The organism is Aeromicrobium jepli, from assembly GCF_047246605.1.
In the GTDB taxonomy this organism is placed as follows: Bacteria; Actinomycetota; Actinomycetes; order Propionibacteriales; family Nocardioidaceae; genus Aeromicrobium.
The window spans coordinates 1-111643 of sequence record NZ_JBFOKO010000009.1 but is presented as its reverse complement, the minus strand read 5'-3'; the positions used below and the strand labels follow the sequence as shown (position 1 = coordinate 111643).

Below are 111643 nucleotides of genomic sequence, written 5' to 3'. Positions count from 1 at the left end.
GGCGGCCCTCGGCGTTGAGCGCGAGGGGGACGTGGGCGTACGTCGGCTCGGGCAGTCCCAGGGCGTGCGCGAGGTAGGCCTGGGCCGGGGCGGCCTCGAACAGGTCCTCGCCGCGCACGACCTGGTCGACGTCCTGGGCGCCGTCGTCCACCACGACCGCGAGGTTGTACGCGTGGGCGCCGTCGTTGCGCCGCAGGACGAGGTCGTCGACAGGGCCGGCCACCTCGCCGTGGAGCTCGTCGCGCACCGTCCAGGTCGGGGCGTCGGCGCGCAGCCGGATGGCGGGGGAGCGCTCGGCGCGCCGCTCGTCCCGCTGCTCGGGCGTCAGGTCCCGGCACGTGCCGGGGTAGTGCCCCGGCTGCGCGTGCGGAGCGCGGACGGCCTCGGCGATCTCGCGCCGCGTGCAGAAGCACTCGAACGTCAGGCCGGCTGTCGTGAGCCGGCCCAGCGCCGCCGCGTACAGGTCGTCGCGCTCGGACTGGCGCACGACCGGCGGGTCCCACGTGAGTCCCATCGCGGCGAGGTCCTCCAGCTGCGTCCGCTCGAACTCCGGACGTGAGCGCTGCCGGTCGAGGTCCTCGACGCGCACGAGGAACGCGCGGCCGCTCGAGCGGGCGAAGAGCCACGCCAGGATCGCCGTGCGCAGGTTGCCCAGGTGCAGGTCGCCGGACGGGGACGGGGCGAAGCGGCCGGCGGACATGCCTTCGACCCTAGTGACCGCGTCAGGCGATCTCGCGGCTGCGCGCCAGCTGGGCCGCCGCGGCCGCGCCGTGGGTCCACGGTTCGCCGTGACCGGTGAGGACGAGGTCGGCGTCCGTCGCGGCGACGAGGTCGAGCGAGTCCCGCGCAACGGGCGCGTCCTTCGTGCCGGCGCGGGCGACGACCCGCGGGCCGGTGCGCCCCGTGTACGGGTCGAGGGTCACGAGCGCGTCGCCGGTGAACACGACGCCGCGGTCCGGCAGGTGCAGGATGCAGTGCCCGTCGGTGTGCCCGGGTGTGTGGATCACGCGCAGTCCGGCCGGGGGCTGCTCGGCGGCGAGGTCCTCGATCGCGTCGACGCCCGGCACCCGCAGGGCGCCCGCCCGGACCATCGAGCCGAGCACCGGGATCGAGCCGGGGTGCAGCAGCGGGTAGAGCAGCCGCGGCCGCCCGGGCTGGTACCGGTACGGGTGGGCGGCGATGCGGTGGTCCTCGGGATGGACCCAGACCCGCACGCCGAACTCGCGCTGGGCCTTGGCGGCGAAGCCGATGTGGTCGAAGTGCGCATGCGTCACGACGATGTCGGTGACGTCAGCCCACTCGCGCCCGATGCGGCGCAGCGCCTCGTGCGTGAAGCGCCACGTGCGGGGCAGTCCGGCATCCACGAACACCAGCGCGTCGTCGTGCTCGAGGACGTAGCAGTTGGTGCCGGCGTCCTCGATCCGCAGGATCCCCGTCGTGACCTGGCTGATGCCCATGCGCGCCTCCTGTCGACTCGCCAGCAGGTACCCAGCGGGCCGGCGGTCATGCGGGGGCGGGGCGCTCCCGGAACCGGATCACGGGGATCCGGCGGTCGGTCTTGTCGTTGTACGCCGCGAAGTTCGGCGCGGCGGCGACGATGCGGGCCAGCGCCTCCTCGCGCTCGCTGCCGTGCAGCTGCTCGGCCGTGACAGGAACGGTTCGGCCACCCACCTCGATCGTCGCCTCGGGGTGGGCGGCGAGGTTGTGGTACCAGGCCGGGTTGCGCGCGGCGCCGTTCGCGGAGGCGACCACGAGCCATCCGCCGCCGGCGTCCGGGAACCAGGCCAGCGGGGTCTCGCGGCGCTGGCCGCTGCGCGCGCCGACCGTCGTCAGCACGAGGAGCCGCATCGGGCCGAGGGAGGCGGAGTCCGATCGGCGCGCCCGGCGGATCATGAACCGGTTGCCCAGGCGTACGAGCGGATTGCTCGTGTGCTTGCGCCCGCGGGTCCCGGTGGGGATGTCGAAGCTCATGGCGGCTCCCGTCGTGTCGCCTCCAGCGTAGGACGCGCCGGGGTCGCGGAGGCGGCCTACGCGGTGACGGTCGCGCGGTCGGCCGGGGTGCGCAGGCGCGCCCAGTAGAGCCACGCGCCGAGCGCCGAGCCGGCCGAGTTCAGGATCATGTCCATCATCGTGTCGGTGTACCCGCGCGAGTGGTGCGTCGACTGCAGCTGGTCCGAGGTCCACTCGGCGATCTCCCACAGCGCGCCGATGCCGAGCCACGACAGCCAGAGGGCGCCCAGCAACAGCGCGGCCGATTCGGCACGGAAGCGGTGCAGCGCGACGCGGGCGACGCCCATGACGCCCACGAACGAGAACAGGAAGTGGATGAGGTCGTCGTACCACCAGATGCGGTCGTAGAACGCCAGTCCCCAGCCCAGCACGGCGCCCAGCACCAGCGTCGTCAGGCACACGATCACGAGCGGATCGCGGACCGTCTGCCAGACCGCGATGCAGGCGAGCACGCCGGCGGCCATCGTCACGACGGTGAACAGGTCCGAGGCGGTCAGCGCGACGGCCAGCGCGCCCATCATCGTCAGCAGGGTGAAGGTGGCGACGGGCCAGGGCAGGCGGGGGACCTCGTCCTCGGCGTCGGTGGCGGAGGAGAGGATTCGGGGCAGCATCGGGGGACGTTCGGCTTCTGTCGGGATCTCGTGCGGGTCGCACGCGGGCGGCCCCAGTCTATCGGCGGGCGGGAACGTCCCGAACGGGCCGACGCGTGGCGTCGACATTTGCATTACATCTGTAAAATAGATGCAGGATCACGGACGCATGGGGCGCCCGGTCCGCTCTCCGGAAAGGGATGAGGAGTCGTGGCCGACACGATGCTGGCAGGACGGATGAACTTCGCGGACAAGACCTTCGCGATCAAGGAGGTGCCGGTGCCGACGCCCGGAGCCGGCGAGGTGCGGGTGCGCGTGCGAGCGGCGGGCATCTGCCTGTCGGACGTCCACCTGATCCAAGGACTGCTGAACCCGCTGCTGCTGCAGGGCGACGAGGTCACGCTGGGCCACGAGGTGGCCGGCGAGGTCGAGGCCCTGGGCGAGGGCGTGGACGGCGTCGAGATCGGCCAGCGGGTCATCGTCGGCGCCGGCAAGGAGGTCGACGGCCAGGTCTGGACGATGGGCGTCGACTACGACGGCGGCTGGGCCGAGTACGTGGTCGCGCCGGCCGACGTGCTCGTGCCGATCCCGGACTCCCTGCCGTTCGAGCAGGCCGCGATCATCCCCGACGCGGTCTCGACGCCGTGGGGCGCGATCGAGTGGACGGGCCAGGTCCGTCAGGGCGAGGCCGTCGGCGTGTGGGGCATCGGTGGCCTCGGTGCGCACGGCGTCCAGCTGCTGCGCTTCGCCGGCGCTGCGCCGATCATCGCGGTCGATCCGGTCGAGGCGGCCCGGGAGCGCGCCCTGGCCTTCGGCGCGGACCTCGCGCTCGACCCCGCCGATCCCGAGTTCGCCACCAGGATCGCCGAGGCCACTCGCGGCCAGGGGCTCGACGTCGCGCTCGACTTCGCCGGCGTCGCCCCGGTGCGCAAGCAGGCGCTCGCGACCCTGCGCGTCGGCGGCCGGCTCGTCCTCGTGGGCATCAGCGGCGGTCCGCTGACGATCGAGAACGACGCCACCTTCCAGTACACGCGCCGCCAGGTCCTGGGCCACTACGGCTCGGAGTCGCGCCACGTCGTGGACCTCGTCCGCCTCGTGGAGCTGGGCCGGCTCGACTTCTCGGAGTCGATCAGCGGCACGATGCCGCTCACCGACGCCGAGAAGGGCGTGCAGCAGCTCGAGGAGAAGGTCGGCAACCCGATCCGGCTCGTGCTGGTGCCCTGACCGGTCATGGGCACCCCCGACCCCCGGTTCGCGCGGGCTCACGACGCGCTCGTCGCCGGCATGACGGCGCTGCTCGACGAGCGGCCCCTGCACGAGGTCACGGTCACCGAGCTGGTCGCGCGGTCCGGGGTCAGCCGCCCCACGTTCTACCAGCACTGCGGCGGCAGCATCGGGACGCTCGCGGCCGAGTCCGCGCTGGTGCGGCTCCGGGCGGTGTTCCCGCCCGAGCCCGCCGGCCGCGACGACTCGCCGGCCGTCGTGCGGGCCGAGGCGCGGGCGCTGCTCGCGGACCTCGTCTCGCACCTCGACCGGCACCGAGCGTTCTACCTGCGGGTCCTCGACGGCGCTCCCACCCTGGAGCTACAGGGGGCGCTCGTCGACCTGCTGCGCGAGCAGACCGCCGAGAAGTCCCCGCTGCGCGACGCGGTCGACTTCGCCGGCACGCGCGTGACGGTCGTCCACGCCGGGATGGTCTGGTTCCTCATGGACTGGCTCCGGGCGGACGAGCCGGGCCGCGAGCCGGCCGAGGCCGTCGTGGAGCGGCTCGTGCGCGTGCTGATGGAGGAGTTCTTCGGCCCCTCGTCCTGACGCGCGGTGGTACCCCCTACGGGATTCGAACCCGCGCTACCGCCTTGAAAGGGCGGCGTCCTAGGCCGCTAGACGAAGGGGGCCGAGCAGCCCGTCCAGCATAGGGCACTCGCGAGGGCCGCCCCGAAGCGGTGACGGTGACGTTCGCGCGGTCCGCACGGGCGTGTCGGCCCTGCGAACGTCACTGCCGCCGCCTCGGGGAGCCGCCTAGACTCGGGCGCGTGATCGACGTCGACCCGGACCGGTTCGAGGAGCTGGTGACCGCGGCCCTGGCCGACGTGCCGACCGAGCTGTCGGACCTGCTCGACAACGTGGTGCTGTTCATCGAGGACGACGCCCCGCCGCACGACCCGCACCTGCTGGGCCTCTACGACGGCATCCCGCTCACCGAGCGCGACTCGACCTACGCGGGCGTCGTCCCCGACCGGATCTTCGTCTACCGCAACCCCACGCTCGCGATCTGCGAGACCGAGGAGGACGTGGTCGAGGAGGTCCGCATCACCGTGGTCCACGAGATCGCCCACTTCTTCGGCATCGACGACGCGCGCCTGCACGAGCTCGGCTATGCCTGAGCCGCGTCGCTCCGCCGAGCGCTACCGCACGGTGGGGGAGGGGACCGAGACGCTGCACTCGTTCTCGTACGGGCGGCACTACGACGCCGCGAACGTCGGCTTCGGGCCGGTCGTGGCGATCAACGAGGAGCGGATCGCGCCGGGCGCCGGCTACGACGAGCACCACCACAGCGACGCCGACATCGTCACGTGGGTGCTCGAGGGCGTCCTGGCGCACGAGGACTCGACCGGCCAGCGCGGCCTCGTCCGGCCCGGCCTCGCCCAGCGGCTCAGCGCCGGCGAGGGCGTGACACACGCCGAGCGCAACGGCAGCGACACCGAGCCGCTTCGCTTCGTCCAGATGATGCTGCGCAGCACGAACTGGGGCGCCCCGGAGTACGCGCAGGTCGAGGTCCCGGACGGGCCCGGACTGCACGAGACGGTGCCGGTGCACGCCGGCGCGCGGCTGCTCGTGGCCCGGCCCGCCGAGCCGATCGTGGTGGACGCGCCCCACGGCGTCCTGCTCCACGTGACCCGCGGGACGGTGACGGTCGCCGGATCCCGCCTCGGCCCCGGCGACGAGCTGCGGATCGCCGATCCGGCCCGCCTCGTGCTGACCGGCGACCGGGACGCCGAGACCCTGGTCTGGCTGGTTGTCGGTCCACGGGGATAGCCTGCGAATCATGCAGGGGTGGACGAAGCACGAACGCGCAGTCGAAGCCCTCCGCGCCTCCTGGCACGCCATCCCGGACGGGGCGCCCGTCCGGCTCGCCAAGACGACCTCCAACCTGTTCCGCCCGCGCACGGCGCACGACGCTCCCGGCCTGGACGTCTCCGGCCTCGACGGCGTCATCGCGATCGACCCGGTCGCGCGCACGGCCGACGTGCAGGGCATGTGCACGTACGAGCGGCTCGTCGACGAGACCCTCGCCCACGGCCTGATGCCCACGGTCGTCCCGCAGCTGCGCACCATCACGCTCGGCGGCGCGGTCACCGGCCTGGGCATCGAGTCCACGTCGCTGCGCCTGGGCCTGCCGCACGAGGCCGTCCTCGAGATGGACGTGCTCACCGGCTCGGGCGAGATCGTGACGGCCGCCCCCGACAACGAGCACGCCGAGCTGTTCGCCGCGTTCCCCAACTCCTACGGCAGCCTCGGCTACGCCGTCCGCCTGCGGATCTCGCTCGAGGAGGCGCCCCGCCAGGTGCGCCTGCGCCACGTCCGCTTCGACGGCGGCGCCGAGGCCGCGAAGGCGATCGCCCACATCGCCGAGTCGGGCACGTGGGACGGCATCGCCGTGGACGCGGTCGACGGCACGGCCTTCAGCCCGGACGAGGTCTACCTGACGCTCGCGCACTTCGCCGACAGCGACCTGCCCACGAGCGACTACACCGGCCAGGACATCTACTACCGCTCGATCCAGCGCCGCCGCGAGGACGTGCTCACGATCGCCGACTACCTGTGGCGCTGGGACACCGACTGGTTCTGGTGCTCCGGCGCGTTCGGCGCGCAGAACCCGCGGGTGCGGCGGGTCTGGCCGCGACGCTGGCGGCGCAGCGACGTCTACCACCGCCTCATCGGCCTCGACGCCAAGGTCGGCCTCAGCCGCGTCCTCGACCGGGTCAAGGGGGTGCCCGGCCGCGAGCGCGTCATCCAGGACATCGAGGTGCCGCTCGACCGGCTCGACGAGTTCCTGGCCTGGTTCGACCGCGAGATCGGGATGCGGCCCGTGTGGCTGTGCCCGCTGCGGACGCGGCGCGCCTGGCCCACCTACCCCCTGACGCCGGGCGAGGTCTACGTGAACGTCGGCTTCTGGGGCACGGTCGTCGTGCCGGCGGACGCCGAGCCCGGCACCGTCAACCGCCGCGTCGAGGCCGAGGTGCACCGGCTCGGCGGCCACAAGTCGCTGTACTCCGAGGCCTTCTACGACCGCGCGACCTTCGACTCCCTCTACGACACCGCAGGCCTGGACCGGTTGCGTGACCGGTACGACCCCGGCGCTCGTCTCACCACTCTCTACGACAAGGCAGTGAGGAACTCATGAGCATCGCATCGGAACCCCGGCTCACCATCGCGGAGGCGTTCGACCGGCTGCTGCGCGACGGCATGCCCATCCGCTTCGAGGCCTTCGACGGCAGCGCGCTCGGGCCCGAGGACTCGCGCCTGCGCCTGCGGCTGCTGAACGAGCGCGGCCTGTCCTACCTGATGACGGCACCGGGCGACCTCGGCTTCGCGCGGGCGTACGTCTCGGGCGACCTCGAGGTCGAGGGCGTCCACCCGGGCGACCCGTACGACATCATGCAGGCGCTCATGAGCCGGCTGCGCTTCCGCGTGCCCAGCGCGCCCGAGATGCTGCAGATCGTCCGCAGCCTCGGCTTCGGCAACCTCAAGCCGCCCACGCCGCCGGCCGAGGAGCACCTGCCCAAGTGGCGTCGCGCGCTCGAGGGCCTGCGGCACAGCAAGGACCGCGACGCCGGCGCCATCGAGCACCACTACGACGTGTCCAACCGGTTCTACGAGCTCGTGCTGGGCCCGTCGATGACGTACACGTGTGCCGTCTTCCCCAAGGCCGATGCCAGCCTCGAGGAGGCGCAGGCCGAGAAGTACGACCTCGTCTGCCGCAAGCTCGACCTCAAGCCGGGCGACCGGCTGCTCGACATGGGCTGCGGCTGGGGCGGCATGGTGCGCCACGCGGCGCGGCACTACGGCGTGCGCGCGCTCGGCGTCACGCTCTCGCGCGAGCAGGCGCAGTGGGCGCAGGCGGCGATCGAGCGCGAGGGCCTGTCCGACCTCGCCGAGGTCCGCTTCAGCGACTACCGCGACGTCGCCGAGTCCGGCTTCGACGCCATCAGCTCGATCGGCATGACCGAGCACATCGGCGTGCGGAACTACGGCGACTACTTCGCGTTCGCGCGCAGCAAGGTCAAGCCCGACGGCCGCATGCTCAACCACTGCATCACGCGGCGCGACAACCGGGGCAAGGCCACGGCGGGCCAGTTCATCGACCGCTACGTCTTCCCCGACGGCGAGCTCGCCGGCTCCGGCACGATCGTCACGGCGATGCAGGACGCCGGCTTCGAGGTCCGGCACGCCGAGAACCTGCGCGACCACTACGCCCTCACGCTCACCGCGTGGTGCCAGAACCTCGTCGACCACTGGGATGAGGCTCTCGAGGAGGTCAGCGTGGGCCGGGCGAAGGTCTGGGGCCTGTACATGGCAGGCTCGAGGCTGGCCTTCGAGAGGAATGAGATCCAGTTGACCCACGTGCTCGGCGTGAACACCCCGGCGGACGGCCGGTCCTCCTACCCGCTGCGGGTCGACTTCTGATGCGGATCGCCACCTGGAACGTCAACTCCATCCGCAGCCGCATCGACCGCGTCGTCAGCTGGATCGACCGCAACGACGTCGACGTCCTGGCCATCCAGGAGACGAAGTGCCGCGAGGACCAGTTCCCGGGACTGGAGCTGGCGTCGCTCGGCTACGAGTTCGCCCACGTCGGCGTCAACCAGTGGAACGGCGTCGCGATCATCTCGCGCGTCGGCCTCGAGGACGTCGAGCGCTCGTTCAGCGTCGACCAGCCCCAGTTCGAGGACCTGCTCGAGCCCCGCGCGATCGGCGCCACGTGCGGCGGCGTGCGGATGTGGAGCCTCTACGTGCCCAACGGCCGCACGCTCGACCACGAGCACTACGCGTACAAGCTCGAGTGGCTGGCGCGCCTGCGCGAGTCCGGCGAGCAGTGGCTCGCGAAGGACCCGGCCGCGCAGATCGCGCTCACCGGCGACTGGAACATCGCGCCGCAGGACGAGGACGTGTGGGACATGGCCGTGTTCGAGGGCAAGACGCACGTCTCGCCGGCCGAGCGCGCCGCGTTCTCCGCGATCGTCGACACCGGCTACGCCGACGTCGTGCGCCCGCACACGCCCGGCCCCGGCGTCTACACGTACTGGGACTACACGCAGCTCAGCTTCCCCAAGAAGAAGGGCATGCGGATCGACTTCGTGCTCGGCTCGCCGGCGCTCGCCGAGCGGGTCCAGGGTGCCTGGATCGACCGCGAGGAGCGCAAGGGCAAGGGCGCGAGCGACCACGCGCCCGTCGTCGTCGACCTCGCCGACTGACGCCGCAGGGTCAGTCGGCCTCGTCGACCGTCAGCTCGTCGCGGTCGACCTGACCGGCGCGGAACGCGGCGCGGCCCACCATGTGGGCCGAGACCGGCGCGGTGAGCAGCTGGAAAAGCGCCACGACCGCCACGAGCGTCAGGTCGCTGAGGCTGTCGATGCGCAGCGCTAGGCCCGCCAGGATCAGCAGCAGGCCGAACGTCTGGGGCTTGGTGGCGGCGTGCATGCGGCGCAGCAGGTCCGGGAAGCGGACGACGCCCACCGCGGCGACGAACGCGAATCCCGCGCCCAGGATGAGGAACGTCCCGGCGACGACGTCGCGCACGGTGTCGAGGCTCATGAGCGGACGCTCCCGCCGCCGTGCGCGGCGTACCGCGCGATGCTGACCGAGCCCAGGAAGGCGATGAGCGCGAGCGCGACGAGGATCGGCAGCGTCGTGCTGTGCCGCCCGATCGCGGCCTCCACGCCGATCGCGCCGACGCACGCCGCGACGAAGACGTCGGCGGCGATCGTGCGGTCGAGCATCGTCGGACCGCGCACGATCCGGATGAGGCACATGATCCCGGTCAGTCCCAGGAACACGGCGCACACGTAGCCGACGAAGGTCATGCGTCCTCCCGCAGTCGTCGTTCGCTCTCGGCCACCTCGTCGGCCGGGCCGATGGCCTGCAGCAGGCGGTGCTCCTGCATGCGGGCCTTGCGGCGGGCGGAGGCGACCTTCTCGGGGGTGTCCGCGTCGAGGACGTGCAGCCACATGCGGCGGCCGCGCGAGTCGAGCTCGATCAGCAGCGAGCCCGGGACGAGCGAGATGAGCTCGCCGGTCAGCGTCTGGCGCAGGTCGGAGTCGCTGACCAGCTCGACGAGGATCACCGCGCTGCCCGGCGGGCGGCCGGGCCGGATCGCGAGCCACGCGACGATGAAGCTGGCGACCGTGAGGTCGTACAGGAACCGGGCGAGCAGCACGAGGGTGCGCCACGGCCGGATCGTGCCGTCGACCGAGACCCGCGGGAACGGGAAGACCACCATGATGAGCGCGCTCACGAGCAGGCCGCCCAGGAGCGTGATCGGCGTGACCTCGCCCCACAGCAGGAGCCAGACGATCGTCAGCCAGGCGATGACCGGCAGCTGCCACAGCTGCAGGCCGGCACGCGTGCGGTCACCCATCGCCCAGCACCGCCTCGATGTACGGGGTGCGGTCGTGCAGCTCGTCGGCCGCGCGCTCCGAGAGCGAGAACAGCGGTGCCGCGAAGACCGTGAGCGCGACGGTCACGAGGCCCAGGGCCAGCGTGGGCAGCGCCATCCGCAGGGGCAGCCGCTCCTGCGTCGTGTCGACCTCCCAAGTGGTGCCCCGCTGGGTGGCCGTGGAGACCCCGCGGCGCCCGTGCAGCGAGCCACCGAACGCGATCGGGTCGAACGGCACGGGGGTGTCGCCCTCGGACTCCTCGGCGGGCTGCCAGAAGGCGCGGTTCCAGATCTTGGCGATCGCGTAGAGCGTCAGCAGGCTCGTGACGACGGCGGCCGCGACGCCGGCGAGCGCCAGCCAGTCGCCGACCTCGGCACCGGCCTCGAGCAGGGCGAGCTTGCCCAGGAAGCCGGAGAACGGCGGGATGCCGGCCAGGTTCATCGCCGGGACGAAGAACAGCACGGACAGGGCCGGGGCGTGCCGGGCGAGGCCGCCGATCCGGTCCAGGTTGGTGGTCCCGGCGCGGTACTCGACGAGGCCCGCGACGAGGAACAGCGTGGTCTGCACCGTGATGTGGTGGACGATGTAGAAGATCGCCCCGGCGAAGCCCAGCTCGGTCGCGATGGCGATGCCGAAGAGCATGTAGCCGATGTGGCTGACCAGCGTGAACGACAGGACACGCTTGATGTCCGACTGCGCGACGGCGCCCAGGATGCCGACCACCATCGTCAGGATCGCCGCCCACAGCAGCAGCGTGCGCAGCTCGTGCGTGGGGAACAGCAGGGTCTGGGTGCGCAGCATCGCGTAGACGCCGACCTTGGTCAGCAGGCCGGCGAACACGGCCGTGACCGGTGCGGGGGCGGTGGGGTAGGAGTCGGGCAGCCAGGCCGACAGCGGGAACACGGCCGCCTTCACCGCGAACGTCAGCAGCAGCATGAGCTGCAGCAGCGTGCCGACGGGCTCGGGCAGCTCGGGGATCCGCTGGGCCAGCTGCGCCATGTTGACCGTGCCGGTCGCGGCGTAGACGCACGCCAGCGCGGTGAGGAACAGCGCCGAGGACGCCAGGCTCACGATGATGTAGATCGTGCCCGACCGGACACGCGCCTCGGTGCCGCCGAGCGTGATGAGCACGTAGGACGAGGCCAGCAGGATCTCGAACCCGACGAAGAGGTTGAACAGGTCGGCCGAGAGGAACGCGTTGGAGACGCCGGCGCTCAGGACGAGGAACGTCGGGTAGAAGACCGACAGCGGGCTGTCGCGGCCGAACTCGACGATGCCCTGGCCGATCGAGTACAGCAGGACGCACAGCGTGACGATCGTCGAGATCAGCAGCAGCAGCGAGCTGAGCCGGTCGGCGACGAGGCTGATGCCGATCTCGGCGGGCCAGCCGCCCACGGCGAAGGACTGGGGTCCGTCCCGGTCGGCGCGCACGAGCAGAATCGACGCCGACGCCACGACGAGGATCAGGGTGACGATGCTGATGACGCGCTGCGGCACGGCGAAGCGGCCGAACGCCAGGCACAGGCCGGCGCCGAGCAGCGGCAGCAGGACGGGCGCCAGGACGAGCTGGTCGAGGAGGGTGTCGCTCATGCGGACTCGCCTTCCTTGAGCGGCACGACGACGGGGTCGTCCCCGAGGTAGGCCTCGTCGGGCAGCTCGGAGTCGTCGGCGTCGACGAAGGTCGCCGAGACCTGGTCGCGCTCGGCGCGGCGCCGGATCAGGTCGTCCTCGACGTCGTCCTGGACGTCGTCGGTGCCGGTGAGCTGCCACGCGCGGTACGCCAATGCGAGGCCGAACGCCGTGGTGCCCAGCGTGATGACGATGGCGGTCAGGGCCATGGCCTGCGGCAGCGGGTCGGCCATGCGCTCGGAGCTCAGCCCGAGGATCGGCGCCGAGCCGGCGGGACCGGAGGAGACGAGGAACAGCACGTTGACGCCGTTGCCGACGAGCACGAAGCCCACGAGGACACGGGTCAGGCTGCGCTCCAGGATGAGGGTCGTCCCGCAGCCGACGAGGACGCCCACCACGATGATCAGGACCAGATTGGCGGTCATGCCGTCACCTCGCTGGTGGGGTCGGTGCTGCCCTCGTCCTCGATGTGGGCGTCGATGCCGTTGCCGAGGCTGCGCAGCACGTCGAGGGCCAGGCCGACGACCACGAGGTACACGCCGATGTCGAAGAAGACGGACGTGACCAGGTGCAGCTCGCCGAGGACGGGGATGGCGATGTCGACCGTGGCGCTCTGCAGCACGCCGCCGCCGAGGAGGGTCGGCAGCAGGCCGGACAGCGCCGCGGTGGCCAGGCCCGTGCCCAGCACGAGGCCGGCGTCGACGGGCGCCGCCGCGTCGAGCTCGCGCCGTCCGCCGGCGAGGTACCGGATCATCAGCGCGAGGCCGGCGATGAGGCCGCCGGCGAAGCCGCCGCCGGGGGAGTTGTGGCCCGAGATCATCAGGTACACCGAGAAGATCACGACGGTGTGGAAGATCAGCCGCGTCACGATCTCGAAGACGATCGAGCGGCGCTGCTCCTGGGGCGTGGCGGAGAGCCACGAGTTGCGCGTGCTGGTGGCCGGGGGCGGTCCGGGGCGCGGGCGGCGGCCGGAGCGGTCGGTCAACAGGAAGATGAGGCTCGCGATGCCCGTGGCCGCGACGACGAGCACGCTGAGCTCGCCGATCGTGTCCCACGCGCGGATGTCGACGAGCGCGACGTTGACGATGTTCTTGCCGCCGCCGTACTCGTAGGCGGGCTTGGCCCAGCCGTCCGAGATGGGGTCGGCCGTGCGCGCGTTGGTGGCCACGAACGCGAAGCCCGCGACGGCGAGGCCGGTCGCGGTGCCGACGCCGACGCGCCACCAGCGCGCGATGTTGAACGGCCGGTCGCTGAAGAACGGGGGGAGCCGGCGCATGACCAGCACGAACGTGACCAGCAGGAACGTCTCGACGAGCGCCTGCGTCAGCGCGAGGTCCGGCGCGCCGTGCGCCACGAACAGGATCGCGGTGCCGTAGCCCGTCACGCCGAGCAGCAGGACGGCGCGCAGGCGGCGGCGCGACCGCACCGTGAAGACGGCGGCGGCCACGATGATCAGGCCGGCGACGATCTGCAGCGAGTTGTCCGCCAGGAGCACGTCGGGCGTGCGCCACGCGCGCACGAGCGCCGTGCCCGGCACGACGACGAGAGTGACCAGGATGATGCCGAGGTAGACCGGCAGGGAGCCACGCTGCGTCGTGCCGGTGACCTCGACGGCCAGGCGGTCCACGCCGCGCATGACGCCCTGGTAGGCGCGCTCGGCGTCGGGCATCGGCAGGCGGTCGACGACGGCGTGCTGGGCCGCGGCGACGGGGCGCCGCCACACGAACAGCGCGATGCCGGTGGCCACGGCGACGACCGAGAGCCACAGCGCGGGCGTGAAGCCGTGCCACAGGGTCAGCACCGCCTCGTGGGCGCCGGCCGGGAACGCCTCCGCGTAGCTCGCGATGCGCGGGGTCAGGAACGGGCCGGCGAGGCCGGTCACGACGCTCAGTGCGGCCAGCACGCCCGGGACCGCGGTGAACATGGGCGAGAACGCGCGCGGGCGGCACGGCTCGGTGCCGGGCTTGTCCGCGAAGGCGCCCCACACGAACCGCGCCGAGTAGGCCACCGTCAGGATGGAGCCGACCACGATGCCGGCGAGCGCGACCAGGCCCCAGCCCGGGTGGCCGAGGTCCTCGCCGAGGTCGACGAACGCCGCGAAGGCGGCCTCCTTCGCCGTGAACCCGAACAGGATGGGCAGGCCCGCCATCGACGCGGCAGCCGTGAGGGTGATGACGAACAGCGCGGGACGCGCGGCGCGCATGCCGGACAGGTCGCGCAGGTCACGCGTGCCGACCGAGCGGTCGATGATGCCGACCACGAGGAACAGCGCCGACTTGAACAGGGCGTGGGCGCACAGCAGGGCGAGGCCGGCGAAGGCCGCCGCGCGGGTGCCGACGCCGACGACCGCGACGAGGAAGCCGAGCTGGCTGACGGTGCCGTAGGCCAGCAGCAGCTTGATGTCGTACTGGCGCAGGGCGCGCAGGCCGCCGAGGATCATCGTGGTGATGCCGAAGCCGACCAGCACGGGACGCCAGCCGGGCGTCGCGGCGAAGGCCGGGGCCAGCAGGGCGACGAGGTAGACGCCGGCCTTCACCATCGCCGCGGCGTGCAGGTACGCGCTGACGGGCGTGGGAGCGGCCATGGCGCCGGGGAGCCAGAAGTGGAAGGGGACGAGCGCCGACTTCGACAGGGCGCCCACCAGGACCAGCGCGATCGAGGCGGTGAGCGCGGCGCCCGCGTCGGGCGGGTCGACCAGGATCTCGCTGAGGCGCGCCGTGCCGCTCAGCAGGTGCAGGCCCACGAGGCCGACGAGCATCGCCAGTCCGCCGAACGTCGTGACGATCAGGGCCTCGACGGCGGCGCGGCGGTTGGCGCGACGCTCGGGGTTGTGGCCGATGAGCAGGAACGACAGGACGGTCGTGAGCTCCCAGAACACGTAGAGCAGGTAGACGTTGTCCGCCAGGACGAGGCCGAGCATCGCACCGGCGAATCCGGTCAGGACGCCCGAGAATCGCCAGATCTCGGTGTCGTTCGGCCGGAAGTACCAGGCGCAGTAGACGAGGACGAGCGCGCCGACGCCCGTGACGAGCAGCGCGACGATGCCGCTGAGGGCGTTCACCGTGAAGTCGACGTCCAGCCCGATCGTCGAGATCCACGCCCAGCGCTCGTGGGTGACCTCGCCGTCCGTGGCGCGTCCGACGGGCCCGAGCAGGTAGGCGAACGAGGCGGCCGGGACCAGCGCGAGGATCAGGAACGCCCGTCGATCCAGCATGCGGACCAGCACAGGGGAGGTCGCCGCGGCGAGAAAGTGCAGCGCGACGAGGAGGAGCATGGGCTTGCGGCAAAGCCTAGCGGAGTGGTCCCTGTCCAGTGTCCGCGGTGAGTGTCAGAATGGAGCCATGGCCGACCCCGTGAGCTCCCGCGACGCGGGTCTGCCAGCTGAAGGACCCGGTGCTCGGACCGGGTCCGAGATCTGGGTGCGGCGCATCGTCGTCGTGCTCGGACTCGTCGTCGTCGCCGCGATCGTCTACGGCATCCTGGCGGCCGCCCTGCCGCGCTGGTGGGCCCAGCGCGTCGGGGCCCAGGTGGACGGGCGGATGAGCGTCGGCATCTTCTGGGGACTGTTCTACGGATTCGTCTTCAGCTTCGTGCCGGTGCTGCTGCTGTGGCAGGTCAGGCGCTCGTTCCTGCGCTGGCCGTGGCGGATCGCCGTGGTCGTCGTGGCCGTGGCGCTCGCCGCGCCGAACTGGCTCACGCTGTCGATCAGCTGGGGCGACAACAGCGCGTCGGACGCCGGCTGGATCACGCTGGTGAACGAGGCGCCGGGCTTCCAGTGGGCGACGTTCTTCGGGTTCGTCGCCGGCGTGCTGGCGGCGGTCGCCCTGATCGCCGTCCTGGCCGCGGCACGACGACGCAAGCGCGAGGTGAACAGCCTCAAGGGACGGTTGGCGCAGCAGGACGCGCCACCCTCGGCGGGAGAGAAGACGACGGATCACCACCGAGAGGAACCCCATGCCTGACGCGTCCGCCAGACCAGCCGAGGAGCCGGCCCGCACCGGCACCGGCAGGCGCGCCAAGAACGTCCTGCCCCCGCTAGACGACCCCAACGCCTGGTACCGGCGGCCGCTCGCGTCGCTCGACTTCGAGACGACGGGCATCGACCCGCGCCGGGACCGCATCCTGAGCTTCGCCGCCCTGTCCGACGTGGGCGGCGACCTCATGGGCATGGTCAACCCCGGCGTCCCGATCCCGGAGTCCTCCGCGGACATCCACGGCATCACGGCGTCCGACCTGGCGTCCTCGCCGATGTCGGCGCAGGCGCTGCGCCCGGTGCTCGCGTGGGTCCACGACCTGGTCCAGCGCCGCATCGGCCTGGTCGTCTACAACGCCTCGTTCGACCTCACGCTGCTGCGCGCCGAGGCCGAGCGGCACCAGCTCGACCAGCCCGACTGGGACGCGCTGCTCGTCGTCGACCCGTTCGTCATCGACTGGGGCGTCGACCGCGACCGCCGCGGCCAGCGTCGCCTCAGCGACGTCGCCGCGCACTACGGCGTGCGCCTGGACAAGGCCCACGACGCCGCGCACGACGCCCGCGCCGCGCGCGAGCTGGCGGTCACCATGGGCACGTCGTTCCCGCAGGTGGTGGCCTCGAGCCTGCCGATGCTGATGGCGCAGCAGCGCTACTGGATCGCCGCGCGGACGATGGACTGGAACCGTCGCGCCCACGAGCTCGGCCGCGGCCTCACGATCCCGGACAACCGCTGGCCCTTCGGCTGACCCACCGGCTCGCTGAGTTGCACGTTCGGCCAGCGACACGCCGTCTCGACGTGGCGGAACGTGCAACTCAGCGGGTCGTCAGCACCCCGTCGACGAGGTTCCGGGCGGCCTCCTGCACCTGCTCGAGGTGCTCGGGGCCGCGGAACGACTCGGCGTAGATCTTGTAGACGTCCTCGGTGCCCGAGGGCCGGGCGGCGAACCAGGCCGACTCGGTCGTGACCTTGACGCCGCCGATGGAGGCGCCGTTGCCGGGTGCCTCGGTCAGCACGGCGGTGATCGGCTCGCCCGCCAGCTCGGTGGCCTCCACGTCGTCGGCCGTCAGCGCGCCGAGCCGGGCCTTCTGCTCACGGTCGGCGGGCGCGTCGATGCGGGCGTAGGCCGGGGCGCCGTGGCGCTCGGCCAGCCGCCCGTACAGCTCGCTCGGCGTCGAGCCCGTCGTGGCGATGATCTCCGAGGCCAGCAGCGCCAGGATGATGCCGTCCTTGTCGGTCGACCACACGCCACCGTCGCGGCGCAGGAACGACGCGCCGGCCGACTCCTCGCCGCCGAAGCCGAGGGTGCCGTCGATGAGACCCGGGACGAACCACTTGAAGCCGACGGGCACCTCCACGAGCGGCCGGCCGAGCTGCTCGGCGACGCGGTCGATCATCGAGGACGACACGAGGGTCTTGCCGATGCGGGCGCTCGCCGGCCAGTCGGGGCGGGCGCCGCCGAACAGGTGCGCGATCGCGACGGCGAGGAAGTGGTTCGGGTTCATCAGCCCGCCGTCGGGCGTGACGATGCCGTGGCGGTCGGAGTCGGCGTCGTTGCCGGTCGCGACGTCGAAGCGGTCGCGCTGCTCGATGAGCGAGGCCATCGCGTGCGGCGACGAGCAGTCCATGCGGATCTTGCCGTCCCAGTCCAGCGACATGAAGCCGAACGTGCCGTCGACGCGCGGGTTGACGACGGTGAGGTCGAGGCCGTGGCGCTCGGCGATGGCGCCCCAGTAGTCGACGCTGGCGCCGCCGAGCGGGTCGGCGCCGATGCGGACGCCGGCCGACCGGATCGCGTCGAGGTCCACCACGTTCGGCAGGTCGTCGACGTACGTCCCGAGGAAGTCGTAGGGGCGGCACGCCGCGCGGGCCCTGCGGAACGGCACTCGCCGCACGCCGTCGAGGCCCGCCGCGATGAGCTCGTTCGCGCGGGCCGCGATCGCGGAGGTCGCGTCGCTGTCCGCGGGGCCGCCGTGCGGCGGGTTGTACTTGAAGCCGCCGTCCGCGGGCGGGTTGTGCGACGGCGTGACGACGATGCCGTCGGCGAGGCCCGTGCTGCGGCCCCGGTTGGCCCGCACGATCGCGTGGGACACCGCGGGGGTCGGCGTCCAGCCGTCGCGGTCGTCGACCAGCACGTCGACCTCGTTGCCGATCAGCACCTCGAGCGCCGTGGACCAGGCCGGCTCGGACAGCGCGTGCGTGTCGCGGCCGATGAACAGGGGCCCGTCGATGCCCTGCTGGGCGCGGTACTCGCAGATGGCCTGCGTCGTCGCGGCGATGTGGTCCTCGTTGAACGAGGCCGACAGGCTCGAGCCCCGGTGCCCGCTGGTGCCGAACGCGACCTGCTGCTCGACGGCCTCCGGATCGGGCCGCAGCGTGTAGTACGCCGTCACCAGGTGGGCGAGATCGATGAGGTCCCCCGACTGGGCCGGCTGGCCCGCACGCTCATGGCTCATGGCCTCCATCATGCCGGTCCCGGCGGGCTAGGGTGTGCCCGTGGCCCGCATGCTGACCCCGTTGGACCCCGCCGAGTTCGCCGCGATCTGCGGGCGGATCGACGCCGGGACGGCCGACCGCGCGGACCTCAAGGCGGCGACGAAGCACCTGCTCGCGCTGCTGCAGCGCAAGGCCCCGGGCCACAGCGTCGAGGTCCGGATCCCGCCGTTCGCGGCGATCCAGTGCATTGAGGGCGCGAGCCACACGCGCGGCACCCCGCCGGCCGTCGTCGAGACCGATGCCGAGACGTGGATCGCGCTGGCCCGCGGCCGCCTGGAGTGGGAGGGCGCGCCCGTGCGGGCGAGCGGCGAGCGCTCCGACCTGTCGCCGCTGCTGCCGCTCGTCGCCGATCCGGCTGGCTAGAGTTCGGCGCATGCGTGCGCGTCTGCTGATCCTGCTGGTCCTGCTCGTCCCGGCCCTGGCCGCGTGCGGCTCCGACGACGACCCGGCCTCCGGCGGATGCGAGTACGTCGAGGACGGCACGGCCGCGAAGGAGGCGAAGCGGCCTCCGGCCGAGCCGAAGTCCGCGGACGCGGTGACCATCACGACGAACCGCGGCGAGATCAAGGCGGAGCTGACGCCCGACGCGGCGCCGTGCACGGTCGGCTCCTTCGTCTCGCTCGCCGAGCAGGACTACTTCGACGGCACGAAGTGCCACCGCCTCGTGCCGGGCTTCGTGCTCCAGTGCGGCGACCCGTCGGCCACGGGCACCGGCGGCCCCGGCTACTCGTTCGCGGACGAGCTCGAGGGCGACGAGACCTACCCGGCCGGCACGCTGGCGATGGCGAACGCCGGCCCGGACACGAACGGCTCGCAGTTCTTCATCGTCCTGTCCGACGCCGACCTGCCGCCGTCCTACACGGTCTTCGGGCGGGTCGACGACGCCGGCCTCGCCGTCGCGCGCGAGATCGAGAAGGAGGGCAACGCCGCGGACGGGGTCAACCCCGCCCGCGACGTCGTCATCGAGTCCGTCTCCTGACGCTCAGACCTGCCGCGTGGCCTGCGCCCAGTAGGGCTTGCGCAGGTCGCGCTTGAGGATCTTGCCGGAGGGATTGCGCGGCAGGAGCTCCACGACGTCGATCGAGCGCGGCACCTTGTAGTGCGCGAGGTGCTCGCGCGCCCACTCGATGATCTCGGCCTCGGTGGCCTGCGCGCCGGGCTTGAGCGCGACGACGGCCTTGACCGACTCGCCCCACGTCTCGTCGGGCACGCCGATGACGGCGACCTCCAGCAGCGCGGGGTGCTCGGACAGCACCCGCTCGACCTCTGGCGAGTACACGTTCTCGCCGCCGGTGATGATCATGTCCTTGATCCGGTCCTCGACGTAGACGTAGCCGTCGGCGTCCATGCGGCCGATGTCGCCCGTGCGGACCCAGCCGTCCTCGGCGTAGATCTCGGCGGTCGCCTCGGGCCTGCCGTGGTAGCCCGGCGTGGCCTGCTCGGTGCGGAACCACAGTTCGCCGGGTTGACCCGTCTCGACGTCGCGCAGGGTCGCGGGGTCGACGACGCGCGCCTCCACGCCGGGGATCGGCTTGCCGGCCGAGACGAGGCGCTCGGGGTGCTCGAGGTCGCGGTGCTCGTCGTCGTGCAGCATCGTGACGACGCCGCAGAACTCGGTGAGCCCGTAGACCTGGTAGAACGCCGTGTCGGGCCAGTGCTCCTGGGCGCCGCGCAGGATCGTCAGCGGCATGGGGGCCGCGCCGTACGAGAAGGCGCGCAGTCCGCTGAACAGCCTCATCGCGTCGGGGCCCGCCTGCAGCAGCATCGCGACGACCGCCGGGACGAGGAACGCGTGGGTGACGCCGGCCATCATCGCCCCGGCCAGGGCGCCGGGCTCCACTTCGCGGATGATGTGGCCGGGAACGCGGTTCTTGATGCCGAACATCGCGTACGACGTGCCGCCGACGTGGAACATCGGCATGGCGATGAGCATCCTCGCGTCCGCGCCGTACTCGATGCCGGTGTCGGCGTTCTCGGTGTGGGCCACGAGGTTGCGCTGCGTCAGTACGACGCCCTTGGGACGGCCGGTGGTGCCCGAGCTGTACATGATGACGATCGGGTCTTCGACGCTCGAGTCCTCCGCCTGCTCGAGGGGCTCGCCGGCGCCCTGCCAGGCCTCGAACTCGTCGTTCTCGCCGCCGAGGACGACCTGGCGCTCCACCGTGGTGAGCCGGTCGCGGATCACGTCGACCTGCTCGAGCAGGTCCTGGCCGACGAACAGCACCTTGGCCCCGGCGTCGTTGATCGTGTAGTCGAGCTCGTCGCCCGCGAGGCGCCAGTTGACGATCGCGGTCGCCGCGCCGATGAGGCTCGCCCCGAGGACGAGCTGCAGGATCGCGGGGTTGTTCTTGTCGACCACGGCGATGCGGTCACCGCGGCCCACGCCGTCCGCGCGCAGCGCCCCGGCCGTGCGCTGGATCGACTCCCAGGCCTGCGCCCACGTCCACTCGCGCCCCTCGTAGACCCAGGCGGTGTCGTGCGGCGCCTCCTGCGCGGCGCGCCGGGCGTGGTCGGCGATGTCGGTGACAGCGGGCATGGGGGCTCCCGGGCACGGGCTGTGATGTGGCTCACACGCTAGTGGCCCCGACCCGCCAAGGGGAAGACTTCCAGTCAAGCTTGCTTGTTAATGGTGGTTCCGCCGTTCCGGTGCCGGTCCGGGATCCCTGCGGCGGCCGCTAGACTGAGGACGTGCCCCGCGGAGATGGTCTCCTGACCCACGAGCTCGACCCCAGCGACGCCGGACCCCAGGACGCCTGTGGCGTGTTCGGCGTGTGGGCTCCCGGCGAGGAAGTCGCCAAGCTCACCTACTTCGGCCTCTACGCCCTGCAGCACCGCGGGCAGGAGTCGGCCGGCATCGCCGTCAGCAACGGCCGCCAGATCCTGGTCTACAAGGACATGGGCCTGGTCTCGCAGGTCTTCGACGAGGCGACCCTGGAGTCGCTCGCCGGCGAGATCGCGATCGGCCACGCGCGCTACTCCACGACCGGCGCGAGCGTGTGGCAGAACGCGCAGCCCACGTTCCGCCCCACGGCGCAGGGCTCGGTCGCGCTGGCGCACAACGGCAACCTGACCAACACCCACGAGCTCGTCCAGCTGCTGCGGGCGCGCACCGAGGGCGACCCCAAGACCGGCAAGGGCGAGACCGCCACCACCGACACCTCGGTCATGGCCTCGCTGCTGGCGTCGTACCAGGACCGCTCGGTCGAGGACGCCGCGCTCGACGTGCTGCCGCAGCTGCGCGGCGCCTTCTCGCTCGTGTTCATGGACGAGGGCACGCTCTACGCCGCCCGCGACCCGCAGGGGATCCGACCGCTCGTGCTGGGCCGGCTGGAGCGCGGTTGGGTCATCGCCAGCGAGACCGCCGCCCTCGACATCGTCGGCGCCTCGTACATCCGCGAGATCGAGCCGGGCGAGTTCGTCGCCGTCGACGAGGACGGCCTGCGCAGCAGCCGCTTCGCCGAGCCCGAGCCCAAGGGCTGCATCTTCGAGTACGTCTACCTCGCGCGGCCCGACACCACGATCAACGAGCAGCGCGTGTTCAGCGTGCGTGAGCGCATCGGCCGCAAGCTCGCCCGCACGGCGCCCGTCGAGGCCGACCTCGTCATCCCGGTGCCCGAGTCGGGCACGCCGGCCGCGATCGGCTACGCCGAGGAGAGCGGCATCCCGTTCGGCCACGGCCTGGTCAAGAACTCCTACGTCGGCCGCACGTTCATCCAGCCGTCGCAGACGATCCGCCAGCTCGGCATCCGGCTCAAGCTCAACCCGCTGCGCGACGTGATCGCGGGCAAGCGCCTCGTGGTCGTCGACGACTCGATCGTCCGCGGCAACACCCAGCGCGCGCTGGTGCGGATGCTGCGCGAGTTCGGTGCCGCCGAGGTCCACGTGCGCATCTCGAGCCCGCCGGTGAAGTGGCCGTGCTTCTACGGCATCGACTTCGCCTCGCGCGCCGAGCTCATCGCCAACGGCCTCTCCATCGACGAGATCTGCCGGTCGATCGGCGCGGACAGCCTCTCCTACGTCGAGCTCGACGACCTCGTCGAGGCCACCAACGTCCCGGCCGACAACCTGTGCCGCGCGTGCTTCGACGGGATCTACCCCGTCGAGCTGCCGGACGACGACCTGATCGGCAAGCACCTGCTGGAGCTGCCGGCCAACGGGACCGAGCCCCTGAAGGTGATCCAGTGACCTCCTACGCCTCCGCCGGAGTCTCCATCGAGGAGGGCGACCGCGCCGTCGAGCTCATGAAGCAGTGGGTCGCCAAGGCGACCCGTCCCGAGGTCGTGGGCGGCATCGGCGGCTTCGCCGGGCTGTTCGACGCCTCGGCCCTCAAGGGCTACACGCGCCCGCTGCTGGCCACGAGCGCCGACGGCGTCGGCACCAAGGTCGCCATCGCGCAGGCCATGGACCGCCACGACACGATCGGCTTCGACCTCGTCGGCATGCTCGTCGACGACCTCGTGGTGTGCGGCGCCGAGCCGCTGTTCCTCACGGACTACATCGCCACCGGCAAGGTCGTCCCCGAGCGCATCGCCGACATCGTCAAGGGCATCGCGGCGGCCTGCGCCGAGACGGGCACGGCGCTGCTGGGCGGCGAGACCGCCGAGCACCCGGGCCTGCTGGGCCCGGACGAGTACGACATCGCCGGGTCCACCACGGGCGTCGTCGAGGCGGATCGCCTGCTGGGCGCCGAGCTCGTGCGCGAGGGTGACGTCGTGATCGCCATGGCGTCGTCGGGCCTGCACTCCAACGGCTACTCGCTCGTGCGCCACGTCTTCTTCGACATCGCCGGCTGGCAGCTCGACCGGGAGGTGCCCGAGTTCGGCCGCACCCTCGGCGAGGAGCTGCTGACGCCCACGCGGCTGTACACCAAGCCGTGCCTCGCGCTGGCCGACGCGGTCGAGGTCCACGCCATGTCCCACGTCACCGGCGGCGGACTGGCGGCCAACCTCGAGCGCGTCCTGCCCGACACCGTCTCCGTGCGGCTCGACCGGTCCTCGTGGACGCCGGCCCCGGTGTTCACGCTCGTCGGCGAGCTCGGCCAGGTGGCGCAGGCCGACCTGGACCAGGCGCTCAACATGGGCGTCGGGATGGTCGCGATCGTCGCGGCCGACGCCGCCGATCCCGCCCTCGCGCTGCTGGCCTCGCAGGGCGTCGAGGCGTGGGCCCTCGGTGAGGTCGCGGCCGCCGGTGTCCACGGTTCGGGCGGAACGGTCACTCTCGTCTGACGTGAAAACGCTGCAATCCCGGCTCGCGGACGCGTCGAGCCGGGGGTGATGCATGCGTTCTCCCGGCCTTTGGGTAGGCTGGGGGGCACGACATACTGATCCACTGAGTGCGAGGGGGTCGAGCCTGATGGGCCGCGGCCGTGCCAAAGCGAAGCAGACCAAGGTCGCTCGCGATCTCAAGTACCGTACCTTCGACACCGATTTCGGTGATCTGGAGCGAGAACTCCACGGAGAGTCCGGGGACCCGATCCCCGACCAGTACGCGGACCTCGTCAGGTCGAGGGAAGACCCAGCCGCCAGCTGAGCGGCGGGCACCCGTCACCAGCGTCTTCACCACCGCGCCGTCGCGCACCCCCTCGGGGCAGCGGGACGGCGCGGTGGTCGCGCTTGCGCTCAGCGGGACAGGGCGCTGGGCCACCAGAACCAGCGGCCGCACAGCGCCACGATGGCGGGCGTCGCGACACCGCGCACCAGCACCGTGTCGAGCAGCACGCCGAAGCCGACGATGACGCCCAGCTGCGCCAGCAGCACGAGGGGCAGCACGCCCAGGACGGCGAACACGGCCGCCAGCAGGATGCCGGCGCTCGTGATGACGCCGCCGGTGACGGCCAGTGCCTTGACGATCGACCCCGTCGGGTCGCCCGTCGCGGCCATCTCCTCGCGCGCCCGGGCCGTCAGGAAGATGTTGTAGTCGACGCCCAGCGCGACCAGGAAGATGAACGCGAGCAGCGGCGTGCTGACGTCCATCGCCGACCACCCGAGCAGGTGGTCGAACACGAGCCAGCCGACGCCGAGCGCCGACAGGTAGGACAGCACGGTGGTCGCGCACAGCAGCAGCGCGGCCACGACCGAGCGCAGCAGCACGAGCAGCATGACCAGGACGATCGCCAGGACGATCGGGATGACGCGCCAGCGGTCGTCGGCCGCGGTCCGGCTCTCGTCGAGCGCCTGGGCGTCCGTGCCGCCCACGAGGGAGTCCGGGTCGGCGTCGTGCACGGCCGTGCGCAGGTCCTCGACGGTGGTCAGGGCCCGCTCGCTCTCGGGCTCGACGGACAGCACGACCTGCACCTCGGCGACGTCGCCCTCGGAGTTCGCCGGCCGGGCGCTCTCGACGCCCTCGACCTCGTTCGCCGCGGCCACGACGGACTCGACCTTGCCGGGGGACGTGACGACGGTGGTGGGGGAGGAGATGCCGGCCGGGAAGGCCTCCTGGAGCGTCTCCTGCGCCGTGATCGACTCCGGGGTGTCGAGGAACTGCTCGCTCTGGCCCAGGCCCGTGTTGAGCGTGATCAGGCCGGCGGCCATGGCGGCCAGCGCGGCGACGGCGGCGATCGTGACGGGGACCGGGCGCGCCGTGACCGAGCGGCCGACGCGGTACCACCAGCCCTTCTCGGACGGGTCGGCGTCGCCCTCGCGCGGGACGAACGGCCAGAACAGCCAGCGGCCCGGGATCACCATGGCGGAGGGCAGCACGAGCAGCGCGAACGCGACGGCGACGACGATGCCCAGCGCGCCGGACCAGCCGATCGCGCTCACGAACGGGGAGTCGGCGACCAGCAGCGACAGCAGCGCGAGGACGACGGTTCCCGAGCTCGACAGGATGGCCGGGGCCGCACCGCCCAGGGCCGTGCGCATCGCGTCGTGACGGGACGAGTGACGGCGCAGCTCCTCGCGGTAGCGGGCGATCAGCAGCAGGGCGTAGTTCGTGCCCGCGCCGAAGACCAGGACCGAGGTGATGCCCGTGATCGAGCCGTCGATGCCGACGTCGAAGGCGCCCGAGACGCCCTCGAGGGCGCGTGCCGCGACCCGGTCGCCGATGCCGATGACGGTCAGGGGGACGAGCCACAGCCACGGGCTGCGGTACGTGACGATCAGCAGGATCGCGACGACGCCCGCGGTGACGGCGAGCAGGCGCACGTCGGCACCCTCGAACACCGCGCCGAGGTCGGCCTGCACCGCCGGGGCGCCGGTGACCTGCGCGGTCACGCCGTCCGGCAGGTCCTCCTTCGCGAGGCTGCGCAGCTCCTTGACGCGCTCCTTGTTCTCGTCGGACTCCAGCCCGGTCTCGAACGGCACGGCGACGAGTGCGGCGGACCGGTCCTGCGCCGGCACCGGCGGGCTGACCTCGACGCCGAGCTCGGACGCGATGGCGCGCGAGCGCTCGGCGAGCGCGGCGAGGTCCTCGCCCTGCAGGCCGCCGTCCTTGGAGTAGACGACGATCGCGGGCGCCTCGTCGGCCCGCGGCAGCTTCTTCAGGGCGGCCTCGGCGCGTGCCGACTCCGACGAGTCCGGCAGGTTGGAGCCGGCCTCGGAGCCGGTGGTCGGCTCGGGCGCGAAGGCCATGACCAACCCCGCCAGCACGAGTCCGAGCAGGACCACCGCGATGGATCGCTTGGGACCAACGAGATGGGCGAGGGGGAAGGTGCGTGGGGCGCGGCGATTCACGCCTAGAAGGTTAAACTGTCTAGCGAAATTGCGCTGGTCTCGGACGCCCGCTCACCCGGTCGGCAGGGACAGCGCGCCATCGACGAGCGCGTGCAGGTGCCGCCGGAACCGCTCGAACGTGTCCCGGTCCGCGGGGTCCGCCCGGCGACCCGACGGGTCGACGACGCCGGCGCGGCTGAACGCGTGGGTCGTCCACACGATCGTGTAGACGAGCAGGTCGAGGTCGGCGTCGGTCGCCACGCCGGCGCGCTCGAGCAGCTCGCGGACCCGGCCCGCCACCCGCTCGACGAGGGGGCCGGTGAACTCGGCCTCCAGCTCCGACAACAGCACTCCCTCGGCCAGCCAGCGCCGCATCCACAGGGCCGGCACGTCGGGATGGGTCACGCAGAAGCCGAGGTAGGCGTCGACGAAGGCGTGCAGTCCGGCCCGTGCGACCTCGGGCGTGGCCTCGGTGGCCGGCAGGGTCGCCAGGGCCTGCTCGACCGAGGCGCGCTGCGCCTCGTGGGCCGCGCGCATGACCTCGCGGTACAGGTCGCTCTTGCCGCCCACGTGGTAGGCGACCGTGGCGATGTTGAGGCCGACGGCGTCGGCGATCGCCCGCGTGCTGGTGGCGTCGTAGCCGCGCTCGGCGAACAGCCGCGACGCGGCGTCCAGGATGCGTTCACGGCTCGACGGGGCGGTCATGGCTGTCACCCTACGGCATGTCCCCATCGCCTGATGGAACGCGTTTGTGCAGGTCAGAAGTCCTTGCGCTTCTCTCCATCATGCGATTGAATGAGCCGATACGAGACCCAGGTCACACCCCGAAGGAACGTCATGCCCATTCACGTCGCCGTCGTCGGCGCCGGTGCCGCCGGCCTCGCGGCCGCCAAGTCGCTGCTGGACGAGGGGCTGGAGGTGACGGTCCTCGAGCTGGGGGACCGCCCCGGCGGCCTGTGGGTGCAGGGCAACGCCAGCGGCCTGTCGCCGGCCTACGACTCGCTGCACCTCAACACCAGCAAGGGCCGCACCGAGTTCGCCGACCACCCCATGCCCGACTCGTGGCCGGACTACCCGTCGGCGGCGATGATCGCGGACTACCTCGCCGGCTACGCCGACCGGTTCGGCGTCACCGACCACATCCGCTTCGGGACCGAGGTCACCTCGGTCGACCGCGACGAGGACGGCTGGACCGTCACGTCGCGTCAGGGTGAGACGGAGACGACCGAGCGGTTCGCGGCGGTCGTCGTGGCGAACGGGCACAACTGGGACCCGCGCTGGCCCGAGCCGCAGTACCCCGGCACGTTCGACGGGGAGCAGATGCACGCGCACGACCACCGCGGCGCGGACCGCTTCTCGGGGAAGCGCGTCATGGTGGTCGGGATGGGCAACTCGGCCATGGACATCGCGGTCGACGCCTCGTACGTCAGCCGGGGCCCGGTCCTGCTGTCGGCACGGCACGGCGTGCACATCGTCCCGAAGTACCTGTTCGGCCGCCCGGCGGACGCGACCGGCGCCCTGCTGGCCGCCCTGCCGTGGCGCGTGCGGCAGCGGATCGCCGAGACGATGCTGCGCATCGCGGTCGGCACGCCGCAGTCCTACGGCCTCCCCGCCCCCGCCGGCGGGCTGTTCCAGAACCACCCCACGATCAGCGACACGATCCTGCACCGGCTCACGCACGGCGAGGTCGTCGCGCGGCCGGGCATCGAGCGCTTCGACGGCGCGCGCGTGCACTTCACCGACGGCACGTGCGACGAGGTCGACGTCATCGTGTGGGCGACGGGCTACCGCGTCACGATCCCGTTCCTGTCGCAGCGGTGGCTCGGTGCCGACCCCGAGGCGCTGCCGCTCTACCAGCGCGTCTTCCACCTCGACGATCCCGGCCTGGCGTTCGTCGGGCTCATGCAGTCGACGGGCGCGGCCCTGCCCGTCGTGGAGGCACAGGCCAAGCTCGTCGCGGCGCACCTGGCCGGCCGCTACGCGCTGCCGACGCCGGCCGAGCAGCGCGCCGCCGTCGTCGCGGCGCACACCGCGGCCGTGGCGCGATGGGGCCGCAAGCGCCCGATGATGCGCATCGACTTCGACCAGTACGTCACCGCCGTGCCCAAGGAGATCGCCGCCGGCGTCGCCCGGGCCCACCGCGGCGCCGACACGTTCCGCCCCGTCCCCCAGGAGGTCTCCGCATGAAGCTCTCGATCCTGACGCCCCGGCGTCCCGCCGAGGGCCGGCGCGTCCTCATCACCGGGGCGTCCGGCACGCTCGGCCGGGCGCTGGGCCGCCGGCTCGTGTCCGAGGGCGCGATCGTCGTCGGCCTCGACATCGCGCCCGGCGGGGACGAGCCGTTCGAGGTCGTGGCGTGCGACATCACCGATGACCGCTCCGCCGCGGAGGGGGTCGCACAGGCGCTCGCCCTGCTCGGCGGGCTGGACGTGCTCGTGAACAACGCGGGGATCGGCGGCCCCGCCCCCGCCGAGCTGGCGCCGGGCGACGAGGTCCACCGCCAGCTCGAGATCAATCTCGTCGGCACGTGGCGCATCACGGCGGCCTGCGTCGACGCGCTCGTCGCGTCGCGCGGTCGCGTCGTCATGGTGACCTCGCGCATGGCCGTCATGCAGCTGCCGCTGGCCGCCGCGTACGGCGCGTCGAAGCGCGCGATGGTGGCGTACGCCGACGCGCTCCGGCTCGAGCTCGGCACGCACGTGGGCGTCACGTGCGTGTACCCCTCGGCCGTGCGCAGCCCGATCCACGACTCCACCGCCGCGGCGGGGCTCTCGCTCGAGGGCATGAGCAGCTACGAGTCGCTCGAGGGCGTCGTCGACGCGATCCACCTCGCCGCGCTGTCGTCCCGCGCGCGCCGCGACGTCACCACGACCGGCAAGGGCGCCGTCGAGTTCTTCCTGTCGCGGCACCTGCCGCAGGTCACGGACCGGATCGTGCGCCGGACGCTCGCCGGCCGCGCGCTGGCCGGGGCGTTCGACGGTGCCGAGCTGGCCGCGGGCGTCGTGAGCCGCCACCGCGAGACGGCGGGCGCGCGATGAGCGCCCGCGACGAGACCGTCGAGACCGGCACCCGCGCCCCGGCGGGAGCCCTGTCGGCGTACGCCTCGGGATCCTTCGGCATGGGCGTCTGGGTGACCGTGCCCGGGCTGCTGCTGCTCTACTTCCTCACCGACATCCTCGGCGTCGCGGCGGCGCTGGCCGGCCTGACGCTGTTCGTCCCCAAGATCATCGACGTCGTCGTGCACCCGCTGATCGGCTCGCGGTCGGACCGCCAGGCCCGAGCCCTCGGGCACCGGCGCCGGATGATGGCCGGCGGCATCGCGCTGGGCGTCGCGATGGTCGCGATGTTCACCGTCCCGCCGGGCCTCGAGGGTGCGCCGGCCGCGGCCTGGGTCGGCGCCTGGTACATCGTCGGCAACCTGTTGTTCGCGATGTTCCAGGTCCCGTACCTGACGACGCCCTCGGACCTGCGGATCGGCTACCACGAGCGCACCCGGGTCTTCATGTTCCGGATGCTGTTCCTGACCGTCGGGCTGCTCGGTGCGGGCGTCGCCGCCCCGGCCCTCGTCGCGAGCGAGCGGCGCGGCGACTACACGACGATGGCCGCCGTCCTGGCGGTCGTGATGATCGTGTCCGCGGTCGTCGCGATCCGGGGCGTGCGCCGGCTGACCGAGGCGTGCGGCTTCCGGACGCCGGCGGAGGCCGCCGGGCACTCGACGCGCGAGGACATCAAGGTCGCGTGGGCGGACCGGGACTTCCGGATGCTGGTCCTGTCGTACCTGTTCACCGGCACCACGACCCACCTGTTCATGGCGGCGCTGCCGTACTTCACGCGGTACGTCTTCGACAGCGCCGGCCTGACCGCGGTGTTCATGGGCTGCTTCCTCGGCCCGGCCGTGCTGGCCGGACCCATCTGGCTGAAGGTCTCGCGCCGGATCGGCAAGCAGCGCGGCCTGCTGCTGTCGCAGCTCATCTTCGTCGTCGGCTCGCTCGCCGTCGCGCTCGGCGCCTGGCTCGACACCGTGGCCGTCTCGGTCGTGGTGGTGGCGGCAATGGGCTTCGCGTTCGCGGGCCTGCAGCTGTTCGCGTTCTCGATGGTGCCCGACGCCGTCGCGGCCGCCGAGGAGAAGGGCGACTCGCAGGCCGGCGCCTACACGGGCGTGTGGACCGCGACCGAGGCGCTCGGCACGGCGGCCGGCCCGTACCTGTACTCCGCGGCGCTCGCCCTCGGCGGGTTCGTGTCCAGCACGGCGGACGTCGACGTCGCGCAGCCGGACTCGGCCCTGACGGCGCTGCTGCTCGGGTTCACGGTGCTCCCGGCGGCGCTCATGGTCGTCGCGATCGTGTTCCAGCGCCGCTACCGCCTCGACCCGGTCCGCGGGTGATCGCGGGTCCGTCCCCGGAGGTCCTCGTCCTCGCAGCCGTCGTCGTCGGCGCGTTCGCGCAGGCGGCGACCGGCATGGGCTTCTCGCTCGTTGCCGCGCCCGTGCTGATCGCGGTGCACGGCCAGGCCGAGGGAGTCGCCGTGGTCGTCCTGCTCGCGGCGTGCTCGTCAGTGGTGCCGCTGGCGCGCGAGGGGCGTCACGCTCGCCTGGGCGAGGCGGCGCGGCTGCTCGTGCCGACGCTGGCGGCGACGCCGGTGTTCGCCTGGGTGCTGGCGTCCGCCGACCGCTCGCTGCTGGCGGTCGCGGGAGGGATGGGGGTCGTGATCGGCGTGGTGATGCTCGCGTCCGGCTGGCGGTCGGCGTGGCTGCGACGGCCGGCCGGGACGGTCGCGACCGGCTTGGCGAGCGCGGGCCTCAACGTGGTCGGCGGGGTCGGCGGCCCGCCGGTCGGCCTGTGGGCCGCGAACGCGACGTGGACCCCCGCGCAGACCCGTGCGACGCTGCACGCGTTCCTGCTCGTGCAGAACCTCACGACGGCAACCGTGGTCGGGCTGGTGCTGCCGTCCTGGCCGGCGCTCCTCGCGCTCGCGGGCGGCACCGTGCTGGGCCTCGCGCTCGCGCCCCGGCTGTCGGCGGCCACCGCACGCACGGCGATCCTGCTGGTCTCGGCCATCGGGGGAGTGGCCCTGCTCGTCGGCGCCTGACCGCCCCGCCCGGCCGCCCCCGCCCGGCCGCCCCTGTTCGACTTTTGGAGCAAGATCCACGCATCTCCGACGCGAGAACGTGGAACGGAGTCCAAAAGTCGCCGGGGCGCGGCGACGGGGGCGCGGCGACGGGGCGGGCGCGGGGGCGGCGCGCTCAGGGCAGGTGGATCTGGCCCAGCCGGCCGATCTCGCGGATGCGCTGCTCGGCCTGCCGGTCGGCCGCCTCGACCGTGGTGACGCCGTCGGAGGCGGCGCGCTCGAGGACGGCGAGCGTCGTGTCGAAGATGCCCGTGGCGCGGGCCTTCGTGCGGTCGAAGCTGAAGCCGCGCGGGTCGAGCTCGTCGGCGACCTGGATGACGCCGCCGGAGTTCACGCAGTAGTCCGGCGCGTAGACGATGCCGCGGTCGGCGACCAGCTTGCCGATGCCCTCGTGCGCGAGCTGGTTGTTGGCGGCCCCGGCGACGATCCGCGCCGTCAGCGCCTCGACGCTGTGCTCGTCGAGCGCACCACCGAGGGCGCACGGGGCGTACACGTCGAGGTCGGCCGCGATGAGCTCCTCGGTGGAGCCGACGGTCTCGATCGAGGGGTACTGGTCGACCAGGCGCGAGACGGCCTCGGCGTCGATGTCGGTGACGACGACCCGCGCGTCCTCCTCGACGAGGTGGCGCGCGAGGTGGCGACCGACCTTGCCGACGCCGGCGATGCCGACGCGCCGGCCGGCGAGCGACGCGTCGCCCCACGTGAACTGCGCGGCGGCCCGCATGCCCTGGTGCACGCCGAACGCGGTCAGGACGCTGGAGTCGCCCGCGCCGCCGTGCTCGACGGTGCGGCCCGTCACGAAGTCGCACTCGCGCGCCACGACGTCCATGTCCGTCGAGTAGGTGCCGACGTCGCACGCGGTGAGGTAGCGACCGTGGAGCGTCTGGACGAACCGGCCGTACGCGCGCAGCAGGGCCTCGGACTTGTCGGTGCGCGGGTCGCCGATGATGACGGCCTTGCCGCCGCCGAGGTCGAGTCCGGCGAGGGCGTTCTTGTAGGCCATGCCCTGGCTGAGGTTGAGGACGTCGGCGAGCGCCTCGGTCTCGCTGGCGTAGGGGTAGAAGCGCGTGCCGCCCAGGGCCGGGCCGAGGGCCGTGGAGTAGAGGGCGATGATCGCGCGGAGGCCGGACGCCTCGTCGTGACAGAAGACCACTTGCTCGTGGTGCGTGCCGAAGCTGCTGGGGTCACTCATGCTTCCTGCTTCCTGGTGCGGCGGAGGTGGTGCCGGACCGGTCGGGACGGGTGCGCGGCCGGGGGTGGTGGCCGCGGGCACGATGCTACTCCGGGATGTTGTGATGCACGTCACGGGTGAGAGGTATCGTGTCGGCGTGCTGGAGGACCTGCTCGACCCGATGAAGAACCCGCTCACCTACGCGGTGCCGTTCTTCGTGCTCAGCATCGCCGTCGAGCTGGCGGCGCTGCGCTGGCTGGACCACGACGACAACGTCAGCGGCTATGCGTTCCGCGACGCGCGGACGTCGATCTCGATGGGCGTGGGGTCGATCCTGTTCCTCACGGTCTTCAAGGTCGTGACGTTCTTCGGCTTCGTGTTCGTCTTCGCGCACCTGGCGCCGTTCGAGCTGCCGACCGACGCGTGGTGGTACTGGCCGGCGCTCATCCTGGGGCTCGACTTCTGCTACTACTGGCACCACCGCTTCAGCCACCGCGTGCGCATCGGCTGGGCCGGGCACCAGGCGCACCACTCCAGCGAGTTCATGAACTTCGGCACGGCGCTGCGCCAGAAGTGGAACCCCTGGTTCGAGTTCTTCTTCTGGCTGCCCCTGCCGCTGCTGGGCTTCGCGCCGTGGAGCCTCTTCGCGGCCTTCGCGGTCAACCTGATCTACCAGTTCTTCGTCCACACCGAGCTGGTCGGGCGGCTGCCGCGGCCCATCGAGTTCGTGTTCAACACGCCCTCGCACCACCGCGTCCACCACGGCTCGGACCCGGAGTACCTCGACAAGAACTACGGCGGCATCCTCATCATCTGGGACCGGATGTTCGGCACGTTCCAGCGCGAGCTGCACCGGCCCCGCTACGGGCTGACGCACCCGGTCGAGACGTACAACCTGCTCGAGCTGCAGTACGGCGACTACCGCCGCATGGCGCAGCAGGTCCGCGAGGCGCGGCGGTGGCGCGACAAGGTCGGCTACGTCCTCGGCCCGCCCGGGTGGCAGCCGCGCGACACGATCGACGGCCGCAGCGGAGTGGGCACGCGCTGACGTCGAGGCCGTGAGATGCGGCAGGCGGGCGTCGCCCATCCCTCCTAGGCTGAGGAGCAATCGACTCCGCCCGACCGAGAGGAAGCCCCCGCATGGCCAAGAGCAAGGTCGAGAAGACGCTCCGCGACTCGCTGTCGACGATCAACGACCTGCGCCGCGAGCTGAAGAAGGTCCGCAAGGCCGGCGAGCACGCGGTGGCCCAGCAGTTCGAGAAGGCCACGTCGTCGTCCGCCTCGGAGATCAAGAAGCTCCGCGAGGAGCTGGACCGCGTGCGCGAGACGACCGCCCAGCAGATCGCCGATCTCTCCGCGATGGTCGCCCGGCTCGCCCCGGACCTCGTGAAGTCCTCCCGCGGCGCGGAGCCGGACGCGCCCGCCGCGTCGCCCGCCCCGGCCGCCGACGGCCCGGCCGAGCCGGCCTCGGACCGTCCGCACGGCGATCCGCTCCGCGAGGCCGCGGCGGAGGCCACGCCCAATCCGGCGGAGTCGCCCGCCGTCAAGAAGGCCGCCAAGAAGGCCCCGGTCAAGAAGACGCCGGCGAAGAAGGCCCCGGCCGCGAAGAAGGCGCCGGCCAAGGCCGTCCCGACCGACACCACCGACGAGCGGCTCACGCTCAAGGGCGAGGCGCTGGCCGCGTCCGAGGGCGTCAGCGCGATCGACGAGGACGCTCCGGGCACCGCTCCGACGTCCGAGGTCACGCCGGACGGCGGCGCGGCGACCCCGGCGAAGAAGACGGCCGCCCGGAAGTCCACGGCGAAGAAGGCGCCCGCGAAGAAGGCCGTCTCCACGGACACGACCGACGAGCGGCTCACGCTCAAGGGCGAGGCGCTGGCCGCGTCCGAGGGCGTCAGCGCGATCGACGAGGACGCCCCGGGCACCGCCCCGACGTCCGAGGTCACGCCGGACGGCGGCGGGGCGACCGGTGGCACGCCCACCACGCCGGCCAGCGGTCCCGCCGGCGCCGCGCCCACCGCCGACGAGGACAGCGTGTCGCCCGTGACGGGCGAGCCCGCCTCCACGCCGGCCACCCAGACGGCCAAGACCCGCGCGGCCAGCACGGGCGGGTCCGCGCGGAAGAACGCCGCCGAGGCGACCACGAAGAGCAAGCCGCCGGCCGATGTCACGGCGAAGAAGGCCGCCGCCAAGAAGGCTCCTGCCGCCAGGACGACGAAGAAGGCGGCCGCGAAGAAGGCGCCGGCGAAGACCCCGGGGGCGAAGTCCACGGCCACGCGCGGTGGCTCCGGCGGTCAGCGCACGACGGCCCGCAAGGCGCAGAAGGCCACGGGGTCCAGCACGACGCGCAGCACCCCGCCCGCTCCGACGCCGGACAGCCCGGCCGCCGCGGATCGTCCCGCGACCGACTGAGGATCCGTGCCGCCGGCTCGGCTCAGTCGAGCCGGCGGTGCACCTTCCACTGCGCGGCCTGCGCGACCGGCTTGATGACCATGAGGTCCACGTCGACGTGGCGCGGGCGCGTGGCGACCCACGTGATGGCGTCGGCGATGTCCTCCGCGACGAGCGGCTCGTCGACGCCCGCGTAGACCGAGTCGGCCCTCGCGCTGTCGCCGCCGAAGCGGGTCAGGCTGAACTCCTCGGTCTTCACCATGCCCGGCGCGATCTCCGTGATGCGGACCGGCTGGCCGTTGAGCTCGAGGCGCAGCGTCTCGGTCACGGCGGCCAGCGCGTGCTTGGCCGCGGTGTAGCCGCCGCCGCCCTCGTAGGTGACGCGACCGGCGGTGGACCCGACGTTGATGATCGTGCCGGCGCCCGAGGCGATGAGCGCGGGCGCGAGCGCCTTCGTGACGGCGACCGTTCCCAGCACGTTCGTCTCGTACATCCAGCGCCAGTCGTCGAGGTCGGCGTCGGTGACGTCCTCGAGGCCCTTCGCGCCGCCGGCGTTGTTGACCAGCAGGTCGAGGCGGTCGCCCACGGTCTCGGCCAGGCGGGCGACGTCCTCGGCGCTCGTGATGTCGCACGTCAGGGCGATCCCACCGATCTCCTCGGCGAGGCGCTCGATGCGGTCGCGGCGGCGGGCGGCCGCCAGGACGGTGTACCCCGCGGCGCTCAGCGCGCGCGCCGTCGCCTCTCCGATACCGCTGCTGGCTCCGGTCACGACGGCTGTGGGCATGGGGCCAGCGTGCCAGAATGGAACCCATGGCTGCTCAGAGGGTGAGGCGCGTCGCGATGCTCTCGGCGCACACCTCCCCGCTCGACCAGCCGGGCACCGGGGACGCGGGCGGGATGAACGTCTACGTGCTCGAGCTCTCGCGCCGGCTCGCCGCGCGCGGCATCGAGGTCGAGGTCTTCACCCGCGCCACCTCCCGTCACCTGCCGCCGGTCGTCGAGGCCGAGGACGGCATCCGCGTCCACCACGTCGCCGCGGGCCCGTTCGAGGGGCTCACGAAGGGCGACCTGCCCAGCCAGATGTGCTCGTTCGTGCGCGACGTGCTGCGGGTCGAGGCGTCGCACGACCCGGGCTACTTCGACCTCGTGCACTCGCACTACTGGCTCTCGGGCCAGGTCGGCACGGTCCTGCGCGAGCGCTGGGGCGTCCCGCTCGTCCACTCGATGCACACGATGGCCAAGGTCAAGAACGCGGCGCTGGCCGCCGGCGACCGGCCCGAGCCGATCGGGCGCGTGGCCGGCGAGGAGGAGATCGTGCGCTGGGCCGACCGGCTCATCGCCAACACCGCCGAGGAGCGCCGCGAGCTCATCGACCTGTACGGCGCCGACCCCGCCGCCGTCGAGGTCGTCCACCCGGGTGTCGACCTCGAGGTGTTCAGCAAGTCCGAGCCGGACCAGGAGCCGCCGCTCATCGTCTTCGCCGGCCGCATCCAGCCGCTCAAGGCCCCCGACGTCGTGCTGCGCGCCTCGGCCCAGCTCGACGTCCCGCACCGCGTCGCGATCATCGGCGGCGCCTCCGGCAGCGGCCTCGACCGCCCCAGTGAGCTCACCGACCTGGCGCGCGACCTCGGCATCGCCGACCGCGTGGACTTCGTGCCCACGGTCGGCCAGCCCGAGCTGGCGCGCTGGTACTCGCGGGCCGCGGTCGTGTGCGTGCCCTCGCACAACGAGTCCTTCGGCCTGGTCGCGATCGAGGCCCAGGCCTGCGGGACGCCCGTCGTCGCGGCGGCCGTCGGCGGCCTCACGACGGCGGTCACCGACGGCGTGACCGGCACGCTCGTGGACGGGCACGACCCGGCCGACTACGCCGCCGCGATCCGTCCCTACCTGACCGACCCCGGCTTCCGGGCCGAGGCCGGTGCCAAGGCGGTCCGCCACGCCGAGTCCTTCGGCTGGGACGTGACCGCCGAGCGCACCCTCGACGTCTACGAGGGCGCCGTCCGTGACCGCGCAGCAACCCTGGAGGTGGACCGATGACCGACGTCCGTGACGTGATCGCCACGACCCTCGACGAGGCGGGGCTGGAGTACGTGCGCCACGGCGACGACGTGTTCGAGGTCGACCTGCCCGGCGAGCGCAAGCTCAAGACGACGTGCCGCCTCGAGGTCGGCCGCCACGCGCTCGGCGTCCACGCCTTCGTCGCGCGCAACCCCGACGAGAACCACGAGGCCGTCTACCGCTGGATGCTCGAGCGGAACCTCAAGATGTTCGGCGTCGCCTTCGCGGTGGACTCGGCCGGTGACATCTACCTCGACGGCCGCCTGCCGCTGGAAGCCGTGACGCCCGCCGAGCTGGACCGCCTCTTCGGCTCCGTGCTGTCCTACGCCGACGAGTCGTTCAACACGATCCTCGAGCTGGGCTTCGCCGAGAGCATCCGCAAGGAGTGGCGCTGGCGCGAGTCGCGCGGCGAGTCCACGCGCAACCTCGACGCCTTCCGCCACCTGCGCCCGAAGGACTGACCGCCGCCGGGCCCGTAGCCTTGACGCCGTGAAGGCCATCGTGTTCGCGGACGTCGTCGATGCCTGGTCGTACGTGGGGGCGGTGCGCTTCGAGCGCGCGGCCGCGCTGCACAGCATCCTGACCGGCGAGCCGGTCGAGATCTCCTACCGCGCCGCCTCGTTCGACGCGCCCGTGCCGACCAGCGAGGTCGTCGCGGCCGCGCGCATCACGGGGATCGACCTCAACGTCGACGAGGTCGTGCCGGCCGACTCGACCGACGCGTGGCGCCTGCTCACGTGGGCCGAGTCGGTCGGTCCCGACGTCCAGCGTGAGCTGCTGCACCAGCTGTGGCGCGCCCACCTGCTCGAGGGCGCCGACGTCGCGGACGGGTTCGTGCTGGCCAGCCGGGCCGCCCTCGCCGGGCTCGGGCTCGAGACGGCCGAGGCGCTGCTGGCCAGCGACGAGTACCGCACCGAGGTCGAGCAGCAGCGCGAGACCGCCGCCCTGATCGGCGCGAGCGCGTCACCGTTCGTGGTCGTGGACGCCCGCCACACGCTCGCCGGCGTGCACTCGCAGGACGACTACCTCCGGGCCCTGCAGCACATCGCGGCCCAGCACTAGGGTGGTCGCCATGAGCACCTTGATCCTGCTGCGTCACGGTCACAGCGAGTGGAACGCCAAGAACCTCTTCACCGGATGGGTCGACGTCGACCTCAACGAGCAGGGCGTGCAGGAGGCCACGCGGGCCCCGCAGCTGCTGCGCGAAGCCGGCCTGCTGCCCGACGTCTCGCACACGTCGCTGCTGCGCCGCGCCATCCGCACCGCGCAGATCACGCTCGACGGCATCGACCGCCACTGGATCCCCGTCAAGCGCTCGTGGCGCCTCAACGAGCGCCACTACGGCGCGCTGCAGGGCAAGGACAAGAAGGCCACGCTCGAGGAGTTCGGCGAGGAGCAGTTCATGACGTGGCGCCGCTCGTACGCCACCCCGCCGCCGCCGCTGGCCGACGACTCGGAGTTCAGCCAGGTCGGCGACGCCCGCTACGCGCACCTGCCCAGCGAGCTCATGCCGCGCACCGAGTGCCTGGCCGACGTCGTCGTGCGGATGCTGCCGTACTGGTACGACGAGATCGTGCCGGACCTGCGCGCCGGCAGGACGGTCCTGGTGACCGCGCACGGCAACTCGCTGCGCGCGCTCGTGAAGCACCTCGACGACATGGACGAGGACGCCGTCGTGGGCCTCAACATCCCCACCGGCATCCCGCTGGTCTACGAGCTCGACGACGACATGAAGCCGCTCGAGCGCGGCGGCCGCTACCTCGATCCCGAGGCCGCCGCCGACGCGATCGCCGCCGTCGCGAGCCAGGGCCGCTGACCCGGCCGCCGGCGGTGACGTTCCCCGAACGTCGCCGCCGGCGGCTCGTCAGGCGTACTTGTAGCCCAGGCCGCGGACGGTCGTGAGGATCGTCGGGTGGGCCGGGTCGTCCTCGATCTTGGCGCGCAGGCGCTTGACGTGGACGTCGAGCGTCTTGGTGTCGCCGACGTAGTCCGAGCCCCACACACGGTCGATCAGCTGCCCCCGCGTCAGCACGCGACCGCAGTTGCGCAGGAAGAACTCGAGCAGCTCGAACTCCTTCAGCGGCAGCCGGACCTCGCTGCCGTCGACCGTCACGAGGTGGCGGTCGACGTCCATGCGGACCGCGCCGACCTCGATGACGCCGTCGTCCTCGACCTCCTCGGGCACGCCGCGGCGCAGCACCGCCCGGATGCGCGCCACGAGCTCGCGCGGGGAGTACGGCTTGGTCACGTAGTCGTCCGCGCCCAACTCGAGGCCGACGACCTTGTCGACCTCGGTGTCCTTCGCGCTGACCATGATGATCGGGACGCTCGAGGTCTGGCGGATCGTGCGGCACACCTCGGTGCCCGACAGGCCCGGGAGCATGAGGTCCAGCAGGATGATGTCGGCGCCGCCGCGCTCGAAGGCGGTCAGCGCGTCGGGGCCGGTCTCGGCCACCGCCACGTCGTAGCCCTCCTTGCGCAGGACGTAGGACAGGGCCTCGCTGTAGCTGGCCTCGTCCTCGACGATCAGGACCTTGGTCACTCGTACTCTCCTTCATCGACGTCCCACGCCGGCAGCACCAGCGTGAAGGACGATCCGAGGTCGGGCTCGCTCCAGACCTCGACCGAGCCGCCGTTGCTGGCGGCGACGTGCTTGACGATCGACAGCCCCAGGCCGGTGCCGCCGGTGGTGCGGGCGCGGGCCGGGTCGACCCGGTAGAACCGCTCGAAGATCCGCTCCTGCTCCTCGGGCGAGATGCCGATGCCGTGGTCCGAGACCATGATGCGCACCTCGTCCCCGTCGCCCGTCGCCGAGACCGCGACGGTCGAGTCGTCGGGGGAGTAGGTGACGGCGTTCTCGACGAGGTTGCTGACCGCCGCGTGCAGCTGGGCCCGGTCGCCCAGGACGTACAGGTCGGGCTGGATGTCCTGCGTGATCGTGATGGCCTTCGCCTCGGCGTCCGTGTGCGAGTGCTCGACCGCCTCGGCGACGAGCTCGCCCACCTTGATGACGACCGAGTGCTCGCTGGCCACGTCCGCCTGCAGGCGCGACAGGTCGATGATCTGCTGCACGAGGCGCGTCAGGCGCTCGCTCTCGGTGCGCATCCGGCCGGCGAAGCGCTCGACCGCCTCGGGGTCGTCGCGGGCCTCGCCGACAGCCTCGGCGAGCAGCTGGATCGCGCCGATCGGCGTCTTGAGCTCGTGGCTGACGTTGGCCACGAAGTCGCGCCGCAGCGTCTCGACCTTCTGCTCGGCCGTGCGGTCCTCGACGAGGACGAGGATGAGCCCGTGCGACAGCGGCGCGACGCGGGCGCGCACGAAGATCGGCGGGCGGCGGCGCAGGTGGATCTCGAGCTCCTCCTCGCGCACCTCGCCGTCACGGCGGACGCGCCGGACGAGCTCGAGCAGCTGGTCGCTGCGCAGGCGGTCGTCCGAGACCAGGCCGAGGGCGATCGCGGGAGCGGAGGCGCGCAGCACCTTCTCGTCCTCGCCCATCACGAGGGCGGACGAGCGCAGCACCGACAGGACGGTGCGGATGTCCGGCGGCACGGCCGGAGCGGGAGCGGTGGGGACGGTCTCCTGTGCGCGCTCGGAGAAGCGCCACACGTAGGTGATGATCGCGCCGAGCACGATGCCGGCGGCGCCGACCAGGATCTCTGAGACCTCCACGCCCCGATCGTAGGCCGACCCAGCGGCCCCAACCGCACCGCGGGACCCTCGGCGACCACCCTTTCCGCCGCCGTTCACCGGGCGTTCACCGCAGGTCGCCGCCCATTCACGCGGCGCGCCTACGGTCGGAGCATGCGTGACCAGTACTACGAGCAGCTCGACCAGATCGTCGACGAGCTCGTCCTCATCACCGACCGGGTGCGGGCCGCCGTCGCCGACGCCACCACCGCCCTGCTCGAGACCGACATCGTGACCGCCGAGCGCGTCATCGGCGGCAACGGCTTCATCGACGAGGCCATCGACGAGGTCGAGGAGCGTGCCCTCGTCCTGCTGGCCACCCAGCAGCCCGTCGCCACGGACCTGCGCCAGCTCGTCTCGACGCTGCGCATGGTGGCCGACCTGCAGCGCATGAGCGCGCTCGCCGTGCACGTCTCCAAGATCGCCCGCCGCCGGGCGCCCGAGTCCGCCGTGCCGCTGCCGGTGCAGCCGCTCATCCGCGACATGGCGAAGGTGGCAGACTCGATGATCGCGTCGGCCGCCCGCATCGTGTCCGAGCGGGACCTCGGCGCGGCCGCCCGGCTCGAGGTCGAGGACGACGAGATGGACCGCCTGCGCCAGGAGCTGTTCCGCGTGCTGCTCGACGGGGAGTGGGAGCACGGCGTGGACACGGCGATCGACCTCGCGCTGCTGGGCCGCTACTACGAGCGCGTCGGCGACCACGCGGTGAACATGGCGCGTCGCGTCGTCTACCTCGTGACCGGCGAGCTGCCGGTCGCCTGACCCCACGGACGACGAACGGCCCCGGGCGCTGCCCGGGGCCGTTCGTGTGTCGCTGGGGGAGAGGTCAGTTGCTGCCCGGCGAGGTGTCGGACTGCTCGCGGGCGCCCTGCTCGTCCGTCTCGGGCTTCGCCGGGTCGGTCTCGGCCTCCTGCGCGGGCGTGGCCTCGGCGCCGGGGCGCTTGGCGACGCTCTCGTAGGTCTCGGTGCGCGCGACGACCGGGACCTCGATCTCGACGTCGCCGCCGGGCTGCGCCGCGAAGGTGATCGTCACGTAGTCGCCCGCGGAGATCTCGTCGCTCTTGATGATGATCTCGCCCTTGGGGCCGAGCGTGAGCAGCAGCTCGGGGTCGAGCGTGATGGGCTGCGCGAGCTCCTTGGAGGTGCCGTCGACCGAGACCGAGTCGATCGTCTGCTTCTCCTCGCTGAGCAGCGCGCCGGAGAAGGTGAGCGTGCCGTTGCCGTTGTCCACGAAGACGCCGTTGTAGACGCCGATCGGGCCCGTGCGCAGGTTCGCGCCGATGCCGGCTTGGTACTGCTGGTTGGTCTGCGCGCCGAAGCTCGTGCCGCAGGCAGAGAGCGCGAACGGGGCGGAGGCGGCCAGGACGATGGCGGCGAGTTTGCGACGTGTGCTCACGGTCGCATCGTAGCCGGGGCGCCGAGCGTGGACGAACCCCGGTGGATCGAGCGGAAAGGGCAGTCGTTCCGTTCTGTTATTCTGGTCACCTAGGAAAGGTGCTTTCTCCATGGCTTTCACTGTCGGCGAAACCGTCGTGTACCCCAACCACGGTGCTGCGGTCATCGAAGACATCGAGATCCGGACCATCAAGGGTGAGGACCGCACGTACCTCGTCCTCCGGATCATCGCCCAGAACGATTTGGTCGTACGCGTGCCGGCCGACAACGTCGACCTGGTGGGGGTGCGCGACGTGGTCGACGAGGCGGGACTCGAGCGGGTCTTCAGCGTCCTGCGTGCCGAGCACGTCGAAGAGCCCACCAACTGGTCCCGACGCTACAAGGCGAACCTGGAGAAGCTGCACTCCGGCGATGTCCTGAAGGTGGCCGAGGTCGTGCGCGACCTGTGGCGCCGCGACCACGAGCGTGGCCTCTCGGCCGGCGAGAAGCGGATGCTGGCGAAGGCTCGCCAGATCCTCGTCTCCGAGCTCGCGCTCGCCGAGAACACGAACGAGGACAAGGCCGAGACCCGTCTCGACGAGGTCCTCGCCTCCTGATCCACCCCGACGAACGCCCGGCCACGGCCGGGCGTTCGTCATGTCCGGGGGACTACAGCCAGGCCAGGCCCAGGGCCGCGAGGTCCTCGACGAACTGCTCGCGGGTCATCGGCGGGTCCTCGTCGAGGACGAACCGGACCGCGAGCGACTCGACCGCCAGCACGATGAGCCATGAGGCGTGCGCCGGGTCGCGCCGCCGCTGGGTGGCCGGCAGCCGACCGCCCAGGTAGGCGCGCAGCACGTCGCGGACGCGCCGCTCCAGCCCGAGCCGGTCGTCCAGGTGCCGCGCAACCGGCAGCTCCTCCCACACGACGCGCAGCAGCGTCGGGTCGCGCTCGAGCGCCGTCAGCAGGGCCTCCGCCGTCGCCCGGGCCATCGCGCCGGGGTCGTCGTGGACGTGGTCGACGAGGGCCGCCACGACGTCCTCCGCGAGCCGGCCGACGTAGCGCTCGGTGACCTCCTCGACGATCGTCGCCTTGTCCGGGAAGTACTGGTACAGCGAGCCCGGGCTGACCTTCGCGCGATCGGCGACCCGGTTCGTGGTGAGGCGGTCGTAGCCGTCCGTCACGAGCACCTCGCGAGCGGCCTCGACGATGCGGTCGACCATCGCGCGCGAGCGCTGCTGACGAGGGACCTTGCGCAGTGCCATGTTGCGAATTGTATGCGAGCAAATGCTCGTGTCAGGGTTCCGGCATGACGCAGGTCGCCTCGTACCCCACCCGGTTCCGGTCCGCCGAGGAGCGCGGCCGCCGCCTCGGTCGCGTGCTCAAGTACGCCGGAGGCGTGCGCGAGGTCGACGAGGAGCTGCTGGCGCGGCTCGGTGCGGCGTTCACCGAGCAGGACGAGCTCGGCGCCGACTTGGCCGCCGCGATGCGCCTGCGTGCGGGCGACCCGCACCGCGTGACGATGCTGCAGTTCCGCACCGCGCTCGAGCACGGACCCGGCGCGGTCCCCGACGCCGGCCCGGCGCTGGCGGCGTTCCTGCGGACCGCGGAGCAGGACCCGCCGTGGCTCGACCGCGACCTCGTCGACGAGGGAGCGCGGGCGTTCCGGCGGTTCGGCCGCACCGCCGCCGACGTGCTGCTGCAGCTCTCGCTCATCGGTGGCTACCGGTTCGGCGGACCGCCGGACCTGCTCGTGGCGACCGGTGGCCTCACGGGTGACAGCACGCGGCGGCGGCTGGCCGAGACGCAGTCGTGGGCGGTGGCGGTGACGACGCCCGGCGGCCTCGAGCAGTACGCGCCGGGCTGGCGCACGACCCTGCACGTCCGCGCGATGCACGCCCTCGTGAACCAGGCGTTCGCGCCACGCTGGGACGTCGAACGGTGGGGGCTGCCGATCAACCAGGCGGACCAGGCCGGGACGCTCGGGCTGTTCGACGGGACGGTGCTGATCGGCGTGAAGGCGCTCGGCGTCCCGGTGAGCCGCCGGGAGTCGCGCGCCGTGATGCACCTGTGGAAGTACGTGGGCTGGCTGATGGGCGTGGACGAGCGCTGGCTGGTCGACTCCGAACGCGAGCGTCACCGGATCAACTACCACGTCGTGCTCGCCCAGGGCGGGATCACCGAGGCCGGCCCGCGACTCGCGCAGGACATCGTCGAGGTCCTCGGGACGCTCCCGCACGGGCGCTGGAAGACCGAGCGGAACCTCAGCATGCTCAGCGCGTTCCTCGGGCGCGAGAGCATGCGCGAGCTCGGCCTGCCGTGGCGGCCGCCGTGGGCGCCGGCGATGCTGTGGGCCGCGAACTCGGCACGGCACCGCGTGCTGGGACGGCTGCCCGGCGGCCGTGACCGGCTGGACGTGGCGGGCGGGCGCGTGGCGCAGCGGATCCTCGCCGAGTACTACGGCAGCGACGACCGCGCCGTCGCGGACCTGCCGGCCTGAGTGTCGGTCCTCGGCTCGCTCCCTGCCCGACTTGTGGAACGGGTTCCACCGTTCCACGCGCGGGAGGCGTGGAACGCGTTCCAGAAGTCGCCGGGGGCCGCGGGTGCGCGGGCGGCGGGCCGGCGTCAGTGGACGAGGGCGACGGCGATCGCCGCGATGCCCTCGCCGCGGCCGGTGAGGCCGAGGCCGTCGGTGGTGGTGCCCGAGAGCGAGACGGGGGCGCCGATCGCCTCGGCCAGGACCGCGGTGGCCTCGTCGCGGCGCTTCGACAGCCGCGGCTCGTTGCCGATCAGCTGCACGCTCACGTTGCCGATCGTGAGCCCGGCGTCACGCACCATCTGGGCCGTCGCGCGCAGGAAGTCGACGCCCGACGTGCCCGCGTACTCGGGGTCGGCCGTGCCGAAGTGAGTGCCGATGTCGCCCAGGCCCGCGGCCGAGAGGACGGCGTCGACCATGGCGTGCGCGACGCAGTCGCCGTCGGAGTGGCCCTCGAGCCCGCGCGGGGCGTCGGGCCAGTGCAGCCCGGCCACCCAGAGCGGACGGCCCTCGACGAGCTGGTGGACGTCGGTGCCGATGCCGACGCGGGGTGCGTTCACGCTGGCAAGGCTAGCCGCGGCGTGCGGCGCAGCCGCCGAGTGGCGCGAACCGGGGTCGCGAGTGGCGCGAAGGTGCCCGCCACTCGCCGAGTGGCGGGCACCTTTGCGCCACTCGGCGAACCGGCGGCCACGGGAGGGTGCGTCAGAAGACGAGGCCCTTGCCGCGCGGGGCGATGAGGTAGACCACGCCGCCGCTGCCGCCGAGCCAGGCCTTCTCGAACTGCGCGCGCTGGTAGACGCGGCGGACCTGGGCGTTGGTGCGGCCGGCCGGGTCGTTGACGATGACGTCGCCGGTCTTGGTGAAGCCGCGCACGACCATGAGGTGGCCCGGCGTCGAGCTGATCGGCGAGCCCGTCAGCTGGCCGCGGCCGAACGCGACGGACGCGACGACCGGGACGCCCTTCTTGATGTAGGCCTCCATCGCGCGCAGGTTCACGACGCGGTGCACGCGCGCCTCGGCGCCGAACAGCGAGGCGTACGCCGTGTTGAACGGCCACGTGCCCGTGCCGCGGTACGCCGAGTCGTACGAGAAGCGTGCGGCGTGGTCGACGCGGCCGTCGGGGCCCTTGGCCCACGTGTACTGGCTCGCCTTCGGGCCTAGGCCCCAGTACGCCAGGACCATGGAGGTCGAGGTCGGCGAGCACCACGCCTCGCCGCCACCGCCGTACTGCGGGAAGTGGCCGGTGTGGATCATCTGCGAGTACGCCGGCACCGCGAGGTCGACCGTCCTGGTCATCGAGGTCTTCGAGGTGCGCGCCGCCTTGGTCGAGTAGGACGAGGCGACGCCCGCCACGCGGCTGACGACCGGGGTCTTCGTGGAGGTCTTCGGTCGCACGACCGTCACCTGCACCTGCCAGCGGTCGAACGTCCGGCCCGAGGCGGAGCGGATCGTGTCGGTGTCGAGCCGGGCGAGGCTGTCGGACTGCGCGCCCCACGTGCGGCGCTCGCCACCGGCCAGCGCGTAGCGCCAGTCGGCGACGCGCTTCCAGCCGGAGACCTTCGAGCCGCTGGCGACGCGGGCATAGACGCGCAGCCACGTGCCGGTCGGCATCTGGGTGACGTTCCACGAGGGCAGCAGCGTGGTGCTCGGGCGGGTCGAGACCCAGCCGGACCGCCACCTCGCGGTCTTCTTGCCGGCGGGGATCTTGAGGTTCGGGGTCCAGTGCTTCGCCTGGGGGGTCGGGTGGGTGGCCGACGCCTGGGCGGGCGCGAGGAACGCGGGGACGAGCAGGGACGCGAACAGGGCCACCAGGGCGGCCGCTGTGGGGAAGGAGCGACGCATCGTTCCAGCGTAAGTGAGAGACGAGGCCCTTGGGAACGATGTGACGCGAATTCACGAGTGGGACGTCACGCTTCTGCAGGACGCCCGGCCGCCGCAGCGGCGGGAACACGCCGCCCGGGCCGATAGGCTGGCCCGGTGACGCTGTGCCTCTTCGACTCCGCCTCCCGCGAGTTGCGCCCCCTCGATCCGGTCGTGCCCGGCAAGGTCGGCATCTACCACTGCGGCCTGACGGTCCAGGGCCCTCCGCACATCGGCCACATCCGCAAGGAGCTGGTCTTCGACGTGCTGCGCCGCTGGCTGGAGCGCCAGGGCCTCGAGGTCACGATCATCGCCAACGTCACCGACATCGACGACAAGATCCTCGCCAAGGGCGCCGAGACCGGGAAGCCGTGGTTCGCGGTCGCGTACGAGAACGAGCGCGCCCTGCACGCCGCCTACGAGGTCCTCAACTGCCGCCCGCCCACGTACGAGCCGCGGGCGACGGGCCACGTCCCCGAGATGATCGAGATGATCTCCACCCTCATCGAGCGCGGCCACGCGTACCCGGCCACCGACGGCTCGGGCGACGTGTACTTCGACGTCCGCTCCTGGCCGGCGTACGGCGAGCTGTCGAACCAGCGCATCGACGACATGCAGGCCGCGCCCGACGCGCCGCCCGAGGGCAAGCGCGACCCGCGGGACTTCGCCCTGTGGAAGGGCCACAAGGAGGGTGACCCCGAGTCGGCCTCGTGGCCCACGCCGTGGGGACGCGGCCGGCCCGGCTGGCACCTGGAGTGCTCGGCGATGGCCGCGAAGTACCTCGGCGAGGAGTTCGACATCCACGGCGGCGGCCTCGACCTGCGCTTCCCGCACCACGAGAACGAGCTCGCGCAGTCGCGCGCCGCCGGACAGCGCTTCGCGCGCGTCTGGATGCACAACGCGATGCTCAACCTGGGCAACTCCAAGATGAGCAAGAGCGTCGGCAACACGCTCTCGGTCAGCGAGGTCGTCAAGCGCGTCCCGGCGATCGCGCTGCGGTACTACCTCGTCGCCGCGCACTACCGCTCGATCATCGAGTACAGCGAGCAGTCGCTCGCCGAGGCCGCGACCGCGTTCGAGCGCATCGAGGGCTTCGTGACGCGCGCCGCCGAGCTGGTGGGGGCGGGTGAGCCCGGCGACGTCCCCGAGGCGTTCGCCGCCGCGATGGACGACGACCTGTCCGTGCCCGCCGCGCTGGCGGTGCTGCAGTCCACGATCGGCGAGGGCAACCGGCTGCTGGCCGGCGGCGCCTCGGCCGAGCTGGCCGAGACGCTCGCGTCCGTGCGAGGGATGCTCGACGTGCTGGGCCTGGACCCCGTCACGTGGGGGACGGGCGACAGCGGCTCCGCCGCCTCCGACGCGCTGGGCCAGCTGGTCGACGCGCTCGTGGCCGAGCGGGCCGAGGCGAAGGCCGCGAAGGACTGGGCGCGCGCGGATGCGCTGCGCGATCAACTGACGACTGCGGGCATCGAGCTCGAGGACACCGCCTCGGGCACCCGCTGGAACCTGAAGGGTGGCCGCTGATGGCCGGCAACAGCCAGCGCAAGGGCGCGATCAAGAAGACCGGGAAGGGCAACCCCACGGCGGGGTCCGGCGGCCGTCGCCGCCGCGGGCTCGAGGGCAAGGGGCCGACGCCGCGCGCCGAGGACCGTCCCAACCACAAGAAGTACAAGATGGCCAAGGCCGCCGAGAAGCGTCAGTCGGGCCGACCGAAGCGCCGCAGCGACGACGGACCCGAGCTCGTCGTCGGCCGGAACTCCGTCGTCGAGCTGCTGCGCGCGCACGTGCCGGTGGTCTCGATCCAGGTGGCCGAGGGCATCGACCGCGACGAGCGCGTCCGCGAGATCTTCCAGCTCGCCGCCGACCTGCACGTGCCGCTGCTCGAGGTCGCCCGGCCCGAGCTCGACCGGATCACGTCCGGCGCCGTCCACCAGGGCATCGCGGCCAAGCTCGAGGCGTACGACTACGCCGACCCGTCCGACCTGCTCGACCTCGCGGCCGAGCGTGGTGAGCCGGCGCTGATCGTCATCCTCGACGGCATCACCGACCCGCGGAACCTCGGCGCGATCGTCCGCTCGGCCTCGGGCTTCGGCGTGCACGGCGTCGTCATCCCCGAGCGGCGCGCGGCGCAGATGACCGCGGCCGCGTGGAAGACCTCGGCCGGCGCCGCCGCGCGCGTGCCGGTCGCCCGCGCGACCAACCTGACGCGCCAGATCCAGGCGTACCAGGAGGCCGGCCTCATGGTGATCGGCCTGGCGGCGGACGGCGACGTCGCGCTGCCCGACCTCGACCTCGCCGACGGGCCGCTCGCGGTCGTCATCGGCAGCGAGGGCAAGGGCCTCTCCCGGCTCGTCGGCGAGAACTGCGACCAGCTCGTGTCGATCCCGATGTCGTCCTCGCTCGAGTCGCTCAACGCGGGCGTCGCCGCCGGCATCACCCTCTACGCGATCAGCCAGGTCCGCGCCTGACCGTCGCCGCGTCCGCGCCGGCCCGATGATCGAGTGCCGCGAGGAACGAGCGGTGTATCGAGATCACTCACGATCGACGGTGGTCTCGAGACGCCGCTCGTTCGTCGCGAGCTACTCGACCACCGGGTCCGTTCCGGTGATCGAGTGCCGGCGAGCGGAGCGAGACGGTGTATCGAGATCACGTGCTGACGGCGCGGCTCAGGAGCCCAGGACCTGCTGCAGGTAGGCATTGGTGAACTTGCGTTCGGGGTCGAGCCGGTCGCGGACGGCGACGAAGTCGTCGAAGCGCGGGTAGACCGTGCGGAAGTAGTCGGCGCCGAGGGTGTGCATCTTGCCCCAGTGCGGACGGCCCTCGTGCGCCGTGAAGATGTCCTGCATCGCGGCGAAGTAGCGCGTGGGGTCGGTGCGGTGGAACTGGTGCACGGCGATGTAGACGTTGTCGCGCTCGTGACCGGTCGACAGCCAGATGTCGTCGGCCGCCGTGAACCGCACTTCGACGGGGAACGAGATCGACTCGTCGGCCTTCGCGTACCAGCGCTGCATCTCGCCGATCGCCTCGGCGGCGGCCGCGCGGGGCAGGGCGAACTCGGACTCGCGGAAGCGCACGCGCCGCGGCGAGACGAACACCTCGTGCGAGGCGTCGATGTACTCGCGCGCGCCGAGCAGCGAGCCCGACAGCGCGTTGATCCGCGGGATGAGCGCGGGCCGCCTGGTGCCCAGTCGCTGGACCTGCTCGTAGAGCGTGTTCGACAGCAGCTCGTCGTCGAGCAGGTGACGCCAGCGCGGCAGCGGGGCCGGCGCCGTCCCCTCGGGCACGCGGTTGTTGCGCTTGGTGAGCGCCTTGTCCGTGTGCGGGAAGAAGTAGAACTCGAAGTGGTCGTTGCCGTCGACGAGGTCGTCGAGCTCGCGCAGGACGGCGGAGAGGGCCATGGGCTCCTCGCGGGCGTTGAGCAGGAACGCCGGGACGCACTGCAGCGTGACCTCGGTGACGATGCCCAGGGCGCCCAGGCCGACGCGCGCGGCGTCGAACAGCTCGTGGCCGGCGTCGATCTCGAGGACCTCCCCGTCGGCCGTCACGAGCTGCAGCGCGGCGATGGCCTTGGCGATGCCGAACAGCCGGGCGCCCGTGCCGTGCGTGCCGGTCGAGGTGGCGCCCGCGACGGACTGCGGGTCGACGTCGCCCAGGTTCGGCAGCGCGAGCCCGAGCGCCGCCAGCCGCGGGTTGAGCTCGTGCAGCGAGATCCCCGCCTGCACGCGGACCAGCCCGGTGGTGGTGTCGGCGTGCAGGATGCGGTTCATGCGGTCGAGGCGCAGCAGCGTCGCGTCGGTGGCGGCGATGGGCGTGAACGAGTGGCCGGCGCCGACGGCCTTGAGCCGCGGGTGCGCGCCCACGAGGGCGACGACCTCGTCGGTCGACGCCGGGTGCGCGATCAGGTCGGGGGCTGTCGTGACGTTGCCCGCCCAGTTGCTCCAGCTGCTCATCCGAAGTTCTTCCCCTCGCCGCGGTAGGTGGGCACGAGCGTGGCCTGGCCGGCCGCGTCGACGAGCGCGACCTGATCGAAGCGCTCGCACATCTCGCCGGCCTTGGCGTGCCGGAACACGACCCGGTCGCCGATGTCCAGGGTCCTGGCGATCTTGCCGCGCAGCGGCGTCTGGACCTCCCCGGCGCCCTCGGCCGGATAGAGCTCGAGGCCCTCGGGCCAGACGGGCCGGGGCACGCGGGTGTCTCCCGCGGGACCGGAGGCGATGTAGCCGCCGCCGAAGCAGGTGACGGCGTCCTTCGTGGGCTTGCGCACGACCGGCAGCGCGAAGAACGCGGCCGGACGCGGGGTGAACGAGCGGTAGCCGTCGAACAGGGTCGGCACGAACAGGCCGGATCCGGCGGCCAGCTCGGTGACCGTCGGGTCGTCGCGCCAGACGTCGAGGCTGCCCGTGCCGCCCGCGTTGACGATCTGCAGGTCCGTCAGCTGGCGGACGGCCTTGACGATCCGGCGGCGACGGCGGCGCAGCTCCTTGGCCGAGCGCCGCTTGACGGCGCGGATCGCGGGCCCGCTGTCGGGCATGCCGGCGATCTGGGCGTCGTAGAACATCAGGCCCACGAGGTCGAAGCCCGGCCGCTCGGCGATCGCGGCGGCGATGCGCTTGGCATCGCGCGTCGAGTGGACGGGGGAGCGGTGCGCGCCGAGGTGGGCGCCGAGGACGCGCAGCGAGGAGTCCACGTCGAGGCACACGCGGATCGGCGGGTGGTCGGCTCCCAGGGTGGCGTCGATGAGGTCGAGCGCCTCGAGCGAGTCGACCATGACCGTGATCGCGGCCCGGCGCCGGTCGTCCGCGACGAGGTCGGCGTAGGCGACCCGGTCGACGCTCGGGTAGGCCAGCAGGATGTCGTTGACGCCCTGGTCGGCGAGCCACACGGACTCCGCCAGCGAGTACGTCATGACGCCGCGGAAGCCCGGCAGCGTGAGGATGTTCTTGATGATCGAGCGCACCCGCACCGACTTCGTGGCGAGCCGGATCGGGACGCCGCCGGCGCGCCGGACCAGGTCGGCCGCGTTGGCCCACAGGGCCTCCTCGTCGATCATCGCGAAGGGCGGATCGAGGAGCTCGGTGGCACGCAGCAGGCGGGGGTACGGGGGAGTCGGGGTCTCGGGTGCCACGAGGCCCAGTATGCATACTGGGCAGGTGCGCCGTCCGATCCTGCTGCTCGTGTTGGCGACCTTCTGGCTGGCGTCCTGCTCGTGGCTCCCGGGCGAGGACGACGACGCGCCCGCCGGCCCCACGGCGCAGCCCACGCCGACCGAGCGGATGACCTTGGCCGACCTCGGCCTGGCCGGGTGGCCCGTCGCCGACGAGCCCGAGCTGCCCGACGCGCCCACGCGTCCCGCGAGCATCCCGGCCGCCGAGTACGACCGCATGGTCGAGGCCGTCGAGACGTGGGCCGTGCAGGCCGCCACCGACCCCGACGCGGTCGGCGAGGGCCTGCCGAAGGACCTCGTCGAGGCCATCGACGACGCCGTCGGCGCCCAGACCGTGCCCGCGCTGGCGCGGGCGACGGTGCTCGACCCCGACCTCGACGTGAACGCCGCCCGGATGACCGGGGCGTGGCGCGTCGCCGAGGAGGACGGCGCCGTCAACCTCTCGCTGCAGACCCGGACGGCGTACGAGGTCCGCGCGCCCGGCGGCCAGACCCGCGTCATCGGCGTCCTGCGGACCCAAGGCGTCGTCGCGGTCCCCGGCACCGAGCAGTGGGGCACGATCATGGGCTGGCAGGAGTTCGGCGCCGCCGACTGCGCGATCGTGCTCGACGAGTTCCTCACCCCGGGCGGCGACCCGGACGACCAGGAGTCGGACCTGACCGTCTTCGCCGAGATCGGGAAGGGCTCCGAGGCGGTCACGCCGAAGCTGCCCGAGAACGAGTACGTGGACGAGGACTTCGCGCAGGCGTGCCGGTCCGGCCGGGTCTGATCGTCGTTAGGATGAGCCGGTCGGCACCACCGCCGCGCCCCTGTAGCTCAGTCGGTAGAGCGCTTCTCTTGTAAAGAAGATGTCGCGGGTTCGAATCCTGTCGGGGGCTCCGCCTCAGCCCGCCCACGGGTCCTCGCGCCGCCACAGCGTCGGCAGGTGCAGCCGCACCCCGTCGCGCGCGGCCAGCGTCCGCAGGACGCCGATCGTCACGTCGAGGTCGTCGCCGGCGTAGGGCAGCGCCCGCAGCGGTGCGCTCAGCGGGCGGAAGAAGTCGTCCCAGTGGGTGAGCACCACCCGCCGGGCGCCGACCGCCGCGACCGTGTGCTGCCAGTAGCGCGCGATGTAGTCGTCGCCCAGCACCCCGAGCTGGCCGACGCCCAGGTACGCCACGTCCGCGCGCCTGCCGTCCAGGGCGCCGGGCACGAACCCCGCGCTGCCCTGCACGAGCGTGGGCCCGGTGCCGGGATGCTCGACCAGCAGGGACCAGGCCTCGCCACAGCGATAGGCGGCGGCCTTCGCCGGCGGCCGCAGCGGCTCGTCGATCGTGCCCGGGTAGCGGTCGGGCGGGCAGTGCTCCGACGGGACGGCCGTGACGGTCCACGGGCCGCACGCCGTGGGCGTGAACGGGGCCAGCACGCGGGTCCGCTCGGGATCGAGGCCCGCCCCGCGGCCCACGTGCAGCGTGGACGACCCGCCGACCAGGAGCGCACCGGTGCGCCGCGCGACCTCGGGCGCGTCCATCACGTGGTCGAAGTGGCTGTGGACCGGCACGACCGCCTCGACGCGTGAGGCCTGCGGCCCGGACAGGCCGAGCCGGCCGAGCGCCTCGTCGATGCGCTCGGGCACGGGCGCGATGCGGCCGAGCGCGACCTTGAGCAGCGACGGGCGTGAGAAGAAGCCGTCGACCAGCAGCGCCGACGCGCCGTCGTCGAACGCGAGCGTCGAGACGCCCGCGAACGTCACCGACGGTGTGCCAGGTGCCGCGGCGGGCACGTCGAAGAGGCCGGCGTGAGCGGACAGGTCGGGTCGACCGGGCTTGAGGCGCATGTCCGCACCCTAGGGCGACGCGCCGACAGCGGCTCGGACCGCCGCGCAAGGGCTGGGCAGGGACGCGATGCGTCATTAGGGTGGGCGCACGCCGAGCCATGGGGGGCACCGTGCCGCAGATCGAGCATCGCGTGGAGCTGGACGCGAACCTGACCAATCCCGACTACTCCGGGATCGTGCTGACGCCCGAGGAGATCGAGGCCGGCGAGCACCGCCGCTTCGTCGGCGGCGTGTGGGACACGCACGGCCAGCACCAGCTGGAGTTCCTGAAGGCGCAGGGCCTGCAGCCGCACCACCGGCTGATGGACATCGGCTGCGGCGCCTTCCGGGCCGGCCGCCACTTCATCGACTACCTCGAGCCGGGGAACTACTACGGCATCGACGCGAATCACTCGGTCATGCAGGCCGGCTACGACACCGAGCTGACGGACGAGCAACGGGCGCGGGTGCCGATCGAGAACCTGCGCGCGAACGACCGCTTCGACACCGACTTCGGCGTGCAGTTCGACTTCGCCATCGCGAACTCGGTGTTCACGCACGTCTCGCTCAACCACATCCGGCTGTGCATGTACCGCCTGGACAAGGTGATGGCGCCGGGCGGCTCGTTCTACGCGACGTTCTTCGTGCGCAAGGACTCCGTCCCGATCGACGCGGTCAAGCCGATCAAGCGCCGCAACAAGGGCTACTTCACCGAGAAGAACAACTTCGTCTACTACCGCCAGGACCTGCGCTGGGCCGCGAAGTGGGGCGACTGGTCGTACCGGTACATCGGCGACTGGGGACACCCGGCCAAGCAGCAGATGGTGCAGTACACGAAGCTCACGCCCGAGCAGGTCGAGGAGCGCCGCCGGGCGAAGGAGCGCCGGGCCAACCCGGGCCGGCTGCGCCGGGTCGCGCGCCGCCTCGTCGGCTGACGCTCGACCGGACGAGTCGGCGCGGAGCCGCTACGGTCGGGAGCATGGAGTCCACGCAGCTCGAGCCCTTGATCCGCGACCTGTTCGGCGAGGCGCGCGAGGCCCGTGCGGGTCGCAGCGCCGTCAACCTCCATCCGGGTCGCCACCACCACCTGCGCCAGACCGTGATCGCGATCCTGGCCGACCAGCGACTCGACGAGCACGAGGCGCCGCCCGAGGCCACGTTGCAGGTCCTGTCCGGCTCGGTCCGGCTCACCGCCGGCGACGAGACCTGGGACGGCTCGTCCGGCGAGGTGCTCGTCATCCCGGACCGCCGCCACGACCTGCTGGCGCTGGAGGACGCCGCCGTCCTGCTGACCACGTACGTCCCCGCCGGGCCATGATCCGGGTCCGCCGCGTCCAGGAGGAGCCGTCGCCGGACGACGGCCTCCGGGTGCAGGTCGACCGCCTGTGGCCGCGGGGCGTGTCGAAGGAGCGCGCCGCGGTGGACGTCTGGCTCAAGGAGGTCGCGCCGAGCAACGACCTGCGCAAGCGGTTCCACGGCGGGCAGGTCGACTTCGAGACGTTCGCCGAGCAGTACGCCGCCGAGCTCGACGACAACCCGGCGCTGGACGAGCTGCGCGAGCTCGTCGCCGGGAACGACGTCGTCACGCTCGTGTACGCGGCGCGGGACGAGGAGCACAACCAGGCGCTGCTGCTGCGGGACCGGCTGAAGGAGGGCGGCTGACGCAGCGCCCACCTCGCAGCGCGCCCGCGCCGACCTGAGACCATGCATCCATGGAGAGCCCCCAGCCGCACAGCGACTTCATCCTGACCTTCGCCTGCCCCGACCGGGTGGGCATCGTCGCGGCGGTGGCCGGCGCGCTCGCGCAGGACGGCTGGACGATCACCGAGAGCCAGCAGTACGCCGACCCCGACACGCGCCGCTTCTTCATGCGCGTGCGCTTCGGCGCCGAGCGCGCCACGAGCCTCGACGAGGTCCGCGGGACGCTGGCTCCCGCCCTCGAGCCGTTCGAGATGGACTGGGACCTCCACGACGCCACGGCGCCGCTGCGCGTCGTCGTGATGGTGTCCAAGCAGGGCCACGTCCTCAACAGCCTGCTGTTCCACACGCGCCAGGGCCAGCTGCCGATCGAGATCGCCGCGGTCGTCTCCAACCACCCGGACTGGCGCGACGTCGTCGAGTGGCACGGCATCGAGTTCCACCAGGTCACCGTCACGCCCGAGACGAAGCGCGAGTCCGAGGAGTTCGTCCTCGGCCTCATGCGCGAGAAGGGCGCCGAGGCACTCATCCTGGCGCGCTACATGCAGATCCTCAGCGACCAGATGTGCCGCGACGTCCACGGCCGTGCGATCAACATCCACCACTCGCTGCTGCCCAGCTTCAAGGGCGCCCGCCCGTACGAGCAGGCCCACCGCCACGGCGTCAAGGTCATCGGCGCCACGGCGCACTACGTGACGGCCGACCTCGACGAGGGGCCGATCATCGAGCAGGACTTCCGCCGGGTCGACCACCGCAAGTCGGCGGCCGAGCTCGCGGCGATGGGCCAGGACCTCGAGGCGCGCGCGCTGGTCAGCGCCGTGCGCGCGCACGCCGAGAACCGCGTGCTGCTCAACGGCATGAAGACCGTCGTCTTCGACTGAGGCTCAGGCCCGGTCGTCGTCCCCGGAGGACTCGGCCGCCGAGCGGACGTCGGCCGCGGCGTCCTCGGGCGTCGGCTCGAAGGTGGACTCCGAGGTGATGAGCGCCGCGTCGATGCGGTCGTTCGCGTAGCGCAGGATCTCGGCCACCGTGGCGGTGACCGGGACGGCGAGGAACGCGCCCGTGATGCCGAACAGCGAGCCGCCGGCGGTCACCGCCAGCAGCACGACGGCCGGGTGCAGGTTCATGCTCTTGCCCTGCAGCATCGGCGAGAGCACGTTGCCCTCGAGCTGCTGCACGACGACGATCACGGCCAGGATGATGAGCGCGTCCTGCGGCGAGTTGGTCACGAGCGTCACGAGGACGGCGATCGCGCCGCTGGCGAACGCACCCACGATCGGGATGAACCCGCCGATGAAGGTGATGACGGCGAGCGGGACCCACAGCGGCTGCCCGACGAGGGCGAGCGCGATGCCGATGAGCACGGCGTCGATGAACGACACGAGCGCCTGCGTGCGGATGAAGCCGCCGAGCGTCTCCCAGCCGCGGCGCATGAGCTCGCGCAGGTGGCCGCCGACGCGGTGGCCGCCGAGCCGCTCGACGAACGGCGGGAAGCGGTGGCCGTCCTTGATGAACAGGAACGTCAGGATCAGCACGATGACGGTGTTGAGGACGACGTTCGTGGCGACGCCGATCGTGGACAGCACGCCGCTGCTGATGTCGCCGGCGCTGTCGCGCAGCCAGTCCTCGACCGAGTTGAGCGCGTTGGTGATCTGGCCGGCCTCGAGCGACAGCGGACCGTTGATGAGCCAGTCCTGGACCTCGCCGACGCCCTTCGCGGCGCGGTCGGCGATCTCGGGCGCCTCGTCGACCAGCTGCGGGACGAGGATCGAGAACAGGAAGCCGAGCGCGGCCAGGAAGCCGAGCATGACGACGCCGGCGGCGGCCGAGGCGGGCACGCCGAGCTCGCGCAGGCGCTTGGCCGGCGGGCCCAGGACGGTGGAGAACAAGATCGCCAGCGACACGGGGAACCAGACCATCCAGGTGCGGCCGACGACCCAGCCCAGGACCCACAGGGCCGCCGCGATCACGACGATGCGGATGCCCCAGCGCTGGGCCACCACGAACCCCTGGTCGATGACGACGGCGCGGTCGCGAATGCGTGTCTGGCTCACGTCGCCACCCTATCCGGGCAGCTCCCACTCGACGGGGCGAGCGCCGAGCGCCCGCAGCGCGTCGTTCGCGCGGCTGAAGGGACGCGAGCCGAAGAAGCCGCGCGATGCCGACAGCGGGCTGGGGTGCGCGGACTCGATGCGGGGCACGTCGCCCAGGCGTGGTGCGAGGGACTGCGCGTCGCGGCCCCACAGGATCGCCACGAGCGGGCCGCCGCGCTCGACGAGGGCGGCGATCGCGCGGTCGGTGACGGCCTCCCAGCCCTTCCCGCGGTGGCTCGCGGCCTCGCCGGGCCGCACGGTGAGGCAGCGGTTGAGCAGCATGACGCCGCGGTCGGCCCAGGCCGAGAGGTCGCCGTGCGCGGCGGGCGAGATCCCGAGGTCCGCCTGCAGCTCGGTGTAGATGTTCACGAGGCTGCGGGGGAGGGGCCGGACGTCCGGGCGCACCGAGAACGACAGGCCCATGGCGTGGCCGGGAGTCGGGTACGGGTCCTGTCCGGTGATGAGGACGCGGACGTCGGCCAGCGGCGTGCGGAAGGCGCGGAAGATCGCGTCCGGCTCGGGCAGGTAGGTCCGGCCGGCGGCCACCTCGGCCCGCAGGAAGTCGCCCATCGCGTGGACCTGCACCTCGACGGGCGCCATCGCCTCGGCCCAGTCCGGGGCCATGAGGTGCTCGAGGCTCACGGGTGCCTCCGCAGGGCGCGGGGCGCCAGGGCGCTCGCCACGAGGCACAGCGCCAGCGGCACGACGAACGCCGTGGTGAGCGGGACCCAGTGCGTCAGCAGGCCGATGATCGACGGGCCGCTCAGCAGGGCGACGTAGCCCATGCCGGTGACCCGGGCGATGATCGCGGCGCCGTGACGCGGGTCGACGTTGCCGGCGGCGCTGAAGAACTGGGGCACGCAGCCGGCCAGGCCCAGGCCGACGATCGCCCAGCCCACGATGGCTACGGCCGCGTTCGGGGCGAGGGACGCCGTCGCCAGGCCAACGGCGCCGACGAGCGACGCGAAGCGCACGAACCGGCCGGGGCCGACCCGGGCGACGATGCCGTCCGCCACGAGTCGCGTGCCGAACATCGTGAGGCTGAACGCGCCGTAGGCGACGGCGGCCAGGGCGTCGGTCGTGCCGAGCTCGTCGCGCAGGTGGACCGTGCTCCAGTCGTAGGCGACGCCCTCCGCGAGCATGAGCGCGAAGGCCAGCGCGCCGAGCAGCAGGATGCGCCCCGTCCACGGCGGCCGGACGCCGTGCAGTTCGGGGTCCTGGACGTCGTCGCCGAGCAGGTGCGGTCGCACGACGAGCGCCAGGACGAGGCCGATCGCGGCGAACACGAGGAAGTTCAGCGGCACGGGGGACGAGACCGCGAGCAGCGCGCCGCCCAGCGCCGAGGCGCCGAACCCGCCCGCGGAGAACCACGCGTGGAACGAGGACATGACGGGACGGCCGAACGCGCGCTCGACCGTGACGGCCTGGGCGTTCTGCGCCACGTCGACGACGCCGTTCGCCGCGCCGAGCGCCGCGAGGGACGCGCCGAGCGCGACCCAGTTGGTCGACAGGCCGGGGAAGGGCAGGACGAGGCTCATCACGACGAGCGCGACCGTCACGGCACGGGCGCTGCCGATGCGGTCGACGAAGAACCCCGCCGCCTGCATGCCGAGCCACGCCCAGGCGCCCATCCACAGCAGCAGCGTGCCGAGGGTCGCGGGGTCGATGCCGGTGCGGTCCATGATGGCGGGGATCTGCACGACCCACGCGCCGATCAGGAAGCCGTTGGTGAACAGCAGGCTCGAGGTCGCCACCCGTGCCCGGGTCAGGGTCGCTTCCACCACGCGTCGAGCCTAATCGCCGGGCCCTCGCCGACCGGGCCGAGGTCGCGAGGTCCCCACCGAGCCGGTGCGGCTGGGGCAGGATGAGCGCCGTGCTCATCCCAGGGGAGGCCCGGCTGCGGGCCGGCGCCATCGGCCTCGCGCTCGCGGTGGCGGTCGCGGGCCTGATCGACGTGGTCAGCACGTCCGGCGTCGTGCTGTTGCTGGCGCACTTCGACTCGCTGGCGGTCGCGGACTGGGGACTGCCGCGGTGGACGAGTGCCGCGGCCCTGCTGCTGTTCGGGGGCGCGGGCCTGGTCGCCTGGCGGGCACCGCGCCACGGGCGCCTCGCGACGGCGCTCGCGCTGGTGTCCGCCGTCGGGGTCGCCGGGGCGGCGGTGTGGGCCACGCAGTCGCTCGTGGTCGTCCCCGACGGCTCGAGCCTGGCCCGGCTCGCGTGTCATGCCCTCCTCACCTTGGCGATCGTGGCCGTCGCCCTCGTCTGGGCCCGCCCCTGGACGAGCCCTGTCGCCGGTGCGGACGTGGCGCTCGGTGCGGTGGTCGGGACGGCGCTCACGACGCTTCCCGGCATCGCCGAGCTCGCCGCGGCCCTGGAGTTGGTGTCCCCCGGGACGGAGCGGACCTTCGCGTTCGTCCAGCTCGCCGCGGGTGGACTGCTCGTGCTCGCCGCGGTCCTCGCGATGGGCGCCCTCGCCGGCCGGGTCCCCGCGCTCCCGGTCGCGGTCCTCACGCTCCTCTCCGGCGCGCTGCTGCTCGTCCTCGTGGCCAGGTCCGCGTTGCGGCTGCCGGACGAGCTCGCGTACGGCAGCCTCGGCATGCAGCTGTCCACGGTCCTGGCGCTGCTGGCGGGGCTGGGCCAGGCGCTGGTCGCCGTCGTCCTGGGCGTGCTCCTGCTGCGCTGCCGGCGCGACCGGTCCGCCGCCGAGGCCGTGTACGGCTCGGACGAGGCGGCCGCGTCCTGGCAGACGCCGACCACCTAGACTGGGTCGGTTGTGTCTTCCGCCATCGCCGACTACCGCCGCCTCTGGGGCGCAGCTGGACTCTCGTTCGTCGCGGTGGCCTACCTGGGGCGCATCCCGCTGGCGATGAGCCAGATGGGCGTCCTGCTCCTCGTGGCCCAGGCGACCGGCCGCTACGGCATCGCCGGCGCCACCGCGGGTGCCCTGGCCGTCGCCAACGCCGTCGGCTCGCCGCTCTTCGGCGGCCTCGCCGACCGCATCGGCCAGCGCGCTGTCGTGCTCGGCCAGTCGCTGGCCGGGGCCGTGGGCCTGCTGTCCATCGTGGTCTTCGCCCACCTCGAAGTCTCCTCGGCCGTCCTCGTCGTCGTCGCGGCGCTGACCGGCCTCGTGATGCCGCAGGTCGGCCCCCTCGCTCGCGTGCGCTGGCGCCCCGTCCTGCGGCGCCGTGTGAACGAGGGCCGGATCCGCGAGGAGGAGCTCGACCGCTTCGTCGACCTCGCGTTCTCCTACGAGGGCGCGGGCGACGAGGCCTCCTTCGTGCTCGGCCCGGCGCTCGTCGGCATCCTCGGCGTGCTCGTGGGCGCCGACGGTGCGCTCGTCGCGGCGGCGGTGCTGCTGCTCGTGTTCGGGTCGTGGTTCGCGGTGCACGAGACCGCGGCGCTGGTGCCCCGCGGCAGCGAGCACGCGCCCACGCACGGCGTCCGGCTGTGGACCTCGGCGTTCCTGTCGCTCGCGACCGCCGTCTTCCTCATGGGCATGCTGTTCGGCAGCATCCAGACCGGCACCACGGTGCTCGCGACCCAGCAGGGCCACCCGGACGTCGCCGGCCTGATCCACGCCGTGCTCGGCATCGGCAGCGTCGTGGCCGGCCTCTCGCTCGCCGCCGTGCCGGCCAGCATCCTCTACGCGACCCGCATGCTGTGGGCGTCGGGCGCGATGATCGTGCTGGCCTCGCCGCTGCTGGTCGTCGACACGATCCCGCAGCTGGTCGCCGTCATCGCGGTGATGGGCTTCGCGGTCGCGCCGTACCTGATCAGCGCGTTCGCGTTGGCCGGGCTGATCGTGCCGCCGGCCCGCATCGGCACGGCGATGACGTTCCTCGCCGGCTGCACGGGCCTGGGCTACGCCACGGGCGCGTCGATCGCCGGCCGCGCTGCCGACGGCGCGTTCGGCGCGGGCGGCCACACGTCGGCGTTCGTCGTCACGATCTCGTCGATGGCCGCCGCCTTCGCGCTCTCGCTGCTCACCCAGCGGATCCTGCGCTCGGCGCGCATCGTCTCGTCCTGACGGTCAGCGCGCCGCGAGCGCCGCGCACAGCCGGTCGCGCGCCGCGGGCCACTCGTCGTCGAGCATCGAGAACGTGAGCGTGTCGCGCCACGAGCCGTCGTCGCGCAGCTTGTGCTTGCGCAGCACGCCCTCACGCACGGCGCCGAGCCGAGCGATCGCGGCCTGCGAGCGCTCGTTGCGGATGTCGGTGTGCCACACGACGCGGACGCAGCCGAGGTCCTCGAACGCGTGCGTCATCAACAGCAGCTTCGCCTCGGTGTTGAGCCCCGAGCGCCAGAACCGCCGCCCGATCCACGTGTGCCCGATCGCCACGGTCCGCAGGGCGGGCACGACGTCGTAGAACGCGGTCATGCCGGCCACCTCGCCGGTGCGCAGGTCGACCTGCGCCCAGGGCACCACGGCCGGGTTCGCGAGGTACCGGTCGATCTGCGCGCGAGCGGACTCGACCGTCAGGACGTCCCAGCCGATGATGTGCTCGAAGGTCGACGCGTCGTCGCCGGCCGCCGCGAGTCCCGCCGCGTGCTGGGGGCCGAGCGGCTCGAGCCGCACGATCGATCCGGTCAGCTCCACCGCCGTCGTCCACGCGCTCACGCCGCGACGCTACCGACCCGGTCCGCTCAGCGGGAGAGCCGGTCGAGGAACGCGATCATGAGCGCCTCGCGGACCCGCGGGGGCGCGACGTCCACCAGCGCGTTGACGGGTCCGAGCCGCTCGGGGACGGCCACTCCGCCCTCGCCGGCGAGCCCCGCGAGGGCCAGCAGCCCGTCGAACGCCTCGTCGTCGAGGGTGTCGGGGTCGAGCGTCGCGGCGGCCTCGGCCAGCAGCGGGTCGATCCGCACGGGTCCGGCAGCAGCTGCCTCCTTCACGGCTGAGGCGAGCGCGTCGAGGAACTCCGGCACGGACGGCGCCGTCGCCGCGCTCATCGTGAGGTGCAGGTTCGCGGGCTCGTCGCCGAAGCGCATCTGCGGCTGCACGAACCAGCCGCGGTCGAGCATGAGGTCGCTGATCGTGAACACGTCCACCGCGTCGTCGGTGCCGATCACGACGAGCGAGGTCTCGGGCTGCTCGACCAGGTGCAGGTGGTCGATCGCCGCGACGCCCTCGGCCAGCTCGCGGGTGCCGGCGACGGTGCGGGCGACGAGGTCGCGGTAGCCGTCGGCGCCGATGTGCCGGACGACCGCCCAGGCGGCGGCGAGCGGCCCGCCGGACTTCGTGGACTGCATGGTCGAGTTGAGCATCGTGTAGCCGGGCCAGTCGGCGTACGCGAAGAACTGCGGCCGACGCAGCTGCGGCGTCGCGTGCAGCAGCAGCGAGACGCCCTTGGGCGTGTACGCGTACTTGTGCAGGTCCACCGACATGCTCGTCACGCCCGGGACCGCGAAATCCCACGGCGGCGCGTCGGGCACCCACGGCAGGACCCAGCCGCCGATGCACGCGTCGACGTGCAGGCGCAGGCCGCGCTCGCGCGTGACGGCCGCGAGCTCCTCGATCGGGTCGATCACGCCGTGCGCGTACGAGGGCGTGGAGGCGGCGACGAGGACGACGCGGTCGCCGAGCCGGTCGATCGCCTCGGTCATGGCGGCGACGTCGGCGCGGTGGCCGGGACCGACGGGCACCGCCGCGAGCTCGACGCCGAAGTAGTGGGCGGCCTTGGCGAACGCCGCGTGGATCGTGCTGGGCACGACCATGGCCGGCCGCTCGACGCCCGCGGCGTCCCGCGCGGTCTGGACCGCGAGGAGGATCGACTCGGTGCCGCCGGACGTCACCGTGCCGACGACCTCGTCGCCGGCGTGCAGGATCGAGCGCGCGAAGGCGATCAGGTCGGCCTCCATCGACAGCAGGCTGGGGAAGGCGGTGGGGTCGAGGCCGTTGGTCGAGGCGTACATCGCGACGGCCTCGCGGGCGATCTCGTCGGCCTGCGCGAGGCCGGAGTCGTAGACGTACGCGAGCGTCCGGCCGCCGTGGGTGGGCAGGTCGCGCGCGCGGCGCGCGCGCAGCTCGGCGAGGATCTCATCGGGGGACATCGGCACTCCTCAGTCGCTCGTCGAGTCGGTAGCCGCGCAGCAGCACGAGGCTCAGCACGGTCAGCGCCGCCGGCACGAGCGAGAAGCCGACGGCGATGGCGAGCCGCGCCCCGTCCGGCTGGTCGACGGTGACGTCGCTGGTCGACGACACGTAGCCGCCGGCCGCCAGCGCGAGCGCGAAGATGCCCGGGCCGAGGGCCAGGCCGAGGGTCTCGCCCGCGGTCCACACGCCGGTGAAGACGCCGATCCGGTTCTCGCCGCTGCGCTGTGCGTCGTCCGCCGCGACGTCGGGCAGCATGGCCATCGGGAAGACCTGCGCCCCCGCGTAGCCGATGCCGACGAGCGCGGCCGCGACGTAGGTCGGGACGAGCCAGCCCTCGTGCGCGGTGAGCAGCAGCACCATGCCGACCACCAGGAAGCCCGTCGCGACGGTGTAGCCCGAGCGCTTGCCGCGACGCGCCGCGTACCGCTCCCACACGGGCGTGACGAGCAGGGCCGGACCGACGAAGGCCACGAACAGGAAGGTGTTGGCGGCCGTGCTGTCGAGCAGGTCGTCGGCCACGTACGCGACGCCGGCCAGGACGGTGCCGATCGCGGCGGCCTGCGCCACGAAGGTCAGCAGGACGGCGCGGAAGTCGGGGTTCGCGCCCACGAGGCGCAGCTGGTCGACGAGCGTGCCGGGCGCGGTCTCGGTGGGGTGCTCGGGGGCGCCCCGCGTGCCCCACCACGCGCCGAGGGCGCCGATCGCGATGACGACGCCGACGTAGACGCCCATCGCCGTGTGGCCCAGCTGCTCGGCCACGATCGGGGCCGTTGCGCCGGACAGCAGGATCGCCAGGGCCAGCACGACGACGCGCCACGTCATGAGCCGCGTGCGCTCGGCGTAGTCGAGGGTCAGCTCGGCGGGCATCGCGACGTACGGCACCTGGAAGAACGCGTAGGCGCTCGCACACGCCAGAAACGCGAGCGCGACCCACGCCGCGGCGAGGGCACTCGGCTCGGTGGGACCGGCGAACATCAGCGCGAACAGGGCCGCGAGCGCCAGCCCCGCGCGGACGAGGAACGGCCGGCGCCGGCCGGCACGGTGGCGCGAGCGGTCGCTGATCCGTCCCGCGACGGGGTTGAGCACGACGTCCCACGCCTTCGGCGCGAACACCAGGACGCCGGCCAGGGCGGCGCCGATGCCGATCTCGTCGGTGAGGTACGGCAGCAGCAGCAGTCCCGGGACCGTGCCGAACGTGCCGGTCGCGACGCTGCCGAGGGCGTAGCCGCGCCGGACCCGCGCGGGAAGCTCAGTCGTCACTGTCCGACGGGCCGAGGTCGCGCACGGCGGCGAGGTCGTCGAGGAAGCACTCCGCCCAGTGGTCGATGTCGTTCTCCATGACCTGCTTGCGCAGCGCCCTCATCCGGCGGCGCAGGTCGGCGGGGCTGCTGCGCAGGGCCTCGAGCATCGCGGACTTCATGCCGTTGATGTCGTGCGGGTTCACCTGGAACGCCTGCTTGAGCTCGGCCGAGGCGCCGGCGAACTCACTCAGGACCAGCGCGCCGCGGTCGTCCCAGCGCGTCGCGACGTACTCCTTGGCGACGAGGTTCATGCCGTCGCGCAGCGGCGTCACGACCATGACGTCGGCCGCGCGGTACATCGCGGCCATCTCCTCGCGCGGGAAGGACGTGTGCAGGTACTGGATCGGCTGCTGGCCGATGCGGCCGAGGTCGCCGTTGACGCGACCGACGAGCTGGTTGATGTCGTCGCGCAGCTTGCGGTACTGCATGACGCGCTCGCGGGAGGGCGTCGCCACCTGGACGAACACGGCGTCGTCGACGTCGAGCTCGCCGTCGCTGACCAGCTCGCCGAACGCGCGCAGGCGCTGGGGCAGGCCCTTCGTGTAGTCGAGCCGGTCGATGCCGATGAGGACGTGTCGGGGGTTGCCGAGGCTGTCGCGGATCTCCTGGGCCCGGGCGATCACCTCGGGCGTGCGCGAGAGCTGCTCGAAGCCCGCGGCGTCGATCGAGATCGGGTAGGCCCGCGCCAGGACGGTGCGGCCGTCGGGCAGCGAGACCCGGTCGCGGTGCGTGCGGTGACCGACGCGCTGGCGGACCAGCTGGATGAAGTTCTGCGCGCCGCCGGGCATCTGGAAGCCCACGAGGTCCGCGCCCAGCAGCCCCTCGAGGATCTGGCGGCGCCACGGCAGCTGCTGGAACAGCTCCTTCGGCGGGAAGGGGATGTGCAGGAAGAAGCCGATCAGCAGGTCGGGGCGCAGCTCGCGCAGCATCTGCGGGACGAGCTGGAGCTGGTAGTCCTGCACCCACACGACCGCGTTGTCGGCGGCCAGCTCGGCGGCCTTCCGCGCGAACCGCAGGTTGACCGCGACGTAGGAGTCCCACCACTCGCGGTGGAACTCGGGCGTGACGACCACGTCGTGGTAGAGCGGCCACAGCGTCGCGTTGGAGAAGCCCTCGTAGTACTCCTCGACCTCCTGCTCCGACAGCGGGACCGGCACGAGGCGCAGGCCGTCGTGCTCGAACTCGTCGAGCTCCTCGTCGGACGCGCCGTGCCAGCCGATCCACGCCCCGCCGCGCAGCTTCATGACGGGCTCGAGCGCGGTGACCAGGCCGCCGGGCGACTTGCGCCAGGTGACCTCGCCGTCGTCGGCGACCATGCGGTCCACGGGCAGTCGATTCGCGATGACGAGAAAATCTGCCCGCTCCTTGGCCATGGGGCCACCCTAAAGGAGATCGCGAGGGTCCGCCGCCGGCCGTGGGACGCCGCGCGCCTTGTTTCCCGAACGGGAATGACAACGGTGTGATTACGCCGCTACGATCGAGGCATGGCTGCGGTGGAGAAGCACGAAGGAGCGACGCACGTCGGTGAGCTGACCGACCGCGATCGCGAGATGCTCGAGCTGGAGCGCCTGTGGTGGAAGTACGCCGGCGCCAAGGAGCAGGCGATCCGCGACAAGTTCGACATGACCGCCACCCGCTACTACCAGGTCCTCAACGCCCTGATCGACTCCGAGGCCGCCCTCGCGCACGACCCGCTGCTGGTCAAGCGCCTCCGCCGACTGCGCACCCAGCGCCAGCGCCAGCGCCAGGCGCGCCGCGCGGGCACCGACGGCTGAGGTGAGCCAGCCGCCGGTCGAGCCCACCGGCGATCGGCGCGACGCCGACCGTCCGTCGCGCCCGTGGCTCGCGATCGTCCTGCCCGCCGTCTGGCTGCTGCTCGGCCTGGCCGGGGGATTCGTCATCATCTCCGTCGTGAACGGCGGCGACGACGCCCCGCCCGCCGCCGAGACCACCAAGGGCCCGACGGCCGCCCCGACCAAGGCCGCGCCCACGAAGAAGCCCGCCACCAAGGCGACCCCGAAGCCCAAGCGCACGCCGAAGCCGTCCCCGACGCCGACCAGCACGCCGGCGCCCACCCGTTCGGTGACCGTCTCGGTGTACAACCAGGTCGGCATCGGCGGCCTCGCCCGTCGCGTGGCCGGCCAGCTGCAGGCGCTGGGCTGGCCGATCGGCACGGTCGACGACTGGCGCGGCGGGGTCCCGCAGGACACCGTCTACTTCCCCGGCGGGCGCCAGGGCGAGGCCGAGCTGCTGGCCCGTGACCTGGGCATCTCGCGCATCCTGCCGGCCGCGCCGAACATGTCCACCTCGGCCTTGACGGTCGTGCTGGCCAGCCCGCGCTGAGGGGCGGTGATAATCGTGAGCATGACCGATCCGGGGCAGACGCTCTTGGCCCTCGACTTCGACGGCACCTTGGCCCACATCGTCGAGGATCCGGCGTCGGCGTACATCCATCCGGACTCGCTCGCCGCGCTGCGCCGCCTGGGGCCGGTGCTCGCCGCGATCGTCATCATCACGGGGCGTCCGGTCGACGAGGCACGCCGCCTGGGCCGGTTCGAGGAGGGCGAGGGCCTTGAGGACCTCGTCGTCTGCGGACAGTACGGCGCCGAGCGCTGGGACGCCGCCAGTGGCGACGTCCGCCGCCCCACCCGTCCCGACGCTGTCCACGACCTCGCCGAGCGGCTGCCGTCGTGGCTCGCCGAGCACGACGCCGAGCGGCTGCGCATCGAGGACAAGGGCCTGGCCATCGCGCTGCACACGCGCGGCATCGCGCCGGGCCTGCTCGACACGCTGTCGCCGCAGCTGGCGGCGCTCGCCGCCGAGTTCGACCTGCACATGGAGCCCGGCCGCCAGGTGCTCGAGTTCCGCGCGCACCGCACCGACAAGGGCGAGACCCTGCGCCGTGCCGTCGAGGCGATCCAGCCGCGCTCGCTCGTGTTCGCCGGCGACGACCTGGGCGACCTGCCGGCGTTCCGCGAGGCGATCGCGCTGCGCGAGGACGGCCTGGACGTCACGCTCGTGTGCTCCGCGTCGGCCGAGCAGGACGCGCTCGTCGAGCTCTCGGACGTCGTCCTCGACGGCCCCGACGCCGTCGCCGCCTGGCTCACCGAGCTCGCGGACCGGTTCGCGCCCGGACGCCCTGCCGCCTCCTGATCTCGACGTCTCGCGATGCGGACCGAGTGGACGCATCGTGAGACGTCCGCCTAGTCTGAAGTCACTCATCACGAGGGGCAGAGGGACACGGCCCGACGAAGCCCCAGCAACCAGCCGACCGGCCAGGTGCTAAGTCCGTCCGCGGTCGAACGTCGACCCCGGAGAGATGAAGGAGTCTTCGTGAGCATCACGCTGTCCACCCCCACCCGGCTCCGCGAGGGAGCCTTCGGCAACGCCACCGCGCTGACGTGTCGCGAGTGCGGCGCCACCCGCGAGCTCGGCCCCCACTACGCCTGTCAGGAGTGCTTCGGCCCGCTCGAGATCTCCTACGACTTCGGCACCGTCACGCGCGAGCAGATCGAGGCGGGCCCGGCCAACATCTGGCGCTACAAGGCGCTGCTGCCGGTGCCCGAGGACATCGAGTCCAGCCCCAACCTCGAGCCCGGCTTCACCCGGCTGCTCGACGCCCGCAACCTCGCCGCCGAGCTCGGCCTGTCGAAGTTGTGGGTCAAGGACGACAGCACCAACCCCACCAACTCCTTCAAGGACCGCGTCGTCGCCTGCGCCCTGAGCGCGGCCCGCGAGTTCGGCAGCCGCGTGTTCGCCTGCCCCTCCACCGGCAACCTCGCCAACGCGGTCGCCGCCGCCGGCGCCCGCGCCGGCATCCGCACGGTCGTGTTCATCCCGAGCAACCTCGAGACGCCCAAGCAGGTCAACTCGGCCGTCTTCACCGACAGCCTCGTGGCCGTCGACGGCAACTACGACGACGTCAACAAGCTGGCCAGCGAGATCGCGGGAGAGGAGGACGGCTGGGCGTTCGTCAACGTCAACGTGCGCCCCTTCTACGCCGAGGGCTCCAAGACGCTCGGCTACGAGATCGCCGAGCAGCTCGGCTGGCGGCTGCCCGACCAGATCGTCATCCCCGTCGCGTCCGGCTCGCAGCTGACCAAGGTGCACAAGGCGTTCACCGAACTCATCGCGCTCGGCCTCGTCGAGGACAAGCCGGTCCGCGTGTTCGGCGCGCAGGCCCAGGGCTGCAACCCGGTCGCCACGGCGTTCAAGGACGGCGTCGACGCGATCCGCCCCGTCAAGCCCGACACGATCGCCAAGTCCCTCGCGATCGGCAACCCCGCCGACGGCATCTACGTCCTCGACATCGCGCGCGCCACGGGCGGCGGCGTCGAGGAGGTCACCGACGACCAGATCCGCGACGCGATCGTGCTGCTCGCCCGCACCGAGGGCATCTTCACCGAGACCGCCGGCGGCACCACGGTGGCGGTCCTGCGCAAACTCGTCGAGACCGGTCAGCTGGACCCGGCGCTGGAGACGGTCGTCATCAACACGGGCCACGGCCTCAAGACGCTCGACGCGGTGACCGGCTCGGTCGGCCCGCGCACCACCATCGCCCCCACGTACGACGCCTTCGCCGCGGCCGGCATCGCCTGAGCCGTCCCACCACCACCCGAGGAGCACTCATGGCCGTTTCCGTCCGCATCCCCACGATCCTGCGCAGCTACACGCACGACGAGTCGCAGGTGACCGCCGAGGGCGACACGCTCGCCGCCGTCCTGGACTCGCTCGACGCGTCCTACCCCGGGATCCGCGCCCGGATCCTCGACGAGGACGGCAAGCTGCGCCGCTTCGTCAACATCTACGTCGCGGAGGAGGACGTCCGGTTCGACCAGGGTCTGGACACCAAGACGCCGGACGGCACCCAGATCTCGGTGATCCCCGCCGTCGCCGGCGGCTGCTGAGCCGATCCGCCGTTCCCTGGCTCGGGCCCTGCCGTTACGCTGGTTTCGGGCCCGGCCGGGGGCCTTTCGCGCAGAACAAGGTGGTCGCATGGTGCACGGCACCGTCAAGTGGTTCAACTCCGACAAGGGCTACGGCTTCATCGCGGTCGACGGCCAGGACGACGTCTTCGTCCATTGGTCCAAGATCGCGATCAACGGCTTCAAGACCCTCGAGGACGGTCAGACCGTCGAGCTCGAGGTCGTCGACGGCCCCAAGGGCCGCGAGGCGGAGAACGTCCAGCCACTGCGCTAGCGCCGTCTCGTTCGTGTGCGGGGGCGGTTGAGGGAAGTTGATTAGCACTCGTATAGTGAGAGTGCTAGATCCACCTTCTCACCACTGTCGGAGACACGCACATGGCCAAGTCCATCGCATTCAACGAAGAAGCCCGGCGTGGGCTCGAGCGCGGCATGAACCAGCTCGCCGACGCCGTCAAGGTCACGCTCGGCCCCAAGGGCCGCAACGTCGTCCTCGAGAAGAAGTGGGGAGCCCCCACGATCACGAACGACGGCGTCTCCATCGCCAAGGAGATCGAGCTCGAGGACCCGTACGAGAAGATCGGCGCCGAGCTCGTCAAGGAAGTCGCCAAGAAGACCGACGACGTCGCCGGTGACGGCACGACGACCGCCACGGTCCTGGCCCAGGCGCTCGTGCGCGAGGGTCTGCGCAACGTGGCCGCCGGCGCCAACCCGATGGGCCTGAAGAAGGGCATCGAGACCGCCGTCGAGGCCATCAGCACCCAGCTGCTCGGCATGGCGAAGGACGTCGAGACCAAGGAGCAGATCGCCTCCACCGCGTCCATCTCGGCCGCCGACACCACGGTCGGTGAGATCATCGCCGAGGCCATGGACAAGGTCGGCAAGGAGGGCGTGATCACGGTCGAGGAGTCGAACACGTTCGGCCTCGACCTCGAGCTCACCGAGGGCATGCGCTTCGACAAGGGTCACCTGTCGGGCTACTTCGTCACCGACCCCGAGCGCATGGAGACGGTCCTCGAGGACCCGTACATCCTCATCGTCAACAGCAAGATCAGCACCGTGAAGGACATGGTCCCGGTGCTGGAGAAGGTCATGCAGACCGGCAAGCCGTTGGCGATCATCGCCGAGGACGTCGAGGGCGAGGCGCTGGCCACCCTCATCGTCAACAAGCTCAAGGGCACGTTCAAGTCGGTCGCCATCAAGGCCCCCGGCTTCGGCGACCGCCGCAAGGCCATGCTGACCGACATCGCGATCCTCACCGGCGGCGAGGTCATCAGCGAGGAGGTCGGCCTCAAGCTCGAGAACGCCGACCTCACGCTGCTGGGCACCGCCCGCAAGGTCGTCACGTCCAAGGACGAGACCACGATCGTCGAGGGTGGCGGCGACGAGGCCCAGATCGCCGGCCGCGTGGCCCAGATCAAGGCCGAGATCGAGAACAGCGACTCGGACTACGACCGCGAGAAGCTCCAGGAGCGCCTCGCCAAGCTGGCCGGCGGCGTGGCCGTCATCAAGGTCGGCGCGGCCACCGAGGTCGAGCTCAAGGAGCGCAAGCACCGCATCGAGGACGCCGTCCGCAACGCGAAGGCGGCCGTCGAGGAGGGCATCGTCCCCGGCGGCGGCGTGGCGCTGGTCCAGGCCAGCAAGGCCGCGTTCGAGAAGCTCGAGCTCGAGGGCGACGAGGCCACCGGCGCGAACATCGTGCGCCTGGCCACCTCGGCCCCGCTCAAGCAGATCGCCGTCAACGCCGGCCTCGAGGGCGGCGTCGTGGCGGAGAAGGTCGCCAACCTCGAGCCCGGCCAGGGCCTGAACGCGGCCACGGGCGAGTACGTCGACATGATCGCCACCGGCATCATCGACCCCGCCAAGGTCACGCGCTCGGCGCTGCAGAACGCCGCCTCGATCGCGGCGCTGTTCCTGACGACCGAGGCCGTCGTCGCCGACAAGCCGGAGCCCGCGGCCCCGGCCGGCGCCCCCGGCATGGACGACATGGGCGGCATGGGCGGCATGGGCTTCTGAGCCTCCCGCACCCAGCACCCCACGGAACCCCGGCACCTCGGTGCCGGGGTTCCGTGCGTCCGGGCCCCGTGTCAGAGAACCTCGCGAAGTGACGGTTTCCCCGGTTAAGCAGGTTTTCCTCACTGAACGGGGTTTCCTGTCACTTCGCGAGGGTCGCAATCCTCGTTCAGGGACAGTTTTCCTACTTAACCGGGGAAACTGTCACCCTTCGCCCACCCGGCGCGTGACGGCAGGGGAGGATGGGGCGGTGACGACGTGGCAGGAGCTGACCCGCACGGACGAGGCGATGACCCCCGAGCACCGGGCGCGGCTCGTCGAGGCCGGCGTCGACCCCGACCGGCTCGACGCGCTCGCGTGGCGCCGCCTCGACGGCCCGCTGCCGTCGTGGTGGAACGACCTGGGCAACGCGCTCTACGCCGCGCCGGGCGCGATGCTGCCCGACCGCGTCGTCGAGCTGCTCACGACGTTCTACTTCCACGACGCCCTCATCGTCGTCGGTGGCCCGATGGAGCACCTGACGTCGCTGCTCGTGGGCGGCGACGGCGCGACGGTGTTCCTCGACGAGCGCGTCATCCTCACGGCGGGCGAGATCTACTGCGGCCCGCGGTCCTCCGTGGTCCTGCACGGGCCCGTCGTCGCGACCCGCTCGCCCGTCATCGACGCGCGCAACGGCGGCAGCATCGTCGCCGCGGGCGACCAGCTGTGGGCGGCCGGCGTCTACATCGCGACGGACGACATGCACCGCCTCGAGGACGCCGCCACGGGAGAGCGGATCAACCCCTTCGGCGCCACGATCCGGCTGGGTCACCACGTGTGGCTGTGCCGCGAGTCCGTGGTGTCCGGCCACGTCGAGATCGGCGACCACGTGTGCGTCGGGCTGCGGGCCGTCGTCCGGGGCCAGAAGGTCCCCGCGAACGTCGTCGTGGCGGGGTCGCCGGCACGCGTCGTCCGCGAGGGCACGACCTGGTCCTTCGACGACACTCCGTGACGTCCGATTCCGGGAAACGACGAGTTACGCAAGCCGCACCCTCGGAATCGGTCATTCGCGTCCCGGTCGATGCACGAAATCATGTGCCATCGCCTGTGACATGTACGACAACGGTATTTTTGGAAAACGTCCGGACAGGACGCTCCGCATGGCCTACTTTCGAGGGAAAGCACGGGGCGTCGCGAGCGCCGGTGGCCGTCGGAGGGGGAATCCGGCGGAGGGAGAGCACCGGAGAGCGAGAAGCCGGACGAACGGGCCTGCGGGTCCGCGCGTATCACCGTCTTCACGGGACGCTCCTTGCGGGATATGCAGGCACGACGGCACGTGGGCCGTGGGGCGAGGCGGAGGGGTCCGCAGCATGACGCCCGACGGGCTGCATTGGGGAGTGGGCAATGAGTTCAGCGATCGACGGGCGCGACGACACCGTCCTACCGCTGCGCCTGGTGGAGCCGATCGCGGCGGAGGCGGTGGTCGGCTCTCCGTCGGTCCACCGCGAGTTCACCGCGATCCCCACGGGTCGGTCCCCGTGGGACGCCCTGGTCCGTCAGGGCCTGATCGGCCACCTGCTCGTCCTGGCTGGCACGATCGTCACCGGCGTCGTGGTGGGCATGAGCCCCGGGGCGCTGAGCCTGCTGGCCCTCGCCGTCGTCGCGTGGCTCGGCTTCAGCCTGGCCGCCCTGCCCGCGTACGAGCGGGCCGTCTCGCTGCGTCCGGCCAAGCGCCTCGTCGGGGTCCTCGCCCTCGGCGCGCTGGCCACCCTCGTGCTGACCGACGCCGTCTCGACGCAGCTGCGCGACGCCGTCACGGTCCTGAGCGCCACCGCCGTCCTCATCGTCGGCTCCGCGGTCGTGCACCGCGCCGTCCTGCGCCGGGTGCCCACCCTGCTCGTCGGCCCCGCCGACGCCGTCAACCGGCTCGCCGCCCGCTGGGAGGACCGCCAGGACCTCGTCGTCGTGGGTCGCTGCACGTGGGACTCCACCACGCCCGTCGGCAGCGCCACGGTCAACTCCGTCGTGCGCGACGTCCCCAAGCTGCTGCGCACCGTCCGCGGCGCCCGCGTCGTCATCACGGCCGACCAGGCGCTCAGCGACCCGTCGCTGCGCCACCTCGCGTGGGGCCTGCAGCGGGCCGAGATCGAGTGCCTCGTGCTGACCGACATGAACGACTACGTCGAGTTCGTGCGGCCCACCCGCATCGGCGACCAGCTGGCGCTGGCGCTGGACCCGCCGAACAGCCACCTCGTCAGCCAGGCGATCAAGTCGTTCTTCGACCGCAGCTTCGCCGCCGTCGCCCTCGTGCTGGGCGCGCCGCTCATGGCCCTCGTCGCGCTGGCGATCCGGTTCGACTCGAAGGGACCGGTGATCTACCGCCAGGAGCGCACCGGTCGCGACGGCGTCCCGTTCAACATCTACAAGTTCCGCACGATGGTCGAGGACGCCGACCAGCGCGTCGACGAGCTGCGCGAGCTCAACGAGGCCGCCGGCCCGCTGTTCAAGATGACGCAGGACCCGCGGGTCACCCGCGTCGGGCGCATCCTGCGCCAGACCTCGCTGGACGAGCTGCCCCAGCTGTTCAACGTGCTGCTCGGCGACATGGCGCTCGTGGGACCGCGACCGGCCCTGGAGAGCGAGACGTCCCAGTACAGCCAGTGGGTCTGGCGCCGGCTGCACGTCAAGCCCGGCATGACCGGCCTGTGGCAGGTCAGCGGCCGCTCGAACCTGTCGTGGGACGAGTCCATCCGGCTGGACCTGATGTACGTCAACAACTGGAACCTGCGCATGGACTTCGCGATCCTCTTCCGCACGGTCGGCGTCGTGCTCAACCGCAAGGGGGCGTGGTGAGCACCCCCGACGTGGCCGGCGTCGGCTACGCCAGCGGCGTGTTCGACATGTTCCACATCGGGCACCTGAACCTGCTGCGCCGCGCGCGCGAGCACTGCGAGACGCTCGTGGTCGGCGTCGCCAGCGACGAGTACGTCCTGGCCCTCAAGGGTCGCGAGCCCGTGGTCCCGCTGGCCGAGCGGATCGAGATCGTCTCGTCGCTGCGCTTCGTCGACGAGGTCATCGTTGACCGGAGCGAGGACAAGCGCGTCGCCTGGCGCCAGCGCTCGTTCGACGCCATCTTCAAGGGCGACGACTGGCGCGGCTCGCCCAAGGGTGAGCGACTCGAGCAGGCGATGGCCGAGGTCGGCGCACGCGTCGTGTACTTCCCGTACACGCTGCACACGTCCAGCACCCGGCTCCGCGGGTTCATCGAGCGCGCGGAGTCGGACTTCTACGCCTCCCGGTGATCCGAGGGCGAGGGCGCTCAGCGCCCGAAGCCTCGAAACCCGGTCAGATCGAGCGCCCTCGGCTCTCGATCAGTGCTCGGTGATGGTGCCCGCGCCGACGGTGCGGTTGGTGGACTCGTCGATCAGGATGAACGAGCCCGCCTGGCGGTTGCGCTGGTAGGGATCGACCATGAGCGGCTGCGTCGTGCGCAGCGTGACGCGGCCGATCGCGTTCAGGCCCAGCTCCTGCGGGGCCTGGTGGCGGTGCAGCGTGTTCACGTCGAGCTCGTACTTGATCTCCTTGACCAGCGCCCGGGCCGAGCGGGTCGTGTGCTTGATCGCGTACTTGCCGCCCAGGCGCATCGGCTCGGAGTCCATCCAGCAGATCATCGCGTCGAGGTCCTGCGTCACCGCGGGCTGGTTGTTGGGGCGCACGATCATGTCGCCGCGCGACACGTCGACCTCGTCCTCGAGCCGGACGGTCACCGACATGGGGGAGTAGGCCTCGGGGATCTCGCCCTTGAACGTGTCGATCGCCTTGACCTTGGTGGGCAGACCGCTGGGCAGCACGATCACGTCGTCGCCGGGGCGCAGCACGCCGCTGATGACCTGGCCGGCGAAGGCGCGGTAGTCGCCCTGGCCGTTCTGCGGCCGGATGACGTACTGGACCGGGAACCGCACGTCGACGAGGTTCTTGTCGCTGGCGATGTAGACGTTCTCGAGGTGGTGCAGCAGCGAGGGGCCCTCGTACCAGGGCATCTCGTCGGAGCGGGACACGACGTTGTCGCCGGTCAGCGCCGAGAGCGGGATCGTGGTGACGTCGGTGAACTCCAGGCGCGCGGCGAAGTCGACGAACTCGTCGCTGATGCGGCGGTAGACGTCCTCGGACCAGTCGACCAGGTCCATCTTGTTGATGGCCAGCACGATGTGCGGCACGCGCAGCAGCGACACGAGGGTCGCGTGGCGGCGGCTCTGCTCCTGCAGGCCCTTGCGCGCGTCGACCAGGATGATCGCCAGGTCGGCCGTGGAGGCGCCCGTGACCATGTTGCGCGTGTACTGGATGTGGCCCGGCGTGTCCGCGATGATGAACTTGCGCTTGGGCGTGGAGAAGTAGCGGTACGCGACGTCGATCGTGATGCCCTGCTCACGCTCGGCGCGCAGGCCGTCCGTCAGCAGGGCGAGGTCGGTGTACTCGTCGCCGCGCTGGGCGCTCGTGGCCTCGACGGCCTCGAGCTGGTCGGTGAAGATCGACTTCGAGTCGAACAGCAGCCGGCCGATGAGCGTGCTCTTGCCGTCGTCGACCGAGCCGGCCGTGGCGAATCGCAGGATGTCCATCAGAAGTAGCCCTCCTTCTTGCGATCCTCCATCGCGGCCTCGCTGACCTTGTCGTCGCCGCGGGTGGCGCCACGCTCGGTGATGCGCGTGGCGGCGACCTCGGCCACGACCTCCTCGGGCGTGGTGGCGGTGGAGGGGACCGCGGCGGTCAGGGTGGCGTCGCCGACGGTGCGGTAGCGGACCGACTCGGTGAACACCTCCTCGCCCTCGCGCGGCTGGCAGTGCTGGTTGATCGTGAAGTACATGCCGTCGCGCAGGAAGACCTCGCGCTCACGGGCGTAGTAGATGTCCGGCAGCTCGATGCCCTCGCGGGCGATGTACTGCCAGATGTCGAGCTCGGTCCAGTTCGACAGGGGGAAGCAGCGGATGCTCTCGCCCGGGTGGATGCGGCCGTTGTAGAGCGACCACAGCTCGGGGCGCTGGTTCTTGGGGTCCCACTGGCCGAAGTCGTCGCGGAAGGAGAAGACGCGCTCCTTGGCGCGGGCCTTCTCCTCGTCGCGGCGGGCGCCGCCGAACAGGGCGGACAGCCCGTGCTGCTCGGCGGTGCGGATCAGGACGGGGGTCTGGATGCGGTTGCGCGAGCCGTTGGGCTCCTCGCGCACGAAGCCCTCGTCGATCGCGTCCTGGACGGAGCCGACGATGAGCCGCACGCCCAGCTCCTCGACGACGCGGTCGCGGAACTCGAGGACCTCGTCGAAGTTGTGGCCCGTGTCGATGTGGACCACGGGGAACGGGACCGGGCCGGGCGCGAACGCGCGCACCGCCAGGTTGAGCATGACGACGGAGTCCTTGCCGCCCGAGAACAGCAGGGCGGGTCGCTCGTTCTCCGCGACGAGCTCGCGGATGATGTAGATCGCCTCGGCCTCGAGGTGGTCGAGCTGGCTCAGGCCGTAGCGACGCGACTCGCTCGTTTCGGACATCGACGGGTTCCTCCCCACGCGGTCGACCGGTGTTCCGCGGTGCGCGGACGGCGTCCGGGTCCGGTCCCGAGACGCCCGCACCGGCGGGTGCGGCTTGACACTAACACCGGGCAGAAGGGCCTCCGAACCACGGTGATCGGCGTGAGATCGCTGTGACAGAATCGATCGCCATGGACTTGTGGCTCATCGCCGGCGCCTTCGCGGTCGGCATCGTCGTGGGCCTGACCGGCATGGGCGGCGGCGCCCTCATGACGCCCATGCTCGTGTTCTTCTTCAACGTCCCGCCGCTGACCGCCGTCTCGAGCGACCTGGTCGCGAGCGCGGTCATGAAGCCGGTCGGCGCGTCCGTCCACCTGCGGCGGGGGACGGTGAACCTGCGGCTCGTCGGCTGGCTGTGCGCGGGCTCGGTCCCGGCCGCGTTCTGCGGCGTGCTGATCCTGCGCGCGCTCGGCGACTCCCAGCAGATGCAGGACGGCATCAAGGTCGCCCTCGGCCTGGCGATCCTGCTGAGCGCGGCGCTGCTGCTGGTGCGCGCCTACATGCGGCTGCTCGAGCGCGCCCGCACCCGCGACGGCAAGGGCGAGCCGCTCCCGCAGGCCCGTCCCGAGCGTCACGTCCGCCCGGTGCCCACGCTGCTGCTGGGCATCCTGGGCGGCCTCGTCGTCGGCATGACGTCGGTCGGCTCGGGGTCTCTCATCATCATCGGCCTGATGCTGCTGTACCCGGGCCTCAAGGCGAGCCAGCTCGTCGGCACCGACCTCGTGCAGGCCGTCCCGCTCGTCGCGTCGGCCGCGATCAGCCACGCGATCTTCGGCGACCTCGACCTGAGCGTCTCGCTGCCGCTCATCATCGGCTCGATCCCCGGCGCCTACATCGGCGCGCGGCTCTCGGCGCGGCTGCCCGGCGGCTGGGTCCGCCGCGCGCTGGCGTTCGTGCTGCTGGCCTCGGGCCTCAAGCTCATCGGCGTCCCGAACGGCACGACGGGTCTCATCCTGGCCGTCACGCTGGTCGCCGCGCCGCTCGTGTGGATGGTGGTCCGCCGCCGGCTGGGCTTCCCGGCGTTCGCGTTCGTCGAGCACCGGCAGGCGAGGGCGGCGCGCGAGGCGAAGGAGCGCCCGTGAGCGCCGGCGCCGTCCTGCGCGGCCACCAGCTGGACGCGCTCGAGCTCATCCTCGGCCGCTTCCTCGCGCCCGTCGACGGCTACTGCCTGCCGGGCCGCGCCCCCGCCGACTGGCCCTTCGAGGCGACCCTCGCGGTGCCGGCGAAGGCCGCGGTCGAGGCCGTCGACCAGGGCTCGCTGACGCTGACCGACCCCGACAACACCCCGCTCGCGACGCTCGTGCTGTCCGACACCCGCCCGCGCGACGACCAGACGACGTGGGTGGCGGGTCGGCTGAGGCCGGCGAAGGCCGCCGAGCACCCGCCGGCCCGCGCCGTGCGGCTCGTCGTCCCGGTGGACCTCGGCGACCACGTCGTGGCGCTGTTCAGCGGCCGGGTCAGCGCCGGCGACGTCATGCGCGCCGTCAACGTCGCGCACGGCAAGCCACTCGCGCTCATCGGCATCGCGGCGCAGGACGCGTCCGGCAGCGACGTCGCGGTGATGGACGAGCTGCGGCGCTGCGCGGACGTGATCCCCAACGCCCGAGCCTGGTACCTCGCGGCTCCGGCGGTGGGCGAGACCGCGTCGGCCGAGGAGGTGCTGCAGTACGCGCTGGGGTCGCTCAGCGTCCGCGACCCGCTCGACTTCCGCCGGCCGAGCGCCGAGGCGGACACCGGTGCCGTGCTGCTGTTCACCGGGCTGTCCGGCGCCGGCAAGTCGACCGTGGCGCGTGCCGTCGTGGAGGCGATCACGGCGCAGAACCTGCGCCGCACCGTCCTGCTCGACGGCGACGACGTCCGTCAGGAGCTCTCGGCCGGTCTCGGCTACGGCCGTGAGGACCGCGAGCGCAACCTGACCCGGATCGCGTGGGTCGCGGCGCGCGTCGCCGAGGTCGGCGGCCTCGCGGTGTGCGCGCCGATCGCGCCGTTCGCGTCGGCCCGCCAGGCCATGCGCGAGCGGGTGGAGCCGCGCTCGCCCTTCCTCGTCATCCACGTGGCCACGCCGCTCGCGGTCGCCGAGGCACGCGACCGCAAGGGCCTGTACGCCAAGGCCCGTGCCGGGCTGATCCCCGACTTCACCGGGATCGACTCGCCCTACGAGGTGCCCGACGACGCCGACCTGACGATCGACACGTCGCGCACCGGCGTGGGCGAGTGCGTCGAATCGGTGCTCGAGATGCTGCGTGAGAAGGGCATCCTGCCGCCCGTCTGAGACCCCGTCGCGGGTAGTGTCCGAGGGTTGCAGAAAACGCGAGATGTGAGGGAATCCTCCTGTTAGGGTACGGGCCATGGGTGATCTGGGTTACAAACTGAAGGTCCTGCGACGCATCGGCGTCATCAAGGCCCTGCCGCCGCACCGGCTCATCGGTGCCGCCCGCGTGCTGAAGAAGTGGGGGCCGGGGCTTCCGTCGGGGGTCAACGCCGCCGCGAAGCGCTACCCCAAGCAGGTCGCGATCATCGACGACGCCGGCCAGATCACGTACGAGGAGCTCGTCGCGCAGATCAACCAGTTCACCGAGGTGCTCAAGGAGCGCGGCATCAAGGCGGGCGACTCGGTCGCCGTCCTGTCGCGCAACCACCGCTACCTCGTGATCGCGCTGGTCGCCGTCGTCCAGATGGGCGGCCGCATCCTGCTGCTGAACACGATGTCCAGCCGTGCCCAGCTCACCGACCTCGCCGAGCGCGAGGGCGCCGAGCTGCTCATCCTCGACCAGGAGTTCCTGCCCCTCGTGGAGGACGTCCGCCGCAGCCGCCTCATGCTCGCGTGGGCCGACGCGGACGCGCCCACCAACCTGCCCTCGATCGAGTCCGCCACCGTCGGCAAGCCCAAGGACGAGCACCCCGTCCCGGAGAAGCACGGCGAGATGATCATCTTCACGTCGGGCACGACGGGCCTGCCCAAGGGCGCCAAGCGCAAGGAGCCCGAGGACCTCAAGCCGCTGCTGGCCTTCTTCGGCTCGATCCCCTACCAGAGCAACTCGGTCGTCTCGATCGCCGCGCCGCTGTTCCACTCGTGGGGCCTGATCAACCTGGGCTTCGGCCTGTCGACGTGCCCCACGTTCGTGCTGCGTCGCAAGTTCTCGCCCGAGCAGACGCTGCGCGACATCGAGAAGTACAAGGTCGAGGTGCTCGTCGTCGTCCCGCTCATGCTCCAGCGCATGGTCAAGGCCGACCCGAACGTCGTGAAGAACACCGACGTGTCGAGCCTCAAGATCACCGCCTCCAGCGGCTCGGCCCTCGCCGGTGACCTGGCCCTGCACTTCATGGACATGTTCACCGACTCGATCTACAACTTCTACGGCGCGACCGAGACCAGCTGGATCACGATCGCCAGCCCCAAGGACCTGCGCGCCGCCCCCGGCACCGCCGGCCGGGTGCCGTGGCGCACGCAGGTCAAGGTGCTCGACCACGACGGCAACGAGGTCCCGCAGGGCGACATCGGCGTCATCCACGTCGTCAACGACATGCCGTTCGGCGGCTACACCGACGGGCGCAACAAGTCGTTCCACTCGGGCCTCATGGACTCGGGCGACCTGGGCTACTTCGACGAGGAGGGCCGCCTCTTCGTCGCCGGCCGCGACGACGACATGATCATCTCCGGCGGCGAGAACGTCTTCCCGCGCGAGCTCGAGGACTGCCTCATCGAGCACCCCGAGGTGGTCGACGTGGTCGTCACCGGCATCGCCGACCCCGACTGGGGCCAGCGCCTGGCCGCGTACGTCGTGCGCAAGGAGGGCAGCGACGTCACGGTGTCCGAGCTGACCGAGTTCGCCCGCGACAACGTGTCCCGCTCCGCCGTGCCGCGGGGGATCATGTTCCTCGACCAGCTGCCGCGCAACCCCACCGGCAAGGTCATGAAGCGCCAGCTGCCGGCGTTCGAGACCGCCGGCTGAGTCGCCCGTGGCCCGTGCGAGTCTGACCTCCGTCCTGCGACGCCTGGTGCAGGCCGGGCGAACCGTCGCGTCCTCAGCGCCGTCCGCGCCACCCGCGCGCGGCGGGCTGGACACGACGTGGGCCGGTGACGCCGACGGCCGCCCCGACCCGGGCGAGATCGTGTGGACGTGGGTGCCCTACGAGGACGACCCGGCGCAGGGCAAGGACCGTCCGGTCCTGCTCATCGGCCGGCGCGACGCGTCGACGCTGGTGGGACTCCAGCTGACCTCGAAGGACCACGACCGCGACGCCGCCCAGGAGGCGCGTGCCGGCCGTCACTGGATGGACATCGGCTCGGGCGCGTGGGACGCGCGCGGCCGGGCCAGCGAGGTCCGGCTCAACCGGCTCATCGAGGTGCGCGAGCAGGACGTCCGCCGAGAAGGCGCCGTGCTGGACCGCGCGGTGTACGAACGCGTCGTCGCGGCTGCGAGACAATACCTGCCATGAACGTCGTCGCCCGGATCGACCGCTTCCAGCGTCGTCATCCGGTCGTCGGATTCCCGATCGCCGTCGTCTACAAGTTCTTCGACGACCAGGGCCCGTACCTCGCGGCGATCATGACCTACTACTCGTTCATCGCGATCTTCCCGCTCATGCTGATCGCCACGTCGGTGCTCGGCTTCATCCTGCAGGGCGACCTCGAGCTGCAGGAGCGGCTGCTGGACACGGCGCTCGGCCAGTTCCCGATCGTCGGCGACCAGCTCGGCCGGCCCAACGGGATCACCGGCAGCACGTCGGCGATCGTGATCGGCTCCCTTGCGGCCGCCTACGGTGCGCTCGGCGTGGGCCAGTCGACGCAGAACGCGGCCAACGTGGCCTGGGGCGTGCCGCGCAACAGCCGCCCCAACCCGATCGTCATGCGGCTGCGCAGCTTCGGCGTGCTCGGCATCGGCGGCCTGGGCATCGGCTTCATCGCGGTGCTGCAGTCGCTCGTCGACAATCCGGAGGTGGTGGGGATCGACCACCTGCCCGACCTCGGCCTCGTCATGCGCTTCGTCGGCCTCATGGTGTCGTGGGGCATCTTCATCGTCGTGTTCAAGTTCGTGAGCCTGCGGCGGGCGTCGTGGCGGTCGGTGCTGCCCGGCTCGCTGTTCTGCGCGCTCGGGTGGCAGGTGCTGCAGTTCGCCGGGGACGCGTACGTGCAGCGGGTCATCGTGCGGGCCTCCTCGATGAACCAGACCTTCGCGCTCGTCCTCGGCCTGATCGCGCTGCTGTTCCTGCTCACGGCGATCATCGTGATCGGCCTCGAGATCAACGTCGTGCGCCGCCGTCACCTCTACCCCCGGGCGCTGCTGACGCCCTTCACCGACAACGTCGTGCTGACCGCGGGCGACCGCCGCGCGTACGCGCAGTACGCCCGGATGCAGCGGCACAAGGGCTTCCAGACCATCTCGGTCGACTTCGACGACGAGGCGTGAGCGCGCCTCAGGGCGTTCCCTCGACGGGGTAGGGCAGGGACGGCAGGCGGTCGCGCTGGTAGTCCACGAGCCACGTCAGGATCCGCGGGTCGGCGTCGATCAGGTGCTGCCAGCCGGCGACGAGGTCGGCGAAGAACCGCGCAGGCGCCAGATCTAGGGTCGTGAGGTCCGGCCCGAAGGCCGAGAACGTCGTGTGCACCTGCCGGCACGCGTGGTCGGCCATGATGCGGTCCGACTCCGCGCGCACCCGGCGCGCGAGGCCGGCGTCGCGCATCTGGCCCACCGGGCGCGTGTGCAGGACCGGCACCGCGTCGAGGATGCCGACGCCCTGGTAGTCGAGCAGCTTGGGCCACAGCGAGTCCAGGCCCCAGCCCCATCCGGTCTCGGTGAGGTCGAGCGTCGGCAGCAGCTCCTCGAGGGCCCGCACGCTGAAGCCCGGCATCATGATCTCGACGAAGCCGGTGCGCCGGCCGAAGAAGCTGTGGTTCCGCATGGCCGAGAAGTGCGCGAAGTGGGACGCGTCGTGCATCGCCGGGGCGAAGAGGTCCAGGTGCGCGCCGTCCGCCAGCGCGAACAGGCGGCTGATGCCGTCCTGGTCGACCAGGAGGTCGTCGTCGGGCAGCCAGACGTGGTCGTACTCGCGCCAGCCGTCCCATCGGCGCAGGACCTCGCGCAGGCCGGTCCACTTCGGCCCGGGGACCACCTCCTCGACGACGCAGTCCACGTCGTCCTGCGACGGGATCGGCTGGTACGGGACGAGCCGCAGGTCCCAGTCGCGCGGCGTGCCGGGCTCGATCCAGCTCCGGTGGAGCGATCGGGCGCCGACCCGCGCTAGGACGAGGCCCCTCATGCGTCCGCTCCGGTCACGGGGGCGGCGGCGCCAATCGGCACGAGGTCGTTCAGCAGGCGGACGATCTCCCACCAGCTGTCGACCACGACGTCCGCGCCGGCCTCGCGGAGTGCCGCGATCCGGTCGGCACGTTGCTCGGGTGGGACGAACTGCACGGTGCCGATCGTCCGGCAGCCGGCGGCGACGGCCGACAGGGCTCCGTTGACGGAGTCCTCCACGGCGACCGCCTCCGCGGGCGAGACGCCGAGGCGCTCGCACGCGAACGTGTAGACGGCGGGGTCGGGCTTGCTCACCGGCCGGGGCAGGGAGCTCTCGGCGCTGAACAGCGTCGCCGACTCGAACAGGCCGGTCAGGCCGGTGACCTCGAGGCACGCGGCGAGGCGGGGGCCGGCGCTCGACGTGACGACCGCGAGCGGCAGCCGCCGGGCCAGCTCGGCGAGCGGCCCGCGGACCTCGCAGTCGGGGCGCAGCACGGTCCGCAGGTGCGCCGTGACCACGTCCCGCTCGACCGCGACCCAGTGCTCGAGATCGTCAGCGTCGAGCCGCCGCTCGTGCAGGTCGGCCAGCAGCGCCGCGGACGAGCGGAAGTTGCGCCCGTTCGTCAGCCGCTGCAGCTCCGCGGGCTCGTACGCGAGGTCGACGCCGAGGTGGTCCAGGAACCGGTTCGTGACGATGGCGGAGGCCTCGTACGCCGGCTCCTCGGACGGGAACAGGGTGCCGTCGGCGTCGCACAGGACGGCGCGGATCTGCGGGACGGGCCGGTCCTCGAACCACGTGGTCATCGGCTGCCTCTCGTGTGGGGGAGTCGGGCGGTGATGGCGCCGTGCGCGCCGAGGCGTTGCAGGTCGCCGACCGCCCGCCGGGCGGCCGCCGCGAATCGGGGATCGCGGGACAGGGGGCCGAAGGCGTCGGCGTCGGCGAGCAGCGCGGCCCGCTCGACGCCGCGGGCGGCGGACTCCAGGACGAGCCACCCCGCGACGGCCAGCACGAGCAGGTCCGGCGAGCGCCCGCGCTCGATCGACTCGGCGATCGACGGGACGAGGTACTCGCCGACCTTCCAGGCCCCGCGGCGTCGCAGGCGCTCGAGCGGGTCGCCCATGCGCGGGTGGCGCAGGCGGCGCGCGATCGAGCGGCGGTAGGCCGCGACGTCGATGCCGGGGGAGGGGGCCAGGAGGGGGGAGACCTCGTCCGCCATGAGGTGGTCGAGGTACGCGGCGAAGACGGGGTCGGCCAGCGTCTCGCACGTCGTGGTGTGGCCGCCGAGCGTGCCCAGGAAGCCGAGGGCGCAGTGGCTGGCGTTGAGCAGGCGCGTCTTCATGGCCTGGTACGGCGCCACGTCGGGCACGAGCTGGACCCCGACCTGCTCCCACGGGGGCCGGCCGTTGCAGAACCGGTCCTCGACGATCCACTGGCGGTACGGCTCGGTGACCACCGGCCAGCCGTCGTCGACACCGAACTCGGCCGTGATCGCGTGACGCTCGTCGACCGAGGTGGCCGGCGTGATGCCGTCGACCATCGAGCTCGGGAAGGCGACGTGCCGGTCGATCCACGCCGCCAGATCGGGATCGCGCAGCGCCGCGAACGAGACGATCGCGGTGCGGGCCGCGGCGCCGTTGTCGCGCATGTTGTCGCACGAGAGGACCGTGAACGGCGCGTCGCCGTGGCGGCGGCGCCGCGCGAGCGCCTCGACGACGTAGCCGAAGACGGTCCGCGGCCGTGACGGCTCGGCCAGGTCGGCGGCGACCTCGGCGTCACCGGCGTCGAACTCGCCGGTGCGCGGCCCCACGCGGTAGCCCGGCCCCGTGATCGTCAGCGTCACCAGGCGCGTGCGTGGATCGGCGAGAGTCGCCAGGACGGCCTCGGGGTCGTCCGGCGCGAAGAGGTACCTGGTCATCGCGCCGACCACGCGGGCGTGGTCGCGCCGCTCGTGACGCTCGAGCAGCAGGTACAGGTCGTCCTGGCGGGACAGGACCTCGCCCATCTCGGGCCGGTGCAGCCCGACGCCGACCAGGCCCCAGCCCCGCTCGCCCAGGCGGGCGAGGTCGTCGAGGTACACGGCCTCGTGGGCACGGTGGAAGTGACCCACGCCGATGTGCACGACGGCGGGCTCGAGGAGCTCGCGCCGGTACCCGGGCGGACTGACCGAGGGCGGGAGCGCGGCCAGCGTCGTGTTGTTCAGCGCCATGACCTTCACCGGAGGAAGGAACGTCGTCATCGGGCGGCCTCTCAGCCTCATGACGGAGCGGCGCTGCTCTGCACCTGCGTGCGTTGTACCCCTCGACGCACGCTTCACACATGTCACGGCGCCGCGACCCGGTCGCCACGCTCCGCGGGGCACCCGAACCGGTCAGCGACCCCTAGACTGGAGGGGTTGCACTCCGCGAACGCAAAGGACAGGTCATGCCCACCGGCAAGGTGAAGTGGTACGACTCCGACAAGGGGTTCGGTTTCCTCAGCCGTGAGGACGGCGACGACGTGTACGTGCGCTCGGACGCGCTGCCCGCCGGCGTCACCACGCTCAAGGCCGGCACCCGCGTCGAGTTCGGCATCGTGGCCGGCCGCCGCGGCGACCAGGCCCTCCAGGTCCGCTTGCTCGACCCGACCCCCTCGGTCTCGCAGGCGCAGGCCCACGCGCGGCGCAAGTCGCCCGAGGAGATGGTCGTGATCGTCGAGGACCTCGTGAACCTGCTGGACGGGCTGGGCGAGGGCTACCGCCACGGACGCCACCCCGAGGGCAAGCGCGCCCGCCAGGTCGCGCAGCTGCTGCGCCGCCTCGCGGCCGACCTCGACGCCTGAGCGCCGCGTGACCGGCGCCCTCGAGGGCTTCGCCGTCATCGGGGTGCTCATCGCGGTCGGCTACGTGCTGGCCGCGACCGGCGTGCTCGACGCCGCCAGCCAGGTCGTGCTCTCGCGACTCGTCTACTTCGTCGCGACGCCCGCGCTGCTGATCGACGTCCTGCGCTCGACCGACCTCGGCACCGTGTTCGGACCGTGGTTCGTCGTCGCCGTCGCGGGCGTCCTCGCGGTGCTCGTCGTGTACCTGCCGTGGGCGCGGTGGCGGGGCCGCTCGCGCGACCACGCGGTGGTGGGCGGCATGTCGGCCTCCTACGCGAACGGCGGCTACCTGGGCCTGCCGATCGCGGGCTACGTCCTGGGCGACGCGGCGTTCGCGCTGCCGACGATGGTCCTGCAGCTGACGATCTACGCGCCGCTCGCGCTGACGTTCCTCAGCATGGACGCGGGCATGCGCGTCACGCCGTGGGCGTTCGTGCGGGCCGGCCTGCGCAACCCGGTCTCGGTCGCCGCGGTCGTCGGCGTCGTGCTGTCGGTCGCGCACGCGGACCTGCCGCGCGTCGTCGCCGAGCCGATCTCGCTGCTCGGCGCGATGGCGATCCCGGCGGCGCTCATCGCGTACGGCGTGGCGCTGCGGTTCGGGCCCGGCATCGGTCGCGGGAACGGTCGCGAGGTCGCGTTCGTCGCCGTGCTCAAGCTGGCGTGGCAGCCGCTCGTGGCGTACCTCGTCGCGCGGTTCGCGCTCGGCCTCGACGCCCACGAGGTCGCCGGCGTCACCCTCATGGCCGCACTGCCGACGGCGCAGAACGTCTTCGTCTACGCCTCGCGCTTCCGCCGGGGCGAGGTGCTCGCGCGCGACTGCGTCGCCGTGACGACCCTGGCCTCGCTGCCGGTCCTGCTCGTCCTGGCGGCCCTTCTCGTGCCGTAGGCCACCGGGCTTGGTCCGGTGTGGGGCCGTGAGGGACAATCGGAGTCATGAGCACGGTCATCTCCACGGCGCGCGCCGCCCTCGACGAGAGCGTCGACGACGGCACGGTCGGCGAGCACGTCGGCACCACGGACGAGGGCTTCGGCCTGGTCACCGAGCGATTCGCGTGCCTGCTGCCGGGCTACGTCGGCTGGTACTGGGCCGTGAGCCTCTCGGTCCTCGACGGCGAGGCGACCGTCAACGACATCGTGCTGCTGCCCGGCGACGAGGCGATCGTCGCCCCCGAGTGGACCCCCTACCGCGAGCGGATCCGCCCCGGCGACCTCGGTCCCGGCGACGTGCTGCCGCCCGAGGAGGACGACATCCGCCTGGTCCCCGCGTGGTCCGCGGGCGACGGCGACGGCACCGGCGTGGTCGACCGGCACTTCGCGCGCGAGATCGGCCTGGGCCGCGAGTGGGTCCTGTCGCTCGAGGGACGCGAGGACGCCGCCGAGCGCTGGTACGAGGGCGAGTCCGGCCCGGACGCGCCGATCGCCAAGCAGGCGCCCGGCATCTGCGGCACGTGCGGCTTCCTGGTCTCGCTCGCGGGCGACCTGTCCGACCGCTTCGGCGTGTGCGCCAACAAGATGGCCAACGCCGACGGCCGCGTCGTCGCGCTCACGCACGGCTGCGGCGCCCACTCGGGCACGCGCCCCAAGCGCTCCAACTCGGCGGCGTCGCTGCCGGACCCGGTGCTGGACACCATGACCGACGAGGTCGAGGAGTTCTGAGGCGTCCCGTGTCCGGTGTGACGGCGCGCCCGCGCCGGGCGTCAGTTCTTGCGACGGCGTCCCACGGGACGCTGCGGCGTGCTCGGCGCCTCGGCGGGGGCCGCGAGTCGCTCGGGGGGCGCCGCGGGTCGCTCGGGGGGCGCCGCAGCGGGCTCGACGGCGTCGGCCTGCGCCTCGACGGCGGCCGGCAGCGCGGCGGAGCTCTCGGCGGCCGCCTGCTGCATCGCGTCACGGCGACGCTTGCAGTACTCGATCCCCATGAGGCCCAGCCCCAGTCCCGCGATCGCGGTCCACAGCCACCACGTGCGGCCCTGGTCCTGCAGGTTGCCCCAGAAGGGCAGCAGCGCGACGGCGATGACGCCCCACACGATCGTGCCGACGGTCATGGTGCGGACGCCGTCGACGTCCATCGGCTCGACCGCGGCGACGCGGTGGGTCGTGCGCCCGAACTCGAGCTCCGTGATCTCGGGCCGGCCCAGGTCGGGGATGCGGGAGCGCTTGGTGCTGGCCATGTCACCACGATAGCCCGCGTGCCCGGCCCCGAGGAGGTCGCGTGAACCCCCGCCACACCCGGCAGCTGATGTTCGTCCTGCTCACCGCGCTCATGCTGGTCGTGGTCGCCGCGGCGCTCCTCGACCGCGCCGAGGCCACGCCGTCGCAGCCCCGGGTGACGATCTCGGACCCGCGCGTCACCGAGTCCAGCGGGCTCGCCGTCAGCACCGACGAACCCGGTCTGGCGTACACCGTCAACGACTCGGGCAACGCCGCCGAGGTCTTCGCGATCGACCTCGCCTCGGGCGACGTCGTCGGCGTCACGACCGTGCGGGCGCAGTTCCGTGACGTCGAGGCGCTCGCGCTCCGCGACGGCACGCTGTGGATCGCCGACGTCGGCGACAACCGGGCCGAGCGCGACGACACCGCGCTGTACGCGATCGACGAGCCGGGCCGCCGGACCGCGACGGTCGGCGCCGAGCGCCACCCCGTGCGCCTGCCCGGGGGTCCCGCCGACGTGGAGGCGCTGCTGGCCGCGCCGGACTCCGACGAGCTCGTCGTGGTGACGAAGGCGCTCGCCGGCGCCGAGGCGCTCAGCGTTCGCGAGTCCGAGCTCGGCCGCGAGCCCGCCACCTTCACGCGGGTCGCGACCGACCTGCCGGCGCTCGTGACCGACGGCGCGTTCTCGCCCGACGGCTCGCGCGTCGCACTGCTGTCCTACGGGGCGCTGTGGACGGTCGACCCGGCGGACTGGAGCATCGTCGGCAGCCAGTCCCTGCCCCCGCTGCGCCAGGCCGAGACCGTCGCGTTCACCGCCGACGACACCGTGGTGGTCGGCAGCGAGGGCGAGGACTCGCCGCTGGTGACCCTGACGCTCGACCCCGAGCCGGCGTCCCTCGGCAGCCCGGCGACGGTCGCGACGGACCAGCCGGCCACCGAGCCCACCACGGAGCCGACGGCGGCGCCGGCACCGGCGGACGAGGGCGACGGCTCGCGCGCGATCAGGCTCGGCGGGGTCGGTCTCGCCGGGGTCGCCGTCGGCGCGCTGGCCGCGTGGCGGCTGCGCTCGCGCACCCGGTCGGCCGGATCTCGCCGGGCGATACGGTGACCGCATGAAGATCGCTCTCGGAGACAGGTCCCCGCAGGTCCACGAGTCCGCGTTCGTCGCGGCGAACGCCACGTTGGTGGGCTCGGTCGTCATGCACGAGGGCTCCAGCGTCTGGTACGGCGCGGTGCTGCGGGCCGACAACGAGCCCATCACGATCGGCCCGCGCAGCAACGTGCAGGACAACTGCGTCTTCCACGTCGACAGCGGCAAGCCGCTCACGCTCGGCGAGGGCGTCTCGGTCGGCCACGGCGCGGTCATCCACGGCGCGACCGTCGAGGACCACGTGCTGGTGGGCATGGGCGCGATCATCCTCAACGGCGCCGTCATCGGCTCGGAGTCGCTCGTCGCCGCGGGCGCCATGGTGCCGCAGGGCGCCGTCATCCCGCCGCGCTCGCTCGTGGCCGGCGTCCCCGCGAAGGTGCGCCGCGAGCTGACCGACGACGAGGTCGCCGGCCTGCACCTGAACGCCGCGGTCTACGAGGAGCACCGCGAGCTGCACCGCGTCGCCACGGTCGTCGACTGACGGTTTCCCCGGTTCAGTAGGTTCTCCCGCACTTCGCGAGGATCGCGATCCTCGCGAAGTGACAGGGAACCTCGTTCAGTGCCGCCATCGCGCCCTCGCGCCGACTGAACGAGGCTCTCTGTCACTTCGGGTGGTTCGCAACCCACGCTCAGTGACGGTTTTCCCGCTTAACCGGGGAAACCGTCAGTGCGCGAGCCGCTCGACGACGAGATCGACGCAGCGCGTCAGCGCCGTGACGTCGTCCGGTTCGATGGCCGGGAACATCGCGATCCGCAGCTGGTTGCGGCCCAGGCCCCGGTAGCCGGCGACGTCGACGATGCCGTTCTCGCGCAGCGCCGCCACGACGGCGGCCGCGTCCACGCCTTCGAGGTCGATCGTGCCGACGACGAGCGAGCGGTCGGCCGGGTCGGTGACGAACGGGGTCGCGTGGTCGCTGGCCTCGGCCCACTCGTACAGCCGCCGGGACGAGTCGGTCGTCCGCGCGACGGCCCAGTCCAGGCCGCCCTGCTCGTTCATCCAGCGCAGCTGCTGGTCCATGAGGAACAGCGTCGCGACGGCAGGCGTGTTGTAGGTCTGGTCCTTGAGCGAGTTGTCGATCGCCGTGGGCAGGTCGAGGAAGCCGGGGATGTGCCGGCCGGAGTCCTTGATGCGGCGCGCCCGCTCGATCGCCGCCGGCGACATGAGCGCGACCCACAGGCCGCCGTCCGACGCGAAGCCCTTCTGCGGCGCGAAGTAGTAGACGTCCGTCTCGGCGGCGTCCACCGGCAGGCCGCCCGCCCCTGAGGTGGCGTCGACCAGCACGAGCGCGCCCTCGTCGATGCCGGCGGGCCGGCGGACCGGCACCATGACGCCGGTCGAGGTCTCGTTGTGCGCCCACGCATACGTGTCGACGCCCGCCGTGGCGTGCGGATCGGGGTGGGTCGAGAAGTCCGACTCGAGGACCTCGGGATCCTCCAGGAACGGGGCGGCCGCCACGGCGCGCGCGAACTTGGCCGTGAACTCGCCGTGCACGAGGTGCTGGGCGCGGCGCTCGACCAACCCGAACGTGGCGGCGTCGAAGAAGGCGTGCGAGCCGCCGACGCCGAGGACGACCTCGTACCCGTCGGGCAGCCGGAACAGTGAGGACAGGCCCTCGCGGATGCTGCCGACGAGCGCCTTCACCGGCGCGGCCCGGTGCGACGTCCCCAGCAGCGAGGTCCCCGTCGCGGCGAGGGCGGCCAGCGCCTCGGGGCGGACCTTGGACGGGCCGGAGCCGAAGCGGCCGTCGCCGGGCAGGAATTCGTCGGGGATCTGCACGGCGTCATTGTCGCAGGACCACGGACTGATGCGTTGGTCCGTCCGCCGAGACGGGCGGTTACGATGCGACCCATGGCAGCAGACCAGCCCACGGTGCCCCTGGCCGAGGGGATCGCGCACGACCAGGCGGAGTGGGAGAAGGCCACCGCCGCCGTCCTGCGCAAGACCCGCCGGCTCGCCGAGGACGCCCCCGACTCCGACGTGTGGACCAAGCTGTCCACCACCACGCTCGACGGGTTGAGCATCACGCCGCTCGGCACGCCCGCGCTCGTGGCCGACCTGCCCGAGACCGGCCTGCCGGGCGAGGCGCCGTACACGCGCGGCTCCGGCACGGGCGATCCCGAGCTCGACGGCTGGGACGTGCGCGGCTGGTTCACCGATCCCGCGACGACGGCCGAGCACCTCGTCACCGAGCTGGAGAACGGCGGCAACTCGCTGTGGCTCACGCTCGGCGAGCGCGGCATCGCCGTCGACCGCCTGCCCGAGCTGCTCGAGCCGGTCTTCCTCGACCTCGCGCCCGTCGTGCTGGACTGCCCCGAGGACCCGGTCGCCGCGGCCGAGGCGTTCCTCGCGGTCTGTCGCGACAAGGGCACGGAGCCGCACCACCTGACCAACCTCGGCGCCTCCGGCACGGACCTCGACACGATCGTGCGCGTCGCCCGGCTGGCGAAGGACGCCGGTGTGCGCGGTGTCGTCGTCGACGCGTCCGGCCTGCACGACCAGGGCGCCTCGGACGTCCAGGAGCTGGCCTGGTCGATGATGCTCGCGGTCACGTACCTGCGCGCGCTCGAGTCCGCCGGGCTGACCACCGACGAGGCCGCGCAGCAGCTGGAGTTCCGCTACGCCGCCACCGACGAGCAGTTCACGACGATCGCCAAGCTGCGCGCCGCCCGCGCCCTGTGGAACCGGGTCGGCGAGATCAGCGGGATCGGCGAGGAGGCGCGCGCGCAGCGCCAGCACGCCGTCACGTCGCGCCCCATGATGGCGCGCTACGACTCCTACACGAACATGCTCCGCACCACGGTCGCCGGCTTCGCCGCGGGCGTCGGCGGCGCGGACGCGATCACGATCCTGCCGTTCGACGAGCCGCTGGGCCTGCCCACGCCGTTCAGCCGCCGGATCGCGCGCAACACCTCGAGCCTGCTCATCCACGAGTCGCACGTCGCCAAGGTCGTCGACCCGGCCGGCGGGTCGTACGCCGTCGAGAAGCTGACCGACGACCTCGCGATGGCGTCGTGGGAGCTGTTCGCCGAGCTCGACGGCCTCGACGAGCTCGAGGGCGTCGCCGACCTGGACGCCGCCGCCGAGCGCATCGCGCCGCTCGTCGAGGCGGTCCGCTCCGACCGCGCCCTGCAGATCGCCCAGCGCAAGCGGCCGATCACGGGCGTGAGCGAGTTCCCGAACCTGGCCGAGAAGCTGCCCGAGCGCGCGCCGTACCCCGTCGAGCCGGACGTGTTCCGCTACGCGGGCGAGTTCGAGCAGATGCGCGACGAGCCGGCGCCGCAGCCGGTCTTCCTCGCCACGCTCGGCCCGATCGCGGCGCACACCGCACGCGCCACGTTCGCGACCAACCTGCTGGCCGCCGGCGGCATCGGCGTCGGCGCGGCCGGCGCCACGGCCAACGTCGACGAGGTCGTCGACGGCTACCGCGAGGCCGGCGCGCCGCCGGTCGTGTGCGTGGCCGGCACCGACGCCACGTACGAGGAGTGGGGCGCTGAGGTCGTCACCGCGCTGCGCGCGAACGGCGCCCGCCACGTCGTCGTGGCGGGCAAGGCCGACCTGGGCCAGGACGCCTCGGTCGCGATGGGGCTCGATGCGCTGGCCTTCCTGCGCGGCCTGCGAGAGGAGCTGAAGAAGTGAGTACTCCGAAGAGCTTCGCGGGGGAGCCCTGGCAGAGCCCCGAGGGCATCGAGGTCAAGCGGCTGTACACGCCGGACGACCTCGAGGGCCTCGACGCGCTCGACACGTACCCGGGCCTGACGCCGTTCCTGCGCGGCCCGTACCCCGCGATGTACACGACGCAGCCGTGGACGATCCGCCAGTACGCGGGCTTCTCCACCGCCGAGGAGTCCAACGCGTTCTACCGCCGCAACCTGGCCGCCGGCCAGAAGGGCCTGTCGGTCGCGTTCGACCTGGCGACCCACCGCGGCTACGACTCCGACAACCCGCGCGTCGTCGGCGACGTGGGCATGGCGGGCGTCGCGATCGACTCGATCTACGACACGCGCACGCTGTTCGAGGGCATCCCGCTCGACCGCATGAGCGTCTCGATGACGATGAACGGCGCCGTGCTGCCGGTGCTGGCGCTCTACATCGTGGCGGCCGAGGAGCAGGGCGTGAAGCCCGAGCAGCTGGCCGGGACCATCCAGAACGACATCCTCAAGGAGTTCATGGTCCGGAACACGTACATCTACCCGCCGGCGCCGTCGATGCGGATCATCTCCGACATCTTCGCGTACACGGCGGCGAAGATGCCGCGGTTCAACTCGATCTCGATCTCAGGCTACCACATCCAGGAGGCCGGGGCGACGAACGACCTCGAGCTGGCGTACACGCTGGCCGACGGCGTCGAGTACATCCGCGCGGGCCTCGACGTGGGCCTGGACATCGACGCGTTCGCGCCACGGCTGAGCTTCTTCTGGGCCATCGGCATGAACTTCTTCATGGAGGTCGCGAAGCTGCGCGCCGCGCGTGCCCTGTGGGCCCGCCTGGTGAGCGACTTCGACCCGAAGAACCCCAAGTCGCTGAGCCTGCGCACGCACTCGCAGACCTCGGGCTGGAGCCTGACGGCGCAGGACGTCTACAACAACGTCCAGCGCACCGCGATCGAGGCGATGGCCGCGACGCAGGGCCACACGCAGAGCCTGCACACGAACGCGCTCGACGAGGCGATCGCCCTGCCGACCGACTTCAGCGCCCGCATCGCCCGCAACACCCAGCTGCTGCTGCAGCAGGAGTCGGGCACGACGCAGACGATCGACCCGTGGGCCGGCTCGTACTACGTCGAGAAGCTGACGCACGACCTGGCGAACCGCGCCTGGGCGCACATCCAGGAGGTCGAGGCCGCCGGCGGCATGGCCAAGGCGATCGATGAGGGCATCCCGAAGATGCGCATCGAGGAGGCGGCCGCCCGCACGCAGGCGCGCATCGACTCAGGCCAGCAGGTCGTCGTGGGTGTCAACACGTACCGCGTCCCCGACGAGGAGCCCTTCGAGGTCCTCAAGGTCGACAACAAGGCCGTGCTCGCGTCGCAGATCGCCAAGCTCGAGCGCCTGCGCGCCGAGCGCAACGACGACGACGTGCGGTCGGCGCTCGAGGCCCTGACCAACTCGGCCGAGCGCGGCGCCAGCCGCGACGGCTCGCTCGACGGCAACCTACTCGAGCTCGCGGTCAACGCCGCGCGCGCCAAGGCGACCGTCGGCGAGATCAGCGACGCCCTCGAGAAGGTCTACGGGCGCCACCAGGCCGTCATCCGTACGATCTCGGGTGTGTACCGCACCGAGGCCGGCCAGTCGGGCAACATCGCCCGCGTGATCGAGGCCACCGACGAGTTCGAGCGCGCCGAGGGTCGCCGTCCCCGCATCCTCGTGGCGAAGATGGGCCAGGACGGCCACGACCGGGGCCAGAAGGTCATCGTCACGGCGTTCGCCGACATGGGCTTCGACGTCGACGTGGGCCCGCTGTTCTCGACGCCGGAGGAGGTCGCCCAGCAGGCCGTGGACGCCGACGTCCACGTCGTGGGCGTCTCCTCCCTCGCGGCGGGTCACCTCACGCTGCTGCCCGCGCTGAAGCAGGCGCTGGCCGAGCAGGGTCGCGACGACATCATGGTCGTGATCGGTGGCGTGATCCCGCCGGACGACGTGCCGACGCTCAAGGAGATGGGCGCCGCCGAGGTGTTCCTCCCGGGCACGGTCATCGCCGACTCCGCGCTGGACCTGCTGGAGAAGCTGCGCGCCTCGCAGGCGTGACGTGTAACTGGCTGTTGCACTAGCCTGCGGGGGTGGACGACCGCCTCGACCTGATGGACCAGGGCTCGTTCCTGGGCCTGCGCGCGCTGGGGCACCAGCCGTGCACGTACCTGACGTGGGTCTACGACCGGCCGGTCGACCTCGACGCGCTCGAGCGGTTCAACGAGCGGCTCGCGGGGACGCTGCTGGGCCGGCTGGTCCAGCCGTCCCCGGTGCCCGGCGGGCGCCATCGCTGGGTGGCGCTCGACGCCGTCCCGCCGATCGAGGTCGAGCCGACGCCGCGCCCGCGCGCCGCGATCCAGGACTGGACCGACGAGCTGGGTGAGCGCGGCCTCGACCCCGAGCACGGACCCGGCTGGCGGCTCGGCGTGCTGCCGCTGGACGACGGCGGCATCGCGGTCACGCTCGCGACGGGGCACACGCTGGGTGACGGGATGGCGAAGCTGCAGGCCATCGCCGACGCGGTGCGCGGTGTGCGGCGGCGGCCCGACCACCCCGTCCGCGGCACGGTGCGTCGACGCGACGTGCTCTGGTCCGACCTCTTCGACCTCGTCCGCAGCCTGCCGTCGGTGGTGCGCGCCGTGGTGGCGGGGGTCCGGGTGGCGCGGACCGAGCCGAGTGGCGCAAAGCGGGGTCGCGAGTGGCGCAAGGATGCCCGCCACTCGGCGAGTGGGGGGCGGATTCGCGCCACTCGCGGACAGGGCGGGCGGTACCGCGCGCCCGCGGCGTGCGTGCGGGTCGAGCAGTCGGCGTGGGACGCGGCGGCGGAGCGGCTCGGCGGCACGAGCAACACGCTCGTCGCGGCGTTCGCGGCGACCCTCGCGCAGCGGCTGGGGCGCACCGACGCGCAGGGCCGGGTGACGCTCGCCGTGCCGGTCAGCACGCGCGTCGAGGGCGACACCCGCGGCAACGCGCTCGACTCGGTCCAGGTCGTCGTCGACCCGTCCGGGCTCGACCGCGACCTCACGCGGCTGCGGGCCGCGACCAAGGCCGCGCTTGCCGGGCGGGCCGGGCGCGCACACGACGTGACCGCCGTGCTGCCGCTCGTGCCGCTCACGCCGCGGTTCGTCGTGCGGGCGGGGGAGGGGCTCGCGATGGGCTCCGGGTCGCGTCCGGTCGGCTGCTCCAACCACGGCGACGTCGACCATCCGGTGCTGCGCATCGACGGCGCCGATCCCGACGACTTCTGGGTCCGCCTCGCCGAGCCCGGCCAGAGCGTGGCCGACCTCGACCGGATCGGGGGTCAGCTCTACGTCCTCAGCGGCCGCGCCCTCGGCCGCGTCTACCTGTCGGTCGCCGCGCACCGGGTGGGCGTCGCGCTCGACCGCGGAGGCCTGCACGCGCACGTCGCGGCCGCCCTCGCCGACCTCGGCCTCACCGCCGCGGTCGCCACCGGGTGAGCGCTGGCTACGATGCTGGCGTGGACCTGAGCGAGCTGATCGAGGGCATCCGTGCGGGCAGGCGAGCCGCGATCTCCCGGGCCATCACGATGGTCGAGTCGCGCCGCGCCGACCACCGCGCCGCAGCCCGCGAGCTGCTCGCGGAGCTGACGTCGGCGCCCGACTCGAAGGTCGGGGGAGCGGTTCGCGTCGGCATCTCGGGCGTCCCCGGCGTCGGCAAGTCGACGTTCATCGAAGCGCTCGGCGTGCACCTGACCGGCCGCGGGCACCGCGTCGGCGTGCTCGCCGTCGATCCGTCCAGCGTCCGCACGCGCGGCTCCGTGCTCGGCGACAAGACCCGCATGGTCCGCCTCTCGACCGACCCAAACGCGTACATCCGGCCGTCGCCCAGCGCCGGCAGCCTGGGCGGCGTTGCCCGCGCGACGAGCCAGGCCCTGACGATCCTCGAGGCCGCCGGGTACGACGTCGTGCTGGTCGAGACCGTCGGCGTGGGCCAGTCCGAGATCACGGTCGCCGGCATGGTCGACACCTTCTTGTTTCTCACCCTCGCCCGCACCGGCGACCAGCTGCAGGGCATCAAGAAGGGCATCCTCGAGATCGCCGACGTCATCGCGGTCAACAAGGCGGACGGCGAGCGTGCCCGCGAGGCCGAGAGCACCGCGCGCGAGCTGGCCGGGGCGCTGCGCCTGGTCTACGCCGGTACGCAGGACTGGGTCCCGCCCGTCCTGACCTGCTCGGCGCTCGAGGGCTCGGGCATCGACACCGTCTGGAGCCGAATCCTGCGCCACCGCGAGTTCATGGGCCACCGCGGCGTCGACGAGAAGCGCGCCCAGCAGCGCCTCGACTTCACCTGGACCCTCGTGCGCGACGAGATCGAGCAGCGGCTCGCGACGGACGAGACCGTCGCCGCGGTCCGCGCGAAGGTGCGCGACGACGTGCTCGGCGGGTCCCTCTCGCCGGCCGCCGCGGCCGACGAGATCCTGCAGGCCTTCGACGCCTGATCCGGAGCGCGGGCCCACCACGCGCGTGACACGCTGGTGCGGTGAAGCGCACCGTCACCTCCCACCTCGAGCTTTACGCGTTCGACCGCGCCGACCTCGTCCTCTCGGTCGCCGTCGCGGGGAACGTGACCCCCGAGCGCGAGACGCTGACCGTCCTGCAGAACGGCACGGCGCTCGAGGCGCGCGAGGTGGCCGGCCGCCACGAGGCCCGGCTGCACCGCATCGACGCGCCCGCCGGTCCCGTCACCATCGACTACGAGGCCGTCGTCGTGGGCCACGCCGCGCCCATCGCGACCGAGGAGCTCGACATCATCGAGTACCGCCGGCCGAGCCGCTACGCGGAGTCGGACTCGCTCTACGCGATCGCCCGCGCCGAGTTCGAGGGACTGTCCGGCAAGGAGCTGCTCGACGCCGTGACGGCATGGGTCGGGCGGCACCTGTCCTATGTGCCCGGCAGCAGCCAGCACACCGACGGCGCCGTGCAGACGATGCTCAAGCGCCAGGGCGTGTGCCGCGACTACGCCCACCTCGTGGTTGCGCTGTTGCGGGCGCGCGACGTCCCCGCGCGGCTCGTGTCCGTCTACGCGCCCGGCCTGCAGCCGATGGACTTCCACGCCGTCGCCGAGGCGTGGATCGAGGACCGCTGGTGCGTCGTGGACGGCACCTCGCTCGCTCCGCGCCAGTCGATGCTGCGCATCGCGACGGGGCTGGACGCGTCCGAGACGGCGTTCCTGTCGCAGCACCATGCGGCGGTCAACCTCAACCGCCTGACGGTCACGGCGGTGGTCGACGAGCTGCCGTGGGACGACACGAGCGAGCTCGTCTCGCTGGGCTGAGGCCGCGACGGCGTGGCCGGTGCCACAGTCCCACCGCGGCCCGGTCTAGTTCCAAAGAACTAGATCATGGGTTAGGGTTTGGAACAGCGACCGCCGCGTCGCCACATCGCCTCGGGGGGGTGATGAGGCGCCGCGGCATCGTCGTCTCCGGGGCCGGGTGCGATCAGGACTGGCGCGGCAGGGCGCCCATGCCGACCAGCTGGCGGTACACGAACGGCGTCAGCGTGCGCACGTACGTCACGCTCAGGTGCGAGTTGTCGCGGTAGACGTTCACGCCGCCGATGATCGAGGGGCACTCGTCCTCGTCGCAGTAGAAGTCCGTCAGGTCGAGGACCTGCGCGCCGTCGACCTGGCGGCCCGTCGCGGCGAACGCGTCGAAGTAGCCCAGGCCCTCCTTGCGGCTGATGCCGCACGCGTCGGGCGTGATCTCGTCGAGCTGCGACAGGCACTTCTGCGGCGTGCGGGGGTGACGCGGGTTGTCGCGGACGGCGACGACCTTGACGCCCTCGCGCAGGATCGGCTTCCAGGCCGCCTCCATGCTCTCGACGCGCTCGGACTCCGAGCCGCCGAGCATCTTGGCGTAGCCCGTCGTGAGGATGAGGTCGGTGGTGGGCGCCTTCTCGAGGAGCCAGTCCTGCAGGCCCTTCTTCCACTCCTGGCAGCTGCTGACGCGCAGCGGGTCCTCGTGGTCGATCGGGTCGCGCGTCCACGCGCAGCTGCTCTTGAGCTGGGCCGAGAGCGTGATGAGCTTCTGGTCGGCCATGCGGGCCAGCGCCGGCAGGAACGACCGGGCGTGCGAGTCGCCCACGAGGACGACGTGGGGCAGGGACCGGTCCGAGAGGTCGCCGAACGTGCAGTCGTTGAGCTCGGTGTCGTGGACGCCGGCGAAGCAGCCGGGGAAGCCGCTGGCGTAGTCCTCGGTGACGGCCTCGGGCGTGGGGATCAGCTGACCGTCGAGCTCGGGGTTGTGGCACTCCTTGTCCGGGTTGCGCGAGGCGGCGCCGAAGCACGGCGGCGCGTCCTCGGTCAGCTCCTCGGCGACCTGCGTCGCGCGGTTCTCGGCGGCGACGGCGGACTGGTGGCCCGCGAGCGAGCCCGCGACGAGCAGGCCCGCGCCGACCAGCGTGGCCAGGCCGGTGATGGCGGGGCGGCGCAGGCCGAAGCGGTGCGTGAAGCGGACCGGGTCCTCGACCCACCGCTTCGTGGCCCACGACGCGACGATCGTGAACACCAGGATGCCGACGCGCGGCCAGAAGCCCAGCTCGTGGCCCAGGATGAACGGCAGGATCACGATCGGCGGCCAGTGCCACAGGTACATCGAGTACGAGATCTCGCCGAGGGTGTGCGTCGCGCGCGTGCGCATGAGCGGCGTGGGCGCCAGCCGGCTGGCGGGCTCGCCGGCCCAGATGACCGCGACGGTGCCGAGCACCGGGACGAGGGCGGCGGTGCCGGGGAACGGCGTGCTGCCGTCGTAGACGAGCGCGCACCAGGCCAGGGCGGCGAAGCCGGCCCACGACACGAGCGCGCCGACCCGGCCGCGCCGGACGGTCGCGCTGCCCATCCACAGCGCCAGCAGCGCGCCGGAGCCGAACTGCCAGGCGCGGGCGGGCGTGACGAAGTAGGCGGCCGGCGGGTTGGCCTGGGTGATCCACAGCGAGTACGCCAGGCTCGCGATCGTCGCGGTGCCCAGCACGATCGCCAGGACGAGCCGGCGCGAGCGGCCCAGGCGCGCCGCGATGACGACGGCGAGCAGCACGAGCAGCGGCCACACGAGGTAGAACTGCTCCTCGATCGACAGGGTCCAGTAGTGCTGGACGGCGGTCGGATCCTCGGCGGCGGCGAGGTAGTCGACGGAGTCCGCGGCCAGCGCCCAGTTCTGGACGTACAGCGCCGACGCGATGATCTCCTTGAAGTTCTGGCGCCAGTCCATGAGCGGCATCCACAGCCAGACCGCGAGCGCGCTCGTCGCGAGCACGAGGTACGCGGCGGGCAGCAGGCGGCGGGCGCGGCGGGCCCAGAACCTCGACAGGCTGATGCGCCCCGTCTGCTCGGTCTCGCGCAGCAGGTGTCCCGTGATGAGGAAGCCGGAGATGACGAAGAAGACGTCGACGCCGACGTAGCCGCCGGGCAGGCGGCCGGGCCACAGGTGGAACAGGACCACGAACAGCACGGCGACGGCGCGGAGGGCGGCGATCTCGGCCCTGAATCGGTCACGGGGCGGGCTGGCGGGCACCGCACCACGATACCGGCGTCCGCCCAGAGCGCCCGGGACGGCCTGCGCTCGCGGGGCTGCGAGCCCGGGAGGGACCGCCCCACTAGACTCGAGAATCGCGCCGTGCGCGCAGCACCGAACGCCGAGCTGGGAGTCGAGGAGAGCATGCCTGACGTGGGTCGAGTGCGTCGCCGCGTCGTGGCGATGGTCCCCGAGCGCCTGAAGGACCGCGCGCGCCGCGCCCTGGGCCGGGGCCCGGCCCCCAGCCCGAACCTGTCGCTGGTCGTCCAGCACGCCGACGGGCTGATCACCTACCGCGGGGAGCTGCGCGAGCCCCGCGTCGTCGCCCTCGTCGTCCGGCCGGCCACCCGGCTCGGCACGATCGTCGCGCGCGTCGAGCAGTCGCCCGACCGCCGCTTCGCCTTCACGCTCGACCCGGCCGAGCTGTGGGAGGCCGGCGGCCGCGCGGCGGGCCGTTTCGACCTGTTCCTCGAGCTCGACTCCGGGCGTGAGACGCGGCTGGGTCGCTTCGCCCACACCGACACCACGGCCGCCATGGAGTACATCGAGGTCGAGGGGGCGGCGTCGCTGTTCGGCGAGCCGGCCCACGCCTGGACCCACGTGACCGACCAGGGCAACGTCTCGGTCCGGTACGCGTTCAAGCCGATCAAGCGCTGGGAGGTCGAAGGTCACCGCCTCGAGGTGGGCCCCCACGGCATCCGCGGCGAGCTCGTCCTGAACACGTTCTCGCGGCCGGCCCGCTCGATCGCGTTCCGGCTGGGACGACGCTTTCAAGACACGATCGAGGACCTGCCCGTCACGATCGAGCCGCTCGACGCCACCGAGCGCTACGGGCTGTACTCGTACCGGATCGCGTTCGACATCCGGCCCACCGGCGCGGGCGAGGACGAGCGCGAGGGGATCATCGACCCCACGCTGGCCGTCGACATCGACGGGTTCGACGTGCCGTCGCGCGTGCTGCTGTTCCAGAAGGACTTCCCGAAGGCGCGGCTCAAGGACCTGCCGGTCCCCGCCGCGACGGGCCGCCACGTCGACCTGTGGGTGCCGTACCTGACGTTCCGCGGCAAGCGGCTGGCGTTCTGGACCGAGCGCTTCACCACCGAGAACCACGCGTACCTGCGCCGCCTGACGCGCTGGGCGTGGCTGCTCGCGCCGATCCGGCCGTTCACCGGCATCTGGCTCGTGGGGGAGGCGCCGTACAAGGCCCAGGACAACGGCTTCCAGCTGTTCCGCTGGATCCGCCGCACGCACCCCGAGCGCCGCGCCTACTACGTGATCGACGCCGACTCGCCCGACCGCGCCAAGGTCGAGCCGCTCGGCAACGTCGTCACGACCCGCTCGCGCGAGCACATCCGGTACTCGGTGCTGGCGTCGCGCCTCGTCGGCAGCCACCACGCCGAGTACCTCCACGCCTCGCGCTCGGCCCGCCTGGCCCGGCACGCGAAGGGGCTGCGCATCTTCCTGCAGCACGGCGTCACCGGCATGAAGAACGTGCGGCTCAACTACGGCCGCCTCCACATGCAGGAGATGCCGCCGGACCGGGTCGTCGTGAACTCCGCCGCCGAGCGGCAGATCTTCATCGAGGACCTCGACTTCTTCCCGTCGCAGGTCAAGGTCACCGGCTTCGCCCGCTTCGACGCGCTCTTCGAGGGCGAGCCGAAGGTCCAGCGCCGCCTGCTCGTCATGCCGACGTGGCGCGACTGGCTGGCCAGCCGCGAGTCGGTGCTCGAGAGCAAGTACCTCGCGAACTGGAAGGAGTTCCTGACCGACCCGCAGGTCCAGCGCCTGCGCGACGAGCAGGGCGTCGAGATCCTTCTGGTCCTGCACCCGAACCTGCGCGCGCTCGTCGACGACCTGCCGCTCGAGGGCATCACCATCGCGCCGCGCGACGCGGACGTGCAGGACCTCATCCGCACGAGCGCCGCGCTCGTCACGGACTACTCCAGCGTCGCGTGGGACGCCGCGTTCCTGGGCCGGCCCGTGTTCTTCTTCCGCTTCGACGACAGCGTGCTCACCGGGGCGCGCGTCCCGTTCGTCGACGCCGTCACCGAGCTGCCCGGCCCGATCGCGCATCGCGCGTCCGACATGGCCGCCGAGATCGCCGCGTCCGCCGACCGCGGGTTCGTGCTCACCGAGCAGTACGCCGCGCGGGCCCGCAAGTACCTCGAGCTGCCTCACACCGGCTACTGCCAGCGCAACTACGACATGGTCCGCGAGGCCGACGGCCTGTCGACGCGGCTGCTGCGCCTGCGCAACCGCCGCGGTGTGCGCGAGGCCTACCGGCGCTTCCGTGCGGGCCGGCACTACTACCGCGTCATGGGCTGGCTGTTCCGCTTCGGCAGCCTCCTGCCGCGCCGCGACATGGCGGTCTTCGAGAGCGATCGCGGCAGCGCCTACGGCGGCAGCCCCCGCGCGCTGTTCGAGCGGCTGCACGAGCGCGGCACGCCCCTCGAGCTCGTGTACGTCAACAACTCCACGCTGCGCGTGCCGCCGGGCTCGAAGAAGGTCTTCCGCCTCACGCCGCGCTACTTCTGGACGATGTCCCGGGCCAAGTACTGGGTGTTCAACCAGAACGTGCACGACCTGTGCAAGCGCCCGCGGGGCACGCACTACCTGCAGACGTGGCACGGCACGCCGCTCAAGCGCATGCAGAACGACGTCCCGGTCATGCACGGCCGCGCCGACGACTACCACCAGAAGGCGCAGGAGCTGGTCGACCGCTGGTCCAGCCTCGTCTCGCCGAGCCCGTACGCGAGCGAGTGCTTCCGCAGCGCCTTCGGCTGGGACGGCCCGATCATCGAGTCCGGCTACCCGGGCAACGACGTCTTCCACACCGAGAAGGGCCGCCGTCGTGCCGAGGAGACCCGCCTGCGCCTGGGCCTCGCGCCCGACCGCAAGGTCGTGCTCTACGCGCCGACCTTCCGCGACGACGGCCGGGCCGCCGGTGCCTCCGGCGCCTGGTCGCACGACATGGCGCTCGACCTCGGCCGGTTCGCCGAGAAGCTGGGGCACGACACGACGCTGCTCGTGCGGCTGCACCCGCTCGTGAAGTTCACCTGGCCCAAGGACCTCGATCCGAGCATCGTCAACGTCTCGAAGTACCCGGACACGCAGGACCTGCTGCTCGTGGCCGACGCGCTCGTGACGGACTACTCGTCGATCATGTTCGACTACGCCCAGACGGGCCGGCCGATCATCTCGTTCGTGTACGACCTGGAGCACTACCGCGACGACCTGCGCGGCTTCTACGTCGACCTCGAGGAGATCGCCCCCGGCCCGGTGGTGCGCACGAGCGACGCCGTCATCGACTCGGTCGCGCGCCTCGACGAGCTCGCGGTCGAGTACGCCGACCGGCTCGCCGCGTTCCGCGAGCGCTTCGGCAGCCTCGAGGACGGCCACGCCGCCGACCGCGTCATCGACGCCGTCTTCACCGAGGCCGAGCGGGGCACGATCCCCGACTGAGGCTCGGTGGTCTCGATACGCGGCTCGTTCCTCGCCTGCTACTCGACCACCGGTGATCGAGTGGGGCACGGTCCTCGACTGAGCCACGGGTGGTCTCGATACGCGGCTCGTTCCTCGCCTGCTACTCGACCACCGGTGATCGAGTGCCGGCGAGCGCAGCGAGACGGTGTATCGAGATCACGTTTGGTGCAGGCATCCGGCTCGCTCGTGCCTGCTACTCGATCACCGGTGATCGAGTGCCGGCGAGCGCAGCGAGACGGTGTATCGAGATCACGTGCGGTGCAGGCATCCGGCTCGCTCCTCGCCTGCTGATCGACCACCGGGCTGCAGGGACGCGAAACGGGGCGCCGCCGGTGGCGACGCCCCGTTCGACGGGAGTGAGGATCAGGCCTTGACGGCCCAGTCGGGGTTCCAGCCCTCGACCTCGTCGGCCTTGCGCTCGGCGGGGCCGGTGTAGATCGCGGACGGACGGATCAGGCGGCCCGTCTGGTACTGCTCGAGGATGTGCGCGCTCCAGCCGGCGGTGCGGGCGGAGGTGAACATCGCGGTGAACATGTTCGCGGGGATCTCGGCGTAGTCCAGGACGATCGCGGCCCAGAACTCGACGTTCGTCTCCAGGACGCGGTCGGGACGGCGCTCGCGCAGCTCCTTGAGCGCGGCCTGCTCGAGCGCCTCGGCGACCTCGGCGCGCGGAGCCGCGAGCTCCTTGGCCGTGCGACGCAGCGTGCGGGCGCGGGGGTCCTCGGCGCGGTACACGCGGTGGCCGAAGCCCATGAGGCGCTCGCCCGAGTCCAGCAGGTTCTTGACGTACGCCTCGGCGTCGCCGGTCTTCTCGACCTGCTCGATCATGTGCAGGACGCGCGACGGGGCGCCGCCGTGCAGCGGGCCGGACATCGCGCCGACGGCGCCCGAGAGGGCGGCCGCGACGTCGGCGCCGGTGGAGGCGATGACGCGGGCGGTGAAGGTCGAGGCGTTCATGCCGTGCTCGGCGGCCGAGACCAGGTAGGCGTCGATGGCCTTGGCGTGGTTGGGGTCGACCTCGCCGCGCCAGCGCATCAGCATGCGCTCGACGATCGTGTCGCACTGGTCGATCTGCGCCTGGGGCACCATCGGCTTGCCGAGGCCGCGGGCGGCCTGGGCGACGTAGGAGAGCACCATGACGGCGGTGCGGGCGAGGTCGTCGCGGACCTGCTCGGGCGTCTCGATGTCGTACAGCTGGCGCAGGCCCCAGATGGGAGCCATCTGCGCGATCGCGCTCTGCACGTCGGCGCGGATGTCACCGGAGTGCACCGGGATGGGGTACGGCTCGGCGGGCGGCAGGCCCGGCTCGTAGGAGCCGTCGACCAACAGGCCCCAGATCTTCTCGAACGGCACCCGGCCGACGAGATCATCGATGTCGACGCCGCGGTAGCGCAGTGCCGAGCCTTCCTTGTCGGGTTCGGCGATCTTGCTCTCGAACGCTACGACGCCTTCCAGTCCGTGGTGCACTTGAGTCATGTGACCAGTGTGCCCTGCCTCGTGAATGCGTAGAAAGGCGGCAGGTCGGCTCAATCGATGAGGAGCGACGCGGCGTGCTCGCGGAGGTACTCGCGAAGGTACGGCAGGGCGAAGTCGACGCGTCCACGCCCGGCTTGGCGGATCATGCCGGCATCGAGGAGACGCGTGCGGTAGACGTTCGCGTACTGAGGGGTGACCTTCGGGCCGAGTCGAGTGATGATGTCCGCCATCCTGGACGGCCGGTCGTCCTTCGCCATCGCCAGCAGGAAGGTCCGGTCGACGTCCGACAGATCGTCCAGTGCGGTGGCGTGGACGAGGTTGCCCAGTCGGCGACGAGCCAGTCCGACGGCGGTGCGAGCGGCGGTGGTGTCGATGGCGTCGTCGTCCCGTCGGCGCCACAGCTCCCAGCCGACCAGCTGGATCATGAAGGGGTAGCCGCCGGTGGCGTCGACGGCCAGGTCGAGTGCCTCCGGCTCGATGCGGACTCCCGCATCGGTGAGAGGGCGCTCGATCGCGTCCGCGACATCGGCCTCGTCGACGGTCTTGAGGTCATGACGGTCCGCGCGTCGAAGGAAGGTGGTGACGTCGTCACCGAGGAGTCCGCTGACGGCGGCGGGAAGGCCTGCCAGGACCACGGCGGTCTGGCGGTCCTCGCGCGTGAGGTGCTGGCTCAGGGCCGCGAGCTCGCGGATCTCGCCCCGGACGGCGTTGTGCACTTCGTCGAGGGTGATGAGCAGGCCGCTGCCGTGGTGTTCCAGCACGTCGAGCAGAGCGGACACCTTGCGGCGCAGAGTGGAGGCGATCTCCGGGACCGCACTGCTCGTGAGACCCACGCCGGCGACCTGTGCGCCGGTGACGATCCGCTTGGGACGGGGCCGGCGCTCCTCCAGGAGGTGGTCGACCTGCTCTTCGAGCTTGACCAGGAAACCGGGCGTGGCCGTCTCGCTGATCGTGAGCCACCCGGCGCGCAGCGCGATGTCCTCGACCTCGGTGAGCAGCACGGTCTTGCCCACGCCGCGCCCACCGGTGAAGATGGTCGTCCGGCCCAGCGCTCCGGGGCCTTCGTGCAGCGACTGCTCGAGCTCGTCGAGGATCTCGGCGCGGCCGGCGAGGACCGGCGGCGTGCTTCCGGACGACGGACGGAAGGGATTGCGCTCCTGCACGGGACTCCTTCTCGTTTCTTTTACTTCTTTTTAGTTCTTTATATTTCACTGTAGTCGGTGCGAGCCGTGCCGACCGGCTCGTCCACAGGCGTGGCTCCCACTGTCTCGAGGTCGTTGATCGAGGTGTCGTCCGCTCGGATGGATACGGTGGCCCCATGAGCGACGAGCTGGCCCGCATGCGGACCGAGTACGCGCGCACCGGGCTCGAGGAGGAGGCCGCCGGGCAGGACCCGCTGGCCCTGGCGAGCACGTGGTTCGCCGACGCGATCGCGGCGCGCGTTCCCGAGCCGAACGCGATGGCGCTGGCCACCGCGAGCCCCGGCGGCGAGCCGTCCGTGCGCATCGTCCTGCTCAAGGGGCTGGACGAGCGCGGTGCCGTCTTCTTCACCAGCTACGAGTCCCGCAAGGGCCGTGAGCTCGCGCAGAACCCGCGTGCCGCGGCCGTCATGCTGTGGCACCCGATGCACCGCCAGCTCCGCCTCGAGGGGCCGGTGACGAGGCTCGACCCCGAGGAGTCCGACGCCTACTACCTGGCGCGTCCCGAGGGCGCCCGGATCAGCGCGGCCTCGTCGCCGCAGTCGCAGGTCGTCGCCGACCGCGCCGAGCTGGAGCGCCGCTGGCACGAAGCCGAGGCGACGGGCGCCGCGCAGCGCCGGCCCGAGACGTGGGGCGGCTACCGGATCGAGCCGCAGGTGCTCGAGTTCTGGCACGGCCGCGAGAACCGCCTGCACGACCGGTTCCGCTACACCCGCACCGCGGACGGCTGGCGCCGCGACCGGCTCGCGCCGTAGCGGTCAGGAGCCGACGGAGCCGGGCAGCAGCAGCTCGAACGTCGTGTGCTCGTCGTCCGTGAGCGTGAGGTAGCCGCCCATCGTGGACGCCAGGTCGGCCGCGATGGTCAGGCCGAGTCCGCCCTCGCCGTCCTCCTTGCGGCTCGTGCCGCGCTGGAAGACCTCGTTGCCGATCGTGCGCCGGCCCTCGTCCCGGACGACGAGACGCACGTACTTGCCGATGTCCTGCGCCTCGATCGTGATCGTGCCGGTCCCGTGCGTGGCCGCGTTCTCGACCAGGACATCGAGGATCTGCAGCACCGGGCCGGGGACGATGCGCGCCATGACGGCCCCGTGGGCGACGTGCCGCAGCTCGTGGCCGGCGGCCTGCACCTGCGGGCGCCAACGGTCGACGACGTCGTCGGCGAGCTCGCACAGGTTGACCTCGACCGCGTCGCCGAGCCGGTTCCCGCGGGCCAGGCCGAGCAGCTCGTCGATCGCGCTGCTGAGCCGGTCCAGCTCGGGCAGGTAGCGGTTGAGCTCGTCGGCGACCTCGGGCGGCGTCTGCGGCCACAGCGAGAGGTCCTCGAGCTCGAGCCGCAGCGCCGTGATCGGGGTGCGCAGCTGGTGCGAGGCGTTCGAGGCGAACTCGCGCTCGCGCCGGACCAGCTCGCCGAGCCGGTCCGAGCTGCTGCGCAGGGCCTCGGCGATCGCCTCGGCCTCGGGGATCGAGTAGTGCGGCGGATCGACGTCGAAGTGTCCCAGCCCGAGCCGGTCGGCCTCGTCGGCGAGCTCCTTGAACGGTCGCGACAGGCGCCGAGCCAGCACGAAGCCGACCGTCGCGGCGACGAGCGTCAGGGACAGGCCGATGAGGATGAGCGGCGTGAGGGCGGCGGAGATCTCCTGGTCGATCTCCTCGCGCGAGCGCGAGAGGGTCAGGGTGCCGCCGTCGGTCAGGTCGCGTGTCCGGACGATGTCCTTGCTCACGTCGCGCTCCGGGCCGGCCACGACGGCGGGACCGTTGGCGGGGTGGTAACTGAGCGTGTCGCCGTCGCGCAGGAAGCGCCGCAGGTAGTCGGCGGTGACCGGGTCGCCGGTCTTGCGACGCTCGTCGATCGCCACCGAGAGGTTCTCGGCGGCACGGGTGACGCTGCGGGTCTCGAAGCCGGTGACGAGGTCGGCCAGCATGTACGCCCGGGGGATGCCGTACAGCGCGAGCATCGCGATCGTCATGCCGACGAGCGTCGCGACCAGGCGGTCACGCACCGGCGTGGTCCTCGAGCCGGAAACCCACCCCGCGCACGTTCGTGATCTGGACGGGCGCGCCGGCCTCCTCGAGCTTCTGGCGCAGCCGTCCGACGGTGGCGTCGACCATCTTGGTGGACCCGAACCAGTTCTCGTCCCAGACCTCGTTGGTCAGCCGCTCGCGGGTCACCACGGCGCCGCGCTGCTCGTCGAGCAGCGCGAGCACCTCGAACTCCTTGGTCGTGGCGGCGACCTCGGAGTCGCCCACCCAGATGCGGCGGGCGGCGACGTCGACGCGCAGGCCGGAGGGAGCAGGTGCGGCGGCGGGCGCCGCGGCCACCTCGACGGGAGTGCTGCGGCGCAGCAGCGCCCGGGCGCGGGCGAGCAGCTCGGCCAGCGCGAAGGGCTTGGCCAGGTAGTCGTCGGCGCCGACGTCCAGGCCGACGACGCGATCGAGCTCGCCTCCACGTGCGGTCAGGATGATGATGCCGCCGCTGAACCCGCCGTCGCGCGCCTGGCGGCACACCTCGAGGCCGTCCATGTCGGGCAGGCCGAGGTCGAGCAGGACGAGGTCGACGGCACCGGACGCGATCCGCTCGACGGCGGGGCCTCCCTCGGTGACCCACTCGACGTCGTAGCCCTCACGCTCGAGGGTCCGGACCAGGGGCGGGGCGATCTTGTCGTCGTCCTCGACGACCAGCACGTGCGTCGACATGATTCATCGAGCATAGGGCCGACGCGTGCGCCGAGCATGCTCCCGTCTCACACGACCGTCCTGCAACAGCAGCAACGGCACCACCGCGCTCAGCGCGAGCAACCCGACGTGCACGACCGAGAGGTCGGCCGAGCCGCCGCCGGGCATGCCGACCGTGAGCACCAGCAGCGTGCTCGTGGCCGTCGCCGCGACCACGAGGGTGGCGACCAGGTGCGACTCGAAGCAGTTGTGCGCCAGCATCTTGACGCCGCTCAGCACGGCGGCGACCGCCAGCACGCCCGACAGGATCGAGTACACGAGGGTCGTCGAGGTCGCCAGCCGCTGCACGAACAGGATGCCGAGAGCGAGCATGGCCGCCGCGGCCCAGCGCGAGGCGGTGGTGCGCAGGCGCGGCATCAGAAGTCCCGGTCGGCCGGGCCGGACTCGGTGACCGTGGCCGTGGAGGAGCGGTTGCCGAACAGGTCCGTGACGGCGCTGGTGGGCGACCAGACCATCGTCCTGGCGGTGCTCACGGTCTTGAGGTCGCTCGTCGAGCCGCTCGCGAGGTTGCCCAGCCGGACGGTGACGACGGTGCGGTCCAGGCCGTTCACGGTGACGGTGTCGGCGGTCATCGTGGCGTTGAAGAACACCGTCCGGAACTTCACGTAGTCGCCCTTGAGGTTGACCTCGCCCAGGCCCAGCGCCGCCGAGCCGGAGGCGTTGAAGACCTCGACGCCGTCGCTCGAGCCGAGGCGCCACATCAGGGCGCCGTCGCGCAGGCGGACCCGGACGTTCGTGGCGCTGCCGTTCCAGCCGGACAGGACCGACGCGGGGTTGATCTGGGTCGTGTAGGTGAACGAGATCGTGTCGTTCGCGTCGAGCGTCCCCGCGACCGAGCCGGCGCCGTTGGTGGCCTGGACGTCGGCACCCGCGATGGGGCTGTTGTCGACCGTGGTGGTCTCGATCGCCGAGGTCACCGTCTGCCCGCGGCCGTCGGTCATGACGGCCCGCAGGTCGTAGACCGCGCTGGCGACCTTCGTCGTGTCCCAGGCGCAGGACCACGGCGCGGCCGCGATCGTGCAGATGTCGGTCCACGTGGTGGTGCCGGTGCGGGCGTACTGGAGGCGGACGGACGAGACGCCGGCCGTCGAGGTGGCGGTGGCCGACAGCGTGGCCGTGCGGGCGAGCAGCTCGCCCGGGTCGTTCAGCGAGACCGACGAGAGCGTGTTGTCGACGACGCGGTTCGCGACGGCGGCCGAGGTGGTCGTGTTGCCCGCGAGGTCGGTGGCGACCGCGCGGAAGGAGTACGTGCCGTTGGGCAGCGAGGTCGTGTCGACGCGGCAGGACCACGGCTCCTCGGTGCGCGTGCAGAGCGTCTTCCACGTCGTGGTGCCGCTCGCGGCGTACTGGACCTCGACGGACGCGACGCCCGAGTGCGCGTCCGACGCGGTGGCCGCGAACGTGCGCGAGCCGCTCAGGGGCGTGCCGGGGTCCGTCATCGTCACGGTCGGGGCGGCGTTGTCGACGACGACGTCCGTGACGACCTCGGAGGTGACCGTGGTGGAGCCCGCGGTCAGCTGCGCACGGAACTCGTACGAGCCCGACGCGACCGAGGCCGTGTTCCAGTTGCACGTGTACGGCGCGGCGACGCCGGAGCAGACGGTGCTCCACGAGAGCGCCCCCGTCGCGCGGTACTGCAGGCGGACCGTGGGGGAGAGGGTGCCGGTGCCGTACGCGGTGGCCGAGAGCGCGACCGTGCCGCGGATCGCGTCGCCCGGGTCGGTCATGACGACGCTGAGCTTGTTCGCGATCGAGGTGCGCACGGCGTCGGTGGTGGTGCTGTAGCCGGCCAGGTCCGTGGCGCGGGCGCGCAGCACGTACGCGCCGTCGGCGAGGGCCGTGGTGTTCCACGCGCAGGAGTACGGAGCCGTGGCGTCCGTGCACAGCGCGGTCCAGGTGCCCGAGCCGGCGACGGCGTACTCGATCGTGACGTCCTTGACGCCCAGGCCCGAGTCGGACGCCTCGGCGGAGATCGTCGCGGTGCCCTGGACGGCGGCGCCGGGGGACGTGAGCGTGACGGTCGGGGGCGTCCAGTCGGCGGCCGCGCTGACCGTGCCGGTGGCGGTGGAGGAGGACGTGAAGGAGGCCGACGAGAAGCTCGGCAGGGTGACCATGACCGCGGCCAGCAGGACCAGGACGTAGAGAGCGCGACGCACCGTCTTCGCACCTGCTTCCTGGTTCCGGTTCATGGGTTCAACGCTACGGAGCCGCGCTCCACACGAGTTCCACACGAGTTCCCCGGGAGCTCCACAGTTCCGGGGATGGGGGTCAGGCGTGGGCGGGGGTGGTGCGGGTGGCCGT

109 protein-coding genes, 2 tRNA genes and 1 riboswitch (1 of these 112 cut by a window edge) are annotated in these 111643 nt (G+C 72.2%); of the genes, 64 read left to right on the top strand and 47 right to left on the bottom strand.

Annotated features, from left to right (window positions below):
• The 4 genes in view from gluQRS to AB3M81_RS15770 are tightly spaced (at most 56 nt apart) and all read right to left on the bottom strand, a layout consistent with a single transcriptional unit that may run on beyond the window.
• Positions 1–700: the 5' portion of a tRNA glutamyl-Q(34) synthetase GluQRS gene (gene gluQRS, locus AB3M81_RS15785; protein WP_412904880.1), read on the bottom strand. The gene continues 167 nt to the left of window position 1, outside the view; 700 of the gene's 867 nt are visible here — the first part of the coding sequence; it begins with the start codon at positions 698–700; the stop codon falls past the left edge of the window.
• Positions 701–722: 22 nt separating this feature from the next.
• On the bottom strand, positions 723–1457 hold the full coding sequence (locus AB3M81_RS15780) for an MBL fold metallo-hydrolase (RefSeq protein ID WP_412904879.1): 735 nt from the start codon (positions 1455–1457) through the stop codon (positions 723–725).
• A gap of 46 nt (positions 1458–1503) precedes the next feature.
• Positions 1504–1971 carry a nitroreductase family deazaflavin-dependent oxidoreductase gene (locus AB3M81_RS15775; RefSeq protein ID WP_412904878.1) on the bottom strand — a complete coding sequence of 156 codons (468 nt, stop codon included), beginning with the start codon at positions 1969–1971 and terminating at the stop codon, positions 1504–1506.
• A gap of 56 nt (positions 1972–2027) precedes the next feature.
• The gene (locus AB3M81_RS15770) at positions 2028–2621 is read right to left on the bottom strand and encodes a DUF2238 domain-containing protein (RefSeq protein WP_412904877.1); all 594 of its coding nucleotides are present in this window, start codon (positions 2619–2621) and stop codon (positions 2028–2030) included.
• 189 nt (positions 2622–2810) lie between these two features.
• On the opposite strand from AB3M81_RS15770, the gene AB3M81_RS15765 reads away from it, so the two are divergent.
• Positions 2811–3824, top strand: coding sequence for a zinc-binding dehydrogenase (locus AB3M81_RS15765; protein ID WP_412904876.1), 1014 nt, complete (start codon positions 2811–2813; stop codon positions 3822–3824).
• A gap of 6 nt (positions 3825–3830) precedes the next feature.
• On the top strand, positions 3831–4412 hold the full coding sequence (locus tag AB3M81_RS15760; RefSeq protein ID WP_412904875.1) for a TetR/AcrR family transcriptional regulator: 582 nt from the start codon (positions 3831–3833) through the stop codon (positions 4410–4412).
• Positions 4413–4419: 7 nt separating this feature from the next.
• On the opposite strand, the gene AB3M81_RS15755 is transcribed toward AB3M81_RS15760, so the two are convergent.
• Positions 4420–4495 (bottom strand) — tRNA-Glu (locus AB3M81_RS15755).
• Between the two features lie 138 nt (positions 4496–4633).
• Here AB3M81_RS15755 and AB3M81_RS15750 point away from each other — a divergent pair.
• The 5 genes from AB3M81_RS15750 to AB3M81_RS15730 are packed head-to-tail and all read left to right on the top strand — an operon-like array spanning position 4634 to position 9076.
• A complete protein-coding gene (locus AB3M81_RS15750) occupies positions 4634–4984 on the top strand; it encodes a metallopeptidase family protein (RefSeq protein WP_412904874.1) in 351 nt (116 codons plus the stop codon).
• Entirely contained in the window at positions 4977–5636 is a 660-nt protein-coding gene (locus tag AB3M81_RS15745) for a pirin family protein (protein WP_412904873.1), read from the top strand. Before AB3M81_RS15750 ends, AB3M81_RS15745 begins: the two co-directional genes overlap by 8 nt.
• Before the next feature lie 10 nt (positions 5637–5646).
• The gene (locus AB3M81_RS15740) at positions 5647–7005 is read left to right on the top strand and encodes an FAD-binding oxidoreductase (RefSeq protein ID WP_412904872.1); all 1359 of its coding nucleotides are present in this window, start codon (positions 5647–5649) and stop codon (positions 7003–7005) included.
• Positions 7002–8288, top strand: coding sequence for a class I SAM-dependent methyltransferase (locus AB3M81_RS15735; protein ID WP_412904871.1), 1287 nt, complete (start codon positions 7002–7004; stop codon positions 8286–8288). Before AB3M81_RS15740 ends, AB3M81_RS15735 begins: the two co-directional genes overlap by 4 nt.
• Positions 8288–9076: an exodeoxyribonuclease III gene (locus tag AB3M81_RS15730; RefSeq protein ID WP_412904870.1), complete on the top strand. Its 789-nt coding sequence runs from the start codon at positions 8288–8290 to the stop codon at positions 9074–9076. The genes AB3M81_RS15735 and AB3M81_RS15730 overlap by 1 nt, the downstream gene beginning before the upstream one ends.
• A 10-nt stretch (positions 9077–9086) precedes the next feature.
• Here AB3M81_RS15730 and mnhG read toward each other — a convergent pair whose 3' ends face one another.
• From mnhG to AB3M81_RS15700, 6 genes are read right to left on the bottom strand one after another with little or no spacing between them, the layout of a single operon-like run.
• Entirely contained in the window at positions 9087–9416 is a 330-nt protein-coding gene (gene mnhG, locus AB3M81_RS15725; protein ID WP_412904869.1) for a monovalent cation/H(+) antiporter subunit G, read from the bottom strand.
• Positions 9413–9685, bottom strand: coding sequence for an MrpF/PhaF family protein (locus AB3M81_RS15720; RefSeq protein WP_412904868.1), 273 nt, complete (start codon positions 9683–9685; stop codon positions 9413–9415). Before AB3M81_RS15720 ends, mnhG begins: the two co-directional genes overlap by 4 nt.
• On the bottom strand, positions 9682–10239 hold the full coding sequence (locus AB3M81_RS15715; protein WP_412904867.1) for a Na+/H+ antiporter subunit E: 558 nt from the start codon (positions 10237–10239) through the stop codon (positions 9682–9684). Before AB3M81_RS15715 ends, AB3M81_RS15720 begins: the two co-directional genes overlap by 4 nt.
• On the bottom strand, positions 10232–11848 hold the full coding sequence (locus AB3M81_RS15710) for a Na+/H+ antiporter subunit D (RefSeq protein WP_412904866.1): 1617 nt from the start codon (positions 11846–11848) through the stop codon (positions 10232–10234). The genes AB3M81_RS15715 and AB3M81_RS15710 overlap by 8 nt, the downstream gene beginning before the upstream one ends.
• Entirely contained in the window at positions 11845–12312 is a 468-nt protein-coding gene (locus tag AB3M81_RS15705; RefSeq protein WP_412904865.1) for a Na(+)/H(+) antiporter subunit C, read from the bottom strand. Before AB3M81_RS15705 ends, AB3M81_RS15710 begins: the two co-directional genes overlap by 4 nt.
• Positions 12309–15161, bottom strand: a complete 2853-nt coding sequence (locus AB3M81_RS15700) for a Na+/H+ antiporter subunit A (protein ID WP_412904864.1) — start codon at positions 15159–15161, stop codon at positions 12309–12311. Before AB3M81_RS15700 ends, AB3M81_RS15705 begins: the two co-directional genes overlap by 4 nt.
• A gap of 67 nt (positions 15162–15228) precedes the next feature.
• On the opposite strand from AB3M81_RS15700, the gene AB3M81_RS15695 reads away from it, so the two are divergent.
• Entirely contained in the window at positions 15229–15849 is a 621-nt protein-coding gene (locus AB3M81_RS15695; RefSeq protein WP_412904863.1) for a hypothetical protein, read from the top strand.
• Positions 15842–16606, top strand: coding sequence for an exonuclease domain-containing protein (locus tag AB3M81_RS15690; RefSeq protein ID WP_412904862.1), 765 nt, complete (start codon positions 15842–15844; stop codon positions 16604–16606). Before AB3M81_RS15695 ends, AB3M81_RS15690 begins: the two co-directional genes overlap by 8 nt.
• A gap of 67 nt (positions 16607–16673) precedes the next feature.
• Here AB3M81_RS15690 and pgm read toward each other — a convergent pair whose 3' ends face one another.
• The gene (gene pgm, locus AB3M81_RS15685) at positions 16674–18314 is read right to left on the bottom strand and encodes a phosphoglucomutase (alpha-D-glucose-1,6-bisphosphate-dependent) (protein ID WP_412904861.1); all 1641 of its coding nucleotides are present in this window, start codon (positions 18312–18314) and stop codon (positions 16674–16676) included.
• 49 nt (positions 18315–18363) lie between these two features.
• Here pgm and AB3M81_RS15680 point away from each other — a divergent pair, with 49 nt between their 5' ends.
• Positions 18364–18717, top strand: coding sequence for a sterol carrier family protein (locus tag AB3M81_RS15680; RefSeq protein ID WP_412904902.1), 354 nt, complete (start codon positions 18364–18366; stop codon positions 18715–18717).
• 10 nt (positions 18718–18727) lie between these two features.
• Positions 18728–19333, top strand: coding sequence for a peptidylprolyl isomerase (locus tag AB3M81_RS15675; protein WP_412904860.1), 606 nt, complete (start codon positions 18728–18730; stop codon positions 19331–19333).
• Positions 19334–19336: 3 nt separating this feature from the next.
• Here the strand turns inward: AB3M81_RS15675 and AB3M81_RS15670 are convergent, their stop codons facing one another.
• A complete protein-coding gene (locus tag AB3M81_RS15670; protein ID WP_412904859.1) occupies positions 19337–20890 on the bottom strand; it encodes a long-chain-fatty-acid--CoA ligase in 1554 nt (517 codons plus the stop codon).
• A 152-nt stretch (positions 20891–21042) separates the two neighbouring features.
• Here AB3M81_RS15670 and purF point away from each other — a divergent pair, with 152 nt between their 5' ends.
• The 3 genes from purF to AB3M81_RS15655 all read left to right on the top strand — a co-directional run bounded on the left by purF (position 21043) and on the right by AB3M81_RS15655 (position 23883).
• A complete protein-coding gene (gene purF / locus AB3M81_RS15665; RefSeq protein WP_412904858.1) occupies positions 21043–22539 on the top strand; it encodes an amidophosphoribosyltransferase in 1497 nt (498 codons plus the stop codon).
• The gene (gene purM / locus AB3M81_RS15660; protein ID WP_412904857.1) at positions 22536–23579 is read left to right on the top strand and encodes a phosphoribosylformylglycinamidine cyclo-ligase; all 1044 of its coding nucleotides are present in this window, start codon (positions 22536–22538) and stop codon (positions 23577–23579) included. The genes purF and purM overlap by 4 nt, the downstream gene beginning before the upstream one ends.
• A gap of 127 nt (positions 23580–23706) precedes the next feature.
• Entirely contained in the window at positions 23707–23883 is a 177-nt protein-coding gene (locus AB3M81_RS15655; RefSeq protein WP_412904856.1) for a DUF3073 domain-containing protein, read from the top strand.
• 89 nt (positions 23884–23972) lie between these two features.
• Here AB3M81_RS15655 and AB3M81_RS15650 read toward each other — a convergent pair whose 3' ends face one another.
• A complete protein-coding gene (locus AB3M81_RS15650) occupies positions 23973–26024 on the bottom strand; it encodes an MMPL family transporter (protein ID WP_412904855.1) in 2052 nt (683 codons plus the stop codon).
• A 51-nt stretch (positions 26025–26075) separates the two neighbouring features.
• On the bottom strand, positions 26076–26708 hold the full coding sequence (locus AB3M81_RS15645) for a TetR/AcrR family transcriptional regulator (protein WP_412904854.1): 633 nt from the start codon (positions 26706–26708) through the stop codon (positions 26076–26078).
• Positions 26709–26840: 132 nt separating this feature from the next.
• On the opposite strand from AB3M81_RS15645, the gene AB3M81_RS15640 reads away from it, so the two are divergent.
• Genes AB3M81_RS15640 through AB3M81_RS15625 form a run of 4 tightly spaced genes read left to right on the top strand, consistent with a single transcriptional unit; the run spans position 26841 to position 31091 of the window.
• Entirely contained in the window at positions 26841–28190 is a 1350-nt protein-coding gene (locus AB3M81_RS15640) for a flavin-containing monooxygenase (protein ID WP_412904853.1), read from the top strand.
• Complete coding sequence (locus AB3M81_RS15635) at positions 28187–29041, top strand: SDR family NAD(P)-dependent oxidoreductase (RefSeq protein ID WP_412904852.1); 855 nt, start codon at positions 28187–28189, stop codon at positions 29039–29041. The genes AB3M81_RS15640 and AB3M81_RS15635 overlap by 4 nt, the downstream gene beginning before the upstream one ends.
• On the top strand, positions 29038–30387 hold the full coding sequence (locus tag AB3M81_RS15630; RefSeq protein WP_412904851.1) for an MFS transporter: 1350 nt from the start codon (positions 29038–29040) through the stop codon (positions 30385–30387). Before AB3M81_RS15635 ends, AB3M81_RS15630 begins: the two co-directional genes overlap by 4 nt.
• Complete coding sequence (locus AB3M81_RS15625) at positions 30384–31091, top strand: TSUP family transporter (protein WP_412904850.1); 708 nt, start codon at positions 30384–30386, stop codon at positions 31089–31091. Before AB3M81_RS15630 ends, AB3M81_RS15625 begins: the two co-directional genes overlap by 4 nt.
• A gap of 154 nt (positions 31092–31245) precedes the next feature.
• On the opposite strand, the gene AB3M81_RS15620 is transcribed toward AB3M81_RS15625, so the two are convergent.
• Complete coding sequence (locus tag AB3M81_RS15620) at positions 31246–32322, bottom strand: Glu/Leu/Phe/Val dehydrogenase dimerization domain-containing protein (RefSeq protein ID WP_412904849.1); 1077 nt, start codon at positions 32320–32322, stop codon at positions 31246–31248.
• 136 nt (positions 32323–32458) lie between these two features.
• On the opposite strand from AB3M81_RS15620, the gene AB3M81_RS15615 reads away from it, so the two are divergent.
• Positions 32459–33349 carry a sterol desaturase family protein gene (locus AB3M81_RS15615; RefSeq protein ID WP_412904848.1) on the top strand — a complete coding sequence of 297 codons (891 nt, stop codon included), beginning with the start codon at positions 32459–32461 and terminating at the stop codon, positions 33347–33349.
• A 92-nt stretch (positions 33350–33441) separates the two neighbouring features.
• Positions 33442–34713 (top strand): Rpb4 family DNA-directed RNA polymerase subunit, encoded by a 1272-nt coding sequence (locus AB3M81_RS15610; protein ID WP_412904847.1) that lies wholly within the window; start codon positions 33442–33444, stop codon positions 34711–34713.
• Positions 34714–34735: 22 nt separating this feature from the next.
• Here AB3M81_RS15610 and AB3M81_RS15605 read toward each other — a convergent pair whose 3' ends face one another.
• A complete protein-coding gene (locus tag AB3M81_RS15605) occupies positions 34736–35476 on the bottom strand; it encodes an SDR family NAD(P)-dependent oxidoreductase (RefSeq protein WP_412904846.1) in 741 nt (246 codons plus the stop codon).
• Positions 35477–35502: 26 nt separating this feature from the next.
• Here AB3M81_RS15605 and mshA point away from each other — a divergent pair, with 26 nt between their 5' ends.
• The 4 genes from mshA to AB3M81_RS15585 are packed head-to-tail and all read left to right on the top strand — an operon-like array spanning position 35503 to position 38566.
• Positions 35503–36729: a D-inositol-3-phosphate glycosyltransferase gene (gene mshA, locus AB3M81_RS15600; protein ID WP_412904845.1), complete on the top strand. Its 1227-nt coding sequence runs from the start codon at positions 35503–35505 to the stop codon at positions 36727–36729.
• Positions 36726–37211, top strand: coding sequence for a type III secretion system chaperone family protein (locus tag AB3M81_RS15595; RefSeq protein ID WP_412904844.1), 486 nt, complete (start codon positions 36726–36728; stop codon positions 37209–37211). Before mshA ends, AB3M81_RS15595 begins: the two co-directional genes overlap by 4 nt.
• A gap of 28 nt (positions 37212–37239) precedes the next feature.
• Positions 37240–37812: a DsbA family oxidoreductase gene (locus AB3M81_RS15590; RefSeq protein ID WP_412904843.1), complete on the top strand. Its 573-nt coding sequence runs from the start codon at positions 37240–37242 to the stop codon at positions 37810–37812.
• Positions 37813–37822: 10 nt separating this feature from the next.
• A complete protein-coding gene (locus AB3M81_RS15585) occupies positions 37823–38566 on the top strand; it encodes a phosphoglyceromutase (RefSeq protein ID WP_412904842.1) in 744 nt (247 codons plus the stop codon).
• A 48-nt stretch (positions 38567–38614) separates the two neighbouring features.
• Here the strand turns inward: AB3M81_RS15585 and AB3M81_RS15580 are convergent, their stop codons facing one another.
• Positions 38615–39292 (bottom strand): response regulator, encoded by a 678-nt coding sequence (locus tag AB3M81_RS15580; protein WP_412904841.1) that lies wholly within the window; start codon positions 39290–39292, stop codon positions 38615–38617.
• Positions 39289–40419, bottom strand: coding sequence for a sensor histidine kinase (locus AB3M81_RS15575; protein ID WP_412904840.1), 1131 nt, complete (start codon positions 40417–40419; stop codon positions 39289–39291). Before AB3M81_RS15575 ends, AB3M81_RS15580 begins: the two co-directional genes overlap by 4 nt.
• 132 nt (positions 40420–40551) lie before the next feature.
• Between AB3M81_RS15575 and phoU the strand changes: the two genes are divergently transcribed.
• Positions 40552–41199 carry a phosphate signaling complex protein PhoU gene (phoU, locus tag AB3M81_RS15570; protein WP_412904839.1) on the top strand — a complete coding sequence of 216 codons (648 nt, stop codon included), beginning with the start codon at positions 40552–40554 and terminating at the stop codon, positions 41197–41199.
• Between the two features lie 64 nt (positions 41200–41263).
• On the opposite strand, the gene AB3M81_RS15565 is transcribed toward phoU, so the two are convergent.
• Positions 41264–41833: a hypothetical protein gene (locus tag AB3M81_RS15565; protein ID WP_412904838.1), complete on the bottom strand. Its 570-nt coding sequence runs from the start codon at positions 41831–41833 to the stop codon at positions 41264–41266.
• 109 nt (positions 41834–41942) lie between these two features.
• Here AB3M81_RS15565 and AB3M81_RS15560 point away from each other — a divergent pair, with 109 nt between their 5' ends.
• The gene (locus AB3M81_RS15560) at positions 41943–42428 is read left to right on the top strand and encodes a CarD family transcriptional regulator (RefSeq protein WP_412904837.1); all 486 of its coding nucleotides are present in this window, start codon (positions 41943–41945) and stop codon (positions 42426–42428) included.
• Between the two features lie 52 nt (positions 42429–42480).
• Here AB3M81_RS15560 and AB3M81_RS15555 read toward each other — a convergent pair whose 3' ends face one another.
• Positions 42481–43077: a TetR/AcrR family transcriptional regulator gene (locus AB3M81_RS15555; RefSeq protein WP_412904836.1), complete on the bottom strand. Its 597-nt coding sequence runs from the start codon at positions 43075–43077 to the stop codon at positions 42481–42483.
• A 44-nt stretch (positions 43078–43121) separates the two neighbouring features.
• On the opposite strand from AB3M81_RS15555, the gene AB3M81_RS15550 reads away from it, so the two are divergent.
• Positions 43122–44312, top strand: coding sequence for an oxygenase MpaB family protein (locus tag AB3M81_RS15550; protein ID WP_412904835.1), 1191 nt, complete (start codon positions 43122–43124; stop codon positions 44310–44312).
• Positions 44313–44437: 125 nt separating this feature from the next.
• Here the strand turns inward: AB3M81_RS15550 and ispF are convergent, their stop codons facing one another.
• Complete coding sequence (ispF, locus tag AB3M81_RS15545) at positions 44438–44908, bottom strand: 2-C-methyl-D-erythritol 2,4-cyclodiphosphate synthase (RefSeq protein WP_412904834.1); 471 nt, start codon at positions 44906–44908, stop codon at positions 44438–44440.
• 142 nt (positions 44909–45050) lie between these two features.
• Positions 45051–46190 carry a C39 family peptidase gene (locus tag AB3M81_RS15540; protein WP_412904833.1) on the bottom strand — a complete coding sequence of 380 codons (1140 nt, stop codon included), beginning with the start codon at positions 46188–46190 and terminating at the stop codon, positions 45051–45053.
• 135 nt (positions 46191–46325) lie between these two features.
• Between AB3M81_RS15540 and cysS the strand changes: the two genes are divergently transcribed.
• Both cysS and rlmB read left to right on the top strand, forming a co-directional pair.
• Positions 46326–47732, top strand: coding sequence for a cysteine--tRNA ligase (cysS, locus tag AB3M81_RS15535; protein WP_412904832.1), 1407 nt, complete (start codon positions 46326–46328; stop codon positions 47730–47732).
• On the top strand, positions 47732–48676 hold the full coding sequence (gene rlmB / locus AB3M81_RS15530; RefSeq protein WP_412904831.1) for a 23S rRNA (guanosine(2251)-2'-O)-methyltransferase RlmB: 945 nt from the start codon (positions 47732–47734) through the stop codon (positions 48674–48676). Before cysS ends, rlmB begins: the two co-directional genes overlap by 1 nt.
• Positions 48677–48874: 198 nt before the next feature.
• On the opposite strand, the gene AB3M81_RS15525 is transcribed toward rlmB, so the two are convergent.
• A complete protein-coding gene (locus tag AB3M81_RS15525) occupies positions 48875–50158 on the bottom strand; it encodes a D-arabinono-1,4-lactone oxidase (RefSeq protein ID WP_412904830.1) in 1284 nt (427 codons plus the stop codon).
• Positions 50155–51333 carry an amino acid deaminase/aldolase gene (locus AB3M81_RS15520; protein WP_412904829.1) on the bottom strand — a complete coding sequence of 393 codons (1179 nt, stop codon included), beginning with the start codon at positions 51331–51333 and terminating at the stop codon, positions 50155–50157. Before AB3M81_RS15520 ends, AB3M81_RS15525 begins: the two co-directional genes overlap by 4 nt.
• 25 nt (positions 51334–51358) lie before the next feature.
• Here AB3M81_RS15520 and AB3M81_RS15515 point away from each other — a divergent pair, with 25 nt between their 5' ends.
• Together AB3M81_RS15515 and AB3M81_RS15510 are read left to right on the top strand one after the other, a co-directional pair.
• The gene (locus AB3M81_RS15515) at positions 51359–52141 is read left to right on the top strand and encodes a hypothetical protein (RefSeq protein ID WP_412904828.1); all 783 of its coding nucleotides are present in this window, start codon (positions 51359–51361) and stop codon (positions 52139–52141) included.
• Between the two features lie 36 nt (positions 52142–52177).
• A tRNA-Thr gene (locus AB3M81_RS15510) sits at positions 52178–52250 on the top strand.
• 5 nt (positions 52251–52255) lie between these two features.
• Here the strand turns inward: AB3M81_RS15510 and AB3M81_RS15505 are convergent.
• Complete coding sequence (locus AB3M81_RS15505) at positions 52256–53188, bottom strand: MBL fold metallo-hydrolase (RefSeq protein WP_412904827.1); 933 nt, start codon at positions 53186–53188, stop codon at positions 52256–52258.
• 110 nt (positions 53189–53298) lie between these two features.
• On the opposite strand from AB3M81_RS15505, the gene AB3M81_RS15500 reads away from it, so the two are divergent.
• The 4 genes from AB3M81_RS15500 to purU are packed head-to-tail and all read left to right on the top strand — an operon-like array spanning position 53299 to position 55746.
• Positions 53299–54102, top strand: a complete 804-nt coding sequence (locus AB3M81_RS15500) for a class I SAM-dependent methyltransferase (RefSeq protein WP_412904826.1) — start codon at positions 53299–53301, stop codon at positions 54100–54102.
• Positions 54103–54146: 44 nt separating this feature from the next.
• Positions 54147–54485 carry a cupin domain-containing protein gene (locus AB3M81_RS15495; protein ID WP_412904825.1) on the top strand — a complete coding sequence of 113 codons (339 nt, stop codon included), beginning with the start codon at positions 54147–54149 and terminating at the stop codon, positions 54483–54485.
• Entirely contained in the window at positions 54482–54829 is a 348-nt protein-coding gene (locus AB3M81_RS15490; RefSeq protein ID WP_412904824.1) for a DUF488 domain-containing protein, read from the top strand. The genes AB3M81_RS15495 and AB3M81_RS15490 overlap by 4 nt, the downstream gene beginning before the upstream one ends.
• 50 nt (positions 54830–54879) lie before the next feature.
• On the top strand, positions 54880–55746 hold the full coding sequence (gene purU, locus AB3M81_RS15485) for a formyltetrahydrofolate deformylase (protein ID WP_412904823.1): 867 nt from the start codon (positions 54880–54882) through the stop codon (positions 55744–55746).
• 3 nt (positions 55747–55749) lie between these two features.
• Here the strand turns inward: purU and AB3M81_RS15480 are convergent, their stop codons facing one another.
• Genes AB3M81_RS15480 through AB3M81_RS15470 form a run of 3 tightly spaced genes read right to left on the bottom strand, consistent with a single transcriptional unit; the run spans position 55750 to position 58742 of the window.
• Complete coding sequence (locus AB3M81_RS15480; protein WP_412904822.1) at positions 55750–56919, bottom strand: AI-2E family transporter; 1170 nt, start codon at positions 56917–56919, stop codon at positions 55750–55752.
• Between the two features lie 9 nt (positions 56920–56928).
• The gene (locus AB3M81_RS15475; RefSeq protein ID WP_412904821.1) at positions 56929–57600 is read right to left on the bottom strand and encodes a uracil-DNA glycosylase; all 672 of its coding nucleotides are present in this window, start codon (positions 57598–57600) and stop codon (positions 56929–56931) included.
• The gene (locus AB3M81_RS15470; RefSeq protein WP_412904820.1) at positions 57597–58742 is read right to left on the bottom strand and encodes an MFS transporter; all 1146 of its coding nucleotides are present in this window, start codon (positions 58740–58742) and stop codon (positions 57597–57599) included. Before AB3M81_RS15470 ends, AB3M81_RS15475 begins: the two co-directional genes overlap by 4 nt.
• 89 nt (positions 58743–58831) lie before the next feature.
• On the opposite strand from AB3M81_RS15470, the gene AB3M81_RS15465 reads away from it, so the two are divergent.
• On the top strand, positions 58832–59719 hold the full coding sequence (locus AB3M81_RS15465) for a hypothetical protein (RefSeq protein ID WP_412904819.1): 888 nt from the start codon (positions 58832–58834) through the stop codon (positions 59717–59719).
• A gap of 12 nt (positions 59720–59731) precedes the next feature.
• The gene (locus AB3M81_RS15460; RefSeq protein ID WP_412904818.1) at positions 59732–60985 is read left to right on the top strand and encodes an MFS transporter; all 1254 of its coding nucleotides are present in this window, start codon (positions 59732–59734) and stop codon (positions 60983–60985) included.
• A gap of 3 nt (positions 60986–60988) precedes the next feature.
• Here the strand turns inward: AB3M81_RS15460 and AB3M81_RS15455 are convergent, their stop codons facing one another.
• The 4 genes from AB3M81_RS15455 to AB3M81_RS15440 are packed head-to-tail and all read right to left on the bottom strand — an operon-like array spanning position 60989 to position 65726.
• Entirely contained in the window at positions 60989–61576 is a 588-nt protein-coding gene (locus AB3M81_RS15455) for a GNAT family N-acetyltransferase (protein WP_412904817.1), read from the bottom strand.
• 26 nt (positions 61577–61602) lie between these two features.
• Positions 61603–63009 carry a pyridoxal phosphate-dependent decarboxylase family protein gene (locus AB3M81_RS15450; protein WP_412904816.1) on the bottom strand — a complete coding sequence of 469 codons (1407 nt, stop codon included), beginning with the start codon at positions 63007–63009 and terminating at the stop codon, positions 61603–61605.
• On the bottom strand, positions 62996–64312 hold the full coding sequence (locus AB3M81_RS15445; protein WP_412904815.1) for an MFS transporter: 1317 nt from the start codon (positions 64310–64312) through the stop codon (positions 62996–62998). Before AB3M81_RS15445 ends, AB3M81_RS15450 begins: the two co-directional genes overlap by 14 nt.
• Entirely contained in the window at positions 64302–65726 is a 1425-nt protein-coding gene (locus AB3M81_RS15440; protein WP_412904814.1) for an alpha,alpha-trehalose-phosphate synthase (UDP-forming), read from the bottom strand. Before AB3M81_RS15440 ends, AB3M81_RS15445 begins: the two co-directional genes overlap by 11 nt.
• A 111-nt stretch (positions 65727–65837) precedes the next feature.
• Between AB3M81_RS15440 and AB3M81_RS15435 the strand changes: the two genes are divergently transcribed.
• The 10 genes from AB3M81_RS15435 (at position 65838) to AB3M81_RS15390 (ending at position 74569) form a co-directional block, all read left to right on the top strand.
• Positions 65838–66128, top strand: a complete 291-nt coding sequence (locus AB3M81_RS15435) for a DUF3263 domain-containing protein (RefSeq protein ID WP_412904813.1) — start codon at positions 65838–65840, stop codon at positions 66126–66128.
• A 1-nt stretch (position 66129) separates the two neighbouring features.
• Positions 66130–66696: a LytR C-terminal domain-containing protein gene (locus AB3M81_RS15430; protein ID WP_412904812.1), complete on the top strand. Its 567-nt coding sequence runs from the start codon at positions 66130–66132 to the stop codon at positions 66694–66696.
• Positions 66697–66717: 21 nt separating this feature from the next.
• Positions 66718–67506, top strand: coding sequence for a trehalose-phosphatase (otsB, locus tag AB3M81_RS15425; RefSeq protein WP_412904811.1), 789 nt, complete (start codon positions 66718–66720; stop codon positions 67504–67506).
• Between the two features lie 62 nt (positions 67507–67568).
• Positions 67569–67679: riboswitch (SAM riboswitch) on the top strand.
• A gap of 7 nt (positions 67680–67686) precedes the next feature.
• Positions 67687–68952 (top strand): threonine synthase, encoded by a 1266-nt coding sequence (gene thrC, locus AB3M81_RS15420; protein ID WP_412904810.1) that lies wholly within the window; start codon positions 67687–67689, stop codon positions 68950–68952.
• Positions 68953–68981: 29 nt separating this feature from the next.
• On the top strand, positions 68982–69260 hold the full coding sequence (locus AB3M81_RS15415) for a MoaD/ThiS family protein (RefSeq protein ID WP_412904809.1): 279 nt from the start codon (positions 68982–68984) through the stop codon (positions 69258–69260).
• Between the two features lie 88 nt (positions 69261–69348).
• Positions 69349–69552 (top strand): cold-shock protein, encoded by a 204-nt coding sequence (locus tag AB3M81_RS15410; RefSeq protein WP_412904808.1) that lies wholly within the window; start codon positions 69349–69351, stop codon positions 69550–69552.
• Between the two features lie 101 nt (positions 69553–69653).
• Positions 69654–71291 carry a chaperonin GroEL gene (gene groL / locus AB3M81_RS15405; RefSeq protein WP_412904807.1) on the top strand — a complete coding sequence of 546 codons (1638 nt, stop codon included), beginning with the start codon at positions 69654–69656 and terminating at the stop codon, positions 71289–71291.
• A gap of 247 nt (positions 71292–71538) precedes the next feature.
• Positions 71539–72279: an acyltransferase gene (locus AB3M81_RS15400; RefSeq protein ID WP_412904806.1), complete on the top strand. Its 741-nt coding sequence runs from the start codon at positions 71539–71541 to the stop codon at positions 72277–72279.
• A 392-nt stretch (positions 72280–72671) separates the two neighbouring features.
• The gene (locus AB3M81_RS15395; protein ID WP_412904805.1) at positions 72672–74120 is read left to right on the top strand and encodes a sugar transferase; all 1449 of its coding nucleotides are present in this window, start codon (positions 72672–72674) and stop codon (positions 74118–74120) included.
• On the top strand, positions 74117–74569 hold the full coding sequence (locus AB3M81_RS15390; RefSeq protein ID WP_412904804.1) for an FAD synthase family protein: 453 nt from the start codon (positions 74117–74119) through the stop codon (positions 74567–74569). Before AB3M81_RS15395 ends, AB3M81_RS15390 begins: the two co-directional genes overlap by 4 nt.
• Before the next feature lie 69 nt (positions 74570–74638).
• Here the strand turns inward: AB3M81_RS15390 and cysN are convergent, their stop codons facing one another.
• Positions 74639–75883: a sulfate adenylyltransferase subunit CysN gene (cysN, locus tag AB3M81_RS15385; RefSeq protein ID WP_412904803.1), complete on the bottom strand. Its 1245-nt coding sequence runs from the start codon at positions 75881–75883 to the stop codon at positions 74639–74641.
• Positions 75883–76803, bottom strand: coding sequence for a sulfate adenylyltransferase subunit CysD (gene cysD, locus AB3M81_RS15380; RefSeq protein ID WP_412904802.1), 921 nt, complete (start codon positions 76801–76803; stop codon positions 75883–75885). Before cysD ends, cysN begins: the two co-directional genes overlap by 1 nt.
• A gap of 170 nt (positions 76804–76973) precedes the next feature.
• Between cysD and AB3M81_RS15375 the strand changes: the two genes are divergently transcribed.
• The 5 genes from AB3M81_RS15375 to AB3M81_RS15355 all read left to right on the top strand — a co-directional run bounded on the left by AB3M81_RS15375 (position 76974) and on the right by AB3M81_RS15355 (position 82253).
• Positions 76974–77924 carry a sulfite exporter TauE/SafE family protein gene (locus tag AB3M81_RS15375; protein ID WP_412904801.1) on the top strand — a complete coding sequence of 317 codons (951 nt, stop codon included), beginning with the start codon at positions 76974–76976 and terminating at the stop codon, positions 77922–77924.
• On the top strand, positions 77921–79114 hold the full coding sequence (gene cysC / locus AB3M81_RS15370; RefSeq protein WP_412904800.1) for an adenylyl-sulfate kinase: 1194 nt from the start codon (positions 77921–77923) through the stop codon (positions 79112–79114). The genes AB3M81_RS15375 and cysC overlap by 4 nt, the downstream gene beginning before the upstream one ends.
• A gap of 76 nt (positions 79115–79190) precedes the next feature.
• The gene (locus AB3M81_RS15365; RefSeq protein WP_412904799.1) at positions 79191–80795 is read left to right on the top strand and encodes an AMP-binding protein; all 1605 of its coding nucleotides are present in this window, start codon (positions 79191–79193) and stop codon (positions 80793–80795) included.
• Between the two features lie 7 nt (positions 80796–80802).
• Positions 80803–81282, top strand: coding sequence for a type II toxin-antitoxin system PemK/MazF family toxin (locus AB3M81_RS15360; RefSeq protein WP_412904798.1), 480 nt, complete (start codon positions 80803–80805; stop codon positions 81280–81282).
• The gene (locus AB3M81_RS15355; protein WP_412904797.1) at positions 81279–82253 is read left to right on the top strand and encodes a YihY/virulence factor BrkB family protein; all 975 of its coding nucleotides are present in this window, start codon (positions 81279–81281) and stop codon (positions 82251–82253) included. Before AB3M81_RS15360 ends, AB3M81_RS15355 begins: the two co-directional genes overlap by 4 nt.
• A 7-nt stretch (positions 82254–82260) precedes the next feature.
• On the opposite strand, the gene AB3M81_RS15350 is transcribed toward AB3M81_RS15355, so the two are convergent.
• The 3 genes from AB3M81_RS15350 to AB3M81_RS15340 are packed head-to-tail and all read right to left on the bottom strand — an operon-like array spanning position 82261 to position 85288.
• Complete coding sequence (locus AB3M81_RS15350; protein ID WP_412904796.1) at positions 82261–83103, bottom strand: hypothetical protein; 843 nt, start codon at positions 83101–83103, stop codon at positions 82261–82263.
• On the bottom strand, positions 83100–83885 hold the full coding sequence (locus AB3M81_RS15345) for an HAD family hydrolase (RefSeq protein WP_412904795.1): 786 nt from the start codon (positions 83883–83885) through the stop codon (positions 83100–83102). Before AB3M81_RS15345 ends, AB3M81_RS15350 begins: the two co-directional genes overlap by 4 nt.
• Positions 83882–85288 (bottom strand): mannitol dehydrogenase family protein, encoded by a 1407-nt coding sequence (locus AB3M81_RS15340; protein ID WP_412904794.1) that lies wholly within the window; start codon positions 85286–85288, stop codon positions 83882–83884. The genes AB3M81_RS15345 and AB3M81_RS15340 overlap by 4 nt, the downstream gene beginning before the upstream one ends.
• 215 nt (positions 85289–85503) lie before the next feature.
• Between AB3M81_RS15340 and AB3M81_RS15335 the strand changes: the two genes are divergently transcribed.
• From AB3M81_RS15335 to AB3M81_RS15325, 3 genes are read left to right on the top strand one after another with little or no spacing between them, the layout of a single operon-like run.
• Positions 85504–85899, top strand: a complete 396-nt coding sequence (locus AB3M81_RS15335; protein ID WP_412904793.1) for a cold-shock protein — start codon at positions 85504–85506, stop codon at positions 85897–85899.
• Between the two features lie 7 nt (positions 85900–85906).
• On the top strand, positions 85907–86824 hold the full coding sequence (locus AB3M81_RS15330) for an AEC family transporter (RefSeq protein WP_412904792.1): 918 nt from the start codon (positions 85907–85909) through the stop codon (positions 86822–86824).
• A gap of 47 nt (positions 86825–86871) precedes the next feature.
• Positions 86872–87594: a DUF3027 domain-containing protein gene (locus tag AB3M81_RS15325; RefSeq protein WP_412904791.1), complete on the top strand. Its 723-nt coding sequence runs from the start codon at positions 86872–86874 to the stop codon at positions 87592–87594.
• 41 nt (positions 87595–87635) lie between these two features.
• Here the strand turns inward: AB3M81_RS15325 and AB3M81_RS15320 are convergent, their stop codons facing one another.
• Positions 87636–88106 (bottom strand): hypothetical protein, encoded by a 471-nt coding sequence (locus AB3M81_RS15320; RefSeq protein ID WP_412904790.1) that lies wholly within the window; start codon positions 88104–88106, stop codon positions 87636–87638.
• A 41-nt stretch (positions 88107–88147) separates the two neighbouring features.
• Here AB3M81_RS15320 and AB3M81_RS15315 point away from each other — a divergent pair, with 41 nt between their 5' ends.
• Both AB3M81_RS15315 and AB3M81_RS15310 read left to right on the top strand, forming a co-directional pair.
• Complete coding sequence (locus tag AB3M81_RS15315) at positions 88148–89194, top strand: hypothetical protein (protein WP_412904789.1); 1047 nt, start codon at positions 88148–88150, stop codon at positions 89192–89194.
• Positions 89195–89198: 4 nt separating this feature from the next.
• A complete protein-coding gene (locus tag AB3M81_RS15310) occupies positions 89199–89717 on the top strand; it encodes a gamma carbonic anhydrase family protein (RefSeq protein WP_412904788.1) in 519 nt (172 codons plus the stop codon).
• A 183-nt stretch (positions 89718–89900) separates the two neighbouring features.
• Here AB3M81_RS15310 and serC read toward each other — a convergent pair whose 3' ends face one another.
• Positions 89901–91013 (bottom strand): phosphoserine transaminase, encoded by a 1113-nt coding sequence (gene serC / locus AB3M81_RS15305; protein WP_412904787.1) that lies wholly within the window; start codon positions 91011–91013, stop codon positions 89901–89903.
• 72 nt (positions 91014–91085) lie between these two features.
• On the opposite strand from serC, the gene AB3M81_RS15300 reads away from it, so the two are divergent.
• The 5 genes from AB3M81_RS15300 to AB3M81_RS15280 are packed head-to-tail and all read left to right on the top strand — an operon-like array spanning position 91086 to position 98218.
• Complete coding sequence (locus AB3M81_RS15300; RefSeq protein WP_412904786.1) at positions 91086–92873, top strand: methylmalonyl-CoA mutase family protein; 1788 nt, start codon at positions 91086–91088, stop codon at positions 92871–92873.
• Positions 92870–94981 carry a methylmalonyl-CoA mutase gene (scpA, locus tag AB3M81_RS15295; RefSeq protein WP_412904785.1) on the top strand — a complete coding sequence of 704 codons (2112 nt, stop codon included), beginning with the start codon at positions 92870–92872 and terminating at the stop codon, positions 94979–94981. The genes AB3M81_RS15300 and scpA overlap by 4 nt, the downstream gene beginning before the upstream one ends.
• A 32-nt stretch (positions 94982–95013) precedes the next feature.
• The gene (locus tag AB3M81_RS15290) at positions 95014–96381 is read left to right on the top strand and encodes a hypothetical protein (RefSeq protein ID WP_412904784.1); all 1368 of its coding nucleotides are present in this window, start codon (positions 95014–95016) and stop codon (positions 96379–96381) included.
• 20 nt (positions 96382–96401) lie between these two features.
• Positions 96402–97382, top strand: coding sequence for a methylmalonyl Co-A mutase-associated GTPase MeaB (gene meaB, locus AB3M81_RS15285; protein WP_412904783.1), 981 nt, complete (start codon positions 96402–96404; stop codon positions 97380–97382).
• A gap of 41 nt (positions 97383–97423) precedes the next feature.
• Positions 97424–98218, top strand: coding sequence for a transglutaminase-like domain-containing protein (locus AB3M81_RS15280; RefSeq protein WP_412904782.1), 795 nt, complete (start codon positions 97424–97426; stop codon positions 98216–98218).
• A gap of 163 nt (positions 98219–98381) precedes the next feature.
• On the opposite strand, the gene AB3M81_RS15275 is transcribed toward AB3M81_RS15280, so the two are convergent.
• A complete protein-coding gene (locus tag AB3M81_RS15275; protein WP_412904781.1) occupies positions 98382–100451 on the bottom strand; it encodes an acyltransferase family protein in 2070 nt (689 codons plus the stop codon).
• A 102-nt stretch (positions 100452–100553) separates the two neighbouring features.
• Between AB3M81_RS15275 and AB3M81_RS15270 the strand changes: the two genes are divergently transcribed.
• Entirely contained in the window at positions 100554–103913 is a 3360-nt protein-coding gene (locus tag AB3M81_RS15270; protein WP_412904780.1) for a CDP-glycerol glycerophosphotransferase family protein, read from the top strand.
• A 384-nt stretch (positions 103914–104297) separates the two neighbouring features.
• On the opposite strand, the gene AB3M81_RS15265 is transcribed toward AB3M81_RS15270, so the two are convergent.
• Together AB3M81_RS15265 and AB3M81_RS15260 are read right to left on the bottom strand one after the other, a co-directional pair.
• Positions 104298–105410, bottom strand: a complete 1113-nt coding sequence (locus tag AB3M81_RS15265) for a citrate synthase 2 (protein WP_412904779.1) — start codon at positions 105408–105410, stop codon at positions 104298–104300.
• A gap of 50 nt (positions 105411–105460) precedes the next feature.
• Complete coding sequence (locus AB3M81_RS15260; RefSeq protein ID WP_412904778.1) at positions 105461–106573, bottom strand: ATP-binding protein; 1113 nt, start codon at positions 106571–106573, stop codon at positions 105461–105463.
• Between the two features lie 155 nt (positions 106574–106728).
• Between AB3M81_RS15260 and pdxH the strand changes: the two genes are divergently transcribed.
• Positions 106729–107364 (top strand): pyridoxamine 5'-phosphate oxidase, encoded by a 636-nt coding sequence (gene pdxH / locus AB3M81_RS15255; RefSeq protein WP_412904777.1) that lies wholly within the window; start codon positions 106729–106731, stop codon positions 107362–107364.
• A gap of 3 nt (positions 107365–107367) precedes the next feature.
• Here pdxH and AB3M81_RS15250 read toward each other — a convergent pair whose 3' ends face one another.
• The 4 genes from AB3M81_RS15250 to AB3M81_RS15235 are packed head-to-tail and all read right to left on the bottom strand — an operon-like array spanning position 107368 to position 111531.
• The gene (locus AB3M81_RS15250; protein WP_412904776.1) at positions 107368–108609 is read right to left on the bottom strand and encodes a sensor histidine kinase; all 1242 of its coding nucleotides are present in this window, start codon (positions 108607–108609) and stop codon (positions 107368–107370) included.
• Complete coding sequence (locus AB3M81_RS15245) at positions 108602–109303, bottom strand: response regulator transcription factor (RefSeq protein WP_412904775.1); 702 nt, start codon at positions 109301–109303, stop codon at positions 108602–108604. The genes AB3M81_RS15250 and AB3M81_RS15245 overlap by 8 nt, the downstream gene beginning before the upstream one ends.
• A 3-nt stretch (positions 109304–109306) precedes the next feature.
• On the bottom strand, positions 109307–109699 hold the full coding sequence (locus tag AB3M81_RS15240) for a hypothetical protein (RefSeq protein WP_412904774.1): 393 nt from the start codon (positions 109697–109699) through the stop codon (positions 109307–109309).
• Positions 109699–111531 carry an Ig-like domain-containing protein gene (locus tag AB3M81_RS15235; RefSeq protein WP_412904773.1) on the bottom strand — a complete coding sequence of 611 codons (1833 nt, stop codon included), beginning with the start codon at positions 111529–111531 and terminating at the stop codon, positions 109699–109701. The genes AB3M81_RS15240 and AB3M81_RS15235 overlap by 1 nt, the downstream gene beginning before the upstream one ends.
• Positions 111532–111643: the final 112 nt, after the last annotated feature.

Excerpts from the sequence above, each read along its gene's own strand:
- AB3M81_RS15680 (WP_412904902.1), top strand. The coding sequence starts at position 18,364 with ATGCTGACCCCGTTGGACCCCGCCGAGTTCGCCGCGATCTGCGGGCGG.
- AB3M81_RS15730 (WP_412904870.1), top strand. The coding sequence starts at position 8,288 with ATGCGGATCGCCACCTGGAACGTCAACTCCATCCGCAGCCGCATCGAC.
- AB3M81_RS15495 (WP_412904825.1), top strand. The coding sequence starts at position 54,147 with ATGGAGTCCACGCAGCTCGAGCCCTTGATCCGCGACCTGTTCGGCGAG.
- AB3M81_RS15440 (WP_412904814.1), bottom strand. The coding sequence starts at position 65,726 with ATGGCCAAGGAGCGGGCAGATTTTCTCGTCATCGCGAATCGACTGCCC.
- AB3M81_RS15235 (WP_412904773.1), bottom strand. The coding sequence starts at position 111,531 with ATGAACCGGAACCAGGAAGCAGGTGCGAAGACGGTGCGTCGCGCTCTC.
- AB3M81_RS15690 (WP_412904862.1), top strand. The coding sequence starts at position 15,842 with ATGCCTGACGCGTCCGCCAGACCAGCCGAGGAGCCGGCCCGCACCGGC.
- AB3M81_RS15780 (WP_412904879.1), bottom strand. The coding sequence starts at position 1,457 with ATGGGCATCAGCCAGGTCACGACGGGGATCCTGCGGATCGAGGACGCC.
- rlmB (WP_412904831.1), top strand. The coding sequence starts at position 47,732 with ATGGCCGGCAACAGCCAGCGCAAGGGCGCGATCAAGAAGACCGGGAAG.
- AB3M81_RS15345 (WP_412904795.1), bottom strand. The coding sequence starts at position 83,885 with ATGACCACGTGGTTCGAGGACCGGCCCGTCCCGCAGATCCGCGCCGTC.
- AB3M81_RS15395 (WP_412904805.1), top strand. The coding sequence starts at position 72,672 with ATGAGTTCAGCGATCGACGGGCGCGACGACACCGTCCTACCGCTGCGC.
- AB3M81_RS15770 (WP_412904877.1), bottom strand. The coding sequence starts at position 2,621 with ATGCTGCCCCGAATCCTCTCCTCCGCCACCGACGCCGAGGACGAGGTC.
- AB3M81_RS15710 (WP_412904866.1), bottom strand. The coding sequence starts at position 11,848 with ATGAGCGACACCCTCCTCGACCAGCTCGTCCTGGCGCCCGTCCTGCTG.
- AB3M81_RS15450 (WP_412904816.1), bottom strand. The coding sequence starts at position 63,009 with ATGTCCCCCGATGAGATCCTCGCCGAGCTGCGCGCGCGCCGCGCGCGC.
- AB3M81_RS15700 (WP_412904864.1), bottom strand. The coding sequence starts at position 15,161 with ATGCTCCTCCTCGTCGCGCTGCACTTTCTCGCCGCGGCGACCTCCCCT.
- AB3M81_RS15355 (WP_412904797.1), top strand. The coding sequence starts at position 81,279 with ATGAACGTCGTCGCCCGGATCGACCGCTTCCAGCGTCGTCATCCGGTC.
- AB3M81_RS15715 (WP_412904867.1), bottom strand. The coding sequence starts at position 10,239 with ATGGGTGACCGCACGCGTGCCGGCCTGCAGCTGTGGCAGCTGCCGGTC.
- AB3M81_RS15410 (WP_412904808.1), top strand. The coding sequence starts at position 69,349 with ATGGTGCACGGCACCGTCAAGTGGTTCAACTCCGACAAGGGCTACGGC.
- AB3M81_RS15645 (WP_412904854.1), bottom strand. The coding sequence starts at position 26,708 with ATGACCGCCCCGTCGAGCCGTGAACGCATCCTGGACGCCGCGTCGCGG.
- mshA (WP_412904845.1), top strand. The coding sequence starts at position 35,503 with ATGGCTGCTCAGAGGGTGAGGCGCGTCGCGATGCTCTCGGCGCACACC.
- AB3M81_RS15740 (WP_412904872.1), top strand. The coding sequence starts at position 5,647 with ATGCAGGGGTGGACGAAGCACGAACGCGCAGTCGAAGCCCTCCGCGCC.
- AB3M81_RS15335 (WP_412904793.1), top strand. The coding sequence starts at position 85,504 with ATGCCCACCGGCAAGGTGAAGTGGTACGACTCCGACAAGGGGTTCGGT.
- AB3M81_RS15240 (WP_412904774.1), bottom strand. The coding sequence starts at position 109,699 with ATGCCGCGCCTGCGCACCACCGCCTCGCGCTGGGCCGCGGCGGCCATG.
- AB3M81_RS15415 (WP_412904809.1), top strand. The coding sequence starts at position 68,982 with ATGGCCGTTTCCGTCCGCATCCCCACGATCCTGCGCAGCTACACGCAC.
- AB3M81_RS15340 (WP_412904794.1), bottom strand. The coding sequence starts at position 85,288 with ATGGCGCTGAACAACACGACGCTGGCCGCGCTCCCGCCCTCGGTCAGT.
- purU (WP_412904823.1), top strand. The coding sequence starts at position 54,880 with ATGGAGAGCCCCCAGCCGCACAGCGACTTCATCCTGACCTTCGCCTGC.
- AB3M81_RS15630 (WP_412904851.1), top strand. The coding sequence starts at position 29,038 with ATGAGCGCCCGCGACGAGACCGTCGAGACCGGCACCCGCGCCCCGGCG.
- AB3M81_RS15720 (WP_412904868.1), bottom strand. The coding sequence starts at position 9,685 with ATGACCTTCGTCGGCTACGTGTGCGCCGTGTTCCTGGGACTGACCGGG.
- phoU (WP_412904839.1), top strand. The coding sequence starts at position 40,552 with ATGCGTGACCAGTACTACGAGCAGCTCGACCAGATCGTCGACGAGCTC.
- AB3M81_RS15620 (WP_412904849.1), bottom strand. The coding sequence starts at position 32,322 with ATGAGTGACCCCAGCAGCTTCGGCACGCACCACGAGCAAGTGGTCTTC.
- pgm (WP_412904861.1), bottom strand. The coding sequence starts at position 18,314 with ATGAGCCATGAGCGTGCGGGCCAGCCGGCCCAGTCGGGGGACCTCATC.
- otsB (WP_412904811.1), top strand. The coding sequence starts at position 66,718 with ATGACCGATCCGGGGCAGACGCTCTTGGCCCTCGACTTCGACGGCACC.
- AB3M81_RS15760 (WP_412904875.1), top strand. The coding sequence starts at position 3,831 with ATGGGCACCCCCGACCCCCGGTTCGCGCGGGCTCACGACGCGCTCGTC.
- AB3M81_RS15325 (WP_412904791.1), top strand. The coding sequence starts at position 86,872 with ATGAGCACGGTCATCTCCACGGCGCGCGCCGCCCTCGACGAGAGCGTC.
- AB3M81_RS15490 (WP_412904824.1), top strand. The coding sequence starts at position 54,482 with ATGATCCGGGTCCGCCGCGTCCAGGAGGAGCCGTCGCCGGACGACGGC.
- AB3M81_RS15670 (WP_412904859.1), bottom strand. The coding sequence starts at position 20,890 with ATGCCCGCTGTCACCGACATCGCCGACCACGCCCGGCGCGCCGCGCAG.
- AB3M81_RS15675 (WP_412904860.1), top strand. The coding sequence starts at position 18,728 with ATGCGTGCGCGTCTGCTGATCCTGCTGGTCCTGCTCGTCCCGGCCCTG.
- groL (WP_412904807.1), top strand. The coding sequence starts at position 69,654 with ATGGCCAAGTCCATCGCATTCAACGAAGAAGCCCGGCGTGGGCTCGAG.
- AB3M81_RS15245 (WP_412904775.1), bottom strand. The coding sequence starts at position 109,303 with ATGTCGACGCACGTGCTGGTCGTCGAGGACGACGACAAGATCGCCCCG.
- AB3M81_RS15375 (WP_412904801.1), top strand. The coding sequence starts at position 76,974 with ATGGACTTGTGGCTCATCGCCGGCGCCTTCGCGGTCGGCATCGTCGTG.
- AB3M81_RS15310 (WP_412904788.1), top strand. The coding sequence starts at position 89,199 with ATGAAGATCGCTCTCGGAGACAGGTCCCCGCAGGTCCACGAGTCCGCG.
- cysD (WP_412904802.1), bottom strand. The coding sequence starts at position 76,803 with ATGTCCGAAACGAGCGAGTCGCGTCGCTACGGCCTGAGCCAGCTCGAC.
- AB3M81_RS15525 (WP_412904830.1), bottom strand. The coding sequence starts at position 50,158 with ATGAGCAGCTGGAGCAACTGGGCGGGCAACGTCACGACAGCCCCCGAC.
- AB3M81_RS15595 (WP_412904844.1), top strand. The coding sequence starts at position 36,726 with ATGACCGACGTCCGTGACGTGATCGCCACGACCCTCGACGAGGCGGGG.
- AB3M81_RS15365 (WP_412904799.1), top strand. The coding sequence starts at position 79,191 with ATGGGTGATCTGGGTTACAAACTGAAGGTCCTGCGACGCATCGGCGTC.
- AB3M81_RS15300 (WP_412904786.1), top strand. The coding sequence starts at position 91,086 with ATGGCAGCAGACCAGCCCACGGTGCCCCTGGCCGAGGGGATCGCGCAC.
- AB3M81_RS15745 (WP_412904873.1), top strand. The coding sequence starts at position 4,977 with ATGCCTGAGCCGCGTCGCTCCGCCGAGCGCTACCGCACGGTGGGGGAG.
- AB3M81_RS15695 (WP_412904863.1), top strand. The coding sequence starts at position 15,229 with ATGGCCGACCCCGTGAGCTCCCGCGACGCGGGTCTGCCAGCTGAAGGA.
- AB3M81_RS15610 (WP_412904847.1), top strand. The coding sequence starts at position 33,442 with ATGGCCAAGAGCAAGGTCGAGAAGACGCTCCGCGACTCGCTGTCGACG.
- AB3M81_RS15775 (WP_412904878.1), bottom strand. The coding sequence starts at position 1,971 with ATGAGCTTCGACATCCCCACCGGGACCCGCGGGCGCAAGCACACGAGC.
- AB3M81_RS15635 (WP_412904852.1), top strand. The coding sequence starts at position 28,187 with ATGAAGCTCTCGATCCTGACGCCCCGGCGTCCCGCCGAGGGCCGGCGC.
- AB3M81_RS15320 (WP_412904790.1), bottom strand. The coding sequence starts at position 88,106 with ATGGCCAGCACCAAGCGCTCCCGCATCCCCGACCTGGGCCGGCCCGAG.
- AB3M81_RS15350 (WP_412904796.1), bottom strand. The coding sequence starts at position 83,103 with ATGAGGGGCCTCGTCCTAGCGCGGGTCGGCGCCCGATCGCTCCACCGG.
- cysN (WP_412904803.1), bottom strand. The coding sequence starts at position 75,883 with ATGGACATCCTGCGATTCGCCACGGCCGGCTCGGTCGACGACGGCAAG.
- mnhG (WP_412904869.1), bottom strand. The coding sequence starts at position 9,416 with ATGAGCCTCGACACCGTGCGCGACGTCGTCGCCGGGACGTTCCTCATC.
- AB3M81_RS15265 (WP_412904779.1), bottom strand. The coding sequence starts at position 105,410 with ATGACTCAAGTGCACCACGGACTGGAAGGCGTCGTAGCGTTCGAGAGC.
- pdxH (WP_412904777.1), top strand. The coding sequence starts at position 106,729 with ATGAGCGACGAGCTGGCCCGCATGCGGACCGAGTACGCGCGCACCGGG.
- AB3M81_RS15550 (WP_412904835.1), top strand. The coding sequence starts at position 43,122 with ATGACGCAGGTCGCCTCGTACCCCACCCGGTTCCGGTCCGCCGAGGAG.
- AB3M81_RS15705 (WP_412904865.1), bottom strand. The coding sequence starts at position 12,312 with ATGACCGCCAATCTGGTCCTGATCATCGTGGTGGGCGTCCTCGTCGGC.
- AB3M81_RS15540 (WP_412904833.1), bottom strand. The coding sequence starts at position 46,190 with ATGCGTCGCTCCTTCCCCACAGCGGCCGCCCTGGTGGCCCTGTTCGCG.
- AB3M81_RS15605 (WP_412904846.1), bottom strand. The coding sequence starts at position 35,476 with ATGCCCACAGCCGTCGTGACCGGAGCCAGCAGCGGTATCGGAGAGGCG.
- AB3M81_RS15640 (WP_412904853.1), top strand. The coding sequence starts at position 26,841 with ATGCCCATTCACGTCGCCGTCGTCGGCGCCGGTGCCGCCGGCCTCGCG.
- AB3M81_RS15435 (WP_412904813.1), top strand. The coding sequence starts at position 65,838 with ATGGCTGCGGTGGAGAAGCACGAAGGAGCGACGCACGTCGGTGAGCTG.
- AB3M81_RS15505 (WP_412904827.1), bottom strand. The coding sequence starts at position 53,188 with ATGCGCCTCAAGCCCGGTCGACCCGACCTGTCCGCTCACGCCGGCCTC.
- AB3M81_RS15555 (WP_412904836.1), bottom strand. The coding sequence starts at position 43,077 with ATGGCACTGCGCAAGGTCCCTCGTCAGCAGCGCTCGCGCGCGATGGTC.
- AB3M81_RS15735 (WP_412904871.1), top strand. The coding sequence starts at position 7,002 with ATGAGCATCGCATCGGAACCCCGGCTCACCATCGCGGAGGCGTTCGAC.
- AB3M81_RS15560 (WP_412904837.1), top strand. The coding sequence starts at position 41,943 with ATGGCTTTCACTGTCGGCGAAACCGTCGTGTACCCCAACCACGGTGCT.
- AB3M81_RS15585 (WP_412904842.1), top strand. The coding sequence starts at position 37,823 with ATGAGCACCTTGATCCTGCTGCGTCACGGTCACAGCGAGTGGAACGCC.
- AB3M81_RS15655 (WP_412904856.1), top strand. The coding sequence starts at position 23,707 with ATGGGCCGCGGCCGTGCCAAAGCGAAGCAGACCAAGGTCGCTCGCGAT.